76 protein-coding genes, 4 pseudogenes and 1 riboswitch are annotated in these 90,665 nt (G+C 73.8%); of the genes and pseudogenes, 51 read left to right on the top strand and 29 right to left on the bottom strand.

The window, feature by feature from the left end; genetic code table 11:
- Window positions 1–197: 197 nt before the first annotated feature.
- Window positions 198–2,330 (top strand): primosomal protein N', encoded by a 2,133-nt coding sequence (locus ACFYZY_RS26045; protein WP_388698568.1) that lies wholly within the window; start codon window positions 198–200, stop codon window positions 2,328–2,330.
- Window positions 2,331–2,416: 86 nt separating this feature from the next.
- Here the strand turns inward: ACFYZY_RS26045 and ACFYZY_RS26050 are convergent, their stop codons facing one another.
- The gene (locus ACFYZY_RS26050) at window positions 2,417–2,932 is read right to left on the bottom strand and encodes a hypothetical protein (protein ID WP_388698571.1); all 516 of its coding nucleotides are present in this window, start codon (window positions 2,930–2,932) and stop codon (window positions 2,417–2,419) included.
- Between the two features lie 268 nt (window positions 2,933–3,200).
- On the opposite strand from ACFYZY_RS26050, the gene fmt reads away from it, so the two are divergent.
- The 7 genes from fmt to ACFYZY_RS26085 all read left to right on the top strand — a co-directional run bounded on the left by fmt (window position 3,201) and on the right by ACFYZY_RS26085 (window position 10,098).
- Complete coding sequence (gene fmt, locus ACFYZY_RS26055) at window positions 3,201–4,133, top strand: methionyl-tRNA formyltransferase (RefSeq protein ID WP_388698574.1); 933 nt, start codon at window positions 3,201–3,203, stop codon at window positions 4,131–4,133.
- A 111-nt stretch (window positions 4,134–4,244) separates the two neighbouring features.
- A complete protein-coding gene (locus ACFYZY_RS26060; RefSeq protein ID WP_388698577.1) occupies window positions 4,245–5,657 on the top strand; it encodes an RsmB/NOP family class I SAM-dependent RNA methyltransferase in 1,413 nt (470 codons plus the stop codon).
- Window positions 5,658–5,806: 149 nt separating this feature from the next.
- Window positions 5,807–6,505, top strand: a complete 699-nt coding sequence (gene rpe / locus ACFYZY_RS26065; RefSeq protein WP_388698579.1) for a ribulose-phosphate 3-epimerase — start codon at window positions 5,807–5,809, stop codon at window positions 6,503–6,505.
- Window positions 6,506–6,627: 122 nt separating this feature from the next.
- Window positions 6,628–7,677 carry a sugar-binding transcriptional regulator gene (locus ACFYZY_RS26070; protein ID WP_388698736.1) on the top strand — a complete coding sequence of 350 codons (1,050 nt, stop codon included), beginning with the start codon at window positions 6,628–6,630 and terminating at the stop codon, window positions 7,675–7,677.
- A 48-nt stretch (window positions 7,678–7,725) separates the two neighbouring features.
- Window positions 7,726–8,229 (top strand): ribonuclease domain-containing protein, encoded by a 504-nt coding sequence (locus ACFYZY_RS26075; protein WP_388698581.1) that lies wholly within the window; start codon window positions 7,726–7,728, stop codon window positions 8,227–8,229.
- Complete coding sequence (locus tag ACFYZY_RS26080; RefSeq protein WP_388698583.1) at window positions 8,219–8,539, top strand: barstar family protein; 321 nt, start codon at window positions 8,219–8,221, stop codon at window positions 8,537–8,539. The genes ACFYZY_RS26075 and ACFYZY_RS26080 overlap by 11 nt, the downstream gene beginning before the upstream one ends.
- A gap of 116 nt (window positions 8,540–8,655) precedes the next feature.
- Window positions 8,656–10,098: a GuaB1 family IMP dehydrogenase-related protein gene (locus tag ACFYZY_RS26085; RefSeq protein ID WP_388698587.1), complete on the top strand. Its 1,443-nt coding sequence runs from the start codon at window positions 8,656–8,658 to the stop codon at window positions 10,096–10,098.
- 79 nt (window positions 10,099–10,177) lie between these two features.
- Here ACFYZY_RS26085 and ACFYZY_RS26090 read toward each other — a convergent pair whose 3' ends face one another.
- Window positions 10,178–11,188, bottom strand: a complete 1,011-nt coding sequence (locus ACFYZY_RS26090) for a GDSL-type esterase/lipase family protein (RefSeq protein WP_388698588.1) — start codon at window positions 11,186–11,188, stop codon at window positions 10,178–10,180.
- Between the two features lie 338 nt (window positions 11,189–11,526).
- Here ACFYZY_RS26090 and ACFYZY_RS26095 point away from each other — a divergent pair, with 338 nt between their 5' ends.
- From ACFYZY_RS26095 to ACFYZY_RS26110, 4 genes are all read left to right on the top strand, one after another.
- The gene (locus ACFYZY_RS26095) at window positions 11,527–13,038 is read left to right on the top strand and encodes an amino acid permease (protein WP_388698591.1); all 1,512 of its coding nucleotides are present in this window, start codon (window positions 11,527–11,529) and stop codon (window positions 13,036–13,038) included.
- Between the two features lie 10 nt (window positions 13,039–13,048).
- On the top strand, window positions 13,049–13,504 hold the full coding sequence (locus ACFYZY_RS26100) for an Lrp/AsnC family transcriptional regulator (protein ID WP_015032260.1): 456 nt from the start codon (window positions 13,049–13,051) through the stop codon (window positions 13,502–13,504).
- 277 nt (window positions 13,505–13,781) lie between these two features.
- Complete coding sequence (locus ACFYZY_RS26105) at window positions 13,782–14,588, top strand: carbon-nitrogen hydrolase family protein (RefSeq protein ID WP_388698594.1); 807 nt, start codon at window positions 13,782–13,784, stop codon at window positions 14,586–14,588.
- A 54-nt stretch (window positions 14,589–14,642) separates the two neighbouring features.
- Entirely contained in the window at window positions 14,643–16,352 is a 1,710-nt protein-coding gene (locus ACFYZY_RS26110) for a flavin monoamine oxidase family protein (protein WP_388698597.1), read from the top strand.
- Between the two features lie 15 nt (window positions 16,353–16,367).
- Here ACFYZY_RS26110 and ACFYZY_RS26115 read toward each other — a convergent pair whose 3' ends face one another.
- The 3 genes from ACFYZY_RS26115 to ACFYZY_RS26125 form a co-directional block, all read right to left on the bottom strand.
- Complete coding sequence (locus ACFYZY_RS26115) at window positions 16,368–17,075, bottom strand: DUF5995 family protein (protein ID WP_388698599.1); 708 nt, start codon at window positions 17,073–17,075, stop codon at window positions 16,368–16,370.
- Between the two features lie 73 nt (window positions 17,076–17,148).
- Window positions 17,149–18,576 carry a uracil-xanthine permease family protein gene (locus ACFYZY_RS26120; RefSeq protein WP_388698738.1) on the bottom strand — a complete coding sequence of 476 codons (1,428 nt, stop codon included), beginning with the start codon at window positions 18,574–18,576 and terminating at the stop codon, window positions 17,149–17,151.
- A gap of 121 nt (window positions 18,577–18,697) precedes the next feature.
- Window positions 18,698–19,921: an MFS transporter gene (locus ACFYZY_RS26125; RefSeq protein WP_388698602.1), complete on the bottom strand. Its 1,224-nt coding sequence runs from the start codon at window positions 19,919–19,921 to the stop codon at window positions 18,698–18,700.
- Between the two features lie 107 nt (window positions 19,922–20,028).
- Between ACFYZY_RS26125 and ACFYZY_RS26130 the strand changes: the two genes are divergently transcribed.
- Window positions 20,029–21,162, top strand: coding sequence for an ROK family transcriptional regulator (locus ACFYZY_RS26130; RefSeq protein WP_388698604.1), 1,134 nt, complete (start codon window positions 20,029–20,031; stop codon window positions 21,160–21,162).
- Between the two features lie 172 nt (window positions 21,163–21,334).
- Here the strand turns inward: ACFYZY_RS26130 and ACFYZY_RS26135 are convergent, their stop codons facing one another.
- Window positions 21,335–23,668, bottom strand: coding sequence for a chitinase C-terminal domain-containing protein (locus ACFYZY_RS26135; RefSeq protein WP_388698605.1), 2,334 nt, complete (start codon window positions 23,666–23,668; stop codon window positions 21,335–21,337).
- Between the two features lie 275 nt (window positions 23,669–23,943).
- Window positions 23,944–24,073, top strand: a riboswitch (FMN riboswitch).
- Between the two features lie 163 nt (window positions 24,074–24,236).
- Between ACFYZY_RS26135 and ribD the strand changes: the two genes are divergently transcribed.
- The 11 genes from ribD to ACFYZY_RS26190 all read left to right on the top strand — a co-directional run bounded on the left by ribD (window position 24,237) and on the right by ACFYZY_RS26190 (window position 34,472).
- On the top strand, window positions 24,237–25,316 hold the full coding sequence (gene ribD / locus ACFYZY_RS26140; RefSeq protein WP_388698607.1) for a bifunctional diaminohydroxyphosphoribosylaminopyrimidine deaminase/5-amino-6-(5-phosphoribosylamino)uracil reductase RibD: 1,080 nt from the start codon (window positions 24,237–24,239) through the stop codon (window positions 25,314–25,316).
- A 2-nt stretch (window positions 25,317–25,318) separates the two neighbouring features.
- Window positions 25,319–25,927, top strand: a complete 609-nt coding sequence (locus ACFYZY_RS26145; protein ID WP_388698610.1) for a riboflavin synthase — start codon at window positions 25,319–25,321, stop codon at window positions 25,925–25,927.
- Between the two features lie 44 nt (window positions 25,928–25,971).
- Entirely contained in the window at window positions 25,972–26,562 is a 591-nt protein-coding gene (locus ACFYZY_RS26150; protein WP_388698740.1) for a nicotinamide riboside transporter PnuC, read from the top strand.
- Window positions 26,559–27,836 (top strand): bifunctional 3,4-dihydroxy-2-butanone-4-phosphate synthase/GTP cyclohydrolase II, encoded by a 1,278-nt coding sequence (locus tag ACFYZY_RS26155; RefSeq protein WP_388698612.1) that lies wholly within the window; start codon window positions 26,559–26,561, stop codon window positions 27,834–27,836. The genes ACFYZY_RS26150 and ACFYZY_RS26155 overlap by 4 nt, the downstream gene beginning before the upstream one ends.
- 74 nt (window positions 27,837–27,910) lie before the next feature.
- Window positions 27,911–28,396: a 6,7-dimethyl-8-ribityllumazine synthase gene (gene ribH / locus ACFYZY_RS26160; protein ID WP_388698615.1), complete on the top strand. Its 486-nt coding sequence runs from the start codon at window positions 27,911–27,913 to the stop codon at window positions 28,394–28,396.
- A gap of 35 nt (window positions 28,397–28,431) precedes the next feature.
- The gene (locus tag ACFYZY_RS26165) at window positions 28,432–28,713 is read left to right on the top strand and encodes a phosphoribosyl-ATP diphosphatase (protein WP_388698617.1); all 282 of its coding nucleotides are present in this window, start codon (window positions 28,432–28,434) and stop codon (window positions 28,711–28,713) included.
- 43 nt (window positions 28,714–28,756) lie between these two features.
- Complete coding sequence (gene hisG / locus ACFYZY_RS26170) at window positions 28,757–29,605, top strand: ATP phosphoribosyltransferase (RefSeq protein WP_388698620.1); 849 nt, start codon at window positions 28,757–28,759, stop codon at window positions 29,603–29,605.
- A gap of 56 nt (window positions 29,606–29,661) precedes the next feature.
- Window positions 29,662–30,114 carry a PH domain-containing protein gene (locus tag ACFYZY_RS26175; protein ID WP_388698623.1) on the top strand — a complete coding sequence of 151 codons (453 nt, stop codon included), beginning with the start codon at window positions 29,662–29,664 and terminating at the stop codon, window positions 30,112–30,114.
- Between the two features lie 383 nt (window positions 30,115–30,497).
- Window positions 30,498–31,901: a hemolysin family protein gene (locus ACFYZY_RS26180; protein WP_388698627.1), complete on the top strand. Its 1,404-nt coding sequence runs from the start codon at window positions 30,498–30,500 to the stop codon at window positions 31,899–31,901.
- Window positions 31,898–32,977, top strand: coding sequence for a hemolysin family protein (locus ACFYZY_RS26185; RefSeq protein WP_388698630.1), 1,080 nt, complete (start codon window positions 31,898–31,900; stop codon window positions 32,975–32,977). Before ACFYZY_RS26180 ends, ACFYZY_RS26185 begins: the two co-directional genes overlap by 4 nt.
- A gap of 145 nt (window positions 32,978–33,122) precedes the next feature.
- On the top strand, window positions 33,123–34,472 hold the full coding sequence (locus ACFYZY_RS26190) for a phospholipase D-like domain-containing protein (RefSeq protein ID WP_388698632.1): 1,350 nt from the start codon (window positions 33,123–33,125) through the stop codon (window positions 34,470–34,472).
- A 91-nt stretch (window positions 34,473–34,563) separates the two neighbouring features.
- On the opposite strand, the gene ACFYZY_RS26195 is transcribed toward ACFYZY_RS26190, so the two are convergent.
- Entirely contained in the window at window positions 34,564–36,492 is a 1,929-nt protein-coding gene (locus ACFYZY_RS26195) for an AAA family ATPase (protein ID WP_388698743.1), read from the bottom strand.
- A 307-nt stretch (window positions 36,493–36,799) separates the two neighbouring features.
- Window positions 36,800–37,429, bottom strand: a complete 630-nt coding sequence (locus tag ACFYZY_RS26200; RefSeq protein ID WP_388698634.1) for a uridine kinase — start codon at window positions 37,427–37,429, stop codon at window positions 36,800–36,802.
- Between the two features lie 355 nt (window positions 37,430–37,784).
- Between ACFYZY_RS26200 and ACFYZY_RS26205 the strand changes: the two genes are divergently transcribed.
- Window positions 37,785–39,146: a peptidase C39 family protein gene (locus ACFYZY_RS26205; protein ID WP_388698636.1), complete on the top strand. Its 1,362-nt coding sequence runs from the start codon at window positions 37,785–37,787 to the stop codon at window positions 39,144–39,146.
- Here the strand turns inward: ACFYZY_RS26205 and ACFYZY_RS26210 are convergent.
- Together ACFYZY_RS26210 and ACFYZY_RS26215 are read right to left on the bottom strand one after the other, a co-directional pair.
- A complete protein-coding gene (locus ACFYZY_RS26210) occupies window positions 39,094–40,086 on the bottom strand; it encodes a tyrosine-type recombinase/integrase (RefSeq protein ID WP_388698638.1) in 993 nt (330 codons plus the stop codon). The genes ACFYZY_RS26205 and ACFYZY_RS26210 overlap by 53 nt on opposite strands.
- Before the next feature lie 531 nt (window positions 40,087–40,617).
- Complete coding sequence (locus ACFYZY_RS26215; RefSeq protein WP_388698640.1) at window positions 40,618–41,712, bottom strand: serine hydrolase domain-containing protein; 1,095 nt, start codon at window positions 41,710–41,712, stop codon at window positions 40,618–40,620.
- A 95-nt stretch (window positions 41,713–41,807) separates the two neighbouring features.
- On the opposite strand from ACFYZY_RS26215, the gene ACFYZY_RS26220 reads away from it, so the two are divergent.
- Entirely contained in the window at window positions 41,808–42,584 is a 777-nt protein-coding gene (locus tag ACFYZY_RS26220) for a MerR family transcriptional regulator (RefSeq protein ID WP_388698642.1), read from the top strand.
- A gap of 53 nt (window positions 42,585–42,637) precedes the next feature.
- Here the strand turns inward: ACFYZY_RS26220 and ACFYZY_RS26225 are convergent.
- Both ACFYZY_RS26225 and ACFYZY_RS26230 read right to left on the bottom strand, forming a co-directional pair.
- Window positions 42,638–43,162, bottom strand: a pseudogene (locus ACFYZY_RS26225) (transposase); the annotation flags it as partial.
- A gap of 9 nt (window positions 43,163–43,171) precedes the next feature.
- Window positions 43,172–44,044 (bottom strand): annotated as a pseudogene (locus tag ACFYZY_RS26230) (IS5 family transposase).
- 458 nt (window positions 44,045–44,502) lie between these two features.
- Here ACFYZY_RS26230 and ACFYZY_RS26235 point away from each other — a divergent pair.
- Complete coding sequence (locus tag ACFYZY_RS26235) at window positions 44,503–45,054, top strand: RICIN domain-containing protein (protein ID WP_388698644.1); 552 nt, start codon at window positions 44,503–44,505, stop codon at window positions 45,052–45,054.
- 5 nt (window positions 45,055–45,059) lie between these two features.
- Window positions 45,060–45,626 (top strand): RICIN domain-containing protein, encoded by a 567-nt coding sequence (locus tag ACFYZY_RS26240; RefSeq protein ID WP_388698647.1) that lies wholly within the window; start codon window positions 45,060–45,062, stop codon window positions 45,624–45,626.
- Between the two features lie 241 nt (window positions 45,627–45,867).
- On the opposite strand, the gene ACFYZY_RS26245 is transcribed toward ACFYZY_RS26240, so the two are convergent.
- Both ACFYZY_RS26245 and ACFYZY_RS26250 read right to left on the bottom strand, forming a co-directional pair.
- Window positions 45,868–46,578, bottom strand: coding sequence for a response regulator (locus ACFYZY_RS26245; protein ID WP_388698649.1), 711 nt, complete (start codon window positions 46,576–46,578; stop codon window positions 45,868–45,870).
- Window positions 46,579–46,616: 38 nt separating this feature from the next.
- Window positions 46,617–47,819 (bottom strand): sensor histidine kinase, encoded by a 1,203-nt coding sequence (locus tag ACFYZY_RS26250; RefSeq protein ID WP_388698652.1) that lies wholly within the window; start codon window positions 47,817–47,819, stop codon window positions 46,617–46,619.
- Window positions 47,820–48,144: 325 nt separating this feature from the next.
- On the opposite strand from ACFYZY_RS26250, the gene ACFYZY_RS26255 reads away from it, so the two are divergent.
- The 3 genes from ACFYZY_RS26255 to ACFYZY_RS26265 all read left to right on the top strand — a co-directional run bounded on the left by ACFYZY_RS26255 (window position 48,145) and on the right by ACFYZY_RS26265 (window position 50,508).
- Window positions 48,145–48,315 (top strand): hypothetical protein, encoded by a 171-nt coding sequence (locus ACFYZY_RS26255; protein WP_388698655.1) that lies wholly within the window; start codon window positions 48,145–48,147, stop codon window positions 48,313–48,315.
- Between the two features lie 332 nt (window positions 48,316–48,647).
- Window positions 48,648–50,123, top strand: coding sequence for a serine/threonine-protein kinase (locus ACFYZY_RS26260; RefSeq protein ID WP_388698657.1), 1,476 nt, complete (start codon window positions 48,648–48,650; stop codon window positions 50,121–50,123).
- An 88-nt stretch (window positions 50,124–50,211) separates the two neighbouring features.
- Window positions 50,212–50,508 (top strand): hypothetical protein, encoded by a 297-nt coding sequence (locus tag ACFYZY_RS26265; RefSeq protein WP_388698746.1) that lies wholly within the window; start codon window positions 50,212–50,214, stop codon window positions 50,506–50,508.
- Here ACFYZY_RS26265 and ACFYZY_RS26270 read toward each other — a convergent pair.
- Window positions 50,410–50,992, bottom strand: a pseudogene (locus ACFYZY_RS26270) (transposase family protein); the annotation flags it as partial. The gene ACFYZY_RS26265 and the pseudogene ACFYZY_RS26270 sit on opposite strands and share 99 nt — an antisense overlap.
- A 198-nt stretch (window positions 50,993–51,190) precedes the next feature.
- Between ACFYZY_RS26270 and ACFYZY_RS26275 the strand changes: the two are divergent.
- Window positions 51,191–52,027 (top strand): alpha/beta fold hydrolase, encoded by an 837-nt coding sequence (locus tag ACFYZY_RS26275; RefSeq protein ID WP_388698660.1) that lies wholly within the window; start codon window positions 51,191–51,193, stop codon window positions 52,025–52,027.
- On the opposite strand, the gene ACFYZY_RS26280 is transcribed toward ACFYZY_RS26275, so the two are convergent.
- Window positions 52,017–52,145: a hypothetical protein gene (locus ACFYZY_RS26280; protein ID WP_388698662.1), complete on the bottom strand. Its 129-nt coding sequence runs from the start codon at window positions 52,143–52,145 to the stop codon at window positions 52,017–52,019. The genes ACFYZY_RS26275 and ACFYZY_RS26280 overlap by 11 nt on opposite strands.
- Window positions 52,146–52,571: 426 nt before the next feature.
- Between ACFYZY_RS26280 and ACFYZY_RS26285 the strand changes: the two genes are divergently transcribed.
- Window positions 52,572–52,721, top strand: coding sequence for an SCO1431 family membrane protein (locus ACFYZY_RS26285; RefSeq protein ID WP_388698664.1), 150 nt, complete (start codon window positions 52,572–52,574; stop codon window positions 52,719–52,721).
- A gap of 930 nt (window positions 52,722–53,651) precedes the next feature.
- Here ACFYZY_RS26285 and ACFYZY_RS26290 read toward each other — a convergent pair.
- A complete protein-coding gene (locus ACFYZY_RS26290; protein ID WP_388698667.1) occupies window positions 53,652–54,020 on the bottom strand; it encodes a hypothetical protein in 369 nt (122 codons plus the stop codon).
- A 225-nt stretch (window positions 54,021–54,245) separates the two neighbouring features.
- Here ACFYZY_RS26290 and ACFYZY_RS26295 point away from each other — a divergent pair, with 225 nt between their 5' ends.
- The 4 genes from ACFYZY_RS26295 (at window position 54,246) to fxsA (ending at window position 58,333) form a co-directional block, all read left to right on the top strand.
- Window positions 54,246–54,686, top strand: a complete 441-nt coding sequence (locus ACFYZY_RS26295; protein ID WP_015032222.1) for an Lrp/AsnC family transcriptional regulator — start codon at window positions 54,246–54,248, stop codon at window positions 54,684–54,686.
- A 95-nt stretch (window positions 54,687–54,781) separates the two neighbouring features.
- The gene (locus tag ACFYZY_RS26300; protein ID WP_388698669.1) at window positions 54,782–56,425 is read left to right on the top strand and encodes an amidohydrolase; all 1,644 of its coding nucleotides are present in this window, start codon (window positions 54,782–54,784) and stop codon (window positions 56,423–56,425) included.
- Window positions 56,426–56,860: 435 nt separating this feature from the next.
- On the top strand, window positions 56,861–57,637 hold the full coding sequence (locus tag ACFYZY_RS26305; protein WP_388698672.1) for a polyprenol monophosphomannose synthase: 777 nt from the start codon (window positions 56,861–56,863) through the stop codon (window positions 57,635–57,637).
- A gap of 99 nt (window positions 57,638–57,736) precedes the next feature.
- Window positions 57,737–58,333, top strand: a complete 597-nt coding sequence (gene fxsA, locus ACFYZY_RS26310) for an FxsA family membrane protein (protein WP_388698675.1) — start codon at window positions 57,737–57,739, stop codon at window positions 58,331–58,333.
- Between the two features lie 126 nt (window positions 58,334–58,459).
- Here the strand turns inward: fxsA and ACFYZY_RS26315 are convergent, their stop codons facing one another.
- The 4 genes from ACFYZY_RS26315 to ACFYZY_RS26330 form a co-directional block, all read right to left on the bottom strand.
- Window positions 58,460–58,834 (bottom strand): RNA polymerase-binding protein RbpA, encoded by a 375-nt coding sequence (locus tag ACFYZY_RS26315; RefSeq protein ID WP_026278069.1) that lies wholly within the window; start codon window positions 58,832–58,834, stop codon window positions 58,460–58,462.
- Window positions 58,835–59,088: 254 nt separating this feature from the next.
- A complete protein-coding gene (locus ACFYZY_RS26320) occupies window positions 59,089–60,453 on the bottom strand; it encodes an MFS transporter (RefSeq protein ID WP_388698677.1) in 1,365 nt (454 codons plus the stop codon).
- A 73-nt stretch (window positions 60,454–60,526) separates the two neighbouring features.
- A complete protein-coding gene (locus tag ACFYZY_RS26325; protein ID WP_388698679.1) occupies window positions 60,527–61,291 on the bottom strand; it encodes a glycerophosphodiester phosphodiesterase family protein in 765 nt (254 codons plus the stop codon).
- Window positions 61,288–62,034: a YitT family protein gene (locus ACFYZY_RS26330; RefSeq protein ID WP_388698681.1), complete on the bottom strand. Its 747-nt coding sequence runs from the start codon at window positions 62,032–62,034 to the stop codon at window positions 61,288–61,290. Before ACFYZY_RS26330 ends, ACFYZY_RS26325 begins: the two co-directional genes overlap by 4 nt.
- A gap of 102 nt (window positions 62,035–62,136) precedes the next feature.
- Here ACFYZY_RS26330 and ACFYZY_RS26335 point away from each other — a divergent pair, with 102 nt between their 5' ends.
- Window positions 62,137–63,633, top strand: coding sequence for a PLP-dependent aminotransferase family protein (locus tag ACFYZY_RS26335; RefSeq protein WP_388698684.1), 1,497 nt, complete (start codon window positions 62,137–62,139; stop codon window positions 63,631–63,633).
- Window positions 63,634–63,673: 40 nt separating this feature from the next.
- On the opposite strand, the gene ACFYZY_RS26340 is transcribed toward ACFYZY_RS26335, so the two are convergent.
- Window positions 63,674–65,341 carry a hypothetical protein gene (locus tag ACFYZY_RS26340; RefSeq protein WP_388698687.1) on the bottom strand — a complete coding sequence of 556 codons (1,668 nt, stop codon included), beginning with the start codon at window positions 65,339–65,341 and terminating at the stop codon, window positions 63,674–63,676.
- A gap of 37 nt (window positions 65,342–65,378) precedes the next feature.
- Window positions 65,379–65,573 (bottom strand): hypothetical protein, encoded by a 195-nt coding sequence (locus ACFYZY_RS26345; protein ID WP_030215129.1) that lies wholly within the window; start codon window positions 65,571–65,573, stop codon window positions 65,379–65,381.
- A gap of 309 nt (window positions 65,574–65,882) precedes the next feature.
- Here ACFYZY_RS26345 and ACFYZY_RS26350 point away from each other — a divergent pair, with 309 nt between their 5' ends.
- Together ACFYZY_RS26350 and ACFYZY_RS26355 are read left to right on the top strand one after the other, a co-directional pair.
- The gene (locus tag ACFYZY_RS26350; RefSeq protein WP_388698690.1) at window positions 65,883–66,275 is read left to right on the top strand and encodes an ankyrin repeat domain-containing protein; all 393 of its coding nucleotides are present in this window, start codon (window positions 65,883–65,885) and stop codon (window positions 66,273–66,275) included.
- Between the two features lie 279 nt (window positions 66,276–66,554).
- Complete coding sequence (locus tag ACFYZY_RS26355) at window positions 66,555–67,970, top strand: HEAT repeat domain-containing protein (RefSeq protein ID WP_388698693.1); 1,416 nt, start codon at window positions 66,555–66,557, stop codon at window positions 67,968–67,970.
- Window positions 67,971–68,086: 116 nt separating this feature from the next.
- Here the strand turns inward: ACFYZY_RS26355 and ACFYZY_RS26360 are convergent, their stop codons facing one another.
- The 3 genes from ACFYZY_RS26360 to ACFYZY_RS26370 form a co-directional block, all read right to left on the bottom strand.
- Window positions 68,087–68,950: a biotin-dependent carboxyltransferase family protein gene (locus tag ACFYZY_RS26360; protein WP_388698696.1), complete on the bottom strand. Its 864-nt coding sequence runs from the start codon at window positions 68,948–68,950 to the stop codon at window positions 68,087–68,089.
- Window positions 68,947–69,582: a 5-oxoprolinase subunit PxpB gene (pxpB, locus tag ACFYZY_RS26365; protein WP_388698698.1), complete on the bottom strand. Its 636-nt coding sequence runs from the start codon at window positions 69,580–69,582 to the stop codon at window positions 68,947–68,949. Before pxpB ends, ACFYZY_RS26360 begins: the two co-directional genes overlap by 4 nt.
- 68 nt (window positions 69,583–69,650) lie before the next feature.
- The gene (locus ACFYZY_RS26370) at window positions 69,651–70,421 is read right to left on the bottom strand and encodes a LamB/YcsF family protein (protein WP_388698700.1); all 771 of its coding nucleotides are present in this window, start codon (window positions 70,419–70,421) and stop codon (window positions 69,651–69,653) included.
- 173 nt (window positions 70,422–70,594) lie between these two features.
- Here ACFYZY_RS26370 and ACFYZY_RS26375 point away from each other — a divergent pair, with 173 nt between their 5' ends.
- The 4 genes from ACFYZY_RS26375 (at window position 70,595) to ACFYZY_RS26390 (ending at window position 79,083) form a co-directional block, all read left to right on the top strand.
- Window positions 70,595–71,362 (top strand): GntR family transcriptional regulator, encoded by a 768-nt coding sequence (locus tag ACFYZY_RS26375; protein WP_388698702.1) that lies wholly within the window; start codon window positions 70,595–70,597, stop codon window positions 71,360–71,362.
- 10 nt (window positions 71,363–71,372) lie between these two features.
- Complete coding sequence (locus ACFYZY_RS26380) at window positions 71,373–72,917, top strand: hypothetical protein (protein ID WP_388698704.1); 1,545 nt, start codon at window positions 71,373–71,375, stop codon at window positions 72,915–72,917.
- A gap of 559 nt (window positions 72,918–73,476) precedes the next feature.
- Window positions 73,477–74,388 carry a hypothetical protein gene (locus tag ACFYZY_RS26385; RefSeq protein WP_388698707.1) on the top strand — a complete coding sequence of 304 codons (912 nt, stop codon included), beginning with the start codon at window positions 73,477–73,479 and terminating at the stop codon, window positions 74,386–74,388.
- Window positions 74,389–74,451: 63 nt separating this feature from the next.
- Window positions 74,452–79,083 carry a hypothetical protein gene (locus ACFYZY_RS26390; protein ID WP_388698709.1) on the top strand — a complete coding sequence of 1,544 codons (4,632 nt, stop codon included), beginning with the start codon at window positions 74,452–74,454 and terminating at the stop codon, window positions 79,081–79,083.
- 138 nt (window positions 79,084–79,221) lie between these two features.
- Here ACFYZY_RS26390 and ACFYZY_RS26395 read toward each other — a convergent pair whose 3' ends face one another.
- Entirely contained in the window at window positions 79,222–79,590 is a 369-nt protein-coding gene (locus ACFYZY_RS26395; RefSeq protein ID WP_388698712.1) for a hypothetical protein, read from the bottom strand.
- Between the two features lie 434 nt (window positions 79,591–80,024).
- On the opposite strand from ACFYZY_RS26395, the gene ACFYZY_RS26400 reads away from it, so the two are divergent.
- The 4 genes from ACFYZY_RS26400 to ACFYZY_RS26415 are packed head-to-tail and all read left to right on the top strand — an operon-like array spanning window position 80,025 to window position 84,312.
- Window positions 80,025–82,856, top strand: coding sequence for a nitrate- and nitrite sensing domain-containing protein (locus ACFYZY_RS26400; RefSeq protein WP_388698714.1), 2,832 nt, complete (start codon window positions 80,025–80,027; stop codon window positions 82,854–82,856).
- On the top strand, window positions 82,853–83,290 hold the full coding sequence (locus ACFYZY_RS26405; protein ID WP_388698717.1) for a roadblock/LC7 domain-containing protein: 438 nt from the start codon (window positions 82,853–82,855) through the stop codon (window positions 83,288–83,290). Before ACFYZY_RS26400 ends, ACFYZY_RS26405 begins: the two co-directional genes overlap by 4 nt.
- A gap of 10 nt (window positions 83,291–83,300) precedes the next feature.
- Entirely contained in the window at window positions 83,301–83,726 is a 426-nt protein-coding gene (locus ACFYZY_RS26410) for a DUF742 domain-containing protein (protein WP_388698720.1), read from the top strand.
- Complete coding sequence (locus ACFYZY_RS26415) at window positions 83,707–84,312, top strand: ATP/GTP-binding protein (protein ID WP_388698722.1); 606 nt, start codon at window positions 83,707–83,709, stop codon at window positions 84,310–84,312. The genes ACFYZY_RS26410 and ACFYZY_RS26415 overlap by 20 nt, the downstream gene beginning before the upstream one ends.
- Before the next feature lie 41 nt (window positions 84,313–84,353).
- On the opposite strand, the gene ACFYZY_RS26420 is transcribed toward ACFYZY_RS26415, so the two are convergent.
- On the bottom strand, window positions 84,354–85,193 hold the full coding sequence (locus ACFYZY_RS26420; RefSeq protein ID WP_388698725.1) for a M15 family metallopeptidase: 840 nt from the start codon (window positions 85,191–85,193) through the stop codon (window positions 84,354–84,356).
- Here ACFYZY_RS26420 and ACFYZY_RS26425 point away from each other — a divergent pair.
- A complete protein-coding gene (locus tag ACFYZY_RS26425) occupies window positions 85,192–85,752 on the top strand; it encodes an NUDIX domain-containing protein (protein WP_388698728.1) in 561 nt (186 codons plus the stop codon). The genes ACFYZY_RS26420 and ACFYZY_RS26425 overlap by 2 nt on opposite strands.
- A gap of 156 nt (window positions 85,753–85,908) precedes the next feature.
- On the opposite strand, the gene ACFYZY_RS26430 is transcribed toward ACFYZY_RS26425, so the two are convergent.
- Entirely contained in the window at window positions 85,909–88,278 is a 2,370-nt protein-coding gene (locus tag ACFYZY_RS26430; protein ID WP_388698731.1) for a glycoside hydrolase family 31 protein, read from the bottom strand.
- A gap of 214 nt (window positions 88,279–88,492) precedes the next feature.
- Here ACFYZY_RS26430 and ACFYZY_RS26435 point away from each other — a divergent pair, with 214 nt between their 5' ends.
- Window positions 88,493–90,463, top strand: coding sequence for an acetoacetate--CoA ligase (locus ACFYZY_RS26435; RefSeq protein ID WP_388698733.1), 1,971 nt, complete (start codon window positions 88,493–88,495; stop codon window positions 90,461–90,463).
- Window positions 90,464–90,566: 103 nt separating this feature from the next.
- Window positions 90,567–90,665: pseudogene (locus ACFYZY_RS26440) on the top strand (IS481 family transposase); the annotation flags it as partial.

Below are 90,665 nucleotides of genomic sequence, written 5' to 3' on the forward strand. Positions count from 1 at the left end.
ACGCGCAGACGGCCGCCTACGGTCACTTCGGCCGTGAGCTGCCCGACTTCACCTGGGAGCGCACCGACCGCGTCGACGCCCTCAGGAACGCCGCCGGACTGTAGTCCCGGACGCGCACGACCGGAGCCCGGCACCCCGTGGGGGTGCCGGGCTCCGGTCCGTCCGGCCTGTCGGTGGCGTCTGGTAGGTATGGGGCTGTGAGCAGCCAGAACGAGAAGCCCTCCGACGAACCCGAGCAGCTCGCGCTCATCCGCGAGACCGTGCGGAAGGCGAAGGTGCCGCGCGCCAAGCCGCGGACGTGGCGGGGGGCGCCGGTGGCCAAGGAGCTGCCCGTCGCGCGCGTCGTGGTCAACAAGGGGGCGCTCCACCTCGACCAGTTCTTCGACTACGCGGTCCCCGAGGAGCTGGACGGGGCCGCCCGGCCCGGGGTGCGGGTGCGCGTGCGGTTCGGGGCCGGGGCGCACCAGGTGAAGAACGGGCGCCGGGAGGGCGGACGGCTGATCGACGGCTTCCTCGTCGAGCGCCGCGCCACCTCCGACTACTCCGGCCCCCTGGCCGCGCTCGCCGACGTCGTCTCCCCGGAACCGGTCCTCGGACCGGAACTCCTCGGCCTCGCCCGGGCCGTCGCCGACCGGTACGCGGGCAGCCTCGCGGACGTGCTCCAGCTCGCCGTGCCCCCGCGCAGCGCCCGCGCCGAGAGCCGCCCCTCGCCGGAGCCGTTGCCGCCGCCGCGACCGCCGGAGCCGGGGAGCTGGACGCGGTACGAGCGGGGACCGGCGTTCCTGGAATCCCTCGCGCGCGGCGGGACGCCCCGGGCCGTGTGGAACGCGCTGCCGGGACCCCACTGGGCCGGGGAGATCGCCCGCGCCGTCGCCGCGACCCTCGCCTCGGGCCGGGGCGCCCTGGTCGTGGTCCCGGACGGGCGGGCCGCCGGCCGGGTCGACACGGCGCTGAGCGAGGCCCTGGGCGAGGGCCGGCACGTGCTGCTCACCGCCGAGGCGGGGCCCGAGAAGCGGTACGAGCGGTGGCTCGCCGTACGGCGCGGAGCGGTCCGGGCCGCCGTCGGCACCCGGGCCGCGATGTTCGCCCCCGTACGCGACCTCGGGCTCGTCGTCATCTGGGACGACGGCGACGGCAGCCACAGCGAACCGCACGCCCCGCAGCCCCACGCGCGCGAGGTGCTCCTGCTGCGCGCCGCCCACGACCGGTGCGCCTTCCTCCTGGGCGGCACCGGCTGCACGGTCGAGGCCGCCCAGCTCGTCGCGTCCGGCTGGGCCGGGGCGCTGACCGCCGGACGCGAGCAGGTCCGCGCGGCCGCCCCCCTGATCCGCACCGTCGGCGACGGCGAACTCGCCCGCGACGAGGCCGCCCGCGCGGCCCGGCTGCCCTCGCTGGCCTGGCAGACCGTACGGGAGGGGCTGAAGACCGGACCGGTGCTCGTCCAGGTGCCCCGCCGGGGGTACGTGCCGAGGCTGTCCTGCGAGCGCTGCCGCACGCCCGCCCGCTGCCGGCACTGCGCCGGGCCGCTCGAAGCCCCCGGACAGCGGGAGCTGCGCTGCGGCTGGTGCGGCCGGGACGACCCGGACTGGCACTGCGCGGAGTGCGGTTCGGCCCGGCTGCGCGCCCAGGTCGTCGGCGCGCGGCGGACGGCGGAGGAGCTGGGCCGGGCGTTCCCCGCGGTGCCGGTCCGCACCTCGGGGCGGGACCACGTCCTGGACGTGGTGCCCGGGCGGCCCGCGCTCGTCGTCTCCACCCCCGGCGCCGAACCCGTCGCCGAGGGCGGCTACGCGGCCGCGCTGCTGCTCGACGGCTGGGCCATGCTCGGCCGGCCCGACCTGCGCGCCGGCGAGGAGGCGCTGCGCCGCTGGATCGACGCGGCCTCGCTCGTGCGCGGACAGGCCGAGGGCGGCACCGTCGTCGTGGTCGCCGAACCGACCCTGCGCCCCGTGCAGGCGCTCGTCCGCTGGGACCCGGTCGGGCACGCCCAGCGCGAGCTGGCCGAACGCGCCGAGCTGGGCTTCCCGCCGGTCTCCCGGATGGCGGCGGTGACCGGTCCGCCGGAGGCCGTCGAAGGCTTCCTGGCGTCGGCCGGACTGCCCGCCGACGCCGAGGTGCTGGGCCCGGTGCCGCTGCCCGTGGTCCGTCCCGGGGCGGCCCGCCGCCCCGGTGACCCGCCGCCGGGCGAGCAGTGGGACCGCGCCCTGGTCCGGGTTCCGCCCGGGAGCGGGGCGGCCCTGGCGGCCGCGCTCAAACAGGCCCGGGCGGCCCGCCTCGCACGCGGCGGCGGGGACCCGGTGCGCATCCGGGTGGACCCGCCGGACATCGGCTGACGCGCCGCCCCCGTCCGGGCGCGAGACGGCCGCCCGGGTCCCCTGAGGGGCGGGCGGCCGTCGTGTCTCGTGTACCGGGCGTGGCGTCAGACGTTGCGGGGCGCGGGGAGGACGGACGGGCGGGGGTCCTCGCGGAAGGCGGAGCCGCCCGAGGAGGGCTGCGGCGGCATCGAACGGGCGGCGGGGACCGTCGGAACGGGACGGGTGTCGTCCGGCTCCGGGTGCTCCTGCTGCACGGGAGTGCTCTGCCGGGACGCCCGGCGGGCGCCGTAGCGGCGGTGGACGGCCTGCTTGGTGACCCCGAGCGCGGAACCCACCGCGTCCCACGAGAACCCGAGCGAGCGGTCGAAGTCGACCGCCGCGGTCACCAGGGTCTCGACGCTGTCCCGCAGCTCCTGGGCGAGGCGTACGGTGGGGGCGGGCGCGCGCCCGTAGACGACGAAGCCCGTCGACGGGCCGGAGCGGCGAGGGCGGTAGACATTGCCCAGCTGGGCCGTGAGCGTGCGCAGCGCGTCCACCTGCCGCCGGACCCGCTCGATGTCCCGCACGAGCAGGTGCAGACTCGCCCGGGCTTGGGCGTCGTGGGTTGCGTGGTCGGCCATGTGAAAGCCTCTCGAACCGGCGTTTGATGGGGCGGGCCACGAGGGGGAACGGCGGCCCGTTTGGGTCAATCTCCCTTGACCAACGCGCCACGGGGAGTTGGGTCACGCTACGGGGGGCGTATACGCACGCGCGAGGGGCGCCCGCCCTCCCGTACGCCCCCTCCGCCGGACACCGCCGGGCTCCCCGGGCGGACGACGCCGCTTCCGGCGCACGCCCTAGACTGGTGCGTCGACCCAACGCCCCCGGAGAGACAGGCAGTCGCCATCCATGAAGCTCGTCTTCGCAGGCACCCCCGAGGTCGCCGTTCCCGCCCTGGACGCCCTGCTCGCCTCCGGGCGGCACGAGGTGGCCGCCGTGGTCACCCGTCCGGACGCCCCGGCGGGACGCGGCCGGCGGCTCGTCGCCAGCCCGGTGGCCCAGCGGGCGGAGGAGGCGGGGATCGAGGTCCTCAAGCCGGCCAGGCCCCGTGACGAGGACTTCCTCGCCCGGCTGCGGGAGATCGCGCCGGACTGCTGCCCGGTCGTCGCGTACGGCGCGCTGCTGCCCAAGGCCGCCCTCGACGTCCCGGCCCGCGGCTGGGTCAACCTGCACTTCTCGCTGCTGCCCGCGTGGCGCGGCGCGGCGCCCGTGCAGCACGCGCTGATGGCGGGCGACCAGGTGACGGGCGCCTCCACCTTCCTCATCGAGGAGGGCCTGGACTCGGGGCCGGTCTACGGCGTCGTCACCGAGGACGTCCGCCCGACCGACACCAGCGGCGACCTTCTCACCCGGCTGGCCTTCGCCGGCGCCGGGCTGCTCGCCGCGACCATGGACGGCATCGAGGACGGCACGCTCCAGGCCGTCCCGCAGCCCGCCGAGGGCGTCACCCTCGCCCCGAAGATCCAGGTGGAGGACGCCCACGTGGACTTCGCCGCCCCCGCGCTGCGGGTGGACCGGATGGTGCGCGGCTGCACCCCCGCCCCCGGCGCCTGGACCGTCTTCCGGGGCGAGCGCCTGAAGCTGATCCAGGTCACCCCCCTGCCGGACCGCGCCGACCTGGCGCCCGGCGAGCTGTCGGCGGGCAAGAACAACGTGTACGCGGGCACCGGCTCGTACGCCGTCGAACTCCTCTGGGTCCAGCCGCAGGGCAAGAAGCCCATGAAGGCCGCCGACTGGGCCCGGGGCGTGCGGATCGCCCCCGGGGAGCGGCTGGGCGCGTAGCCCCGGAGCGCGGGCGGAGCCCGGACCCGCAGCGGCCCCGGGTACGGCCGGGGCCGCTGCGGACGTAGGCTGGAAGGGTTCGACCCCGTCATTTCGTCACGCGGAGCACCTTTGAGCGAGCAGGCACGTCGCCGTCCCCACAAGCCCTACCGGAAGCCGAAGAAGGACCCCGTCCGGATGCTCGCCTTCGAGGCGCTGAGGGCGGTCGACGAGCGGGACGCCTACGCGAACCTGGTGCTGCCGCCGCTCCTGAGGAAGGCCCGCGAGGGCGGGGACTTCGACGGCCGGGACGCGGCCCTCGCGACCGAGCTGGTGTACGGGACGCTGCGCCGCCAGGGCACGTACGACGCGATCGTCGCCGCCTGCGTCGACCGGCCGCTGCGCGAGGTCGACCCGCCCGTGCTCGACGTGCTCGCGCTCGGCGCGCACCAGCTGCTCGGGACCCGCATCCCCACCCACGCCGCCGTCTCCGCCAGCGTCGAGCTGGCCCGGGTGGTCCTCGGCGACGGACGGGCCAAGTTCGTGAACGCCGTGCTGCGGAAGATCTCCCAGCACGACCTCGACGCCTGGGTGGAGCGGGTCGCCCCGCCGTACGACGAGGACCCCGAGGACCACCTCGCCGTCGTCCACTCGCACCCCCGCTGGGTCGTCTCCGCCCTCTGGGACTCGCTCGGCGGCGGCCGCGCGGGGATCGAGGACCTCCTGGAGGCGGACAACGAGCGCCCCGAGGTCACCCTCGTCGCGCGCCCCGGCCGCTCCACCACCGAGGAGCTGGCCGGGGCCACCGAGACCCTGCCGGGCCGCTGGTCCCCGTACGCCGTGCGGATGGCCGAGGGCGGCGAGCCCGGTGCCATCGAGGCGGTGCGGGAGGGACGGGCCGGCGTCCAGGACGAGGGCAGCCAGCTCGTCGCCCTCGCCCTCGCGAACGCGCCCCTCGACGGTCCCGACGCCCGCTGGCTCGACGGCTGCGCGGGCCCCGGCGGCAAGGCCGCGCTCCTCGCCGCCCTCGCCGCCGGGCGGGGCGCCGCGCTCCTCGCCTCCGAGAAGCAGCCGCACCGCGCCCGCCTGGTCGAGCGCGCCCTGGCCGGGAACCCCGGCCCGTACCAGGTGATCGCCGCCGACGGCACCCGTCCGCCGTGGCGCCCCGGCTCCTTCGACCGGGTCCTGATGGACGTGCCGTGCTCCGGGCTCGGCGCCCTGCGCCGCCGCCCCGAGGCCCGCTGGCGCCGTCGCCCCGAGGACCTGGACGGCTTCGCCCCGCTCCAGCGCGCCCTGCTCACCGAGGCTCTGGGCGCGGTCCGCGTCGGCGGCGTCGTCGGGTACGCGACCTGCTCGCCACACCTGGCCGAGACCCGGGTGGTCGTCGACGACGTCCTGAAGAAGACCGGCGGTGCCGAGCTGATCGACGCCCGCCCGCTGCTGCCCGGCGTCCCCGCGCTCGGCGACGGACCGGACGTCCAGCTGTGGCCGCATCTGCACGGTACGGACGCCATGTACCTGGCGCTGCTGCGCCGCACCGCCTGATCCCGGGCCTCCCACCCTTCGATCACCCGACCGCAATATCCCGGTCTGTACAGGTCCCGGGCCCATCGGTTCGTACCGATTCGGGTCCGGGCCCGAATCGAAACCGCCCGGCGGCAAAGAACCGCCCAAGAACGTGGGAGGCTTGGCCCATGGCGCAGATCAACCCCAGCATCCTGTCCGCGGACTTCGCCCGGCTCGCCGAGGAGGCCAAGGCCGTCGAAGGCGCCGACTGGCTGCACGTCGACGTGATGGACAACCACTTCGTGCCCAACCTGACGCTGGGCGTGCCGGTCGTGGAGGCCCTCGCCCGGGCCACGGAGACCCCCCTCGACTGCCATCTGATGATCGAGGAACCCGACCGCTGGGCCCCGCAGTACGTGGAGGCGGGCGCCGGGTCGGTGACCTTCCACGTCGAGGCGGCGGCGGCCCCCGTGCGGCTGGCGCGGGAGATCCGGGCCAAGGGCGCCCGCGCCTCGATGGCGCTGAGGCCGGCCACGCCCGTCGAGCCGTACGAGGATCTTCTCCCCGAACTCGACATGCTGCTGATCATGACCGTCGAGCCCGGCTTCGGCGGCCAGGCGTTCCTCGACATCATGCTGCCCAAGATCCGCCGCACCCGCGAGCTGATCTCCAAGCACGGTCTGGAGCTGTGGCTCCAGGTCGACGGCGGGGTCGCGGAGTCCACGATCGAGCGGTGCGCCGAGGCGGGCGCGGACGTCTTCGTCGCGGGCTCGGCGGTGTACGGAGCGGCCGACCCGGCCGCCGCCGTCGCCTCGCTGCGCCACCGTGCCGAGACCGCGACGGCCTCGGCCGCGTGGGCGTGTGGCCACGGAGTCTCCGGCGGGTGAACGCGGCCCGTCGGGCCGTCGGCAGGACTGATCAAGGCACGTCGTTTCTGACAGGATGAACGGCGGGTCCGGAGGGTGAACGGCTTCGGGTCCGTGAACAGCGGTACGTGCGCAAGCGGTACGTGAACAGCAGTGAGGAGATCGCGGTGGCGGGTATGTCGGCGGGACGGTCAGCCCTGCGGATGGGCCCCGCGGAGCTGGTGCAGGCGGCGGCCATGGCCCGCCGCTTCTACCTGGAGGGCAAGTCCAAGATCCAGATCGCCGAGGAGTTCGGCGTGAGCCGCTTCAAGGTGGCCCGGGTCCTGGAGACCGCCCTGGAGCGCGACCTCGTGCGGATCGAGATCCGCGTGCCGGCCGAGCTGGACGCCGAGCGCTCCGACGCGCTCCGCGCCCGCTACGGCCTGCGCCACGCCGTCGTCGTCGAGTCCCCGGCGGAGGGCGAGGACGAGTCGCCCGACCCGGAGAACCTCGGCGAGGTCGCCGCCGACCTGCTCGGCGAACTGGTCACCGAGGGCGACGTCCTCGGCCTGGCCTGGGGCCGCTCCACCATCCACATGGCGGCGGCCCTCGACCGCCTGCCTCCCTGCACGGTCGTCCAGCTCACCGGGGTGTACGACGCCGGGACCGCCGAGCGCGGCTCCGTCGAGGCCGTCCGCCGGGCCGCCCAGGTGTCCGGCGGCGAGGCCCACCCGATCTACGCCCCCATGCTGCTTCCCGATCCTGCGACGGCCGCCGCGCTGCGCGGCCAGACGGGCATCGCGCGGGCCTTCGACTACTTCGACAAGGTGACCGTCGCCTGCGTCTCCATCGGTTCCTGGGAGCCGGGCATCTCGACCGTCCACGACATGCTCTCCGACGAGGAGCGGGCCCACTACGCCTCGCTCGGCGTCGCCGCCGAGATGTCAGCGCACCTCTTCGACGCCGACGGGCGCCGGGTCGGCCGCGACCTGGGCGAGCGCTGCATCACCGTCGAGGCGGACCGGCTGCGCCGCATCCCCGAGGTCGTGGCCATCGCCGGCGGCCAGCGCAAGGCGGCGGCGATCGGCGCGGTGCTCCGCTCCGGACTCGTCACCAGCCTGGTGACCGACCGCGCCGCGGCGGACTACCTGCTCACCGAGTCCAGCCCGGGCACCCACCCGGCACTCGACCGGACGGACCCCGACGGCAACTGAGCGCCGGGCGCGGGGGGCGGGAGCGTCCCGCGACGGTATGTTCGGGGCATGTCGCCCAGGCCCCCGCGCGTCCTCCTCGCGCTCGTCCTCGCCGTCCTCCTGGGCGGTCTCCCCACCGGGTGCTCCCCGGCCACCGACGGCGCCCGGAGCCCCGCGAGCACCGCTTCCGGGACCGTCACCACCGCCCCGGGGACCGCCACCACCGCCCCGGGCCGGTCCGCGCGCCCGCCCGGCCCGACCGCCGCCCCGCCCACCGGGGCCTCCGGCCTCCCCCTCGTGCGCGCCTCCGAACTGCCGCCCGAGGCACGCGGGACCCTCGCCCTCATCGCGCGCGGCGGCCCCTTCCCGTACGCCCGGGACGGTGCCGTCTTCTCGAACTTCGAGCGGGTGCTGCCCCGCCGGGAGCGCGGCCACTACCACGAGTACACCGTCAGGACCCCCGGCGAACGCGACCGGGGGGCGCGCCGGATCGTCACCGGACGGGACGGCGAGACGTACTACACCGACGACCACTACAAGACCTTCCGGGAGGTGGTCACGGATGAGGCTTGACGACCCCGTCGTCCTCGACCTGACCGGAGTCACGGACAAGGCCGCCCTCATGGACCGCTGCGCCGAGGCGCTCGCGCTGCCCGGACGGTTCGGCCGCAACTGGGACGCCCTGGCCGACTCCCTCGCCGACCTGCCCGGACCGGTCGTCCTCGTGGTCACCGGCTGGCGGGAGTACGCCGGGGCCCGGCCGCGCGAGTGGGAGACCGCCCAGGAGGTCTTCGCCACGGCCGCCGACGAGAGTCCCGGGCGCCTCTCCGTCCTCCTCTCCCTGGGAGGGTTTTCGGAGGATCGCACGAACCCCCTGCCGTGAGCCTCGGACGATCGGCCCGGGTCTGGTATGCGTACAGGCGTGGGACAATGAACTACGTGCTTTTTCCCCTGGCTGAAATGCCTAGGGGCCGATCCGAACGACTGGGATGTCAGCACGTGCGTTTCCTCAATGACGTCAAGCCGCCCTACGACCTGACGTACGACGATGTGTTCATGGTGCCGAGCCGCTCGGCCGTGGGCTCCCGCCAGGCGGTGGACCTCTCCTCGCCGGACGGGAGCGGGACGACGATCCCGCTGGTCGTCGCCAACATGACCGCGATCGCCGGCCGCCGGATGGCCGAGACCGTCGCCCGCCGCGGCGGCATGGTCGTCATTCCGCAGGACATCCCGATCGAGGTCGTCACCGACGTGGTCTCGTGGGTGAAGAGCCGCCACCACGTCCTCGACACCGCGATCGTCCTGGAGCCGCACCAGACCGTCGCCGACGCGCTCTCCCTGCTGCCCAAGCGGGCCCACGACGCCGCCGTCGTCGTCGACGGGGACCGGCGCCCGGTGGGCGTCGTCACCGACGCCGACCTCTCCGGGGTGGACCGCTTCACCCAGCTCTCCGAGGTCATGTCCAGGGACCTGCTCCTCCTGGACGCGGACATCGACCCGCGCGAGGCGTTCAACACCCTCGACGCCGCGAACCGGCGCTACGCCCCGGCCGTCGACGCCGACGGCAGGCTGGCCGGCATCCTGACCCGCAAGGGCGCGCTCCGCGCGACCCTCTACACCCCCGCCGTCGACGAGAGGGGCGGTCTGCGCATCGCCGCCGCCGTCGGCATCAACGGCGACGTGGCGGGCAAGGCCAAGCTGCTGCTCGACGCGGGCGTCGACACGCTCGTCATCGACACCGCGCACGGCCACCAGGAGTCGATGATCTCCGCCGTCCGGACCGTCCGGGCGCTCGACCCCCGGGTCCCGGTCGTCGCGGGCAACATCGTCGCCGCCGAGGGCGTCAGGGACCTGATCGAGGCGGGCGCCGACATCGTCAAGGTCGGCGTCGGTCCCGGCGCCATGTGCACCACCCGCATGATGACCGGCGTCGGCCGGCCGCAGTTCTCGGCCGTCCTGGAGTGCGCCGCCGAGGCGAAGAAGTACGGCAAGCACGTCTGGGCCGACGGTGGCGTCCGGCACCCGCGCGACGTCGCCATGGCGCTCGCCGCCGGCGCGTCCAACGTGATGATCGGCTCCTGGTTCGCCGGCACGTACGAGTCGCCGGGCGACCTCCAGCAGGACGCCCAGGGGCGCTTCTACAAGGAGTCCTTCGGCATGGCCTCGGCCCGCGCCGTCAAGAACCGGACCTCCGAGGAGTCCGCCTACGACCGTGCCCGCAAGGCGCTGTTCGAGGAGGGCATCTCCACCTCCCGCATGTTCCTCGACCCGCAGCGTCCGGGCGTCGAGGACCTGATCGACTCGATCGTCGCGGGCGTCCGCTCCTCCTGCACCTACGCCGGAGCCGGCTCGCTCGCCGAGTTCGAGGAGAAGGCCGTGGTCGGCATCCAGTCCGCCGCCGGCTACGCGGAGGGCAAGCCGCTGCACGCCAGCTGGAGCTAGCTCCGCGCGTCAGCGGGCCCGTGGGCCCCCGGGAGTCGCCTCCCGGGGGCCCACGGCCGTTCCCGTCCGCCCGCGCGGCTCACGGCAGCGGCGCCGCGACCGGGAGGGGCAGGACCTCGGCCAGCACCTCGGCCACCGCGGCCGCGATCCGGGCGTGCCCCCGGTCGTTCGGGTGCAGGCCGTCCGCCAGGTGCTCCGGACCGAGCAGCGGCCCGCCGGGAAGGACGAGCAGATGCCCGTCGCCCTCGGCCGCCAGGTCCCGGCCCGCCCGCTCCATGGCCCGGCGCAGCTCCACGAGGGTGGCGCCGAGGGCGTTGCGGGTGTGCTCCGCCTCCGGGCGCAGGACGGGCGAGACGATCAGCAGCGGGGTGTCGGGGTGGCCCCGGCGGACGAGGCCGACGAAGGCCCGGACGGTCTCGTACAGCCAGTCGGCCGTCGCGGGCACCCGGGACCAGCAGTTGGTGCCGAAGGCGAGGGTGATCACGTCGCCCGGGAGCCGCGCCAGGTGCTCGGCGAGGGGGAGTTCGCCGCGCCCCGCGCCCGCGTACCCCAGGTTGACCGGGTCGAGCCCCAGGAGGCGGCCCGCCGCGGCGGGCCAGGCCCTGGCCGGGCGGGTCGCCCACCAGCCCTCGGTGATGGAGTCGCCGTGGACGAGCCAGCGGGGCAGGGGCGGCGCGGGGGAGAGGGCGCCGCCGACGGCCCGCAGGCCGAGCGGCACGGGGGCCTGGCCCTCCGGCAGGTGGACGGTGAAGACGCCGCCGCCCGGGGGGAGCGACAGCTCGACGGTGGTCTCGGCGGCCGGGGCGACGCAGGTCTCCCCGACGAAGCGCGCCCCCCGCCAGAGCGCGAAGCAGTGGCGCAGGTCGCGCAGCGGGTCGTCGTCGTCGGGGACGGCCGCCCGGTAGCGCAGCTCCACCGCGCGCGTGCCGGGCGCGGCCGTGAAACCGATCCGCACGCCGATGGGCAGCTCGGCCCGTGCCGCGACGTCCCACGGCAGCCGTGCCAGGTCGTCGGGGTCGGCCCGGACGGGCCGCTTCCCGTCCAGCCAGGCGGTACCGCGCAGGAACGGTTCCGGGTCGAGCCAGTCCACCGGGGCCTCCGATCGTGGGGTCGCCGGCCTCGCGGAGCGGATCGCCCGGCACAGGCGCCCCTGCGTTGCGTGGTCGCTCCATGCCCCCGATGTACGGATTCATGCGGGTCGGCGCAATGTTCCCCCGTTCGTGTCCCGAGTGCGCAATGATCAGCCGCCCTTGCGCAACAACCCTGCATTACGGGTGCGAACTCCGCCCCTTAGGCTCGTGCCCCGTACCAGGAGTGGCGGCGACCGCCCGCTCGGCGGTCCCCGTCCCCGCGGGCGTGCTCCGGCATGCCCGCGCACCGCCGCGGTCACCGCCCCGCCTCCGCAGGCAGCGATAAGGAGCCTCCGCAGTGCTGGACCACGGCGCAGCCCCACCGGCCGACGACACGGTCGCCCCCAAGCCCTCCGCCCTTCACGCCCTCACCCGCCGCAAGCCGGTGGAGTCCCTGGTCAACGAGGGCGGACAGGGAGAGGGCGGCAGTCTTCGCCGCTCCCTCTCGATGGGGCAGCTGACCATGATCAGCATCGGTGCCACGCTCGGCACGGGCATCTTCGTCGTCCTCGGCGAGGCCGTGCCCAAGGCGGGCCCGGCCGTCACCGTGGCCTTCGTCCTCGCCGGGCTCACGGCGCTCTTCTCAGCCCTCTCGTACGCCGAACTGGCCGGTACGATCCCGGTCTCCGGGTCCTCGTACTCGTATGCGTACGCAACCATGGGGGAGCTGATCGCCTGGGTGTGCGGCTGGTGCCTCCTCCTGGAGTACGGCGTCTCCGTCGCCGCCGTGGCCGTCGGCTGGGGCGACTACCTCAACGAACTGCTCGACGGGACGATCGGCGTCACCCTCCCGGCCTCCCTGAGCGCGCCTCCCGGCGACGGCGGCGTGTTCAACCTGCCGGCCCTGATCGTCGTCGTGCTCGCGATGGTGTTCCTGCTGGGCGGTGCCAAGGAGTCCGCCCGCGCCAACGCGATCATGGTGTTCGTCAAGATCGTCTCGCTGGCGCTGTTCTGCGCGGTCGGTTTCATGGGGTTCAAGTCCGGCAACTACGCGGACTTCCTGCCGCTCGGCCGTGACAGCATCGGAGCGGCGGCCGCCGTCCTCTTCTTCTCGTACATCGGCTTCGACGCCGCCTCCACCGCCGGCGAGGAGGCCAAGGACCCCAAGCGCGACCTGCCCCGGGCGATCATGCTCTCCCTGGTCGTCGTCACCGCGCTGTACGTCCTCGTCGCCGCCGTCGCCATCGGCGCGTGGGACTGGAGGAAGTTCGAGGGCACCGACGCCACGCTCGCCGCGATCATGAACGACGTGACCGGCCAGAGCTTCTGGGGCACGCTGCTCGCCGCCGGAGCCGTCGTGTCGATCGCCAGCGTCGTGCTGACCGTCCTCTACGGCCAGACCCGCATCCTCTTCGCCATGTCCCGCGACGGCCTCGTCCCCAAGGTGTTCGGCAAGGTCCACGCCAGGACCGGCAGCCCGCGCGCCAACACGGTGATCGTCTCCCTCTTCTGCGGGGTCCTCGCCGCCGCCGTCCCGCTCGGCGAGCTGGTCAACGCCACGAGCATCGGCACGCTCTTCGCCTTCTCACTGGTCAACGTCGCCGTCGTGGTGCTGCGCCGCACCCGGCGCGACATGGACCGCTCGTTCAAGGTGCCGCTCGGACCGGTCTTCCCCGTCCTGGGCCTCCTCTGCTGCGTCTACAGCATGCTCAGCCTCGACCTGATCACCTGGAAGTATTTCGGTGGCTGGATGGCCGTGGGCCTCGTGGTCTACTTCCTGTACGGCATGCGCCGCTCCCGACTGGTCACGACCGGGCCCTCGGTGCCCGCGGAGCCCTCGACGACCCCCGTGTCCTCAGCAGAGAAGTGATCCACCCGCAGTGCGACTCAACGACCTCGACGAACGCATCGTCCACGCCCTCGCGGAGGACGCCCGCCGCTCCTACGCCGACATCGGCTCCCTCGTCGGACTCTCCGCTCCGGCGGTGAAGCGGCGCGTGGACCGGCTCCGGGCCGAGGGCGCCATCACCGGCTTCACCGTACGGGTGGACCCGGCGGCGCTCGGCTGGGAGACGGAGGGCTTCGTCGAGATCTACTGCCGCCACAACACCTCGCCGGACGACATCCGGCGGGGTCTGGAGCGGTACCCCGAGGTGGTGTCCGCGTCGACCGTCACCGGCGACGCGGACGCCGTCGTCCAGGTCTTCGCCTCGGACATGCGCCACTTCGAGCGCGTCCTGGAACGCATCGCGGGCGAGCCCTTCGTGGAGCGCACCAAGTCCGTCCTGGTGCTCTCGCCGCTGCTGCGGCGCTTCTCCTCGGGTTCGCCCGCGTGAGCGGTCCCCCTCGGGGACTCCGCCCGGCGCCGTAGGGGCCCGCCCGCGCGCGGGCCCGCGATCCCTCCCGGCCGGGCGCCCCTGGAGCCCTGCGGGAGCGGTGCAGGTCCGGTGAACCCTCCCGGCGGACACCGTACGCAACGAATCGCCGCCCGGAACGACGATCGCGCAACGGTTCGACGGTCGGTCCGCAACGCTCGCGCCTTGTCCCGGCCGAGGGCGGAAACGTACCGTTTCTGACGTCTCCCCCTCCGCTCCGGACCTCCCGAGGATCGCCATGCCCGCGCTGCGCACCGCCCTGCTCCAGAGCTCCGGCGAGCCCGGTGACGTGGCCGCCAACCTCAAGCTCCTCGACGAGGCCGCCGCCCGCGCCGCCGCCGCGGGAGCGGGCCTGCTGCTCGCCCCCGAGCTGTTCCTCACCGGCTACGCCATCGGCGACGACATGACCCGCCTGGCCGAACCCGCCGACGGCCCCTCCGCCCGCGCCGTCGCGGCCGTCGCCCTCCGTCACGGCCTGGCCGTGGCCTACGGCTATCCGGAGCGGAACACCGAGCGGCACGGCGTCCTCCACAACTCCCTGCGGCTCGTGGGCGCCGACGGCACTCCGCTCGCCAACTACCGCAAGACCCACCTCTACGGCTCCTTCGAGCGGAAGTGGTTCACGCCCGGCGGGGACGGCGTCGTGCAGGCGGAGGTCGGTGGCCTCACCGTCGGCCTGATGATCTGCTACGACGTCGAGTTCCCCGAGAACGTACGGGCGCACGCGCTGGCCGGCACGGACCTCCTCCTGGTGCCGACCGCGCTCATGCACCCCGCGCAGATCGTCGCCGAGTCCGTCGTCCCCGTGCGCGCCTTCGAGAACCAGCTCTACATCGCGTACGCCAACCGGACCGGCCCCGAGGGCGACTTCGAGTTCGTCGGCCTCTCCGTGCTCGCCGCCCCCGACGGCACCGCCCGCGCCCGCGCCGGACACGGCGAGGACCTGATCGTCGGCGACGCCGACCCCGCCCTCCTGGCGGCCTCCCGCGAGCTGAACCCCTACCTCCGCGACCGGCGCCCGGACCTCTACGGCCCCCTGGTCTGAGCCCCCGCGCCCCCGCCCCACCCTGTCTTTTCCCGTGCAAGGAGTCCGTACCCCATGACGTCCACGGTGCCCACCGCCGTCCAGCACACCGACGCGCAGCCGCCGATCACCATGTTCGGCCCGGACTTCCCGTACGCCTACGACGACTTCCTGGCCCACCCGGCCGGGCTCGGCCAGATACCGGCGACCGAGCACGGCACCGAGGTCGCGGTCATCGGCGGCGGCCTGTCGGGCGTCATCGCCGCGTACGAGCTGATGAAGATGGGCCTCAGGCCCGTCGTCTACGAGGCCGACAGGATCGGCGGCCGGCTGCGGACCGTCGGGTTCGAGGGCGCCGGGACCGAGGGGCTCACCGCCGAGATGGGCGCCATGCGCTTCCCGCCCTCCTCGACCGCGCTCCAGCACTACGTCGACCTGGTCGGTCTGGAGACCAGGCCCTTCCCGAACCCGCTCTCCGAGGCCACCCCGTCGACCGTGGTCGACCTCAAGGGCGAGTCCCACTACGCCGAGACCGTCGAGGACCTGCCGCAGGTCTACCGCGACGTCGCCGCCGCCTGGGCCCGGTGCCTCGAAGAGGGCGCCGACTTCTCCGACATGAACACGGCCATGCGCGAGCGCGACGTCCCGCGCATCCGCGAGATCTGGTCGCGGCTGGTCGAGAAGCTCGACAACCAGACCTTCTACGGCTTCCTCTGCGAGTCGGAGGCGTTCAAGTCCTTCCGGCACCGCGAGATCTTCGGCCAGGTCGGCTTCGGCACCGGCGGCTGGGACACCGACTTCCCCAACTCCATCCTGGAGATCCTCCGCGTCGTCTACACCGAGGCCGACGACCACCACCGCGGCATCGTCGGCGGCTCGCAGCAGCTGCCGCTGCGCCTGTGGGAGCGCGAGCCGGAGAAGATCGTCCACTGGGCGCAGGGCACCTCGCTCAGCTCCCTGCACGGCGGCGACCCGAAGCCGGCCGTGACCCGGCTGAACCGGACCGCCGGCAACCGGATCACGGTCACCGACGCCTCCGGCGACATCCGGACGTACCGCGCGGCGGTCTTCACCGCCCAGTCCTGGATGCTGCTCTCCAAGATCGCCTGCGACGACTCGCTCTTCCCGATCGACCACTGGACGGCGATCGAACGGACCCACTACATGGAGAGCTCCAAGCTCTTCGTGCCGGTGGACCGGCCGTTCTGGCTGGACAAGGCCGTCGACGACAAGGGGAACCCGACCGGCCGGGACGTCATGTCGATGACGCTGACCGACCGGATGACCCGCGGCACGTACCTCCTGGACGACGGCCCGGACAGGCCGGCCACGATCTGCCTCTCGTACACCTGGTGCGACGACAGCCTGAAGTGGCTGCCGCTGTCCGCGAACGAGCGGATGGAGGTCATGCTGAAGTCGCTCGGCGAGATCTACCCGCAGGTCGACATCCGGAAGCACATCATCGGCAACCCGGTGACGGTCTCCTGGGAGAACGAGCCCTACTTCATGGGCGCCTTCAAGGCCAACCTGCCGGGCCACTACCGCTACCAGCGCCGCCTGTTCACCCACTTCATGCAGGACCGGCTGCCCGAGGACAAGCGGGGCATCTTCCTCGCCGGCGACGACATCTCCTGGACGGCCGGCTGGGCCGAGGGCGCCGTCCAGACCGCGCTGAACGCGGTCTGGGGCGTCATGCGCCACTTCGGCGGGGAGACCGACGCCACCAACCCGGGTCCGGGCGACGTCTACGACGAGATCGCCCCGGTCGAGCTGCCGGAGGACTGAGCCCGCGGGGCTCCGTCAGGGCCCGGTCAGAGGCGTGAGCAGCATCCGCCCCACCAGGCCCACCGAGCGGTCCAGGCGTTCCGTGAACTCCCCGGCCAGCTCCGGCAGCCCCCGGAGCTGCCAGAGCGAGCGCGCCGCGAGCCAGGCCCCGTCCCTGGCCCGGTCCAGGCTCCAGCAGCCGAGCAGGTGGGTGAGCGGGTCCGCCAGCTCCAGGACCTCCGGGCCCGGCAGCAGCTCCTCCCGGATACGCTCCTCCAGGAGGACGAGGACGTCGCCGACCCGGTCGAACTCGTCCTCCAGATCGGCGGGCGCGCACTCCAGGTCCCGGCAGGCGTCGACGACGGCGAGCGCCAGGTCGTGGCCGACCTGGGCGTTGAGCCCGGCCAGGGCGAACTGGAGCGGGCGGACGCCGGGGTGGCGCCGGTAGCGGAAGAGGGGCCGCCAGCAGGCGGGGACCGGAGCGCCGGCGGTGACGGCGTCGACCGCCGTGAGGTACCGCCCGGCGAGCCGCGCGTCGAGGGCGGCGGCGGCCCGCCGGTCCTCGAAGGCGCCCGCCGCGATGGCGTGGCCGATCTCCTCGGTGACGGTGAGGTACACCCGGTTGAAGACGGCGACCCCGTCGGCCGGGTGCCGGGCCGAGCGGATCGCCCTCATCCGGTCCACCGCGGGGTCGACCGCGAGGAAGGGGCCGATCTGCTGCCCGAGCTGCTGGGTCTGCGCCATGGGGGCAGGCTCCCAGCCGCCGGGCCCGCGGGGGAGCCCGCCGGGCCCGGCTTACCCAGAACGGGCGAACCGCTCAGCCCTTCGGCGGCGGATTCCCGCCGGACGTGCTTCCGTCCCCGCGCGGGCCGGCCGCGCCCTCGTACGAACTGGTGCCGGAGTCGAGAAGCGGCTCCTGCTCCTTGAGGTGGGCCGGGGCGAACGCCTTCAGCACGTGGTAGCCGGTGATGACGACGATCGTGCCGAGCGCGATGCCGCCCAGCTCGAAGGTGTCGGTGAAGGTCAGCTTCACGCCGCCGACGCCGATGATGATGCCGGCGGCGGCCGGGACCAGGTTGAGCGGGTTGCGCAGGTCGACCCCGGCGTTGATCCAGATCTGGGCGCCGAGCAGGCCGATCATGCCGTACAGGATGACGGTGATGCCGCCGAGGACGCCGCCGGGGATGGCGGCGACGACCGCGCCGAACTTCGGGCAGAGACCGAAGAGCAGCGCGAAGCCGGCGGCGGCCCAGTAGGCGGCGGTCGAGTAGACGCGGGTGGCGGCCATGACGCCGATGTTCTCGGAGTACGTGGTGTTCGGCGGGCCGCCCACGGCGGTCGACAGCATCGAGGCGGCGCCGTCGGCGGCGATGGCGGTGCCGAGCTTGTCGTCGAGGGAGTCGCCGGTCATCTCGCCGACGGCCTTGACGTGTCCGGCGTTCTCGGCGATCAGGGCGATGACGACGGGCAGCGCCACCAGGATCGCGGACCACTCGAAGCTGGGGCCGTGGAAGGAGGGCAGGCCGATCCAGTCGGCCTTCGGGACGCCGGAGAGGTCGAGCCGCCAGTGGTCGGTCACCTGGCCGGACGGGGACGTCGAGTGGATCTTCCCGAAGACCAGGTCGAGCACCCAGGACAGGGCGTAGCCGAAGACCAGGCCGAGGAAGATCGCGATCCGGGACCAGAAACCGCGCAGGCAGACCACGGCCAGACCGGTGAACAGCATCACCAGGAGCGCCGTCCACTGGTCCTGCGGCCAGTAGGTGGACGCGGTGACCGGGGCCAGGTTGAAGCCGATCAGCATGACGACGGCGCCGGTCACGACCGGGGGCATCGCCGCGTGGATGATCCGCGCGCCGAACCTCCGCACCGCGAGGCCCGCGAGGAAGAGCACGGCGCCGACGACCAGGACCGCGCCGGTCACGGTGGCGCTGGTGCCGCCGGACGCCCGGATGGCGGCGGCGACACCGACGAAGGAGAGCGAGCAGCCCAGGTAGGACGGGACCGTGCCGCGGGTCGCGAGGAGGAAGATCGCGGTGGCGACACCGGACATCATGATCGCGAGGTTCGGGTCCAGGCCCATGAGCACCGGAGCGACGAAGGACGCGCCGAACATCGCCACGACGTGCTGCGCGCCGAGTCCGACGGTCCGGGGCCAGGAGAGCCGCTCGTCCGGGCGGACGACGGCCCCGGGAGCGGGTGTTCTCCCGTCTCCGTGCAGGGTCCAGCGCACGCCGAGGTTCATGAGGTCGCTCCCGTTCTCCGGTTCCGGCGGTCGCGTCATGACCGCAAAAGATCAGCCACATGGTATGCGCGACCGCCGGCTCCGGGCGTCGGGGAGAGGGCGCCGGTGTCCGGGACCGCCGTCAGGCGGCCGGGCCCCCGCTCTTCGCCGGAGCGCCGCCCTCCGCGTCCACCGCCGGGGCTTCCCGGTCGGCGCTCCCGAGCACGCCCGCGCCCACCACCAGGCCGAACGCGAGCAGGGTGACCAGGCCGAAGGAGAAGACCAGCGAGGTCGCGTCGGCGATGCCGCCGATCGCGGAGGGGGCGATGAGACCCGAGGTGTACGTGATGGTGGCGACGCCCGCGATGGCCTGGCTGGGGTTCGGGCCGCTGCGGCCGGCCGCGGCGAAGGCCAGGGGGACGACGACCGCGATCCCGAGCCCGATGAGACCGAATCCGGCCAGGGCGACGGCGGCGTGCGGGGCGACGACGACCAGGAGGCCGCCGAGGGTGGCGACGACGCCCCCGGCCCGTACCGTGCGGACCGCGCCGAAGCGGTCCACCACCCGGTCGCCGGCCAGCCGGGCCACCGCCATCGTCAGCGCGAAGGCGGTCGTCGAGGCGGCGGCGAGCCCGGCCGAGGTGCCCAGCTCGTCCCGCAGGTAGACGGCCGACCAGTCGAGGCTGGCCCCCTCCGCGAACACCCCGCAGAAGCCGATGGCGCCGATGACGAGGGCGGACTTCGGCGGCAGCGAGAAGCGTGGCGGCGCCTCCTCCTCCGGGGTGCTGCGCACGTCCAGCACGCCCTGGCAGGCGACCAGGCCGAGCGCGGTGAGGACGAGGGCCGCGACCAGGTGGTGCAGCCGGGCGTCGCCGCCGAGGTGGGCGGCGACCGTGCCGGCGGCCGAGCCGATCAGGGCGCCCACGCTCCACATGCCGTGCAGGCTCGACATGATGGACCGTCCGAGCCGGGTCTCGGTCTCGACGCCCAGCGCGTTCATCGCCACGTCGGACATGCCGGCGGTCGCGCCGTACACGAAGAGCGCGCCGCACAGCCCCCAGACGTTCGGGGCCAGCGACGGCAGGATCAGGGAGAGGGTCCACAGGGCGAGCAGGCCGCGCAGCGCCGGGCGGGCGCCGAAGCGGTGGGAGATCGCCCCGGCCAGCGGCATCGCGACGGAGGCGCCGAGCGCGGGGAAGGCGAGCGCGAGACCGAGCTGTCCGGCGCCGACGTCCGCGTGTTCCTGGATCCAGGGGATGCGGGTGGCGAAGCTGCCGGTGACGGCGCCGTGGACGCAGAAGACGGCGGCGACGGCGAAGCGCGCCCGCCGCAGGCGCTGGGTGCTGGTGACGGTCTCCGCCGCCATGGGCCCTCCCGGGGTCGTGGTGTGGCGCGTAAACTATCAGGAACCCTGCCTGATAAATAGTACGCAGGGACGGGCTCCGCCCCGGACACGTCTGAGAGGATCGCCGCATGGCCGCATCCCCGAGCACCGCACGGGTCATCAACGACCGGCTCGCCCTGCGACTGCTCCAGGACGAGGGGCCGTTGACGGCCACTCAGCTCAAGACGCTCACCGGGCTCTCCCGCCCGACCGTCGCCGACCTCGTCGAACGGCTCCGGGACTCCGGGCTCGTCCACGTCGTCGGCGAGGCCGGGGCCGAGCGCCGGGGCCCCAACGCCAAGCTGTACGGGCTCGTCGCCGGCCGCGCCCACCTCGCCGCCCTCGACGTGCGCACCCGCTCGGTCTCCGTCGCCGTCGCCGATCTGCTCGGCACCACGCTCGCCGAGGCGTCCGCGCCGGTCGGCGACGACCGCGGCACCGGACCGGCCGTGGAGAAGGCCGTCGCCCTGCTGGAGCGGACGCTGGGGGAGGCCGGCGTCGAAGCGCCGCACAGCGTCGCGGTCGGGGCCCCCGGCCTCATCGAGCCGGTCACCGGGGAGCTCCGCGACTCCACGGGACTGCCCGCCTGGCACCGGCGGCTCGTCGCCGTCCTCCAGGAGCGGCTCCCCGCGCGGGTGCTGGTCGAGAACGAGACCAACCTCGCCGCCCTCGCGGAGTTCCGCGAGGGCGCGGCCCGCGACCGCGAGGACTTCGTCCTGCTCTGGCTCGGCCAGGGCGTGGGCGCCGCCGTCGTCCTCGACGGCCGGCTGCGCCGGGGGGCCTCGGGCGGTGCGGGGGAGATCGGTTTCCTGCCGGTGCCGGGCACCACCGGGCTCCCCTCGGCCACCGGCTGCGACGGCGGCTTCCACGAGCTGGCCTGCACCGCGGCCGTCGAGGCGCTCGCCCGGGAGCACGGCCTCGCCCCGGGGGACCACGCGGCCGCGCTCGCCTCCGGCCACGAGCCCTTCCTGGACGCCGTCGCCCGCCGTCTCGCCGTCGGCGCGGCGGCCGTGGCCTCGGTCCTCGACCCCGGCTGCGTGGTCCTGGGGGGCGAGACCGGCCACAGCGGGGGCGCGGCCCTGGCGGCCAGGGTGGAGGCGGAACTCGCCGCCCTCTCGCCGCTGCGCACCGAGGTCAGGGCCACCGCCTTCGGGGACGCGGCCGTCCTGCGCGGCGCCCTCCTCACGGCCCGGGACGCGGCCCAGGAGGACCTGTTCCCGTAGGGGACCTCCGGGGGGCGCCGCCGGGGACCTCGCGCGAAGAACGCCGCCGCGCCGCGTCCCCGCAGGGGGAGGCGGCGCGGCGGGTGCGGTGCCCGGCGGCGGCAAGGGCCGTGGTGCTCCGCCGCCGGGGTTCCTTCAGGGGGTGGGGGTCAGCAGGTGCAGGAAGCGGGGGTCAGCAGGTGCCGAGGTCCTTCCAGACGCCCCACTCGCCGGTCGTGCCCGGCTCCTGGTTCTGGGTCCACCACTGGGCCTTCCACTTGTGGCCCTTGTGGGAGACCTCGTTGCCCGCGTTGTAGACCGTGCCCGCCACGTACGCCGGAACGGTGCAGCCGGCGGGCGGCTCCGTCGTCGGCGGGGTGGTGGGCGGCGTGGTCGGCGGGGTGGTGGTGCCGGGCTCCACGACCGTCGTGCCGCGCGCCAGGTCACCGGCGAGGGCGTACGTCGTGCCGTTGATGTTCACCGTCCAGTTGGAGGGGGTGGACACCGGCAGGTAGTAGTTGAACGACAGGTCGACCGTCGCGCCCGGGGCCAGCGACTGCCAGGCCGGGAGCTTCAGCGAGACGCGGTGGAAGTCGCCCTTGAGGCCGCCCACGTTGGAGCCCGTGTGGTCGCTGCTGACGACCTTGGTGCCGAAGCCGGACTGGTCGGAGGCGTTGCCCGGCGCCGAGGTGCCGTAGTCGAACTGGAACTCGGTGCCGCCCGGCAGGGTGGTGCCGGTCCGGTTGGTGATCTTGACCTTGGGCGTGATCGGGTAGTTGGAGTCGCCGAGCTTGAACTCGGTGAACGCCGTCTCGATGTTCACGGCCCGGCTCGGCAGCGCCTTGTCGGACTTCTTCGCGCCGTACGGGGCGGCCGCCTTGAACTTGTCGTACATCAGCGAGGTGAGGGTGGAGCCCGGCTCGTACTGGCCCTTGGCGGCGTTCCAGGCGTAGTCGCCGGCCATCTCCCAGACCATGGTGCCGCCGATGCCCCTGTTCACCACGTAGTCGGCCTTGGCGGCCACCGACTGCTCGTCCTCGGTGGAGAGGAAGACCTTCTTCTGCGCGTTCCACAGCCACGGCGCGACCAGGGTCGGGTCGTACTTGCGGACGTAGGTGCCGGTCAGCGTGGTGTCGGCGGGGAAGCCGTACTGGGTGACGTAGTCGCCGACGATCCCCTTCTCCAGGTTCTTGGCGTGCCACATCGGGTTGGAGCCGGCGGGCGACTCCTTGCCCGCGGTGTCCTTGTCGTGCCAGAGGTTGTCGATGCCCTCGGCGCCGTCGCCGCACTTGGTCAGGCCCGAGCCGGCCGGGCAGGTGGCCGCGGTGGCCCTGCCCCAGAGGCCGTCGGTGCCGCCCTGCACGTTCTTGTGGCCGCGGGTGTAGTAGGGCAGGCCGATGTTGATGCGGCCGGCCGGCATGGAGCCGCGGAAGTAGTGGTACGCCCAGTCGGTGTTGAGGTAGCCGATGTTGCCGTACTGCTGGCTGCCGTAGACGTTGGCGGCGGCGAGTTCGCCGTCCTTGCCGTCGTCGAACAGGGAGGCGTTGGGGCCGACGTACTCGTTCCAGGCGCCGTGCAGGTCGTACGACATGATGTTGACGTAGTCCAGGTACTTCTGGACCTGGAAGGTCTCCATGCCGCGCAGCAGGTAGCCGGAGGAGGGGGCGGCGACGGTCAGCAGGTAGTGCTTGCCGTCGGCGGAGCCGGCCCGGTCCAGCTTCTCGCGCAGGGACTTCATGAGGGCCGCGTAGCCCTGCACGAGCCCGCCGCGGCGCGCGTTGGCGAGCTGCCAGTCGAGCGGGTTGCCCGCGTCCTTCATCGTGGTCGGGTACTCGTAGTCGATGTCGACGCCGTTGAACCCGTACTTCCGGATGAATTCGACGGCCGAGGTCGCGAAGGTGTCGATCCCGGCCTGGTTGACCGAGCCGTCGGCGTTGGTGGCCATCGAGTAGAAGCCGCCGGAGTTCACCCGGTCGCCGTTGTCCGCGAAGTGGCCGCCGGTCTCCGCCCAGCCGCCGACCGAGATCAGCGTCTTGACGTCCGGGTGCTGCTTCTTGAACTTGTTGAGCAGGTTGAAGTGGCCCTTGTACGCGTACGCGGGGTCCATCTCGGCGCCGGCCACGCCGGGCCAGGTCATTCCGGTGGCCGCGTTGTCCGGGCCGTCCGTGCCCACGGACAGCCTGTTGTCGCCGCCGACGTGACCGAAGGCGTAGTTGACGTGGGTGACCTTCTCCCACGGGATGTCCTTGGCCAGGTACGAGGACTGGCCGTTCTTGCCGGTGCGCCAGCCGGTGAAGTAGCCGATGACCCGGCGCTGGTGGTCCGCGCCCATCTTCTCGCGGCCCTCGGCGTCGTAGACCGAGCAGTAGGGGACGTCGACGCCGGGCGTCCGGTAGAGCCCGTCGGGGCGACAGGACTCGTTGTCGGCGGCGTACGAGACGCCGCCGGAGAGCGAACTGAGCAGCAGTCCGGCGACGGCCGCGCCGGACGCGAGCAGCGAGGCTCTCTTCGTCGTGGGGGACAGCACGATCGGTTCCTCCTGGGGAGAGGGGAGGCGGGGGAGGTGGGGGATGTGGGGGAGGTGGGGAGAACACAACGAACAGGGGGTGGATCGTGTGGGCCCGTGGAGTGCGCACGCCGTCGGACCGTTGCCTCGAAGGTGACACGGAGATTAAGAGGACTAGACCAGTGAGTCAATAGGTCCGTACCAAAGTGGGGAGACGGGGAACTCTGTGAGCGGGCCCACAGGACACCCTCCGCACCGCCGCCGCGGGTCGTGGCACACTGGCCCTGTATCAGCAGCAGCGCACTCCGGGGTCGGTGCAATTCCGAACCGGCGGTATAGTCCGCGACCCGTCCGCAGCCAGCGGCCGGTTGACCAGGTGGGATTCCTGGACCGACGGTGAAAGTCCGGATGGGAGGCAGTGCGCGGCGGGAGACCCCTGTCAGGGGTGTGCCGGCCGTACGTCCGTGGTCCGCCGTTTCCCGGCGGGCCGGACCTCCGGCCCCGGCGCACCCGTTGCGAGGCGTTCCACCCGCTCTCTGCCGTCCTCGGCAGGCCCCGGAGTCCGTGCCCGAAGAGGCAGGAGGACCCGGTGGACCGGCAGGCCGACACCACCGCCATGCGACGCGCCGTCGAGCTCGCCGCCCGCGCCCTCGGCGCCACCAGCCCCAACCCCGTCGTCGGCTGCGTCGTCACCGACGCCTCCGGGCACCGGGTCGGAGAGGGCTTCCACCGGCGCGCCGGCGGCCCGCACGCCGAGATCCACGCCCTGCGCGAGGCCGGTGTCCTGGCCCGCGGCGGCACCGCCTACGTCACCCTCGAACCCTGCGACCACACCGGCCGCACCGGCCCCTGTTCCCGGGCCCTGATCGAGGCCGGGGTCCGCCGCGTCGTGTACGCGGTCGGCGACCCGGACCCGAAGGCCACCGGCGGCGCCGGCACCCTGCGCGCCGCCGGCGTCGAGGTCGAGCGGGGCCTCCTGGCGGACGAGGCCGAGGCGGTCAACATCGCCTGGCTCACCTCCGTGCGCCGGGGCCGCCCCTTCGTCCGCTGGAAGTACGCCGCCACCCTCGACGGCCGGGTCGCCGCCGCCGACGGCACCTCCCGCTGGATCACCTCCGCCGAGTCCCGCGCCGACGTCCACCGGCTGCGCGCCGAGGCCGACGCCGTCGTGGCCGGCGGCGGGACCCTGCGCGCGGACGACCCGCACCTCGCCGTCCGGGGCGTCGACGGCGCGACCCAGCCGCTGCGGGTCGTCCTCGACGCCCGCGCCGAACTCCCGCCGACCGCCCGCGTCCTGGACGACGCCGCGCCCACCCTGGTCGTCGTCGGCGAGGACGCCGACGCCCGGCACCTGCCCGGCGCCGAACTGCTCCGGCTGCCCCTGTACGACGGCCGCGTCGGCGTGCGCGACCTGCTCGACCGGCTCCACGCCCGCGGCGTCCGCTCCGTCCTCCTCGAAGGCGGCCCCACCCTCGCGGGCTCCTTCGTCGCCGCGGACGCCGTCGACCAGGTCGTCGGCTACCTCGCCCCCGTCCTCCTCGGCGCCGGCCCGGCGGCCCTCGCCGACGCGGGAATCGGCACCCTCACCGACGCGTTGCGGCTCGACGTCACCGAGACCGTGCGCGTCGGACCCGACCTCCGCATCACCGCCACCCCCAAGGGAGTCTGACCGTGTTCACCGGAATCGTCGAAGAACTGGGCGAGGTCGTCGCCGTCGAGCGGCTGGCGGACGCCTCCCGCTTCCGACTGCGCGGCCCCCTGGTCACGGAAGGCGCCCGGCACGGCGACTCCATCGCCGTCAACGGGGTCTGCCTCACCGTCGTGGAGCACGGCGACGGCGAGTTCACCGCCGACGTCATGGCCGAGACCCTCCAGCGGTCCGCCCTCGGCGCCCTCGCCGTCGGCTCCCGCGTCAACCTGGAACGGCCCGTGGCCGTCGGCGGCCGCCTCGGCGGCCACATCGTCCAGGGCCACGTGGACGGCACCGGCACGATCCTGGAGCGGACCCCGTCCGAGCACTGGGAACTCGTCGAGGTCGGCCTGCCCGCCCACCTCTCCCGGTACGTCGTCGAGAAGGGCTCGATCACGGTCGACGGCGTCAGCCTCACCGTCGTCGGGGTCGCCGACGACCGGTTCACCGTCAGCCTCATCCCCACCACCCTCGACCTGACCACGCTCGGCATCAAGAAGAGCGGCGACCCGGTCAACCTCGAAGTGGACGTCATCGCCAAGTACGTCGAGCGGCTGCTCGGCCCGAACGCCGGGGAGAACGTCAAGTGAACTGGCTCAACTCCGAGGCGTTCACCGTCCTCGACCAGCACATCATGTGGTCCGACATGATCGGCAACACCATCGGGCTCGTCGCGCTCGCCCTCGGCTGGCGCCGCTCCCTCCTCACCTGGCCCGCCCAGCTCCTCTCCGGAGCCGTCCTCGTCGGCGCCTACGCCTCCGCCCACCTCACCGGCGGCGTCGGCAAGCAGCTCCTCGTCATCGGCGTCGCCGTCTGGGGCTGGTGGCAGTGGAACCGGGGCAAGCGGCAGGCCCAGGACGGCTCCCTCGCCGTCCGCTTCGCCACCTGGAGGGAGCGCGGCCTGCTCCTCGCCGGCGCGGTCCTCGGCACCCTCGCCGTCGGCGGCCTCTTCACCCTCTACCCGTCGCTCTCCTGGAGCCCGTGGGCCGACGCGTACATCTTCGTCGGCACCCTCGTCGCGATGGTCGCCCAGGCCCGCGGCCTGGTCGAGTTCTGGTTCGCCTGGCTCCTCGTGGACCTCGTCGGCGTCCCGCTCGCCTTCCACAGCGGCCTCGCCTTCTCCGGCCTGGTCTACGTCGTCTACTTCGCCCTCGTGCTCTGGGGCATGCGCGACTGGTGGCTCCGCACCCGCACCGCCCCCGCTCTGGAAGGAGCCCACGCATGAGTTCCCTCCCCTCCTGCGACGCCGCCGACCTCGCCCTCGACCCCGTCGAGCAGGCCGTCCGGGACATCGCCGCGGGCCGGCCCGTCGTCGTCGTGGACGACGAGGACCGCGAGAACGAGGGCGACCTCGTCATCGCCGCCGAGAAGGCCACCCCCGAGATCGTCGCCTTCATGATGAGCGAGTGCCGCGGCCTGATCTGCGCCCCCATGGAGGACGGGGAGCTGGAACGCCTCCGGCTCCCGCAGATGGTCGAGGACAACACCGAGTCGATGCGCACGGCCTTCACCGTCTCCGTCGACGCGTCCCCCGCCCACGGCGTCACCACCGGCATCTCCGCCGCCGACCGCTCCACCACCCTGCGGATGCTGGCGAGCGGCCGCCACGAGCCCTCCGACTTCGTCCGCCCCGGACACGTCTTCCCGCTGCGCGCCAGGCCCGGCGGCGTCCTCGCCCGCGACGGCCACACCGAGGCGGCCGTCGACCTCGCCCGTCTCGCGGGCCTCCGCCCGGCGGGCGCGATCGTCGAGATCGCCGGCGAGGACGGCACGATGCTGCGCCTGCCCGAACTGGTCCCCTTCGCCCGCAAGCACGGGCTCACGATCATCTCCATCGAGGACCTGATCGCCTACCGCCGCTCCGCCGAGCCGACCGTCCGCCGCGAGGCCGAGGTCCACCTCCCCACCGCGCACGGCGAGTTCACCGCGTACGGCTACCGCTCCACCGTCGACGGCGTCGAGCACGTCGCCCTCGTCCACGGCGAGATCGGCGACGGCGAGGACGTCCTCGTGCGGGTCCACTCCGAGTGCCTCACCGGCGACGTCTTCCACTCGCTGCGCTGCGACTGCGGCCCCCAGCTCCGGGCCTCCATGGACCGGATCACCGAGGCAGGGCGGGGCGTCGTCGTCTACCTGCGCGGCCACGAGGGGCGCGGCATCGGCCTGCTGTCCAAGCTGCGCGCGTACGAACTCCAGGAGCGCGGCCGCGACACCCTCGACGCCAACCTGGAACTCGGACTGCCCGCCGACGCCCGCGACTACGCGGCCGGCGCGCGGATCCTCGGCGACCTGGGCGTGCGCAGCCTGCGCCTGATGACCAACAATCCCGACAAGATCGACGCCCTCGCCCGGCACGGCCTCACCGTCGGGGGCCGCGAGCCCATGCCGGTCCAGGCCGGCGAGCACAACCTCGGCTACCTGCGCACCAAGCGGGACCGGATGGGCCACGACCTGCCCTGGCTGGACGGCCCCCCGGCCCCCACCTGCGGCAACCAGTAACTCCCCCTGATTTCCATGCAGTTCACTACGCTTCATTACGGTTCACTACGGTTCGATACGGTTCAAGGAGAGACATGAGCGGCAAGGGCGCACCCGTCCTCAGCGTGAAGAACTGCGGCGACCTCCGGGTCGCGGTCGTCGCGGCCCAGTGGCACGAGAAGATCATGGACGGCCTCGTCGACGGCGCCCTGCGCGCCCTGAGCGAACTCGGCATCGACGAGCCGACCCTGCTGCGCGTCCCCGGCAGCTTCGAGCTCCCGGTCGTGGCGAAGGTCCTCGCCGGGCGCGGCTACGATGCCGTCGTGGCGCTCGGCGTCGTCATCCGCGGCGGAACGCCGCACTTCGAGTACGTGTGCCAGGGCGTCACCCACGGCCTCACCCAGGTCTCGATCGACACCGGCGTACCCGTCGGGTTCGGGGTCCTCACCGTCGACAACGAGGAGCAGGCCCTCGACCGGGCCGGGCTCGAGGGCTCCTCCGAGGACAAGGGCCACGAGGCCGTCACCGCGGCCGTCGCGACCGCCACCACACTGCGCACGGTCAGCGAACCCTGGCGCTGAGTGTGCGCCCCCCACCCCGTACTCTTAGGACCATCATGGCGAACGGAACCCGTAAAAGCTTCGAAGAGCTCTTCGCCGAGCTCAAGCTCAAGGCCGAGACCGGCGACCCGGCCACCTCCCGCACCGCGGAACTGGTGGACAAGGGCGTCCACGCCATCGGCAAGAAGGTCGTCGAAGAGGCCGCCGAGGTCTGGATGGCCGCCGAGTACGAGGGCAGGGAAGCCGCCGCCGAGGAGATCTCGCAGCTGCTGTACCACGTCCAGGTGATGATGGTCGCCCGCGGGATCTCGCTCGACGACGTCTACGCCCACCTCTGAGCACCGCCCTCCCGCACACTCCCACGCAAAGGAAGCCCACCCCATGCTGCGCATCGCCGTCCCCAACAAGGGTTCCCTCTCCGGACCTGCGTCGGCCATGCTCCATGAGGCCGGCTACCGCCAGCGCAAGGAGTCCAAGGAACTGGTGGTCATCGACCCCGGCAACGAGGTCGAGTTCTTCTACCTGCGCCCGAAGGACATCGCGATCTACGTCGCCTCCGGGAAGCTGGACATCGGCATCACCGGCCGCGACCTGCTCCTGGACTCCGGCGCCGACGCCGAGGAGATCCTCCCGCTGAACTTCGGGCGCTCCACCTTCCGGTACGCCACCCGCCCGGGCACCGCGAAGGGGCCCGAGGACTTCGGCGGCATGACGATCGCCACCTCCTACGAGGGCATCGTCGCCAAGCACCTCGCCGACCAGGGCATCGACGCCTCCGTCGTGCACCTGGACGGCGCGGTCGAGACCGCGATCCAGCTGGGCGTCGCCCAGGTCGTCGCGGACGTCGTGGAGACCGGCACCAGCCTGCGCAACGCCGGCCTGGAGGTCGTCGGCGAGCCGATCCTCACCTCCGAGGCCGTCGTGGTCCGCCGCCGGGGCGCCGCGGACGACCACCCGCAGGTCCAGCAGTTCCTCCGCCGCCTCCAGGGCGTCCTCGTCGCCCGCTCGTACGTGATGATGGACTACGACTGCCGCGCCGAGCACCTGGAGCAGGCCGTCGCCCTCACCCCCGGCCTGGAGTCGCCCACCGTCTCCCCGCTGCACAACGAGGGCTGGGTCGCCGTCCGCGCGATGGTCCCCGCCAAGGACGCGCAGCGGATCATGGACGACCTGTACGAGCTGGGCGCCCGCGCCATCCTCACCACCGCCATCCACGCCTGCCGTCTCTGACGGTCCGGCCCGCACGTCCACCAGCACCAGGCACCACCAGGCATCGAGGAACCCCCATGTCCCAGCCCACGACGCCCGCCCTCCCGGTCACCTTCCGCCCCGGCCGCACCCGGGCCGTCCTGCTGACCGTGGGGCTCGCGATGTTCGCCGCCATCACCCTCGTGGCGATGATGCTGGAGCGGCTGGGACCGGGGGAGCGCGCCAGCTTCGTCTTCACCGCCGCGCTCTTCCTCGGCGTCCTCGTCCTGCTGAGCCGCCCCAAGGTCGTCGCGGACGACGAGGGCGTCACGGTCGTCAACATCACCCGGACCAGGCGGCTGGCCTGGGCGGAGATCCTCCGGGTCAACCTCCGTCCCGGCGACCCGTGGGTCTTCCTCGACCTGAGCGACGGCACCAGCCTGCCCGCGCTCGGCATCCAGCCCGGCATCGCCAAGGAGTCGGCCATCCGGGACGCCCGCGCCCTGCGGACCCTGGCCGAGAGCCGCGGGACGGGCGCGGAGCGGAGCTGACCCCGGCGCCCGGGTGACGGGGACGGGGACGGGGACGGAGGCCACGCCCGGGTCCGGCGCCACGGCTCGCCCGGAGCCGGGGCCCACCCGGGTTCCGGCTCCCGGATCCCGCGCCCCGCCCCCGCGTGCTCGACGTCGGGGTTTCCCGGAGGAACGCCGGGGGCGAACCCCTGTCCTTCCCCCATCCGGAGCCGACCCCCTGCCCTTCCGGGCGCTCGCTTGACTACTCTGGACGCGGTGGTGCCGAGTGCACCACCGCCTCGCGCGCGCAGGGCCGCCGTCGCGGCCCGCGAGGCTTTCCTACGACCCGAGGAGTGACTCCCTCCAGCAATGGACGGACCGTCCGGTAGTACCCGCGCCGCCCTCTTCCAGGAGGCGGCGGCATGATCGTCTCCCTTCTGCTGCTCGCCGCGGCCTTTCTCCTGATCCTCGCCAACGGCTTCTTCGTGGCCGCCGAGTTCGGTCTCGTGACCGTCGAGCGCGCCGAGGCCGAGCGCGCCGCGGCCGCCGGCGACCGGCGTGCCCGCGCCGTCGTCACCGCCCTGCGCGAGCTGTCGTTCCAGCTCTCCGGGACCCAGCTCGGCATCACCCTCACCTCCCTCGTCGTCGGCATGCTCGCCGAGCCCGCGCTCGCCGGGCTGCTGCACGGGCCGCTCACCGCGACCGGACTGCCCCGGGGGGCCGTCTCCGCGGCGTCGGTGGTGATCGGCATGCTCCTCGCCTCCGCCCTCCAGATGGTGGTCGGCGAGCTGGTGCCGAAGAACTGGGCGGTCTCCCGCCCGCTCCAGGTGGCCCGCTTCGTGGCCACCCCGCAGCACCGCTTCTCCGCCCTCTTCCGGCCGGTGATCGCCCTGCTCAACCGGGTCGCCAACCGCCTCGTCCGGCTCCTGGGCGTCGAGCCCACCGAGGAGCTGGACTCGGTCCGCACCCCCGGCGAGCTGGTCTCCCTGGCCCGGCACTCCGCCCTGGCCGGCGCGCTCGAACAGGACACCGCCGACCTCTTCGTACGGACCCTGTCCCTCGGCGGCCTCACCGCCGGGCGGGTCATGACCCCGCGCGTGAAGGTGAGCGCCCTCCAGTGGGACGCCACCGCGGCCGACGTCCTCAACCTCACCCGGGCCACCGGCCTCTCGCGCTTCCCGGTCTACCGCGACCGGATCGACGAGATCGTCGGCATGGTCCACCTCAAGGACGCGCTCGCCGTCGCCCCGCACGCCCGGCTGCGCACCCCCGTCGGCCGGATCGCGGTCCCGCCGCTCCTCGTCCCCGAGACGCTCCCCGCCCAGGCGCTCCTGGAGCGCCTGCGCCGCGAGCAGCCGATCGCGGTGGTCGTCGACGAGTACGGCGGCACCGCGGGCGTCGTCACCCTGGAGGACATCGTCGAGGAGCTGGTCGGCGAGGTCCGCGACGAGCACGACACCGCGGCCGACGGGCGGCCCGAACTGGTCGCCGTCCCCGCCGAGGACGGCCGTCCCGCCTGGGACGCCGACGGCTCCTGCCGGGTGCACACCCTGCGCCGGATGGGCCTCGACGCGCCCGACGGGCCGTACGAGACCGTCGCCGGGCTCGTCGCCGACCTCCTCGGGCGCATCCCCGTTCCCGGGGACCGGGTCGAGCTTCCCGGCTGGCTGTTCTCGGTCCGCCGCGTCGACCACTACCGCGCCGAGCACGTCCGGATCGTCCGGACGGACGCGGTCCCGCACCCGGCCCCGGTCCCGGGCGCCGCGGCGGGTCCCGCCGCGGCCGCGCCCCCCGCCGCCCCGCTGGTCGCGGAGGGCGTCCGATGAGCACCCTCCCCCTCCTCTTCGCCGTCCTCCTGGTCCTCGCCAACGGCTTCTTCGTCGGGGCCGAGTTCGCGCTCGTCTCCGTACGGCGCAGCCAGATCGAACCGCTTCCCGGCGCCCGCGCCAAGCAGGTCCTGCACGGTCTGGAGAACCTGCCGCAGATGATGGCGGCCGCCCAGTTCGGCATCACCGTCTGCTCGCTGACGCTCGGCGCCGTCGCCGAGCCGACCGTCGCCCGGCTGCTCGAACCCGTCTTCCACGCGGTCGGCGTCCCCGAGGGGCTGATCCACCCGCTCGGCTACGTCATCGCCCTCGCCGCCGTGGTCTTCCTCCACCTCGTCATCGGCGAGATGGTCCCGAAGAACCTGGCGATGGCGGCGCCCGAACGGACCGCGCTCTGGCTGGCCCCGGCCCTGGTCGGGTTCGCCCGGCTCTGCCGGCCCGTGACGGCGGCCCTGGGGGCCTGCGCCCGGCTGGTCCTGCGGGCGTTCCGGGTCGAACCGAAGGACGAGGTCGAGGCGGTCTTCACCAGCGCCCAGCTCGGCCGCCTCGTCGAGGACGCCGGCCAGGCCGGGCTGCTCGACCCGGCCGAGCAGGAGCGCCTGGAGGACGCCCTCGAACTGGGCAGCCGCCCCGTGACGGACGTCCTCATCGCGTCCGCCTCCCTGGTCACGGTCCCGCCCTCGGTCGCCCCCCGGGAGATCGAGGAGCTGACCGTACGGACCGGATACTCGCGCTTCCCGGTCCGCGCCGGGGAACACGGCGCCTTCCTGGGCTTCGTGCACGTGAAGGACGTCCTCGACCTGGAGGAGCGGGAGGGGGCGGTGCCGCGGCGCCTGTGGCGGCCGATGGCGACCCTCCGCGCCGACGTGCCGCTCGACGACGCCCTCACCGTGATGCGCCGCGCCGCGACCCATCTGGCGCAGGTCGCGGACGACACCGGCGCCGTCCTCGGGCTCGTCGCCCTGGAGGACGTCCTGGAGACGCTGGTGGGGGAGGTCCGCGACCCCGCCCACCGCGTGGACCCGCCGCCCGCCCCGGCCCCGGTGGCCGCCTCCCCGGCCGCCGCGCGCGGGTAGCCGCCCCGGGGCTTCGTCCCCGGCCGCCCGGCCCCTCGACGGCTCCGCCCCGCCCGCTCCCCGGGCGGGGCGGAGCCGCCGGATCCCCGGGCCGCGCACCGGCGTACGGCACCGGGGACGGGGCGGGGCCCGTAGGGTGACGGCCGTGATCAAGAAGAGAATCCTCACCGCCCTCCTCATCGGCGGCCTCCTGACGGCGGGCGCCCCGCCCGCCTCGGCCGACGAAACGGTCTACGTGACCACGGGCCCCGTCTTCAACAAGCCCCGCGGCACGACCGGGGAGCAGAGCGCGATCCTGGGACACCTCGGCCGCCTCGTCAACGGCGCCACGGGCGGGTCGACCATCCGCATATCGCTGTACGCCTTCGGCTCGGGCTGGCTCGCGGACCAGCTCGCCGCGGCTCACCGCAGGAACGTGAACGTGCAGGTGCTCGTGGACGACGACAGCGTCAACGCCCCCTGGATGTACACGGCGGGGAAGCCGGTGCGGGACAAGCTGAACGCGGCGTTCGCGGAGACCCCGCCGGCCGGCGCGGCGTACGGCACGTCCTGGTTCAGGGTGTGCGCCCCGAACCGGCCGTGCCTGGCCGCGGGTACGGGCGGCGTCAACCACAACAAGTTCTTCCTCTTCTCCCGGACCACCGGCAGCGGTTCGCCGGACAGGGGCGAGCCGCAGGAGAACGTCGTCGTGCAGTCGTCGGGCAACCTCACCACCTGGGACCGCGAGACCGGCTGGAACGACGCCATGACGGTCGTCGGCAACCAGGCCCTGTACGACGGCTACACCCGGTACTTCGGCCTGCTGGCCGACTCGCAGGCACGGCCGGACGGCTCCGCCCGGGTCAGTGACCTGGCGATCGACGTGGAGGCGGGACCGGCCAAGGCGTACTTCTTCCCCCGCTCCTCGACGGACGTCGTCGAGAACATCCTGAGCATGGTCGAGACCCCCGTCACGGGCCCCGACGGGAAACCGCTCGCGACCTGCCACGGGAACACCCCGGGCCACGGCACCGCCGACGGCCGTACCGTGATCCGGATCGCCAACGGGCACATCTCCCGGCCGGCCGTGGCCGAGAAGCTGTGGAAACTGGCCGACGCGGGCTGCTTCGTGGACGTCGTCCACGGCAAGCTCGCCGACTACGAGGCCACCGGCCCGCACCGCGAGACGGCCTACTGGCTCACCAGGTCGACCGCGAAGGGCAGGATCTCCCTCCACGCGCTGAACAACGGCGGACGGGAGGACCCGGCCGCCCCCGGGGTGACCGGCACGACCAGCCACACCAAGTACCTGCTCGTCGAGGGCTCCTACAAGGGCCTCAAGGACCAGAAGCTCGTCTTCACGGGCAGCCACCCGTACACGGGGATGGCGCTCACCGCCAACGACGAGGCGCTGCTGAAGTACGCCGACCCGAAGGTGCACGACGACTACGTCCGGAACTTCCGTGCCCAGCGCGACGCCTCGGCCGCGGAGACCCAGTACGGAGGAGCCCTGTAGCGACGGCGCCGCGCCGTCGCGGGCGCGCGCGACGGGCCCGGCGGCCCTCCCGGAGCACGCCCCGGGAGGGCCGGGGCGCGGTGAACGCCCCTCAGGAGCCCGGCGGTTCCTCCCGCGGGCCCCGGTCGGCCGGACCGCGGCCCGACAGGACCTCCCCGTACGCCTGCATGAGGTCCGCGAGCCGCAGGGTGGCCAGGTCCTCCCGGGACGGCCTCCCGGGGTATCCGGAGAGCCGCAGGTCCCGGTAGGCGCAGGACTTCTCGTACAGGGTGCGCAGGAACCGCCCGTTGCCCAGCTCGTCGATCCAGCCCTGTTCCACGACGTGCCCGCTGATCGAGCGCAGCTCCTCGCGGGCCTCGTCGTCCCAGCCGTCCCCGTTGGCCGCCGCCAGGACCTCGCCGATGGCGGTGAGTTCGAGCGGCCGGTACGAGGGGAAGTCCACCCGGGTGGTGAACCGCGAGGAGAGGCCCGGGTTGGTGGAGAGCAGCCGGTCCATGCCCTCGGGGTAGCCGGCCAGGATGACCACGAGGTGGTCGCGGTTGTCCTCGGCCCGCTTCAGGAGCACCTGGAGGGCCTCGTCGCCGTAGGCGTCGCCCTTGCTGTAGCCGGTGTTGGAGAGCGCGTACGCCTCGTCCACGAAGAGCACCCCGCCGACCGCCGAGTCGATCAGCTCATTGGCCTTGACCGCCGTCTGTCCCAGGAACTCGCCCACCAGGTCGGCCCGTTGGGCCTCCACGAGATGGTCGCCGCCGAGCAGCCCGAGGGCGTAGAAGACCCGGCCCAGGATGCGGGCGACCGTGGTCTTCCCGGTGCCCGAGGGGCCGGAGAAGACGAAGTGCCGCTTCGGCGGCTGGACCGGGAGCCCCTGGTCGGCGCGGAGCCGGGCCATCTCCAGCTGCGCCGAGAGCGCCCTGACCTGACGCTTCACCGGCTCCAGTCCGACCATGCCCTCCAGTTCGGCGAGCGCCTCCGCGAGCAGGGCCGGGTCGGTGGGGCCGGCCGGGAAACGCGGCGGCACCGGCTGGCGGGGCAGCCGGGCCTTCTGCCGCACGGGTTCCGGCGGGGGGACCGGCGCGGTCGGCGGCACCGGGTCGGGCGCGAGCAGCAGGCCGTCGCCGAGCCCCCCGGGGTCGGGCTCGGCGCCCGGCACGGTGTCCACCGCGTCCTGACCGGACCCGCCGCCGGGGGAGCCCAGGGCGACCGCCGCCAGCCCGGCGGGACCGTCCGTCCCCTCGTACCCCTCGTACCCTTCGAAACCGTCGTACGCCGTGATCGCCGCGAGCCGCGCGGCGGTGTCCATGAACGACGGGTCGATCCGGTGCACGGCCCGGTACAGCGGCAGGGCGGCGGCGCTGCGTCCCGTGCCCTCGTGGGCGCGGGCCAGCCAGTACCGCAGCTCCTTGCGCTGCGGCTGTTCGCTGCGACATCGCATCAGGGAGGCCGAGAGCAGCGGTTCGGCCTGGCCGTACATCTCCAGGCGCACCCGGGCCATGCCGCCGAAGAGCCCGGCCTCGATGCCGAGCAGCGGATCGTCCACGAGGGTCTCGGTGTGCCGGACGAGCTGTTCCCAGTCCTTGACGAGATAGGCCCGGCAGGCGTGCAGGAAGCGCACCTGGGGATCGGTGTCCACCGGCGGGAGCCCCGCCAGGGCCCGGTCCAGTTCGGGCACGTGACGGCCGTCGAGCCAGTGGGAGGCGTGCGCGAGGAGCAGGTCGCGGGGGCTCTCCAGGACGGGCTGCACCCACCAGCCCAGCCAATACCAGGAGTTGAGGGTACGCCGGTACCGCGTCCGCTGCTCGCCGAAGCGCTCGCGGTGGCGGTACATGCGCAGCAGCGCGGTCGTGGTGTCGGCCCGGAGCGCGTGCAGTCCGAGCCACGCGTCCGCCATCCCGGGATCGATCCGCACCGCCGTCCGGAACTCCTCCTCCGCCTGCGGATAGGCGCCCATCGTGTAGGCGTCGACCCCGCGCAGCCAGGCGAGCTCGGCCGGGGGCTGCGAGCCCTGTGTGCCGATGTCCATCGGGTCCCCCACAACCGTCATCGCATGGACGGGATTTGACCGCACCTGCGGGCATCGTACCCGCGCGGGGGTGGGCGCTTGAGGAGAAGCGCGTGATCCGGAAGCGGTGACCCTGGGTGAACGCCGGGGGACGCAGGGGTTCACGGGGGAGGGGCGAAGGGCAGAACGAAGCCCCCGATCACGGGGGAACAACCGGGGGCTTCGTGTCCGCGGCGGCTTCGAAAAGCCGCACATTCAGAACGTAAGACCTGTACGCCCCCCGGGTCAAGCCGAGTTGGGGCACGTGCGCAAGCGGACCCGGAGCCCCTCATTCCCCGGACATCGAGCCGTCACGGTGGGTGAGGGCGTGGTCCGTGCTCGTCCCCGCACCGGGTCCCGGAAGCCACTTGTACCCCGTCCGGCACTCCCGTACCAGGGCATCGGCGAAGGGGCGGGAGGGGTCGTCGCCGAAATGGCGAGTCTCCGCCACGGTCCAGCCGTCCCAGAACGCGGCCTGCTCCGGGCCGTCCCGGTGCCGTCCCCGCGCCCAGGACTCCTCCGCCCCGCGCTCCATCCACAACAGCCGTGCCAGGAAGGGCCGCACCTCCCGCCGGCCCGCGCCGACGCCCTCGACGAGGACCACCGGTGCCGGGGGCAGCGACCGCGGCGCCCCGAAGCGCCGCAGCCGCCAGTCGTACGGACGGTAGGACGCGGTCCGGCCCCGCGCGAGGGGCTCCAGGACCTGCTCCCGCAGCCGGCCGGTCCACGCGAAGAGCTCCTCGTGGGTGGCGAGGTCGTCGAGGTGGAGGACGGGCGCGCCGCCGAGGGCGGCGGAGAGGCGGGCCGCGAGGGTGGACTTGCCCGAGCCCGCGTGCCCGTCGACCGCGACCAGCCGGACCGGTCCGCAGGAGGGCGGCAGCCGGAGCAGCGCGTGTGCCGCGAGGTCGAGAGAGTCCATGCGCCCAGGGTAGGGGGCGGAGACCGCCGCAGGTCAGGAAGGTGCCGCCGCCAGTGGTCGGGACCAATATTGGTGCGGCGACGCGGGGCGAAGTGCTGGCGGGGCCGGTCGTGAGCCGGGATAGTGGGCCCGCGCGCACCCGCCCGCGGGCCCGTACGGAATCCACGGCCGTGCGTCCGTGTGCCCGCGCGTCCGTGTCCCGTGCCCGTGTCCTGTGTGTCCGTGTCCGTGCCCTGCGGGGCTGTGTCCTGTGCGCCCGTACGACGACAGCCGTTCCCTCCGGCACCTTCGAGGTCGCGGCCCGGCGGGCCCACCGCTCCGCACGCCCACCGTTCTCGACTGGGGGTCACCGCCCATGACCAGCTCCACCCCGCGCAGAACCGTCCTCGCCGCGGCGCTCGCGGCCGCCGCCGGAACGGCCGCCACCGCCGTCCCGGCCGTCGCCTCCGGCCCCGCCGGCCGGGACCGCGCCCCCGGTCCCGGGCTCGTCGACAACCGTTTCTGGTCCTCGTACACCGACTGGCGGTGCGGCACGGCCGCCGGCACGAAGGCGGTCCCCGGCCACCGGCCGGGCCTGGTCCTCGCCACGCCCGTCGGCCGCCTCGACCACACCGACCCGCACACCGGCCGCACCTCCCCCTGGGAGTACGCCGGTTGGACCTCACCGGTGCACACCCCGGCCGTGCCCGCCACCGAGGTCGTCGCCTCCTGGAACGCCCGTACGCCCCCGGGCACCTGGCTCCAGGTCGAGCTGTCCGGCACGTACTCGGACGGCACGGACATCCCCTGGTACGTCCTCGGCCGCTGGACCTCCGGTGACGGCGAGGCCGACATCCGGCGCACCTCGGTCGACGGCCAGGGCGACGGCAGGAGCAGCGTCTGGACCGACACCTTCGCGATCGACGACCCGGCGGGCGGGCTCCGGCTGCGCTCGTACCGGCTGCGCCTGACCCTGTACCGCGCACCGGGGAGCGGCCTCACCCCGACGGTGTGGCGGATCGGCGCCATGGCCTCGGACATCCCGGACCGCTTCACCGTCCCGGCCTCCGTGCCCGGTCCCGCCCGCGAGCTGGCGGTGCCCCGCTACTCGCAGAACACCCACGTCGGGCAGTACCCCGAGTACGACAACGGCGGCGAGGCGTGGTGCAGCCCGACCTCCTCCCAGATGGTCGTGGAGTACTGGGGCCGCCGGCCCTCGGCGGCGGACCTGGCCTGGGTGGACCCGGCCTTCGCCGACCCCCAGGTCTGCCACGCGGCCCGCTTCACCTACGACCACCAGTACGAGGGCTGCGGCAACTGGCCCTTCAACGCCGCCTACGCCGCCACCTACCCCGACATGAACGCCGTGGTCACCCGGCTGCGCTCGCTCACCGAGCTGGAGACCCTGATCCGGGCCGGCATCCCGGTCATCACCTCCCAGTCCTTCCGCAAGGAGGAGCTGACGGGAGCCGGATACGGCACCTCCGGCCACCTGATGGCCGTCGTCGGCTTCACGGTGGACGGCGACGTCGTCGCCAACGACCCCGCCTCACCGGGCAACGAGGCCGTACGCCGGGTCTACGCACGGCGCGAGTGGGAGAACATCTGGCTGCGGACCAAGCGGTACGACGCGAACGGCAAGGTCAGAAGCGGTACGGGGGGTGTCTGCTACGTCTTCTGGCCGGTCAGGACGGCGTCGAGTCAGCACCGCGCGCTGCGGTCGCTCGGTCTGCTGTGAGCGTGTGCGGCCCGACGGTCGTCTCGACGACCTGACGGCAGCGCTCCTGGCCGTCCTGCGTGAGGTGGCCGTACCGGTCCACCGTGACCTTGATCGAACGATGCCCGAGCCAGCGAGACACCTCGTGGATGGACACTCCGTCGGTCAGGGCCACGGTGGTCCATTTGTGCCGCAGGTCGTGCGGGTTGTATGCGGGAAGCTCGATCCGCTTGATGGCGCGGTCCCACGACTTGCGCAGAAGATCGGGATACGGCATTCCGCCGCTCGCATTACGGATCGGAAGCCGGTCGATGAACGGTTCGAGGGAAGCGGGCACGGGTATGTCGCGCCACTCGCCTTCTTTCCGCCATATCGCCGGAGACAGGCGAGGTCCGATCTCCTTGGCGATGGCGGTTATCTCTTCGAAGCCGGGAAGTTTCCTGTCGTCGACGGGAATGGCCGGGTTCTCCAGCTTCTCGGCCTGTGTCATGGGATTCACGGGAATCCGCCTGTGGCGCACAGCGTGGGAGAACAGGGTCGAGAGGGCTATGTGCCGGGATTCGATGGTGTTGAGGGCCGCCCCGTCCTGCCGCCAGCATGCGTAGAGGCCCTCGATGTCCGCCGCGGTGACCTGCGAGATCATCTTGCTCCCCAGGTGGGGGGCCACGTGGAGGCGGACGATGCGCTCGTACGACTCGAGGGTGCCGGCGGAAGCGGTCTTCTTCGCGAGCCAGTCGTCCGCGTACCGGCGGAGCGACACCTTGCCGGCGTCGGGGGCGACGTATATGTTCTCGCGCTTGTCACCTTCCATCTTGGTGGCGAAGTCCACCGCGTCCTTCTTCCGGGAGAACGACTTCTCCCGCTGACGCCCGGTGCGCCCGCCCGGCTCCCTGTAGCGGACGGTCCACCGCTTGCCGGACACAGTTGAACCGTTGTCGATGATTTGAGCCAGCCTGCTCACCCATCTCTACTCAAACGACTGTTGGCCGTTTTTCGGTACGGGTGGTGTTGTAGTCGATGTTTCCGGCCGTGCCAAATCCCCGGGCGCCGGAAGATTCGGCCGCCCAGCTTTGTCCGGCCGGTAAGACCAGGAACGTGCCGGTGCGAGGGCGTACCGCGCTCACAGGCTGTTCGGGCGGACTTGTCGAGACCGGGCCGCGCATCGGCCACCGGTGACGCCTCGGCCGTGTCGGGCCCGGCGTCTCCAGAAAGCGCGGAGGTCACCCTGGGGCGCGTCCGCCCCAGAAGGGCTGCCGCCGGTAGGCCAGGGAACAGCACCGTATACGAGCGTCTCCTGGCCGTCCCGGCGTCGGGACGGCCGCCGGTTTCGGCCGTCCGTACCGGCCCCGTACGCCGGGACCTGACCGCCGGGATCAGTGCCAGCTGAGGTGGTCGTGGTGCATCAGCCGGGTGCGGGTGGCCTTCTCGGCCACGTCCAGGTTCCTGGCGATGCCGGACAGCGCCGCGTCCCCAACCTCACGGGGCAATACATCTAGGCGAACACCGCCTTGAGCAGTGTCTGCTTCACCTTCTCGAACGTCCCGGCCATGGTGGGCAGGTCCATTTCGGCGTTCCCGTAGGTCAGTGAGCCGGTCAGGGTCTTGGTGCCGTCGGGGGTGCTGTACATCAGCGCGCCCCAGCCCCAGAACCCTCCGTTGTGGTGGAGGATGGTGCCGCCGCCGTCCAGTTCCTCCACGAACACGCCCAGTCCGTAACCCATGGTGGGGTCCGGGACGCGCATCTCGGCCAGCAGCTCGGACGGGATGAGCTTGCCGCCGTTCAGTGCGGCGAAGAACGTGTGGAGGTCCCGGCTGGTCGAGATCATGTCGCCGGCGGCGGATATCCAGGAGGGGTTGAAGCGAGTGGTGTCGACCACCTTCCACTGGCCGGCGTCGTCGTAGCCGAAGTAGCCGTGGGCGTGCGGCTCGGGGATCTCCTCGCCGGTCTCCGGCAGCACGGTGCCGGTCAGCCCGAGCGGGCCCAGGATCAGCCGGTGCGTCTCCTCGGGCAGCGAGCGGCCTGTGACCCGCTCGATCAGCAGCCTGGCCAGGACGTAGTTGGTGTTGGAGTAGCTCCAGGCCGTCCCCGGCTCGAACCGCGCCGGCTTCGCCAGCGCCCCCCGCACCAGCTCCTCCGGCCGGTAGGTCGCGTGCTGCAGGTCCACCCACTCCTTGCCCCATCCGGCGACCACACCGGTCTCGACCGACCCGTCCTTGGAGAACTCGCCGGTGAAGTTGAACAGCCCGCTGGTGTGCTGCAGGAGCATCCGTACCGTGATCCGCCGGTCGAGCCCGAACTCGGGCAAGCGGTCGGACACCAGGTCCTCAAGGCCGAGCCGGCCCTCGGCCACCAGCTGCAGGACGACGGTGGCGACGAAGGTCTTGGTGACGCTGCCGACCCGGAAGTGCCCGTCGGTCGGCGGCTTCGCGGTCCGGCCCAGCTCGCTCACCCCGGCGCTGCCGACCCACTCGCCGAGTTCGTCGTTCACGCGCAGCTGCACGCCGGCGAAACCGGCGTCGACGATCTCCCGCATGGCCTTCCGCAGCTCGGGGCGGTCCTGCGCGGCGGCGGTGTTCTGCTCACTCATGGTGATTCCTCATCTCGCGTCAGCGGGTGTGAGAGGAGCGTGGACCCTGACCCAAGGTCAAGGTCAAGGCAACGGATGAGCGCTAGGCTCGCCCCATGGCGGACGGGCTCACGATCGGTCAGGCGGCGGCCTTCGTCGACATCACCGTCAAGACGGTGCGGCACTACCACCGGCTCGGCCTGGTCGCCGAACCGGAACGGGACCATTCCGGCTACCGGCGCTACGGGTCGGCCGACCTGCTGCGCCTTGTCCAGGTCAGGGCCCTGGCCGGGGCGGGCGTGCCGCTGGCCGAGATCGGCGAGCTGCTCGACGCCGAGCCCGAGCGGTTCGCCACCGCCCTGGACAGCGTCCGCCGCCGGCTCACCGCACAGATCGAGGAGCTGACCGCTCGCCGCGACACCCTGCACCGGCTCGCCCACGGCGATCGCGCCCTGCTGCCCGACCGGGCCTGCGCGGTCCTGGACCGACTCGCCGAGCTCGACTTCAGCCCCGACTACGTCACCACCCAGCGGGAGGCCCTGGTGCTGTCGCGAGCGCTGGCTCCCGAGGTCTTCGACCTCTTCCTGGCCAACCTCGAACACCGGCTCGACGACCCCGAGTTCGTCGAGCTGACCAAGCGCGGCTGGGAGGCGAGGTCCTGGGATCCCGACGACCCCCGGATCGAGGAGCTGGCCTCCGCGGTGGCCGCCAACCTGCTGGCCGACCGCGCGCTCCTGACGATGCCGACCGTGCGACGGCACCGGCCCGACGCGTCCTCCCGGTACGGCGTGGTCAACCACCACCGGGAGGACGAGGCACCGTCCGTCGCACGGCTGAACACGCTGATCGAGGGGCACCTGCGCGCGGCGGGCATCGAGGTCCCGCGCCAGTGACGGACCGCCCCGGGGTGTGGGGGGCGTCCGGAAAGTCGTGGGAGCCGGAGCCAGAGCCAGGGCCGGAGACAGGTGGGGATGGCCATGGCCTGGAAGTGGACGGCTCGTTCGTCGTAGCGGGTGGCCGGGGCCCGGTTCTGCTTGAGCCGGCTGAAGCACCGTTCGACCACGTTCCGTCTGCGGTGGACGGCCCGGCCGAAGCGGCAGCGGGCCTCGCCGCGGCGGAGGCGTCCGTCGATCCGGTCGATCCGCTCCGGAACCGTCGCTGCGATGCCGCGCCTGCGCAGGCAGGCACGGGTCTTGCGGGCCGAGTAGCCCTTGTCCGCGACCGCCCGGCCGGGTCCGGGGCCGGCCCCGGACCCGGCCGGGCGGTCCGGGCCTTGGCCATGACCGCTTCGAACCGGGTGCAGTCGTTCACGTTCCCGCCGGTCGGCGTGAAAGCCAGGGGCGCCGGCCCCGGCCGTCGCAGGCCAAGTGGATCCTGCTGGTCAGCCTCACCCACGAAGAAGAGGCCTGCCCGCCTCTGGCGATCGAAACACTGGCAGGCCCGGACCGTCGGTAGTCCGCTTGAGATCGCCTTCGAGATCTCAATGATCGACGCGTGAGAGGGGTCGGGGGCCTGGTCGGGTTGCCGGTCGGCCCCGGGTGAGCCGGCGGGCCATGATGCCGATCATGGCCCAGCGGATCATGGTCTCGGAGTGTGCCGGTTGCTGCTCGTAGTCGCGGGCGAGACGACGGTGTGCGGTGATCCACGACAGTGTCCGCTCGACGGCCCAGCGCTTGGGCTGGAACTGGAAGCCCTTCTGGCCGGGGTCCTTGCGAACAATCTCCAGCTCACGGCCGAGGACCGCTGCCGTCCAGTCGACCAGGCGTCCGGCGAAACCCTGGTCCGCCCGAATCTTCCTCACCCCCGAGTGATCGAGGCGGGTCCACAGCAGCGGACGCCGCGCGCCGGCGCGGTCCTGGACGCTCGCGGCGACCACGTGGACAGCCAGGAGCAGACCGAGAGTGTCGGTGACGATGAACCGCTTGCGGCCCTTGACCTTCTTGCCCGCATCAAAGCCTCTGGTCACGGCCCGGACGGTGTCGGCGGTGCGTACGGACTGCGAGTCGATCAGCCCAGCACTGGGCTCGGGGTCACGGCCGTCGGCCTTGCGAACCTGCTCGCGCAGCGCGTTGTGGACGCGCTCGACGCTTCCGTCGTCGTGCCATCAGGTGAAGTACCAATAGACCGTCGGCCAGGGCGGAAAGTCCTTCGGCAGCTGCCGCCAGGAACACCCGGTCCGCACCACATAGAAGATCGCGTCTACGATCCGCCGCCGCGGGCGCTTCTCCCGCCGACCGCCCTTCGGGCCCACCCGTGCCGGCGGCAGTAACGGCTCCACCAACACCCACTGCTCGTCCGACAGATCCGACGGGTACCCGACCCCGGAACCACTCACACAGAGCTCAACGATCACCCAAGCCCGCGGCTACGGCAGATCTCGAACACGGTCTTCGTCACGCGTCAGCGTGAGGATGGAAAAGGCTCAGTGGCGGCCCAAGCACACGTCTGCAGGACGGGGAGCCAGTCGCATACAACCAGGGTTTGCATCAGCTGCACCGGTGGGTTGAGGAAGCAGTCAAACCCTCGGATGACGCAAAGGCATCACAAGAGTCCGTAGGGTCGGGTGCTCCAAGGCCGACCGACCGCCGGCACCGAGGGGGACGGCAGGCTTTACGGCACCAGCAGGGCATGAAACGCAGGAGCGATGGGCATGTGCCGCGCGCCATTAGGCAGCTCTCGCACCTGCAACTCTGCCTGGTACGGCGTAACCCAAGGACTGGAATTGCCGGTTTCGTTCATTCAGTGAATGGAACCACTACGCGGGGAGATGACTTGAAAACACGCGGAAGATTAGCTGTCACAGCTGCTGTCATGGCCATGGCGGCGGGATTGACCGCTGGGGCGAGCGCCTCGTCACCAGCGCACTCGACCGAAGCGAATCCGGTGATGGTGAGGTCGTCGACCGCCTCGGCCGGCCATGGGCTGGCCGCGCGTGACGGCGGCATCTGGTATCTCGTGGCCAAGCACAGCGGCAAGTGCCTCACGGTCAACGGGGCCAGCCAGTCCAAAGGCGCAGCGGTCAATCAGTACGACTGCGTCAGGCGTGCCAACCAGCGGTGGCGGGTCCTCTACACCGGCACCGACGGGCTCGCGTACCTCGTCGCCGAGCACAGCGGCAAGTGCATGGACGCACAAGGGGGTAGCGGCAGCAAGGGAACGAAGATCATTCAGTGGGACTGCAACGGGCGCAGGAACCAAACGTTCCGCGCCCGCAATCTCACCGGCTATGTCGCGTTCAGGCCTTTGCACGCCAGTCGGATGTGCGTCGACATCCCCGGCGCGTCGCGGCGGAACAACACTCAGGCCGTGCTGTGGGGCTGCAACCTCCACGCCAACCAGGCCTTCAAGATGGTCCGCGCCTGAGCGCCATGACGAAAGGGATCAACGTGCTGAAAACCCTGACCCGGAACAAGGCGTTCCTGGCCACCGCGGTGGCCGCTGCAGGCGTCATCACAGCCGTCACCCCAGACGCCTCATCCGCTACGACATCGGCCTCCGTGCGCGGTGCTTCTGCCGCGCAGGCGGCACCGATACCCGGCATCCACTATCTCCGCCCAGTCAGCGCACCAGGCAAGTGTGTCACCGTACACGGCTGGAGCAGCCGTAACGGCGGGGTCATCGACCAGTGGACCTGCCAGAAGCAGAAGAACCAGCGTTGGAACTTGATCCCCCAGAACTTCCGCTACTGGGTCAAGTCGGAGTCGAGCAACAAGTGCCTGGATGCACTGGATCTGAAGAAAGGCCGCAAGGTCACACAGTGGACCTGTCATCCCGGCCTCAACCAGGAATGGCACCCAGTCAGAAAGGGAAACGCGTACGAGATCGTTGTCCAAGGCCTGTGCCTTGATGTGGAAGGCGGTAGTACCGCCAACGGCGCCCGCCTCCTCCTCTGGAAATGTAACGGTCGCAAGAACCAGAGGTTCTACCTGAATTAGGGAGCCTGCCCCTCCTCTCATGGAGAGGGAATATCCGCTCCAAGGGGAGGGGTGCTCAGGGCCCGCCTGAAGAAGGGCTGCGGCTTCGGTTCCCGAGGGCTTTCGAACAGCCCTCTGGCCATCAGCGCCGCGTTTACGATCGTTCCCGCGCCGCAGAAGGTGCGCGATGACGTGACGCCTTGGCCGTCGTCCCCGGCAGGGCGTTCCTGGTCCTCCCTGGTCGCGCTGCCCCCGGGACTGCTCAGGGGCTGGAGCTTCCGTTGCCGCCGGGGACGGTACGGTCGAAGTCGGGCCGGCCGGGGGAGATCAGGCCGCTCTCATAGGCGATGACAACGGCCTGGGCGCGGCTGGCCAGCCCGAGTTTGGACATCACGCGGTTGAGGTGGGTCTTGACGGTGGCGACGGTCACCATCAGCCGCTGGGCGATCTGCTCGTTGGTCAGGCCCTGCCCGACCAACTGCAGGACGTCGGTCTCGCGGTCGGTGAGTCCGGCGAGGGAGGCGGGCTGTTCCCGCTTCGCCTCCGACCGGTGGGCGAAGGTCTCGACGAGTCGGCGGGTGACGGCGGGGGCGAAGAGCATCTCGCCCTGGGCGATCAGGGTGACGGCGGCGAGGAGGCGTTCGGGCGGGGTGTCCTTGAGGAGGAAGCCACTGGCTCCGGCCCTGAGGGCGGCGTAGACGTACTCGTCGAGGTCGAAGACGGTCAGCATGACCACCTTCGGCCTGGGCTCGCTCGCGTCGGCGAGGATGCGCTCCAGCGCGGTGATGCCGCTGATGCCGGGCAGCCGGATGTCCATCAGGATCACGTCCGGGCACGTGGCGGCGGCGAGAGTGACCGCTTCCTCCCCCGTGGCGGCCTGCCCGACCACCTCGAAGCCCGGTGCGGCCGTGGCCAGGGCCGCGAGCCCCGCCCGAATCAGTACCTGGTCGTCCACGATCAGCAGCCGTGTCATCGCTGCCGCCTCCCCCCGGTGTGTGCGGAGAAAGACGATCACCCACCCCCGGCGGTGTCAAGCGAGGCCAGTGGAAGGGCGAAGGCGACCTCGAACCCTCCCTCGGGCCCAGGTCCAGCCCGCAGAGTCCCGCCGTAGAGCCTCACCCGTTCACGCATCCCGACCAAGCCGAGCCCGTTCGACGGCAACGCCGCCGGTACGCTGCCACCCTGATCGCTGATCTCGCCCGTCAGTCGGCCGGCTTCGAAGCTCAGCCCCACACTGACCCGTGCCCCCCGGCCGGCGTGCTTGACCGTATTGGTCAACGCCTCCTGGACGATGCGATACGCGCACAGGTCGACACCCGACGGCAACACCCGCCGTGGTCCTGTCACCGTCAGCGTGACGTCGAGCCCGGCCGCACGGGTGCGCTCCACCAGGTCGTCCAGGCGCTCCAGACCGGGCGAGGAGCGGTAGAGCGGGTCGGGGTCGCCGGCGTCGGAGTCCGTGCGCAGCACTCCGAGCAGGCCACGCATCTCCTCCAGGGCCTCCCGGCTGCTCGCGCCGATCGATACCACCGCCTTCCGGGCGGCCGCGGGGTCGGAGGCGAACACGAAATCGGCCAGACCCGCCTGAACCGCCAGCGCCGACAGATGGTGGGCGACGACGTCGTGGAGTTCTCGTGCGATGCGCAGCCTCTCCTCCACAATCGCGTGCTGAGCGCGTAGTTCCTGCTCCCGCCTCAACTGCTCGGTCAGCTCCGCCAGCTGGACGTTGCGTCGGGCCAGGCGCCTGTTGCTGGTGGCCCACGACCATATGACGCCCACCCCGATGACGCTCTGCCCCACTGACAGTTCGACCGACAGGGTGGCTTCCAGGCCGCTCATCAGCCATGCCGCCCCGGTTGCCGCCGCCGCCCACACGGCGTGACGCGCAGGCTTGTTCCGGATCACCGCGTAGCAGAGGAAGAGAGGAGCCCACAGGTTCGCCGACGGCTGGAACCCCGCTGCGGTGTAGGCGACGAGCGCCCCGTGGGAGACGGCGAACGCCCCCCAGGGGGCGTACCTCCGTACCGCCAGGGGAAGGTTCACCGCCAGGCTGAGCGCGATGGCGAGGAGCTCGAAAGGCGGCCTGCCCTTGGCACGGTAGAGGGCGTCGTAGCCCTGCAAGCCGTAAACGATGGTCAGCGCCGCCAGAACACACGCCAGAGCCACGTCGATCACCAACGGATCGACCCGCGCCCATACTCTGCCTCCCTGCATTCACGCAGGGTAGACACCCCCGCCCGGCACGTCGTCCACCCCAGGGTTGACCCGGTGGCCCGGCCCGACGGATCCTTCGGCCGACTGGTTCCAGAGGGCCGTTCCGTCGGCTGGTTCCGGCGGTTCGCTCCGGTGGGGGCGCGGAGTACACGACGCCGCCTCCACCCTGGGTATGAGAAGGCCGGCCCCTGCCCCGCTCGTTGCAACCCCTGTGCACACCGCCGGGTGGACGACGGAGCCTGCACGGTTTCCTACGCTGAGCGGTCCGGGCACGAGGAAGGGAACGGTCCCCTCGTGGTGGCGCTCCGGAAGGAGGCGGTCGTCTGTGGATCTGCTGGTCGTCCTGATGCTGCTCTACGGCCTGGGCTTCGTCGGTTTCGTCGCGGTCATCGTGGTGGTGGGCGTGTGGCTGTGGAAGTCGGGCAACGACGGTGGCCGAGGCGGCGGTCCGGGTGGGCTCAGCGGGGGTGGCGGGGCAGGAACGGGAGGCTTCTGAGCGGCTGGGACGGGGGCCGGCGTGGCCCTTCACGGACGTGTCTCCGGGACGCGCCCATGTGACGGGCTGTACCTGGCGGGCAGCCCGCCCGCCCTCCACACCCAGGTTCCGGCAGGTGGTGCTCCCGGGCAGGAGTCACAGGGAGAACAGCGTATGGGGGGGACGGGAAAGCAATGAGCGGTGGGGAACGGAACGACGCGCCCACGAGTTACGGGCTTCGGCCACCGGGTGCAGCCTTGCCGCCGCCCTCGGGCGGGGCGTCCGAGAGGGCCGACGGGCAAAACTCGGCGGGGGCCGGCGATCCGCATCCGCCCACCGAGAGGGAGAAGGTCTTGCAGCCGGGCGCGGGCCGGCTCCTCGGGGGCCGCTACCGGCTGTTGGAGCGGCTCGGTGCCGGCGGCATGGGAACCGTGTGGCGGGCCAGGGACGAGGTCGTCGACCGTGACGTGGCGGTCAAGGAACCGCAGGTTCCCGAGCACCTGGCGCCGGCCGAGCTTCGTACGGCCTTCCTGCGGATCGAACGCGAGGCGCGGGCCGCCGCCCGGATCGACCACCCCTCGGTGGTGACCATCTTCGACGTCGTCACGGAAGCAGGCCGGCCCTGGATCGTGATGGAGCTGCTGCGCGGCAGGTCCCTGGCCGAGGTCCTCGACGAAGGGACCCTGGCCCCGGCGGAGGCGGCACGGATCGGGCTGGCCGTCCTCGGCGCGCTCCACGCGGCGCATGAAGCCGGAGTGTTGCACCGCGACGTGAAGCCGGGGAACGTGATGATCGGCCGGCACGACCGGGTGGTCCTCACCGACTTCGGGATCGCCCAGGTCGAGGGCGAGCAGAAGCTCACCGAGACGGGCGCCTTCATCGGCTCGCCCGAGTACATCGCCCCCGAACGTGTCCTGGGACGCAGACCCGGTCCGGAGTCCGACCTGTGGTCGCTGGGCGTCATGCTCTATCAGGCGGTCGAGGGGGTCTCCCCGTTCCGTCGCCAGACCACTCCTTCCACCCTCCAGGCCATTCTCCTGGCCGAACTCCCGCTGCCGCAGAACGCCGGCGAGCTCGCCGGCCTGATCACCGGCCTGCTGCGCAAGGAACCCGAAAGCCGCCTGACCGTCCCGGCGGCCCAGCCGATGCTGCGCACCCTCACCCTTCCCGCCCCCGCTCCTCTTCCCACCCGGCCCCTCGCCGAGCTCGGGCAGGCGACCGCCCCCGAACGGCCCGCCCGGCGGCGGGTGAACCGGCGCCAGACCCTCATCGGCGGCGCGACCGCCGTCGCCCTCCTGATCACCACTGTGGTGCTCCTGAATCGGAGCGAAGTGCCGGACGGCTGGAAGGAATACGACGAGTACCGGATGAACCTGTCCGTGGCCGCGCCCGCGGACTGGGCCATCACCACCGAGGACAGCCTGGGCGGAGACAAGAGCCCGTACCGCGGCACCCGCTACACCGCTCCCAAGGGCGACAGGTCCCTTCTGGTGGACCGCAAGGAAAAGGCCACCGAGACCGCCCGGGCGATCGCCGAACGCTGGAAGCAGGAACACGAGAGCGCCGTTCTGCCCACCGGTGGCTCGCCGAGCGTGGCCACCGTCGAGTCCACCACCCACCAGGGCCGCGACGCGGCCGTCCTCACCGAGACCTACAGCGAGGACAGCGAGGGCACACCCCGACGCCTCACCAAGATCCTCGTCATCGTCACCTCACAGCAGGAACGCATCACCCTCGGGGTCAACCTGCCCGACGGCAAAACGGCTCGGAAGACAGCAGACGACCTGTTCGCCAAGGCGCGCTCGTCATTCGAGATCCGCAACCTGTAAGAATCCATTGACGTCTGGGGCTGCCTGTCGTCTCCGAACCGGGACTGTAAATCGTTCGGTGTAACTCCCGATCACGGAGGATGCGCCGATGACCAGTGAGAACGTGGCCGGGGCCGTCGAGCCGTCTGAGCCGCAGCCGTCGAGGGTGGTGGACGGCCGGCTGATCGACGAGCTGGTGTCCCGGGCCCAGGCCGAGGGACTGCGGCTGACCGGCGAGGGCGGACTGCTCCAGCAGCTGACGAAGCGGCTGCTGGAGTCCGCCCCGGAGGGCGGGATCACCGACCACCTCGGCTTTGCGGCGCCGGTGAGGCGTCACGAGTCCGGTGCCCGGACAGCCGCCGTCGGCGGTGGTGAGGGTCGTGCCGACGGCAGCCTTGGCGCCTGACTCCTCCCATGCCGTGCAGTCATTGCGGTTGCCGGGGAGCGGGCGGCCCACCAAGACGACGTGGCGGGTGTCAGCATCGATGACGACCTGGTGGCCGGTGGAGTACCGATAGTTCTTGGACCGCCCGGCGATGGTGTGGTCACGGGTGGGCACGAGCGTCCCGTCCACGATCAGTACGGTGTCGTTGGCGAAAGCTTGCGAGGCCTGAGCGCGATCATCGGCCGAGATGGTCGATGATCCGGTCTGCGGCTGACTTCGACACGCCGAAGAGCAGGGCGAGCTGCCGCATCGTCAAGTTCGTGCGCCAGTAAGCCGCGACCAGCAGTGTCCGGTCCTCCAGAGACAGGCTCCACGGCCGCCCCTGACCGACGGCGTCCGCACCCTCGCGCCGCAGAACCGTCACCGGCTTCCCGGAGGAACGCAGGCTCAGCCCGGTGAACGGGGCTGTCCAGGACGGCTGCGACGCCGTAATCACACCAGTCACAACGGGATCGTCCCCGTTGCCGCTGCCGCCCCATGCCCTCGATTCTGCGTGAGCGTGAGGGGGTTGGCCCTCTCCGAGAGGGGAGGGCTTCGGCGTCGAGCGCCTGGCGCACCGATGAGTTTTCTGCGCCGCGGGGATCCTATGGGCAATAGCGCACACCACAGCGGTACGGCCCCTACGTGAACCGGAGAGAGAAACATGGCAACAGCGCGAGAGCAGTCGGCCGGAGGCGGGGACCGTGTCGCCTCCGCCGACGGCACCGAGATCGCATTCGAGCAGTCGGGTCGCGGGCCGGCCGTCGTCCTGGTTCCCTCGGCACTGGCAGACCGCTCGGACACGACCAAACTCGCGGCTCTCCTCGCCCAGCACTTCACTGTGATCAACTACGACCGGCGCGGACGGGGTGCCAGCGGTGACGCCGATGCTTACGCCCCCGACCGCGAGATCGAAGACATCGCCGCGCTGGTCGAACACGTCGGCGGTTCGGCGTCGCTGTTCGGCTCGTCCTCCGGAGCGGTCCTCGCCCTGCGCGCGGCCGCTGCCGGAGTGAACGTCGACCGCCTGGCTCTGTATGAGCCGCCGTTCGTGGTCGCCGAAGGCGACGACGGGCCGCCCAAGGATCTCGCGCAGCAGATCACCGCGCTGCTTGCGGAAGGCCGGAACAGTGACGCGGTCAAGTACTTCATGACCAGGGTGCAGGGCATGCCCGGCATCGCCGTGTTCTTCATGAAGCTCATGCCGAAGATGTGGGCAAACCTCACCAAGCTGGCCAGCACCCTGCCCTATGACATCGCGGTCATGGGCGATACCCAGCAAGGCAAGCCGCTCGATGCCGAGGAATGGAAAGGGGTGGCCGTACCCACCCGTGTGTTGACCGGCGGCAAGAGTCCGGCCGCGTTCCAGCGCGCCGCCCTCGCCGTCACCGAGGTCCTGCCGCAGGCCGACCACCGCACTCTGCCCGGGCTCAACCACGGTGCCGTCGTCATGGCCCCGAGGGAAATCGCCCCGCAGATCATCGAGTTCATCAAGGGATGAGCTTGTCGTTCGAGCCGTTCGGCGGCGCTTGGTACTCCTCCTGGTGCTCGAAGCGGAGCGCGGTGTTTGTGCGGGAGGGTGCCGCGTGGTGGGCGGCACCCTCCCATGTGGAGAACATCTGGCTGCGGACCAAGCGGTGCGACGCGAACGGCAAGGTCAGAGGCGGTACGGGCGGGGCCTGCTACGTCTTCCGGCCGTCAGGACGGCGTCGAGCCGGCACCGCGCGCTGCGGTCGCTCGGCCTGCTGTGAGCGTGTGCGGCCCGACCCGGCCTCCACGCTCCCCGGCCCGGCGGTCGTCCCGGCCCGGCGCGACCACGGCCGCCCCGCGCGGGGGCATCCGGCTCCGGACCGAGGCGCACCACGCGAGCGGGAAAGTGGTGTCCGGCACAGGCGGGGTCCGCCGCCTCCGCTCCCCGACCGCCTCCCGGCCGCTCGGCGCAAGGCTCCCGGAGCTCTCGGCCCCCTCCGGTGCGGCGGCCGGGTCCGGGGGACGTGACGGACATCTCTACCCCCGGGCCGCCCTCGTGACGCATGGTGGTCGCCATGACCTCCACCACCTACGGCCTCACCCTCCTCCGTGCCCGTACGGGCGGTCCCCGGGACGACGACGGTCCCAAGCTCCTGGAGCACGTCCTCGGCTGGACCCTGGTCGTGCTGCTCGCCGTCCTCGTCACCCGGGCCGGCCTCATGTGACGGCTCCCGCTGTCCGGCGGAGCCCCGCGCGGGCGCCCGGCGGACACGGTCGCACGGCGGTCGCCCCCGTGGAGCGCCGGTGCCCGCACGAGGCGAAGGCGTCCCGGACCGCCGGGGTCCCTCAGATCCGGCGGGCGGTCATCGCCTGTCACCCGATCGGACCAGGGACCCGTTGACGCGGACGGTCCGGTCCGCCAGATCCGGCGGGCGGTCATCGCCTGTCACCCGATCGGACCAGGGACCCGTTGACGCGGACGGTCCGGTCCGCCCAGACGGGACCGTCCGCGAGCCGGGTCCACTCCTGGTCGCGGTGGCCGGGCAGGGTGCGTCCCTGGCTCGCCCAGAGGGCCAGTACGTCCTGGTAGATGGGCGGATGGGCCGGGACGGGAGCCGGGGCGGGGAGGGGGACGGAGACCGGGACCGGCGGAGGGGCCGGGACGGAGGGCGGCGGGGGGCCGGGAACGGGCTGTCGCGCCGTGGCCGGCTGCCGCTGTGGCTGTGCCCGGCCCCCCGGACCGGTCCGCGCCCGTTCCTCCGGCCGCGACCGCGCCCCGGCCTCCCCCTGCGCCGGTACGGGCACGGGGCCAGGCGCCGGAACCGGGAGAGGAACCGATTCTTCACCGTGCGGTTCGGCCTGACGGTGCCGACCGTAACCGCTGGAGGTCTTGTGCAGCGTGGTCATGCCCTGACCAACGCGCTCCGGTCCCCGGGGGTCACCGCCGAGCGGAATCGGGCGACAGTTCGCCCGGTACCCGGGGCGGAACCCCGGCGCCGCCGCGGCGCCTCACGCGGCGGGCCCGCCCTGGGCGGGATCCTTCCCGTACCGCACCGCGGCGTCCTCGTGACGCGGCACAGCACAGCACAGCGCGACACGGCACGGCATGGCACGACACGTCGCGGTACGGAGGAGGGGTGGGGCGGCCGGTGGGCTCAGGCCGCGCGGCGCATCCGCGGCACCCGGATCGGGCGCGAGCCCGGACCGCCGACGTGCGAGAAGGGCTGCGTGCGCCAGTCGAGGCCCTGGGGGAGCGTCAGGAGCAGCGCGGTGTCCTGCTCCTGGACCCCCAGGGTGTCGTCCGCCGGACGCGCCCCGGAGGCCGCGAGCCCCGTGCCCGGGCAGACCGTGAGGACGAAGGGGTTCCACGGCGTGGGGCAGAGGGCGTGCTCCGGCAGCACCTCCTCGTCCGCGAGCAGCGCGATGGGCTGCACGCACTCCGGGCAGATGACCCGGAACATCTCAAAGGTGTCGTACGCGTCGAGCTCGTCGGACGTGTCGACCGAATCAACAGGCTCCTGCATGGAGAATCTCCCCCTCGGGTGGGTCGGCCGGATCTGTGCGGCCTCGACCACAGCAAGCACTTCCCATACGGAACTCCGCATAACCGTGAGACGGCGGTTCGGGACCGGGCCGTATGTGTGGCGTTCGTCACACCGTCGTCGCAGGTGCCCCGCAGCCGCCCATAGCGCCCCATACGGGTCGGCCCCGGCTGTGCCCCGGCCCCTCCGGGCCACTAGGGTCACCGCATGGAGGAGCTGGATCGTCAGATCGTGGAGTTGCTCGTCAAGGACGGGCGCATGAGCTACACCGACCTGGGCAAGGCCACCGGCCTGTCCACGTCGGCCGTGCATCAGCGCGTCCGCCGCCTGGAGCAGCGCGGTGTCATCCGCGGCTACGCCGCCGTCGTCGACCCGGAGGCCGTGGGCCTGCCGCTCACCGCCTTCATCTCGGTCAAACCCTTCGACCCCAGCGCTCCCGACGACACCCCCGACCGGCTCGCCGACATCCCCGAGATCGAGGCGTGCCACAGCGTCGCGGGCGACGAGAACTACATCCTCAAGGTCCGGGTGGCCACCCCGCTGGAGCTGGAGCACCTGCTCAGCCGCATCCGGTCCCAGGCCGGCGTGTCCAGCCGCACGACGGTCGTCCTCTCCACCCCGTACGAGGCCAGGCCGCCGCGCGTCTGACCCGCCCTCGCGCACGCGGTCCACCCGTCCTCGCGCACGCGGGCCGACGGGGACCTGCCGGACAAACCGGAACCCCCAGGTCCTAGCCTGGGGGCATGAGTGAGCCCCTGCCTGTCGCGTCTCCCGGCGAACACCGCACCGTGCTGCTGCGCGGTGGAGAAGTCCACAGCCCCGCCGACCCCTTCGCCACCGCCATGGTGGTGGAGCGCGGGCACGTCGCCTGGGTGGGTTCGGAAGGCGCGGCCGACGCCTTCGCCCCGGGCGTGGACGAGGTGGTCGACCTGGGGGGCGCGCTCGTCACCCCCGCGTTCGTCGACGCGCACGTGCACACCACCGCCACCGGCATCGCCCTCACCGGGCTCGACCTCTCCTCCGCCGCCTCGCTCGCCGCGGCGGCGGAGCTGATCCGGGCCCACGCCGCCGCCCGGCCCGACGACCGCGTCCTCATCGGCCACGGCTGGGACGCCTCCCGCTGGCCCGAGCGCCGCCCGCTCACCCGTGAGGAGCTCGACGACCTCACCGGCGGCCGCCCGCTCTACCTGACGCGGATCGACGTCCACTCGGCCGTCGTCACCACCGCCCTGCTCGACCTCGTGCCCGGCGTCCGGGACCTCGACGGGTTCCACGACGGCCGGCGGCCGCTCACCGGCGACGCCCACCACGCCGTGCGCGCCGCCGCCTTCGGCGCGGTGTCGGCGCGCCAGCGCACCGAGGCCCAGCGCGCCGCCCGCGCCCGGGCCGCCTCCCTCGGCATCGGCACCCTGCACGAGTGCGGCGGTCCGCGGATCTCCTCCGAGGAGGACTTCACCGGCCTGCTCGACCTGGCCCGCGAGGAGGCCGGACCCCGGGTCGTCGGCTACTGGGCCGACCTCGACGTGGAGCGGGCGCGGGCCCTCGGCGCGCTCGGCGCCGCCGGGGACCTGTTCGTGGACGGCTCCCTCGGCTCCCACACGGCCTGCCTCCACGAGCCGTACGCCGACCACGCCGGCCCGGGGCACACCGGCGTCGCCCACCTGGACGCGGCCACCGTCGCCCTCCACGTCGTGGCCTGCACCGAGGCGGGCCTCCAGGCCGGTTTCCACGCCATCGGGGACGCCGCCGTCACCGCGGTCGTCGAGGGTTTCGCGGCCGCCGCCGAGAAGCTCGGTCCCGCCCGCGTCCGGGCCGCCCGGCACCGTGTCGAACACGCGGAGATGCTCACCCCCGAGACGATCGCCGCCTTCGCCGAACTGGGCCTCACCGCCTCCGTCCAGCCCGCGTTCGACGCCCTCTGGGGCGGCGAGGAGGGCATGTACGCCGACCGGCTCGGCGCCGAACGGGCCCGCACCCTCAACCCGTACGCGGCGCTGCTGCGCGCCGGTGTGCCGCTGGCCTTCGGCTCCGACAGCCCCGTCACCCCGCTCGACCCCTGGGGGACCGTCAGGGCCGCCGCCTTCCACCGGACCCCCGAGCACCGCGTCTCCGTCCGCGCCGCCTTCACCGCCCACACCCGGGGCGGCTGGCGGGCCGCCGGCCGCGACGACGCCGGGACGCTCGTCCCCGGCGCCCCCGCCGACTACGCGGTCTGGCGCACCGAGGAACTCGTCGTCCAGGCACCCGACGACCGGGTCGCCCGCTGGTCCACCGACCCGCGCTCCGGTACGCCCGGCCTGCCCGACCTGTCGCCCGGCGCCGAACTCCCCCTCTGCCTGCGCACGGTGGTGAACGGACGGACGGTGTTCGCGCGGCCGGGCGAGTGACACGGGGCGTCCCGCCCCTCCGGCTCCGTTCGGCGCGCCCCTCCCCGACCTGCGGGTCTCCCCTCCGACCTGGCCTTTCGGGAAGGGCTCGCAGGCCGGAGGGGTATTGACAGTCGCCCGCAGGGGACGGGTAGGTTCTCCGAGTCCACCACAGGACGTCCGACCGGACCGCGCCTCCGCGCCGTGACCGAGCGCCGCCCGCGCCTCGGTCACCGGGAAGGCCCCTCCGGCGGAAGGTGCGACCCGGGTGGGGCCCGGACGTTCAGTAGACAACGGCTCCCGGTCGACCCGCAGCCAGCGGCTCCCGGACCGGACCGAAGGACGTCGGGCCCCGCACCGCACCGGACGTGGCCCGCCCCGTCCGACCCGCCGCGCCGGAGCACTCCGGGGACCTCGCTATGGTGGGGGCCTGCGTTTGTATCCGAAGGGGCAGTAGTGAACGACGGTGGCCAGAGGCGTTACGGCCCGCTCGGCAAGGCATTGGTGATCATTCCGACCTACAACGAGGCGGAGAACATCAAGCCGATCGTCGCGCGGGTGCGGGAAGCCGTACCCGAGGCGCACGTTCTCGTCGCCGACGACAACAGCCCCGACGGCACGGGCAAGCTCGCGGACGAGGTCGCGTCCGAGGACGACCACGTGCACGTCCTGCACCGCAAGGGCAAGGAGGGGCTCGGCGCCGCCTACCTCGCCGGCTTCCGGTGGGGCATCGAGCACGGCTACGGCGTCCTCGTCGAGATGGACGCCGACGGTTCCCACCAGCCCGAGGAGCTTCCCCGGCTGCTCACCGCCCTCAAGGGCGCGGACCTGGTGCTCGGCTCCCGCTGGGTCCCCGGCGGCCGGATCGTGAACTGGCCCAAGTCCCGCGAGTTCATCTCCCGGGGCGGCAGCCTCTACTCGCGCGTGATGCTCGACGTGCCGATCCGCGACGTCACCGGCGGCTACCGGGCCTTCCGCAAGGAGACCCTGGAGGGCCTGGGCCTGGAGGACGTCGCCTCGGCCGGCTACTGCTTCCAGGTGGACCTGGCCCGCCGCGCGGTCGCCGCGGGCTTCCACGTCGTGGAGGTCCCCATCACCTTCGTGGAGCGCGAGGTCGGCGACTCGAAGATGAGCCGCGACATCCTCGTGGAGGCGCTGTGGCGGGTCACCGGCTGGGGCCTGACGGCGCGGGCGGAGAAGGTCGGCAGGATGCTCGGCCGCAAGTCCTCCTGACCTCCCGGTGACCTCCCGGGGCCGTTCGTACTGGTCGTCCCGGTCGTTCAGGTCGTTCCTTTACGCCGTTCCGGCGCGGCGCCGGGCACACTGGTGACCATGACGACCGGCGCACCGCCTCCCCATGTCCCCAAGAAGCGCTCCCGCGCGCGTACGCTCCTCCCGCTCGCCGTCGCCGCCTGGCTGGTCCTGGAGATCTGGCTGCTCACGGTGGTGGCGGACGCGGCGGGCGGCTGGGCCGTCCTCGCCCTGCTCGTCGGTGGCGCCGTCCTCGGCGCCGCCGTCGTCAAGAGGGCCGGCCGCCGCGCCTTCCGGAACCTCGCCTCCACCTTCCAGCAGGCCCAGGAGGCCGTGCGGGCGGGCGGAGCGCCCGCAGCGCCGGAACGGACCGGCGCGGAGGACCGCAACGGCTTCCTGATGCTGGGCGGCCTGCTCCTGATGCTCCCCGGACCGCTCTCGGACGCGGCCGGCCTGCTCCTGCTGATCCCCCCGGTCCGCTCGTTCCTGGGGCGGTACGCGGAGAGGGCCGTCGAGCGCCGGATGAACGCCGTGTCCCCCGGAAGCCTCCAGGACGCCTTCCGGCAGGCCCGCATCCACCGGCCGGACGGGAAGGTGGTCCCGGGCGAGGTCGTCCGCGAGGACACCCCCGGGGAGCCGCGCCGGCCCGACGGGGCCCGTCCGCCCCTGACGCCCTGATCCGCTGACGCCCTGATCCGCCCGCGTGCCCGCCGGACGACGGCCCGGCGGGCACGCGGAAACGCCGCGGGGCCCGGTACACGAACCGTGTACCGGGCCCCGCGGCGTCGGTCGTCCGGTGGCCCGCTAGGCGGACTTGCGGCTGTCGCGCGGATGCACGGCGATGTTCATGGCGCCGGAACGCAGGACGGCCAGCCTCTCGGCGAGGACCTCCTCCAGCTCCTCGCGGGTGCGCCGCTCCATGAGCATGTCCCAGTGCGTACGCGCCGGCTTGCCCTTCTTCTCCTCGGGGCCGTCCCCGTCCACCAGGAGTGCCTGGCTTCCGCAGACCTTGCACTCCCACTCCGGCGGAATCTCCGCCTCCACCGAGAAGGGCATCTCGAAACGATGCCCCTTCTCGCATGCGTACTCCACCGCCTGGCGCGGGGCCAGATCGATGCCGCGGTCGGTCTCGTAGCTCGTCACCACGAGGCGCGTGCCGCGAAGAGCTCGCTCACTCATGAATCGTGCCTCCCGGGCTTGTCGCCCACAGGACAGATGTCGCTGTCGTCGTTATCCGGTCAACGTCCGGTCGGCGGTAAAGATTCCCGTGCGGGACATGCGTCGCCCGTCGTGCCGCCCCTTGTTGTACCCACCAGTGCCCGTTTTGTCACATCTGACAGCAGGTGCGACTCGGTGTTTTCACCAGAGCAGCATGCAGTAACGGTCCGCCTGGCAGGCCAAACGCGTACACTACCGCCCTTTCATCGCCACGTCTAAATACGCTCCGGTACCGGATTCCCCGCCGCCTCGACCGCGCGCCGCAAGGGGACCCGCGCGAGGAGGACGAAGCCCGCGACGAAGAAGACCACCAGGGAGATGATGGCATCCCGGTAGCTTCCGGTCAGCTGATACGCGAGACCGAACACGAGCGGACCCAGCCAGCTGAGCCCCCGGTCGCTCATCTCGTACGCCGAGAAGTACTCCGCCTCCTTGCCGCGCGGCACCAGGTGCGAGAACAACGACCGCGACAGGGCCTGGCTGCCGCCCAGGACCAGGCCGATCGCGGCCGCCAGGGAGTAGAAGAAGAGCGGCGCGCCGGCCGGCAGGACGCAGGCCGCCGCCAGGATCGCCGTCCAGACCGCCAGCGATCCCAGGATCGTCCGCTTGGCGCCGTACACCCGGGCGAGTCGTCCCATGCCGAGGGCGCCCGCCACCGCGAGCACCTGGACCAGCAGGACCGCCGTGATGAGCGTGGTCTGGCCGAGGCCCAGTTCCTCCGAGCCGTACACGGACGCCTGCGAGATCACCGTCTGCACGCCGTCGTTGTAGACCAGGTACGCGAGGAGGAAGGAGAGCGTCAGCGGATGCCGGCGCATGTCCTTCAGGGTGGCCCGCAACTGGCGCCAGCCGCCGCCGACCGCGCCCCGGCCGGCCCGCTCCTCCGGGGAGGCCCGCCGGTCGCGCAGCCGCCGCAGGGGGACGAGCGTGAACGCGCCCCACCACACGCCGGCCGAGGCCAGGCAGATCCGGACCGCCTCGCCCTCGGTCAGGCCGAAGGAGTCGTGGCCCGAGTAGAGGACCAGGTCCAGGACGAGGACCAGCGCGCCGGAGGTGTAGCCGAAGGCCCAGCCGCGCGAGGAGACCGCGTCCCGCTCGTCGGGCTCCGCGATCTGCGGCAGGTAGGCGTTGTAGAGGACCATCGAGACCGACAGCGAGGCGTTCGCCACGACCAGCAGGAAGGCGCCGAGGAGGTAGCGGTCTCCTTCCAGGAGGAACATCGCCGCCGTGGCCGCCGCCCCCAGGTACGCGCTCGCCGCGAGCAGCGGCTTCTTCCGGCCCGTGCGGTCCGCCGCCGCGCCCGCCAGCGGCATCGCCAGGACCGCGACCACGATCGAGGCCGACACGGAGTACGCGAAGAGCGAGCCCGCCCGCACGGGTATGCCCAGCGGGTGGACGAACCCCTCCGGGTCGGCCGCCGCCCGTGCCACCGAGGTCAGGTACGGCCCCAGGAACACGGTGAGCACGCTCGTCGAGTACACCGAGCACGCGAAGTCGTAGAAGTACCAGCCCCGCCGCTCGCGCCGCCGTCCGGCGGGATCGGCGGCGTACTCCTCCGGCTCGGTGGTGCCAACGGTCACGGCCGCGCCCCCTCGTTCGTCCCCGTGGGCCCGTGCCCCCGGCGGTCCGTCCCCGTGCCGCCCCGGCGCGCGGTCAGATCCACGCGCCCCGCTCGGTCAGGACCGAACGCAGCGTCTCCAGGTGATCGGTCATGATGCCATCCACCCCCAGGTCGAGGAGAGAGCGCATCCGGGCCGGATCGTTCACGGTCCACACGTGGACCTGGAGCCCCCGCGCGTGCGCCTCCCGGACGAACCTCCGGTCGACCACCCGGACCCCGCCCCGGCGCTCCGGGACCTGCGCCGCCACCGCCCCGGCCCGCAGGGCCGCCGGGATGCCGAGGGAGCGCAGCCGCAGGCCGATCACCCCGCGCACCCCGTACGAGGTGGCGAGCCGGGGACCGGCCAGGCGGTGCGCCCGTGCCACCCGGACCTCGCTGAAGGAGCCCACGCAGACCCGGTCCCAGGCGTTCGTCCGGCGGATCAGGTCGATCAGCGGCTCCAGGGCCGGCTCCGCCTTGAGGTCCACGTTCCAGCGGGCCTCCGGGAACTCCTCCAGGAGGTCGGCGAAGAGCGGCAGCGGCTCCCGGCCCGCCACCCGGGCCTCGCGCACCGCCGCCCACGGCAGGTCGCGGATGCGCCCCGCGGCGTCGGTCACCCGGTCGAGGGTCGCGTCGTGGAAGGCGACGAGCGCGCCGTCGGCGGTCGTGTGGACGTCGGTCTCGAAATAGCGGTAGCCCGCCGAGGCGGCCCGGCGGAAGGCGGCCGCGGTGTTCTCCAGGCCGTCCGCCGTGCCGCCGCGATGGGCGAACGGCAGGGGGAGGGGGTGGTCGAGGTAGGGGTGGCGTACACGGGTCACCGCCGCAGTATGGACCCTTCCGGCGACTCGGGGACGACCGCGGGGGAACCGGTGGCCGGCGCCCCGCCGGTGCCGTGCTCCGGCCCGGGAGCGGCCGGGGCGGCCGGCGGCGGGACGGCGGTGGTCCCGGCGCCCGGCTCCGGGATCGCGAACCGGCGCAGGAAGAACTGCGCGAGCGGCCCGATGGCGAGCGCGTACAGCACCGTGCCGACGCCCACCGACCCGCCGAGCAGGAAACCGGTCGCCACCACTGCCACTTCGAGAGCCGTCCGCACGAGGCGGATGGAGCGGCCGGTGAGCCGGTGCAGACCGGTCATCAGGCCGTCGCGCGGTCCCGGGCCGAACCGCGCCGCGATGTAGAGGCCGGTCGCGACCCCGTTGAGGACGATCCCGAGCACGAGCAGCGGCACCCGCACGGCCAGGGCGTCGGCGTCCGGCACCAGGGCCAGGGTGCCGTCCATGGCCAGGCCGATCACGAAGACGTTGGAGACCGTGCCGAGTCCGGGCCGCTGGCGGATCGGGATCCACAGCAGCAGGACCACCGCCCCCACCACGATCGACACCACGCCGATCGTCAGCCCGGTCTTCCCCGCCAGGCCCTGGTGGAGGACGCCCCAGGGCTCCAGGCCGAGGGCGCCGCGCACCAGCAGCGCCGAACTGACCCCGTACAGCGTCAGGCCCGCGTAGAGCTGGACGAGCCGGCGGGTGAGGTGCCGGCCGCGGAGGCCGGAGGCGATGGACAAGGGACTTCCCCCAGAGTGGTGACGGTGGACTGGCTCATGACACTCTGTGGCGGGAGATCGAGGGTCAACCATGGCCAATCCGAGGAAGGTGGACTGATTTCCATGGCTCAGTGGACTTCGGCGGTGGGGCCCGCCCAGCTCGCCCGGCAACTCCAGGCGCAGCGGACCCGGCCCGCCGGACCCGGCGCCCGCAAGCCGCCCGCCTACCGCGCGCTCGCCGACGGCATCCGCCTGCTCGTCCTGGAGGGCCGGGTCCCGGTCGCCGCCCGCCTGCCCGCCGAGCGGGAACTCGCCCTCGCCCTCGCCGTCAGCCGTACGACGGTGGCCGCCGCCTACGAGGCGCTCCGCACCGAGGGCTTCCTCGAATCGCGGCGCGGCGCCGGCAGCTGGACCGCCGTCCCGGCCGGGAACCCGCTGCCGGCGCGCGGCCTCGAACCGCTGCCGCCCGAGTCCCTGGGCTCCATGATCGACCTCGGCTGCGCGGCCCTGCCCGCGCCCGAGCCGTGGCTGACCCGGGGCGTCCGGGGCGCCCTGGAGGAGCTGCCGCCCTACGCCCACACCCACGGCGACTACCCGGCGGGGCTGCCCGCGCTGCGGCAAATGCTCGCCGACCGGTACACCGCCCGCGGCATCCCCACCATGCCCGAGCAGATCATGGTCACGACCGGCGCCATGGGGGCCATGGACGCCATCTGCCACCTCTTCGCCGGGCGCGGCGAGCGCATCGCCGTCGAGTCCCCCTCGTACGCCAACATCCTCCAGCTGATGCGCGAGGCCGGGGCCCGGCTCGTGCCCGTCGCCATGTCCGAGGGGCTGGGGAGCTGGGACCTGGGCCGCTGGCGCCAGGTGCTGCGGGACGCGGCGCCCCGCCTCGCGTACGTCGTCGCCGACTTCCACAACCCGACCGGCGCGCTCGCCGACGAGGACCAGCGGCGGCAGCTGGTGGAGGCGGCCCGTTCGGCCGGGACGGTGCTGGTCGTGGACGAGACCATGACGGAGCTGCGCCTCGACGACGTGGAGATGCCCCGGCCGGTCTGCGCCTTCGACCCGGCCGGCTCCACCGTTCTGACGGTCGGGTCGGCCAGCAAGGCGTTCTGGGCGGGCATGCGCATCGGCTGGGTCCGGGCCGCGCCCGACGTCATCCGCTCCCTGGTGGCCGCCCGCGCGTACGCGGACCTCGGCACCCCCGTCCTGGAACAGCTCGGCGTGAACTGGCTCATGCGGACGGGCGGCTGGGAGGAGGCCGTGGGCCTCCGGCGCGACCAGGCGAGGCGGAACCGGGACGCGCTCGTGGCCGCCGTCCGCAGGGAGCTCCCGGAGTGGGAGTTCGTGGTGCCGAGCGGCGGGCTGACGCTCTGGGTGCGCACCGGCGGCCTCTCGGGCTCCCGGCTCGCCGAGGCGGGCGAGCGGGTCGGCGTCCGGGTGCCCTCCGGGCCGCGCTTCGGCGTCGACGGCGCCTTCGAGGGCTTCGTCCGGCTGCCCTTCACGGTCGGCGGGGCGGTCGCCGACGAGGCGGCCGCCCGGCTCGCCGCCGCGGCGCGCCTGGTCGAGTCGGGGGCGGGCGGGGGGACGGAGCCGCCGCGGTCGTTCGTGGCGTAGGGGCCCGCCCGGCACGGACCGCGCGGTCCGTGCCGGGCGCTCAGCCCTCGGCGGGGACCGGCGCGTGGAACGGGGCCGGGCCCGGGTCCGGTTCGGCTCGGGGGGCCGGGGACGGCGCGGGGGCGGCGGGGACCTTCTCGAACACCGTCGTGACCGGGGCCGCGGCCGGGACGGGCCCGGCCGCCTCCGTGACGGGGACCGGCCGCCGCTCGGGGAGCAGGTCGAGGACCGCCCGCCGGTGCGCGTCGCTCGTCGCGTCGTCGTACGGATCGGGCGTCGCCGGCACCTGGAGCCGTACGACCGGCCCGTTGCCCAGGCGCGCGTAGCCGCGCCCCGGGGGGACGTCGGGCGTCGGCGTGGTGTGCGGCTCGGCGCCGAGGACGGCCGTGATCTGTCCGGGCGTCGCGGGGCCGAGGACGAGCCGGGCCCCGGTGTGGCTCCGTACCTCCTCGCCCAGCGTGTCCGCGTCGTCGAACTGTTCGGCCACCACCACCGTGACCTGGGCGGCCCGCCCGTGCCGCAGGGGCACCCGGAGCAGCTCCTGCGGGTCGGGGCGGCCGTCCGCGGCGGCCAGGTGGCCGAGGACGCCCGGCCGGTCGAGGAGGATCCAGAGCGGCCGCCGGACGTCCTCGGGGACGGGGAGCCCCGCCTGCCGGGCGCGGTTCGCGGCGACCAGGCGCCGCTCGGTCTCGCGCGCCGCCCACTCCAGGCTCTCCAGGGCGCCGGAGAGCCCGCACTCGACGGCGAGCACCCCGGCGCGGCCGGCCAGGCACGCGTACTCGCCCGTCCCGCCGCCCTCGACGATCAGGACGTCGCCGTGGGGGAGGGCCTGGAGCGCGATCGAACGCAGCAGGGAGGTGGTGCCGCTGCCCGGCCGGCCCACGGCGAGCAGGTGCGGTTCGGTGGAACGGGGGCCGGTGCGCCAGACGACGGCCGGCGCGTCCTCCGTCGTGCCGGCCGTGGAGACCACGGGCACGGTCCGGCGGGCGGCGTCGGCGTCGGTGAAGCCGAGGACGGTCTCGCCCGGCACGGTGACGAACCGCTGGGCGGCGATCGTGGTGGGCAGGGCGGGCAGCACGTTCAGGACGAGCCGGTTGCCCTCCTCGTCCCAGTCGAAGCGGTACTCGCGCCCGCGCCCGGACTTGACGTGCAGCAGCTGCTCGACGCGGGCGCGGGCGGCCGGTTCGCCGTCGGTGAAGTACGGGGGGTAGGCGATCCGCAGCCGGGTGAGCCGCCCGTCCCCGTCGAAGGCGTGCTCCTCGAAGACGGCGCTCCAGTCGCCCCCGTGGGAGAAGAGCGGGGAGGGGTCCTCGGGGACGGAGAAGTACGGGACCAGGGCCTCGTACAGGCCCTTGAGCCGGGCGGTCTCCGCGTCGCCCGGCCCGGTCCCGGCGACGGGACGCACACGCCCCTTCCACGCGGCGGCGCCCATGAGCGCGACGAGCGCGAGGAGCGGCCCGTACGGCACGAGGGCGATGCCCAGGACGCAGGCCGCGACCGCGAACAGCGCGGGACCACGCCGCTCCTTCGGGGTCGCGGCCCACCTGGCGCGCGCGCTCGCGGCCAGCTTCCGCAGACCGCGGAAGACCGTGATCAGCGGATGGAGCACGTCGGTGGCGCTGTCGGCGGCCGTGCGCGCGATCTCTCGACTGCGGGCGATCTGCGCGCTGCCGCTGCTCAGAATGCGGGGGAGTGGTCGCCGGGCCACGTCGTACTCCTGAAGGGGTGGGAAGGGCTGGGGGACGTCAGAACTTGATCCCGCCCAGAAGGCCGGCGAGGCTCTGCCCGCCCGCCGTGATGCTCGGGGCGATGGCGGTGCCGGCCAGGTAGAAGCCGAAGAGCGAGCAGACGAGGGCGTGCGAGGCCTTGAGCCCGTCCTTCTTGAAGAACAGGAAGCAGATGATGCCGAGCAGCACGACGCCTGAGATGGACAGGATCATGGGGTGTTCTCCTGGTCGAGGGGACAGTCACCACGAGTTGTTCCAGTTTCACGCCGAGTATCTATGTGACTAAAGGTGCATGGGAGTGAAAAATTGGCGATTTCACCCGGGCGGAGGACGGCGGGCGCCCGGCCGGCTGGCGAAACGGCGGGAGCGCGCTAAAGGCGGCTCCGGGCGGAGCGGGCCGCCGTGATCTCCGTCTCCCTCGGGCACGGTCGCGCCCCCGGACGGGCAGTACCCTGTCGATTCACCCGTACGGCCGCGCCCGGCGTGCGGGCCGGCAGGACACGAGAGAGGCGGTTCCACCCGATGAGCGAGACTCCGGACCCCGAGGTCATCGAACTGGCGTCCAAGGTCTTCGACCTCGCGCGCACGGGGGACGCCGAAGCCCTCGCCGCCCACGTCGACGCGGGCGTCCCCGCGAACCTCACCAACGACAGGGGCGACACCCTCGTCATGCTCGCCTCCTACCACGGCCACGCCGCCGCGGTCACGGCCCTCCTGGAGCGGGGCGCCGACGCCGACCGCCCCAACGACCGCGGCCAGACCCCGCTCGCCGGAGCCGTCTTCAAGGGGGAGGAGGACGTGATCCGCGCCCTCGTCGCCGGCGGGGCGAATCCGGAAGCCGGGACTCCGTCCGCCGTCGACACCGCCCGGATGTTCGGCAAGGCCCACCTCCTGGAGCTCTTCGGAACCCGGTGACCGGAGCTCTCCGGAAGCCGGTGAACGGAGCCTGAACCCCAGGTGAGGGCAGCGTCGTAAATGTGGTCGCGGTGGCGAAATGGGTGGGTCATCATGACGTCGGGCCCGGGGGACCGGGCCATCGACGAGAGGCAGAGGAAGATGGTCACTGGCAAGCGCAGGACGACGAGCGGCCCGACGTGTCACCGCACGGCCTAGGCGTACACGCGTGTACCGCCTGAACCGGTCCGTCCCGGTGTCCCCCGGTCGTGTCGACAGCTTGATGTGAGGCGCCCTCCCATGTTCGATCCAGTCATAGCGCCGAGCGGAACCCTGCTCGGCCTGCTGCAGCGGGGCCGCGGCGACGGCACCCTGCACGCGCTCGCCGCGCCCCGCGCCGAAGCCCTCGCGGCCCTCGACCACTGCGTCCTCGACGACCCCCGCCACGACTGGCGCGTCGAGAACCGCTCCCTCTACTACGCCCGGCTCTACCTGGACCTCCACGGCGGTCTGGACGAGATCGAGGCGCACCTGTTCGGCGCCGAGGACCACCTCGACACCGAGGAGTCCCGGACCGGGCTCGCGCTCGCCGTCCTCGGCCACCTCGCCTCCTACGGACGCCAGGACGCCCTGCCGCTGCTCCGGCGGTACGCGGCGACCGGCGCCAACTGGGCCTGGGCCCTGGACGAACTGGCCCTCCGCGACGACGACGCCGGGCTCCGCGCGCTCGCCCCCTCCGTCCTGGCCCGCTTCCCGGCCGGTCCGGAGGGCGACGCCGAACTGGCCCGCACCGTGCGCGACGCCTTCGAGCCCCGTCCCTGGCGGCTGTGGGCCGAGGACCGGCGCGACGGAATCGGCGCCCGGGTCGCCGCCGCCATGGAGCGGGGCTCCTTCGACCGCTGGCAGCGCCAGATGCGCCCCGCCGGGCCCCGCCCCGGCTGGAGCGTGCGCGCGGTCCTCGACTGGGCGCAGGAGGGGTACGAGCGCGGTGCCGTCCTCCACGGCCCCGCCGCCCGCTGCCTCACCGCGGTCGCCGGCCCCGAGGACCGGCCCGAACTCCTCGCCGCCGCCCGCGACGGCGCCGAAGGGGCCCGGGGCGCCGCCCTCCACCACCTCGCCGCGTCGCGGGACCCCGCCGTCCTCGACCTGGTCGAGTACGCCGTCGACGGCGGCTCCCGCCCGGTCGCCGAGGCGGCCGTCGCCGCCTACCGGCGCATGTGCGGCGAGGAGGCCGTCGCCCGCGCCCGCGTGTGGGTCCGGCGCACCGACGCCCTCGGCGCCGCCGCCGCCGAGGTACTGGCCTGCCGCGGCACCGCCCAGGACTCCCCCTCCGTCCTCGGCGCCCTGCGCGCGACCGTGCGTTCCGAGGGGCCCGACGCCCCCGAACTGGCCTGCCTCGCCGACGGCGCCGGACGCCTCGGCATCGCCTGCGCGGCCCCCGTGCTGCGCCACGTCTACCGCGAGACGGCCTCCTCCCGGCTGCGCGGCCGCGTGGCCCTCGCCCTCGCCGCCACCGACCCCACCTTCGCGACCGGGTTCGCCGTCGAATGCCTCTGGGACTGCGAGGAGACCACCCGCGAGATCGCGGCCCAGCACGCCGGGACCGGTGACGCCCGCGTCGCCGACCGGCTGCGCCGCCTCGCCGCCGACCCGGCCGAGGAGGTCGAGGTCCAGAGGGCGGTGCGGAACCGGATAGGGCCGGACCTGCAGGTCTGACGGGACGGGCGGGCACCCGCCCTCCCCTCCTCCGGGCCGGGGCGCCCTCCCGGCGCCGGCACCGGATCGGACCCGGGGACCTGCCGCCGGAAGGAGGCGGGGCGGGGCCGCCGCGCTCACCGCACCGGTACGAACCGCACCGCCGTCCCCGGCACCGCCTGGGCCGCCGCGCCCAGGTCGGCCTCCCGGACGACCCCGACCACCGGGTAGCCCCCGGTCGTCGGATGGTCCGCGAGGAAGACCACCGGGCGCCCGTCCGGAGGCACCTGGACCGCGCCGAGCACCATGCCCTCGCTCGCCGGCTCCCCGGGCAGGGCCCGCTCCAGGGCCGGCCCCTCCAGCCGCAGCCCGATCCGGTTGCTCGCCGGGGACACCCGGTACGCGCGCGTGGCGAGGGTCCGGAGGGCGCCGGGCGTGAACCAGGCGTCGCGGGGCCCGAACCGGACCCGCAGGACGAGCACCTCCGGCGGCCCCGGCCAGGGAGGGGCGTCGACCGGCCCCGGCGCGTCCGTGCCCGGCCCCAGCGGCAGCACCTCCTCCCCGCCCAGCGGCGCCGGGCCGAGACCGGACAGCAGGTCGGTGGAGCGGCTGCCCAGCACCGGCTCGACCCCGATCCCGCCGCCGAACGCCACGTACGCGCGCAGTCCGCGCACCGCGGGACCGACGTCGAGCACCGATCCGGCCGCCACCCGGAACGCCGTGCCCCAGGGCGCCGGGCGCCCGTCCACCCGGACCGCGCAGGGCGCACCGCCCACCGCCGCGGTCACCGCGCGTCCGGGCCGCACCGCGCAGCCGTCGAGGGTGGTCTCCAGGACCGCCGCCCCCTCCGCGTTGCCGACGAGCCGGTTGACGAGCCGTACGGCCGCCGGGTCCAGCGCGCCCGAACGGGGCACGCCCAGGTGCGCGTACCCCGGACGTCCCAGGTCCTGCACGGTGGTCAGCGCCCCCGCCCGGACCACGGCGAGGGCCCCGCCGGTCACCGCCCGCCCCCCGGCGCGGAACCCTCCGCGACGAACCGGACCCGCGTGCCGGGGGAGAGGAGCGCGGCCGGCTCCCGCCCGGCGTCCCAGAGCACGGCGTCCGTGGTCCCGATCAGTTGCCAGCCGCCGGGGGAGGGGCGCGGGTACACCCCCGTGTACGGTCCCGCCAGGCCGACCGAGCCCGCCGGAACGACGGTGCGCGGAGTGGCCCGCCGGGGGACCCCGTACCGTTCGCCGAGCCCCGTCAGATAGCCGAAGCCCGGCGCGAACCCGCAGAAGGCGACCCTGAACTCGGCCGCCGTGTGAATCCGTACGACCGCCTCGGCGGACACGCCCCAGAGCGCGGCGACCTCCGCGAGATCGGGTCCGTCGTAACGCACCGGCACCTCCACCGCCCTGCCCGTGCGCGGGGGGACGGGGGCCACCTCCCAGCCCGGCAGTTCGGCCGCGAGCCGGTCCGGGTCCGCCACCCCGTCGAGCAGCACGGTCCGCGCCGCCGGGACGACCTCCCGCACGGCGGGAAGTGTCCCGGCCGCCCGCCGCCGCAGCACCTCGGCGTGGAACGCCTCCGTCTCGGGCCCGCCGTCCAGCTCCACGAGGAGCGCCCGCTCGCCCACGCGCAGCACGCGCACGCGTGCGTCCGGCGAACGGTTCCCGTTCCCGTTCCGGTCCCCGCCCCCGCCTCCGTTCCCGTTCCCGCTCACGCGAATGCCTCCACCCGTACGCCCGAGGACTCCAGGCCCTCCCGTACCCGCCGGACCAGCTCCACCGCGCCCGGGGTGTCCCCGTGCAGACAGAGCGACCGGGCCCGGACGGCCACCGGACCGCCGCGGTGCGCGGTGACCACGCCGAACCGCGCCACGGACACCGACCGCTCGACGACTTCGGCGGGATCACTGACGACCGCACCCTCCAGTCCGCGCGGCAGCAGGGTGCCGTCCGCCCGGTAGGCCCGGTCCCCGAACGCCTCCGGGACGACCGGCAGTCCGGCCGCCGCGGCGGCCTCGTGCAGCCGGGAGCCGGGCAGTCCCAGGACCGGCAGGGCCCGGTCCGCGAGCAGGACGCCCTCCACGACCGCCGCCGCCTGCTCCTCGTCCCGGACCACCCGGTTGTAGAGCGCGCCGTGCGGCTTCACGTACGCGACCCGGGAGCCCGCCGCCCGGGCGAACACATCCAGGGCGCCGATCTGGTACGCCACCTCGGCGGCCAGCTCCGCCGCCGGGACGTCCATCGACCGCCGGCCGAACCCGGCCAGGTCGCGGTAGGACACCTGGGCCCCGATCCGCACCCCGCGCGCGGCGGCCAGCTCGCACACGCGCCGCATGGTGGCCGGGTCCCCCGCGTGGAAGCCGCAGGCCACGTTGGCGCTGGTGACCAGGGACAGAAGCGCCTCGTCGTCGGTCAGCGTCCAGCGGCCGAAGCCCTCGCCGAGATCGGCGTTGAGGTCGATCGACACCCGGTTCGTGCTCATCTGCGCCTCGCGGGGTGGGGCGTGCCCGGAGGACACGGCGGACCGTGGGACGCTCTCAACGTAGAGGATTGTTGAACGATCCGACAAGGAGCCGATTGTCCCGCCCGGTGCCGTGCGGTTGACTCGGCGGCGGACGCCGGGAGACCGCCGGCGACGGAGCGGGAGGAGGCGCCGTGGCAGGGGACGGAGCGGAGGGCCTGGCGCGCGACCGCGCGCTGCTCGGGCGGACGAGCACGGCGGAACGGGTCGCGGACGTCCTGCGCACCCGCGTCGCCGAGGGGTACTTCCCTCCCGGCACCCGGCTCTCCGAGGAGGCCATCGGCGGAGCCCTCGGCGTGTCCCGCAACACCCTCCGGGAGGCGTTCCGCCTCCTCACCCACGAGCGCCTGCTGGTCCACGAGCTGAACCGCGGCGTCTTCGTCCGCGTCCTCGCCGCCGAGGACGTGACCGACATCTACCGCACCCGCGCCCTCGTCGAACGCGCCGTGGTGCGCGGCCTCGGACGGCCCCCGTACGCCCTCGACGGCCTCGCCGCGGCCGTCGGGGCGGGCGAGGCCGCCGCCCGCGCCGGCGACTGGGACGGCGTCTCCACCGCCAACATCCACTTCCACCGCGCACTCGTCGCCCTCGCCGGCAGCGCGCGCACCGACGCGCTGATGCGGGGCGTCCTCGCCGAACTCCGCCTCGCCCTCCACCTCGTGGACGACCCGCGCGCCCTCCACGAGCCGTTCCTCGCCCGCAACCGGGAGATCCTGGCCGCCCTGCGCGCCGGCGAACGCGGCACGGCGGAGCGCCTTCTCGTCCGCTACCTGGACGACTCCCGCACCCGGGTCCTGGCCGCCCGCGCCCGGACCGCCGACGCCCCGCCGGACCCCGGGAGCCGATCCCCGGGGTCCGGCCGCGTCCGCACGGTTTCGACCGTTGTCAGGGGGAGGACCTAATCTGTGCACCGTGACTTCGCCTGCCTCGACGGACCTCGTTCCGCCCCAGCTCAGCGCGGGGCCGCGGCCCGCGCAGGGCCCGGCCGCCGACGAAGGGCTCGCGCGGCGGCTCCGCGCGCTCGCGTGCACCGCCCCGCTGCACGACCTCGACGTCCGCAAGGCGAACCTGGCGGGTGAGTACACGGTCTACGCGATGGCCGAGGTGGCCCTCGCCGCGATCGACCTGATCACGCTCACCATGGACTTCGACACCGGCGCCGACCACGAGCAGATCGTCGCCCGCCTGCTGCCCCGCGTCGCCGCCCAGGCCCCCTCCCGTCCCGCCGCCGAGCACGAGCGCGTGGCCCGCTGGGTCCTGGAGAACCTGATCAACGTCGGCAGCGTCGACCGCGGCTTCCGCGCCGTCTACGGCACCTTCGGGCCCGACGGCGTCTACGTCCGCAGGGACTACGACTTCAAGCTGATCGAGGAGGTCCCGGGATACGGGGGCGGGATCTACCTCCGCACCACCGACGAGGCCGTCAACGTCCTGGTCGGGGCCCTCGACACCGACGTCACCAGCGCCCAGATCGCCGCCGAGGTGAAGCTGGAGGTCCTCATCGACCGGGGCCGCCTCGCCGACGCGCAGCTCGCCGCCGAGCAGGCCCGGTACCGGACCGTGCAGTATGCCGAGACCCTCCGCAGGACCCTGGAGGCCACCCGGCGCAACGTCCGCGCCGTGGACTGGCTCCACACGGTCCCCGACATGATCGCCGAGGCGCTCGACCACGTGGCCGACCGCTACCGCCACGAGAACGCCATCCTCACCAACATCCGCAGGGTGCGCGACGAGGCCGAGGCCGCCACCGACGCGAAGACGGCGGAGCACAAGCGGCGCGCCGCCGAACTCGTGGACATCGTCAAGGACTGCATCCGGCGCCACACCCAGCTCCAGTCCCGTCTCCTGGAGGCCGGACCGCTCTTCCGCGCCGAGCAGGACCGCCAGGCGTTCGCCGCCCCCGCCGCCTCCGCCGGACTGGACCTGTACGGGCAGCTGCTCGCCCCGCTCCTCACGCTCCCCGTCGAGCGGGCCACCCGCGCCACCGACGCCTTCTTCGCCCACGGCACCGGGCTGCGCACCCCCGCCTCCGTCCGCCTCGGGGACCTGGTGGACCTGCTCCTCACCCCGCCCGTCGAGCGCGAGCATCTCGGCGCGGAGATGCCCGAGCCCGACCTGATCGCCACCCCCGACGACTCCCGCTTCAGCGAGGAGCAGCTCGCGACCGCCCTGCGCCTGCTCGACCTGGAGCACGACGCCCCGCGCCGCCTCTCCGGACTGCTCGCGGACGCCCGCCGGCTCGACCCCGACCTGCCGTACCTGGTCGCCCTCCTCGCCGTCCACGCGGCGAGCCCCCCGGTCGGCACCGCCTACCGCCAGGGCGAGGAGCGCCTGCTCTTCGCCGTGGACGACGGCACCCCGCTGGACGACCCCGAGTTCGGCGGCGCCGACCTCGTCGTGGGGACGGCGCTCCTCGACGCGGCGGGCATGGCCGCCGACCGTTCGGAGGCGACGTGAACCCCGTCCCGCCCGTGGCGCCCCCGGCGCGGACCGTTCCCGCCGGGGCCGCCGACTCCTCCGCCCCCACGGCCCCGCCGCCCGCCGGCCCGCTTTCCGCGCCGGAGGCCGCTCCGGGAACGGGGTCCGGCGCGGAGGCGGGACGCGCACCGGAGGAGGGCCCCGGCGCGGAAGCAAGGCCCCTCTCGGCGGCGGAGCCCGCCCCGGAGGAGGGCCCCGGCGCGGAAGCAGGGTCCGTCCCGGGGGAGGGGCGTGCCCCCGGCCTCCGTCTGTCGCCCGTGCCCGTGGCACCGCCCGCCGGCCCGCGCGGCGGGACCGGGGAGCGTCCCCCGCGCGCCCGTCCCGCCGTCGTCCCCGTGCCCGAGCCGCCCCGCCCCGGGCCCGCGCCACGCCGGGGCGGCCCCCCTGCCGTACGGGCCGTGCGGCTCACGGACGAGCCGCCCGCGCCCGTCGGACGTCCGGGTCCCCCCGCCGCCCCGGCGGCCGTCACCCCCGTCCCGCTGCCCCTGCCCGCCCCCCGCCCCGTACCGACCGAGAGCCGTCCCGAGGAGCCCCAGCCGTGAGCGAAACCCACGCCGAGCACGCCGACGCGTGGAACGAGCAGGAGCCCCCGCGGTCCCCGGCCGTCCCCGCCGCGTCCGGCGGCCCCGCGGTCACCCCCGCCGACGCCGCCGACGCGGCCCGGCTCGTCTCCTTCGGCCTCCAGCCCAAACTGCTCCCGGCCCGCGACGCCGAATACGCCGAACTCCTCCGCCGCTACCGCGAGGACCCCGCCTTCGCGCGCCTCGCCGACGCCGTCGCCACCGGCCTCGGCCTGATCGTCCTGGAGGTCTCCCCGCGCGCGGGGATGGCCGTCACGGCGGGCGAGGACTCCGTCTTCGCCGTCCGCATGGGCGACTACGCCCGCCGCGCCTCCACCGACTCCGCCGACCGGTTCCTCCACGGCCTGGCCCACCTCGCCGTCGCCGCCATGGCCTTCCCCCGCCCCGAGGACCTCGCCGACGACTCGTACATCGGCCGGTTCACCGTCAACGGCGTCGACGCCTTCGTGCGCCAGGCGTGCCTCCGCCTGGAGCGGCGCGCCGAGGAGGAGGGCGAGAACACCGACCCGGCCTCCGACGCCCCCGGCCTGGAGGCCGCCTGGCGGATCTACGCCCGCCGCAGCGCCACCGGCGCCACCAAGGACGCCCGCAGGCTCGCCGGCTCCACCACCGGCATCGTCGGCAAGGCCGCCGCGTTCCTCACCGAATCCGGCTTCCTCCAGCGCACCGGCGACGAGGGCGGCGGCTCCTACCGCACCACGGCCCGCTACCAGCTCCAGGTCCGCGACATGGCCGGGTCCGCCGCCATGGCCGAACTCCTCGCGCTCGGCGTCGTCCCCGTCAGCGACGGCTCCGCGACCCTCCTGCCGCCGCCCGAGGGCGACGACCTGGAGCTCGCGGCCGACGCGGGCCTCCCGTTCCACGCGTAACCCCGCCCGTCCCCAGCGCGGTCCCGCCGCCCCACCGACCTTCCCAGCACGAGAGTCCCCGCCATGTACGAGCTGTCCCGGGTCCGCCTCTACTCCATCGGCCCCGCCGGCGCGCGCTACGCCGACACGGTCCTGGACCTGCGCGGAGTCGGCGCCCCCGTGCCCCACCCCGCCCCCGCCCAGGCGGAGTTCTTCGAGGACGAGCCGGTCGGCCCGCCGCGCCGCCCGGCCCCCGCCGGCGTGCTCTTCCTGGAGAACGGCGGCGGCAAGTCCGTCCTCCTCAAGCTGATCTTCTCGGTCATGCTCCCCGGCCACCGCAACACCCTCGGCGGTGCCAGCTCCGGCGTGCTGCGCAAGTTCCTCCTCGCCGACGACTGCGGCCACGTCGCCCTGGAATGGCAGCACACGCTCACCGGCGAACTCGTCGTCGTCGGCAAGGCCAGCGAGTGGCGCGGCCGCCAGGTCTCCAACGACCCCCGGAAGTTCGCCGAGGCGTGGTACTCCTTCCGGCCGGGACCCGGACTGAGCCTGGACAACCTCCCCGTGGCCGAGGCGACCTCGGTCCGCCCGCCCGCGGAGGGCGTCTCCGGGGCCCGCGGCCGCCGCCGCACCATGAAGGGCTTCCGCGACGCGCTGACCGAGGCCGGAAAGGCGTACCCCCACCTGGAGGTGGTCTGGGAGGAGATCCACGACCGCTGGAACGAACACCTCGGCGACCTCGGCCTCGACCCCGAACTCTTCCGCTACCAGCGCGAGATGAACGCCGACGAGGGCGAGGCCGCCGGCCTCTTCGCGGTCAAGAAGGACTCCGACTTCACCGACCTGCTGCTGCGCGCCGTCACCGACACCCGGGACACCGACGGCCTCGCCGACCTCGTCGGCGGCTTCGGCGACAAGCTCGGCCGCCGCGCCGAACTCACCGCCGAGCGCGACTTCACCGCCGGCTCCGTGGACCTCCTGGGCCGGATCGTCGAGGCCACCGGAGTCCGGGCCCGCGCGCGTGAGGTCCACACCGCCGCCGAGCGCCGGACCCGCACCCTCGCCCGCCGGCTCTCCGTCCGCGCCGCCGGGGAACGCGGCCGGGGCGCCGAACTCGCCCAGGGGGTCACCTCCGCCGCCCACGCCGTCGCCGAGGCCGAGGAGGCCCGGGGCCGCAGCGCCCTCATCGCCGCCGAACTCGCCTACCGGCACGCCTCGCTGGCCCTGGCCGCCGCCGAGAAGGGCGCGGCCTCCCAGCGCCGCGAACTGACCGACGCCCGTACCCTGCACGCCGCCTGGCAGGCCGCCGAGACCGTGCTCCGCCACCGCGCCGCCGCCGACCGCTCCGCCCGCGTGGCCGCCGCCATCCGCGAGGCCGAACGGGACGCCGCCCCGGCCCTGGCGGCCCGCGCCGAGGCCGCCGCCGCCCTCGTACGAGCCCTGGCCGCCGCCGCCGAGGAGGGCGAGCGGCACGCCGCCGAGGAGGAGGAGCGCTCCACCGTCCTCCAGGAGGCGGGCGAGGCCGCCCACCGCGACGCCACCGCCGCCGCGACCGAGGCCCAGCGCGCCCGCAGCGAGGCCGGCCACCTGCGCCAGCGGCTCGCCGAGGTCGAGCAGGAGACCGCCGAGGCGGTACGGGCCGGCTGGCTCGACGACACCGCCCCCGACGCCGACCCGGCCCGCGCCGCGCTCGCCGCCAGCGACGCCGAGAAGACGGCGGTCGCGGCCTGGGACACCGCCCGCGAGGCCGCCCGTGCCGCCGCCGACCGCGCGCGCGAGGCCGCCGGGGCCGAGTCCCGCGCCGAACTCGCCGCCGCCCGCGCGGCCGACGCGGCCACCGCCGCCGGGAACGCCCACGACGCGGAGCGCCGCGCCGCCGAGTCCCTGGCCTCCGAGGAGCGCCTGGCGGAGCTCCTGAGCCTGCCCTCGGGCGAGTGGACGGAGGACGGCTCCGTGAAGTCCGCGCCCGCCCCCCACGAGGGACCGCTCACCGCCGCCGACCTCGACCGGTACGCCGACGAACTGCGCTCCCTGCTCGACCGGGCCGTCGCCTCCGCCGAACGGCAGCTCTTCGAACTGCGCACCGCCGCCGCCGACGACTCCCGCATCCTCGGCGCCCTCGGCGACGGGGGTCTGCTGCCGCCGGGCCCCGACGTCCTCGCCACCGTCGAGCACCTCGGCGAGCACGGCATCCCCGCCCTCCCCGGCTGGCGCTACCTCGCCCAGGCCGTGGACCCCGCCGACCACGCGCGCGTGCTCGCCGCCCGCCCCGAACTGGTCGACGGCGTCGTGATCACCGACCCCGTCTCGTACGGGCGCGCCCGCGAGGTCCTCGCCACCGCCGCCCTGCTGCCCCGCTCCGCCGTCGCCGTCGGCACCGCCGCCGCCCTGCTCGCCCCCGTACCGGCGCGCGAGGCGGACGAGGACGGCGGGGTCTTCCTCGTACCGCCGAACCCCGCCATGCACGACGAGCACGCGGCCGACGAGGAACGGCACGCCCTGCGCGCGCGTGCCGCCGCCCGCGACGAGGAGATCCGCGCCCTCGCCGCCCGTCTCGCCGGTGACCGTTCCCTCGCCGCCCGGATCGGCGCCTGGCGCGCCGACTGCCCGCCCGGCATGCTCGCCGAACTGGCCACCGCCGCCGAGGCCGCCCGCGAGACCGCCGAAGCGGCGGCCGCGGCCCTCGAGGAGGCCCGCACGGTCCGGGCCGAGGCCGACGAGACCGCGGCCGAGGCGGCCCGGATCCGCGACGAGCGCCAGGAGGCCGCCCAGCGCGCCCGCCGGGCCGCCGACGCCCTCGCGGGCCTGGCGTTCCGGCTCCGGGAACGGTCCGCCTGGCAGGCCAGGCTCCGCGAACTCGCCGACGACGCCGCCGAGGCCGAGGCCCGCGCCCAGACCTGTCTGGAGCGCGCCCGCGCCGCCGACGAGGACCGCCGCGCGGCCCAGCGCGCCGCCGACGACGCCCACCGCACCGCCCGCGCCCTGCGGGCCGAACGCGCCGAGATCGCAGGTGCCCCCGATCCGCTCCCCGAGGCGGACGCGGCCGCGCCCCGCACCGCCCTGCCCACCCTCCGCGAGGCGTACCGGGCCGCGTCCCAGCTCTACGAGAAGGTCGGCGTCGGCGCCGACCTGCGCGCCGAGCAGGCCCGCGCCGAGAGCGACGAGTCCGCCGCCCTCGCCGAGCTGAACCGCCTCACCAACAAGGTCCGCACCCGCGCCGAACAGCTCCTGGAGTCCACCGACGGCGCCGACGGTCCGTCCCGCCAGGCCGCCGCCGCCCGCGCCGAGTCCCTGGTCCAGATGCTGGAGACCCGCGCCTCGGAGGCGAGCGAGAAGCTGGGCCGGCTCCGCGGCGAGGCCGAGCGCCTCGCCCCCGAGGACGGAGCGGCCCACACCGAACTGCCCGAGGAGCTGGTGCCCGCCGACGCCGAGCGCGCCCAGGCCCTCCTGCGCACCGCGACCGCCGAACTCGCCGCCCGCAGCGCCGCCCTGGAGTCGGCCCGCGCCGCCCACGCCGGACTGCTCCGGGACCACCGGGCCGCCGAGGACGCGGCCGGCGGCTTCGACGAGACGGCCGCCCTCCTGAGGGACCTGCTCCGCGACCACGCGGACGAGGAGACGGAGGAGACCGGGCCGTACTCCGGCACCCTGGAGGAGGCCCGTACGGCGGCCGCCGAGGCGCGCCGGGCGCTGCGCGGCCGGACGGCCGAGCTGTCCGCCGCCGACGCGGCCGTGCGCGAGGCGAGCGACGTCCTCGTCCGGCACGCCAACTCCACCCGCTACGAGCAGGTGCGCACCCCGGCCCGCCAGCAGATCCGCGAACTCCCGGCGTCCGCGCTCCCCGAGCACGCCGCCCAGTGGGCCGAGGCGTTCGCACCCCGGCTGCGGGTCCTCACCGACGAGCTGGCGCAGCTGGAGCGCAACCGGGACTCGATCGTGGACCGGCTGCGCGGCCTCGTGGAGTCCTCCCTCGCCACCCTCCGCTCGGCCCAGCGGCTCTCCCGGCTCCCCGAGGGCCTCGGGGAGTGGTCAGGCCAGGAGTTCCTGCGCATCCGCTTCGAGGAGCCCGACCAGGCCACCCTCGCGGAGCGGCTCGGCGACGTCGTGGACGAGGCCACCCGCGCCGCCGTGAGGAAGAACTCCGACCTGCGCCGCGACGGCATGTCGCTGCTGCTGCGGGGCGTCCAGGCGGCCCTGGAGCCCCGGGGCGTCTCCGTGGAGATCCTCAAGCCGGACGCGGTGCTGCGCGCCGAGCGGGTGCCCGTCGGGCAGATGGGCGACGTCTTCTCCGGCGGCCAGCTGCTCACCGCCGCCATCGCCCTGTACTGCACGATGGCGGCGCTCCGCTCCAACGACCGGGGCCGCGACAGGCACCGGCACGCGGGCACCCTGTTCCTGGACAACCCGATCGGCCGGGCCAACGCCACGTACCTCCTGGAGCTCCAGCGGGCCGTGTCGGACGCGCTGGGCGTCCAGCTCCTGTACACGACGGGCCTGTTCGACACGACGGCGCTCGCGGAGTTCCCGCTGGTGATCAGGCTCCGGAACGACGCCGACCTGCGGGCCGGCCTGAAGTACATCAGCGTGGAGGAGCACCTGCGCCCCGGCCTGCCGCAGCCCGACCCGGAGGGCGAGCCGGTCCACGGCGAGATCACGGCGACGCGGATGTTCCGCCGCCACCGGTCCGACGAGCCCGCGCCGGCGGAGACCCCGTAGAGGGTCCCGGCGGGAAGGGGAGGGGCCCGTCTCCCGCCGGAACGTGCCGGCGGGAGACGGGCCCCTCCCCGTTCTCCGTTTCCCGTGACGCGGTCCCGGTCCGCTCCCGTGCGTCCCGGTCCGCTCGCCTACGTCGTCTCAGGCCGCTTCGGACAGCGGCGCCGACTCCGTCCGGCCCTCGCCGCGCCGGGGTCGCGGCGCCGGACGCGCCGTGCTGCTCGGCTCCGACACCACGCCGTTGCGCTGGCGCCACACCTGACGGGTGATCCAGATGTCCAGGACGCTCCAGGTGGCCACGATCGTCGAGGCCACCGCGGTGAGGGTGACCGGAAAGGCCAGCCACGAGCCCGCGAGACTGCAGAAGAACGCCACCACCGCCTGGACGAGGGTCACCGACGTGATCATCACGGCGCGTACGGCGGCGTCGCGCACCGGGTCGGGCATGCGCCGCCGCCCCCGCTCGTCCTCCACCCACAACTGCCCCGACGGCCGCGCCTCGTGTTCCATTGTCCTGTCACTCCCCACCGCTGAACGACTCCAGGGACGGCTGCCCGTTGCGAGCGCCTTTACGCGGACGGAACCCCCCTGCCCATGGACGTGCGGCAGAGGGAAAAGGTTTCGCCCCATCCGGGGACAACGCGGTCCCCGGACGACCGGAACGCGTAATTCCAGCCATCTCCGCATACCGGTGGAGACATTGTCCCACCAGGTGTCCTGCGCCACAGTGGCCGACCTCAACTACCCGAATAGCAGGACATCTCATGATCACCGCTCACTCGGCAGGCTGAAAATAGCCCGGAGACGCCTACGGAACGGCCGTGATGCAGTAGTAGGCTCGCGCCGCCGTTTGTTGGAACTCAAGGTCGACGCCGCGTCCCGACGCGGGACGTCACGAACGTGAAGGGCCCTCGTGACGCGCGGGGGCCGAGCTGGGGGAGGCCATGCGCTTTCGCGGGAAGTCCATCCGCAGGAAGATCGTGGCGTTGCTGCTCGTCCCCCTCGTCTCCCTCACCGGACTGTGGGGCTTCGCCACGGTCCTCACGGGCCGCGAGGCCGACCAGCTCCTCGACGTCGGCTACATCGTCGACAAGGTCGGCCACCCCCTGGAGGACACCGCCCGGGTCATCCAGCTCGAACGCCGGCAGTCGCTCGTCTACCTCGCCGACCCCCGGGGCTCCGAGGCCCTCGACTCCCTGCGCGACGCCCGCCGGGCCACCGACCGGCAGATCGACCGCGTCCGCGCCAACGCCGCCGACCCCGGCGTCCGCGGGGAGATGCGGCCCGTCACCGCCCAGCGCCTGAACACCCTCCTCGAAGCGTTCGACGGCCTCGAACCGCTCCGCCGCTCCGTGGAACAGCGCAGCGTCGGCCGCATGCAGGCCCTCGACTTCTACAACCGGCTCGTCGACCCCTGCCACAACTTCCTCCTCACCCTCCACGCCCTGGAGAACGTGGAGATGGACAAGCAGGGCCGCGCCCTCGTCGGCGTCACCCGCGCCCGCGAACTGCTCTCCCGCGAGGACGCCCTCGTACTCTCCGCGCTCGTCGCGGACCGCGTCACCGCGCAGGAGATACGCGCGATGACCGACCTCGTCGCCAACCGCCGGCAGCTCTACGAGATCAACCTCGAACTCCTGCCCGCCGCCGAGCGCGGCCGCTTCGAGACGTTCTGGCGCGGCCCCGAGACCCTGCCGCTGCGCACCGCCGAGAACGCCCTCGTCGAACAGGGCCCCACCGACAGCCCGCGCGCCGTCACCGCCGCCCGCTGGCAGGAGAGGGCGAACCCCGTCCTCGACGTCCTCGCCCGCGAGGACACCGCCGCCGGCGACCGCTACCAGGACCGCGTCCGGCCCGCCGCGTACAGCGTCCTCCTCAAGGTCGGCATCGCCGGCGTCCTCGGTTTCCTCGCCCTGCTCGCCTCGGTCTTCATCTCCGTCCGCATCGGCCGCCGGCTCGTCCGCGACCTGCGCCGCCTCCAGAAGGAGGCCCAGGAGGTCTCCGGCGTACGGCTGCCCAGCGTCATGCGCAGGCTCGCCGCCGGCGAACAGGTCGACGTCACCACCGAAGTGCCCCACCTGCGCTACGGCGAGGACGAGGTCGGCCAGGTCGGCCAGGCCCTCAACACCCTCCAGCGCGCCGCCGTCGAGGCCGCCGTCAAGCAGGCGGAGCTGCGCCGCGGAGTCTCCGAGGTCTTCGTCAACCTCGCCCGCCGCAACCAGGTCCTCCTCCACCGCCAGCTCACCCTCCTCGACACCATGGAGCGGCGCACCGAGGACACCGACGAGCTGGCCGACCTCTTCCGGCTCGACCACCTCACCACCCGCATGCGCCGGCACGCCGAGGGCCTCGTCATCCTGTCCGGCGCCGCCCCCTCCCGCCAGTGGCGCAAGCCCGTCCAGCTCATGGACGTCGTCCGCGCCGCCGTCGCCGAGGTCGAGGACTACGAGCGGATCGAGGTGCGCCGGCTGCCCCGCCTCGGCGTGGGCGGCTCCGCCGTCGCGGACCTCACCCACCTCGTCGCCGAACTCCTCGAGAACGCCACCGTCTTCTCGCCCCCGCACACCGCCGTCCAGGTCCTCGGCGAGCGGGTCGCCAACGGCTTCACCCTGGAGATCCACGACCGGGGCCTCGGCATGAACCCCGACGCCCTGCTCGACGCCAACCTCCGCCTCGCCGAGACCCCCGACTTCGAACTCTCGGACACCGACCGCCTCGGCCTCTTCGTGGTCAGCCGCCTCGCCCAGCGCCAGAACGTCCGGGTCTCCCTCCAGACCTCGCCGTACGGGGGGACCACCGCGGTCGTCTTCATCCCGGCCGCGCTGCTCACCGACGCGCCCGAGACGGAGGGCGCCGGCTTCCGGCTCGACCGCAAGGGGCCCCGCGCCGACGGCGGCACCACCGCCCTGCCCACCCGGCGCCCGGCGCTCGCCAGGGTCCCCGACGTCACCGACGCGCCCGGCCCCGTCGACGGCCCCGTCGAGCTGGAGGCCCCGCTCGGCGGCGACGGGTTCGACGCGCTCCTCGACCGGTCCGCGGACCTCCTCGACACCGAGAGCGAGCGCGGCGGCCTGTTCAGGCCCCGGAGCCGCCGCGCCGCCCCCGGCGAGCAGCACGAGCAGGCCCGGGACCGGGCCGACGGCCACGCAGGGGAGGGCGCGTCCGGCCACCGCTCCGTGCCGCTGCCGCGCCGCCGCGTCCCCACCCTCGTCGCGGACCACGGCCGCCGCGTCGACGGGCCCGACCGCGCCCGCCCGGCCCCGGACGGCCCCGGCCCGTCCCCCGACCGCGTCCGCCCCGCGACGGACGGCGTCCACCCGCTTTCCGGCCGGTCGCACCCCGCCGCCGACGGCGCGGACGGCCCCGCCCTCGTCCCCGTGCCGTCGCGGCGGCCCGTACCGCCGCGGGGCCCCGCGCGGCCGGAAGGGCCCGTACCCCCCGGGGAGCCCGCCCGCCCGGAAGGCCGCTCCGTACGGCCGGAGGACCCCGCGCCGCCGGAGGCGCCGGTCCCCTTCGACGGGCTGCCCCGCCGCGTCCGCCAGGCCAGCCTCGCGCCCCAGCTGCGCGCGGACGACCGCCCGGCGGGCCGCGCCGAAGCCGCCCGCGCGGCCACCGGGTCCGCGCCCGGCGGACCGGACCCCTTCGAACGCGACGCCGAGGAGGTCCGCGCCCGGATGGCCGCCATGCAGCGCGGATGGCAGCGCGGACGACGGCACACCACCGGCCCTGACGACCCGACAGCACCAGGAACGACACCCGAGGGGGACGGTCGATGACCGCACCGAACGCCGCAGCACCCAGCACGACCTCCGGAAACGGCGAACTGAACTGGCTCCTCGACGAACTCGTCCAGCGCGTCGGCTCCATCCGGAAGGCCCTGGTGCTCTCCGGCGACGGCCTTCCCACCGGCGCCTCCCAGGACCTGACCCGCGAGGACGGCGAGCACCTGGCCGCCGTCGCCTCCGGCTTCCACAGCCTGGCCAAGGGCGTCGGCCGCCACTTCGAGGCGGGCGCGGTGCGCCAGACGGTCGTCGAGCTGGAGGACGCCTTCCTCTTCGTCACGGCCGCCGGGGACGGCAGCTGCCTGGCGGTGCTCGCGGACGCCGACTCCGACGTCGGCCAGGTCGCCTACGAGATGACGCTGATGGTGAAGCGGGTCGGGGCCCACCTCGCGACGGCCCCCCGGACCGGACTGTCCTCGGGAGGGTGAGTGGGACGGCATGAGTGACGAAGCCGAACGGAACCGGCCGGCGGTGGGGCACGACCCGCGCCCCCACCACTGGTTCGACGCCGAGGCCGGGCCGGTGGTCCGCCCGTACGCGATGACCCGCGGCCGGACGAGCGCCGCCACCCGCCACCGGCTCGACCTGATCGCGCTGGTCGTTCCCGAACCCGCCGCCGAAGACCCCGGCCGGGACCAGACGCTCTCCCCGGAACACGTGGAGATCGTCGAACGCTGCTCCGGGCAGCCCCAGTCGATCGCCGAGCTCGCCGCCGGACTCGACCTCCCCGTAGGGGTGGTCCGGGTCCTCGTCGGCGACCTCGTCGAGGACGAACTCGTCCATGTGACCCGCCCCGTTCCGCCGGCCGAGCTGCCGGACGTGAACATCCTCCGCGAGGTGATCAATGGCCTTCGGGCGCTCTAGCCGCACCAAGCCCTTCGTCGAACCGGTGACCCTGAAGATCCTCGTCGCCGGCGGGTTCGGGGTCGGCAAGACGACGCTGGTGGGCGCGGTCAGCGAGATCAGGCCCCTGCGGACCGAGGAGGTCCTCAGCGAGGCGGGACGGCCCGTCGACGACCTGCACGGCGTCGAGGCCAAGACGACCACCACCGTCGCCATGGACTTCGGCCGCATCACCCTCCGCGAGGACCTCGTCCTGTACCTGTTCGGCACCCCGGGCCAGGACCGCTTCTGGTTCCTCTGGGACGAGCTGGCCCAGGGGGCCCTGGGCGCGGTCGTCCTCGCGGACACCCGCCGCCTGGAGGACAGCTTCGCCGCCATCGACTACTTCGAGCGGCGCGGCATCCCGTTCACGGTGGCCGTCAACTGCTTCGAGGGCGCCCAGCGGTTCCCCGCCGAGAGCGTGCGCGGCGCGCTCGACCTCGACCCCGAGGTGGAGCTGCTGATGTGCGACGCCCGGGACCGGGAGTCCGTGAAGAACGTCCTCGTGGCGGTCGTCGAGAACGCCCTCGTCCTCGCGGACCGCGCCCACGCGGCCGCCACCTCCTGACCCGGTGGAGGGTCCCCGGCCGGGGACCCTCCACCGGGGTCTCAGTGCCCGGCCACCGACCGCCGCGCCACCGGGAAGTCGAAGAACGTGTCCGGGAACGGCTCCGGTTTGAACGTGAAGTGCCACCACTCCTCCGGCAGGTTCACGAACCCCTGCTCGGCGAGCACCCCCCTGAGCAGCTGCCGGTTCGCCCGCTGCTCGCCCGTGACCCGCGGGTCGTCGGTGTGCGAGAGGGTGTCGAAGCAGTCGTACCCCGTCCCCATGTCCACGGAGTCGTCGGGGAAGCGCTCCTCCTTCGGCGCGTAGCACTCCACCAGCCGCTCGCCCGGCCGGTACGCGCGCGTGGGCCGCGCCGGCAGCCGCACGATCGTCAGGTCCACCGTCGAACCCCGGCTGTGCCCGGACTTCTCCGCGATGTAACCGTCCGCGAACAGCCTCGACTTGTCGACCCGCGGATAGAACTCCTCCTTCATCCGCTCGTCCTCCGGGTCCTTCGCCCACCGCACGAAGTGGTCGACGGCCCGCTGCGGCCGGTAGCAGTCGTACACCTTCAGCGTGTAGCCCCGGGCGAGCAGCCGCGCCTGCGCCCGGCGCAGCGCCTCCGCCGCCGGCCGGGTCAGGACGCACAGCGGCTGCCGGTAACCGTCCACCCGCTCGCCCACGAAGTTGTGCGCCGTCGCGTAGCGCATCTCCTGGAGGATCGTCGGATCGACGGAGGAGAGGGCCACGAACTCCCGTGGCGCCTTCGGCTCGGGCGCGGCCGAGGCCGGGGGAGCGGAGGCCGCGACGGAGCCGGTGACGGCGAGCAGTCCGGCGGCGGCCGTGACGGCGAGGGTACGGAGGGCGGAAGCGAGCTTCGCCGGTCCTGTCAGTCCTGTCATGGACACCGTCTATCAGTTCCGGCGGCGCCGGGAAAGGGCGATCGCGTACGGTCGGACGGTGAAGGACTCCCACTGCTCCTCCTGCGGTACGCCGTATCCGCCCGGCGCCTCCTGGCCCCGCACCTGTCCGCGCTGCGGCCACACCGCCCACCGCAATCCGCTGCCCGTCGCCGTCGCCCTCCTGCCCGCCGCGGACGCGGACGGCACGGGTCTCGTCGTCATCACCCGCGCCATCGAGCCCCACCGGGGCGGGGTGGCGCTTCCCGGCGGCTTCATCGACCACGGCGAGGACTGGCGGACCGCCGTCGTCCGCGAACTGCGCGAGGAGACCGGCATCGGGGCCGCCGCGGGGGAGGTCCGCCTCGCCGACGCGATGAGCTCGCCCGCCGGCCACCTCCTCCTCTTCGGCCTCCTCCCGCCCCGCCCGGCCACCGCCCTCCCCGCCTCGGCCCCGACGGACGAGACCCACGGCCACCACCTGCTCAGGGGCCCGGAGGACCTGGCCTTCCCGCTCCACACGGAGGCGGTGCGGAAGTGGTTCGCGGGAGAGTACGGCTGAGGGGAGGCGGACCGGGGACGCGCCCGGCCCGCGCCGCGCCCCCGGGCTCGTGCCGCCGCCCGTTCGGACCCGCCCGGTGGACGCGGGGCCCCGTGCGCCGGGTTTCCCGCGCCGGCGGAAGGGGGCACGGACCCGGCGAGCCCCGCGCCGGGTCCGTCAGAGCCCCCGCACCCGCACCGGCAGCCCCGCCTCCTCCACCCCGTCGCCCGTCACCCGCTCCACCACCACCCGGCCGTCCGACCGACGCGACTGGTACCGCTCCATCCCGGCCGGCTCCCAGCCGTCCCCCGTGTCCCGTACGACGAGCCCCCCGCCCGTCCGCCCCTCGGCGGGCGCCCACACCTCCAGGGCGAGCCCGGCGTCCCCGTCCCGCACCGGAAGCACCGCACCGGCCCTGGCGAGGACCGGCACCCGCGACAGCGGCGCGTCGAGCAGCACCTGCCCGGGCCCTTCGTACGCCCGCCCCGTCGCCGTGTCGTACCAGCGTCCGCGCGGCAGCCGTACCGCCCGCCGGTCGGCGCCGCGCGTCAGGACCGGTGCCACGAGCAGCGAGTCGCCGAGCAGGAACGCGTCCTCGCAGTCCCGCAGCGCCCGGTCCTCCGGCGTCCCCCACCACACCGGCCGGACGTACGGCGCGCCCGTCGTCCGGGCGAGCCGCGCCAGGGTGATGAAGTACGGCCGCAGCCGCTCGCGTTCGGCCAGCGCCGCGCGCGCGTGCTCCAGGACCCCGGGCCCGTACTCCCACGGCTCGCGCGGACCGGGGCCGTCCCCCGCCCGCGTGCCGAACAGCGGGAGCCACGCCGCCAGCTGGTACCGGCGCAGGAACAGCTCCGGCGACGGCCCGTCACCGGGACCGCCCGCGAGGGGACCCGCGTACGGCACCCCGCACAGTCCGAGCCCCAGGACCCGGGCGAGCGAGGCGCGCAGCCCCGGCCACCCCGCCGGAGTGCCGTCCGCCCAGGTGCCCCCGTACCGCTGCATGCCCGCCCAGCCGGAACGCGAGAGCACGAAGGGCCGCTCTCCGGGCCGCGCCCGGCGCAGCCCCTCGTACCCGGCCCGCGCCATCGTCAGGCCGTACACGTTGTGCGCCTCCCGGTGGTCGCCGCCCCGGCCGTCCAGCGCGTGCCGCGCCGAACGCGGCAGCGCCGGGTCGCCGGACGGGACGGGACGGACCGGCTCGTTCCGGTCGTACACCACCCCGGAGCAGCCTTGTTGGAGCCGCTCCCCGCACAACCCGCCCCACCACTCCCGCACCGACGGATCGGTGAAGTCCGGGTAGGCGCACGCGCCCGTCCGCGCCGTCCCGAGGACCTCCCCGCCCCGGGCGCCCCGGACGAAGGCGTCCACCGCGCGCCCGCCGTCGTACACCGGGTTCCCGGGCTCCGCCCGCACCGCCGGGTCCACGACCGGCACCAGCCGTACGCCCCGCTCCCGCAGCTCCGCCGCGAGCCCGGCCGGATCGCGCGGACCGGGGAGCCGCCGCCGGCCGCCGCCCCGCTCCCCGCCGTTCCGCTCCCCGTCGTCCAGATGGACGGCGGAGAGCGGCATGCCCCGCTCCCGGTACTCGTCCACCGCCCGCAGCACCTCCGCCGTGCCGCCCGACTCCCCGCGCGCGTACTGCGGGCCGAGCGCCCAGGACGGCGGGAGCGCGGGCGCGCCCGTCAGCGCCGCCCAGCCGTGCAGCACGCGCGCGGGGGTGCCGACCACCACCCAGCAGCGCAGCGGGCCGCCCTCCATCCGGAGCTCGCCGGTACCCGGCCGGTCGTGCCCGGACCCGGCGCCCTCCTCGCCCTCCGCCAGGGTGAGCCGGCCGTCCCAGGAGTTGTCGTGGAACGCCAGGTGCGTACCGGCGTCCGAGACCACGAACTGCACCGGCATGGTGACGGACGGCGGTTCGCCGCCGGCGGCCGCCGTGTTCCACAGCCGGTACGAGCCGTCCCGCAGCCGGGGACCGTCCGGCCGTCCGCCGAGCCCGAAGAAGCGCGCGTCGGCCGGGACCTCGCTGCGCTGCGCCCAGCGGGCGGCCCCGGAGCCCTCCGGAGCCCCCGGGGCACCCCCGTCCGCCACGGGCTCCCACCAGCGCGGCGGCAGGTCCCGCCGGAGCATCAGCCCGCCCGGCGTGCGGATCTCCACCGCCCCGTACCGGGAGACCGCCACCGTCACCCGTTCCGACACGATCCGCCACCCGCCGTCCGTGTCCGGTTCCAGGGACGCCCGGGGGTCCGGCTCGGGCGTCCCGCCGGCCAGGGCGTACGAGGGCAGCGGCCCGGCGCCGTCCCACCCCCAGAAGACCGTGCCGCCCGCCGACACGCACAGGCGCAGCGACGACCGCGCGAACCGGATCGTCCCGCCGCCCGGCGCGGGCTCCGCCGCCGTCGCGGGTCCCGGCACCCGGGCCCGCTCCGGCCCCCGGAGCGGCAGCCCCCACGCGTCCGTACGACGCGGCCGCCACACCGAACGCACCGCCCGCAGGCCCCCCGCGGAACCGAACACCTTCACCGAACGCAGCAGTCCACGACCGTTCATGCAGCTCACCCTGCCATCCGCCGGAGGCGTCGGAAGCTCCGTTCAGCCGCCGTTCACCCGTGGTGGGGGCACATGTTCAACCGGCCGACCATGGGCGGGCAGACCTGGTGCGAAAGACGATCACATGGCATCGTCCTGTCAGCCGTGTCACGCGCACACCCCAGCACGTGCGCGGGACACACGCAGACCCCGCGTACAGCCAGGGAGCCGCCCCATGACATCAGCGCAGACCGAGCCGCTCTGGCAGCCGGACGAGGAACGCATCGCCACGGCCGCCGTCACCCGCTTCCAGTCCTGGGCCGCCGAACACCACGGCGCCCCGGCCGGGGGAGGGTACCCGGCGCTCCACCGCTGGTCGGTCGAGGAACTCGAAGCGTTCTGGCGGGCGGTGGTCGAATGGTTCGGCATCCGCTTCTCCACCCCGTACGAGCGTGTCCTGGGCAACCGCTCGATGCCCGGCGCCGACTGGTTCCCCGGGGCCACCCTCAACTACGCCGAGCACGCCCTGCGCACCGCCGACGAGCGCCCCCACGACACGGCCCTGCTCCATGTGGACGAGACACATGAGCCCACACCGGTCACCTGGGCCGAGCTCCGCCGCCAGGTCGGCTCCCTGGCCGCCGAACTGCGCGCCCTCGGCGTACGTCCCGGCGACCGGGTCAGCGGCTACCTGCCCAACGTCCCGCAGTCCGTCGTGGCCCTCCTCGCCACCGCCGCCGTCGGCGGCGTGTGGACCTCCTGCGCCCCGGACTTCGGCGCCCGCAGCGTCCTCGACCGCTTCCAGCAGGTCGAGCCGGTCGTCCTCTTCACCGTCGACGGCTACCGCTACGGCGGCAAGGAGCACGACCGCCGCGACACCGCCGCCGAACTGCGCGCCGAACTCCCGACCCTCCGCGCGGTCGTCCACGTCCCGCTCCTGGGCACCCCGGCCCCCGAAGGGACCCTCGCCTGGGACGACCTGGTCGCCTCCGACGCCGAACCGGTCTACGAGCAGGTCCCCTTCTCCCACCCCCTGTGGGTCCTGTACTCCTCCGGCACCACCGGCCTGCCGAAGGCCATCGTCCAGTCCCAGGGCGGCATCCTCGTCGAGCACGTCAAGCAGCTGGGCCTCCACTGCGACCTCGGCCCCGACGACGTGTTCTTCTGGTACACCTCCACCGGCTGGATGATGTGGAACTTCCTCGTCTCCGGCCTGCTCACCGGAACGACGATCGTCCTGTACGACGGCAGCCCCGGTCACCCCGACACCGCCGCCCAGTGGCGCGTCGCCGAACGCACCCGCGCCACCCTGTACGGCACCTCCGCCGCGTACGTGATGGCCTGCGCCAAGGCGGACGTGCACCCCGGCCGGGACTTCGACCTCTCGGCCGTGAAGTGCGTCGCCACCACCGGCTCCCCGCTGCCCCCCGACGGCTTCCGCTGGCTCCACGACGAGGTCCGCGAGAACCTCTGGATCGCCTCCGTCAGCGGCGGCACGGACGTCTGCTCCTGCTTCGCCGGAGCCGTCCCCACCCTCCCGGTCCACGTCGGCGAACTCCAGGCGGCCGGTCTCGGCACCGACCTCCAGGCATGGGACCCCTCCGGCAGGCCCGTCATCGGCGAGGTCGGCGAACTCGTCGTCACCAACCCCATGCCGTCCATGCCGATCCACTTCTGGAACGACCCCGACGGCAGCCGCTACCGCGACAGCTACTTCGAGATGTTCCCGGGCGCGTGGCGCCACGGCGACTGGATCACGATCACCGACCACGGTTCGGTCGTCATCCACGGACGTTCCGACTCCACCCTCAACCGGCAGGGCGTCCGCATGGGGAGCGCCGACATCTACGAGGCCGTGGAACGCCTCCCGGAGATCCGCGAGTCCCTGGTCATCGGCCTGGAGGAGCCGGACGGCGGCTACTGGATGCCGCTCTTCGTCCACCTGGCGGAGGGCGCCGCCCTCGACGCCGAACTGGTCGACCGCATCAAGCGGACCATCCGCGCCGAACTCTCGCCGCGCCACGTCCCCGACGAGATCATCGAGGTCCCGGGCGTCCCGCACACCCTCACCGGCAAGCGCATCGAGGTCCCGGTCAAGCGCCTCCTCCAGGGCACCCCCCTGGCCAAGGCCGTCAACGCCGGCTCGGTCGACGACCTCGGCCTCCTCCACTTCTACGAGACGCTGGCCGCCAACCGCCGGGGCTAGGTGTATTGATCACGAGCGTTGTTGACACGGCCGTGGTCTTGAACATGGCGAAGACCTCCGGTGGGGTGGGAGCTGTCTAGGAACTCACCGCACGGAGGTCTTCGTGTCCCACCGTAATGCCCGGCTGACGGTCTTCGGTAGGAGACTGCTGGTCGAACGTGTCTGCTCAGGCCGTCCGGTCGCCCATGTGGCCGCCGAGATG

The organism is Streptomyces sp. NPDC001744, assembly GCF_042892575.1.
In the GTDB taxonomy this organism is placed as follows: domain Bacteria; phylum Actinomycetota; class Actinomycetes; order Streptomycetales; family Streptomycetaceae; genus Streptomyces.

What these genes read in the sequence shown, in the direction of transcription:
- ACFYZY_RS26410 (WP_388698720.1), top strand. Translation starts at nt 83,301, where the DNA reads ATGAGTGACGAAGCCGAACGGAACCGGCCGGCGGTGGGGCACGACCCG.
- ACFYZY_RS26175 (WP_388698623.1), top strand. Translation starts at nt 29,662, where the DNA reads ATGTCCCAGCCCACGACGCCCGCCCTCCCGGTCACCTTCCGCCCCGGC.
- ACFYZY_RS26205 (WP_388698636.1), top strand. Translation starts at nt 37,785, where the DNA reads ATGACCAGCTCCACCCCGCGCAGAACCGTCCTCGCCGCGGCGCTCGCG.
- ACFYZY_RS26430 (WP_388698731.1), bottom strand. Translation starts at nt 88,278, where the DNA reads ATGAACGGTCGTGGACTGCTGCGTTCGGTGAAGGTGTTCGGTTCCGCG.
- ACFYZY_RS26400 (WP_388698714.1), top strand. Translation starts at nt 80,025, where the DNA reads ATGCGCTTTCGCGGGAAGTCCATCCGCAGGAAGATCGTGGCGTTGCTG.
- ACFYZY_RS26355 (WP_388698693.1), top strand. Translation starts at nt 66,555, where the DNA reads ATGTTCGATCCAGTCATAGCGCCGAGCGGAACCCTGCTCGGCCTGCTG.
- ACFYZY_RS26245 (WP_388698649.1), bottom strand. Translation starts at nt 46,578, where the DNA reads ATGACACGGCTGCTGATCGTGGACGACCAGGTACTGATTCGGGCGGGG.
- fmt (WP_388698574.1), top strand. Translation starts at nt 3,201, where the DNA reads ATGAAGCTCGTCTTCGCAGGCACCCCCGAGGTCGCCGTTCCCGCCCTG.
- ACFYZY_RS26220 (WP_388698642.1), top strand. Translation starts at nt 41,808, where the DNA reads ATGGCGGACGGGCTCACGATCGGTCAGGCGGCGGCCTTCGTCGACATC.
- ACFYZY_RS26300 (WP_388698669.1), top strand. Translation starts at nt 54,782, where the DNA reads ATGAGTGAGCCCCTGCCTGTCGCGTCTCCCGGCGAACACCGCACCGTG.
- ACFYZY_RS26285 (WP_388698664.1), top strand. Translation starts at nt 52,572, where the DNA reads ATGACCTCCACCACCTACGGCCTCACCCTCCTCCGTGCCCGTACGGGC.
- ACFYZY_RS26130 (WP_388698604.1), top strand. Translation starts at nt 20,029, where the DNA reads ATGGCCGCATCCCCGAGCACCGCACGGGTCATCAACGACCGGCTCGCC.
- ACFYZY_RS26155 (WP_388698612.1), top strand. Translation starts at nt 26,559, where the DNA reads ATGAGTTCCCTCCCCTCCTGCGACGCCGCCGACCTCGCCCTCGACCCC.
- ACFYZY_RS26265 (WP_388698746.1), top strand. Translation starts at nt 50,212, where the DNA reads ATGACCAGTGAGAACGTGGCCGGGGCCGTCGAGCCGTCTGAGCCGCAG.
- ACFYZY_RS26110 (WP_388698597.1), top strand. Translation starts at nt 14,643, where the DNA reads ATGACGTCCACGGTGCCCACCGCCGTCCAGCACACCGACGCGCAGCCG.
- ACFYZY_RS26195 (WP_388698743.1), bottom strand. Translation starts at nt 36,492, where the DNA reads ATGGACATCGGCACACAGGGCTCGCAGCCCCCGGCCGAGCTCGCCTGG.
- ACFYZY_RS26295 (WP_015032222.1), top strand. Translation starts at nt 54,246, where the DNA reads ATGGAGGAGCTGGATCGTCAGATCGTGGAGTTGCTCGTCAAGGACGGG.
- ACFYZY_RS26280 (WP_388698662.1), bottom strand. Translation starts at nt 52,145, where the DNA reads ATGTTCTCCACATGGGAGGGTGCCGCCCACCACGCGGCACCCTCCCGC.
- ACFYZY_RS26435 (WP_388698733.1), top strand. Translation starts at nt 88,493, where the DNA reads ATGACATCAGCGCAGACCGAGCCGCTCTGGCAGCCGGACGAGGAACGC.
- ACFYZY_RS26415 (WP_388698722.1), top strand. Translation starts at nt 83,707, where the DNA reads ATGGCCTTCGGGCGCTCTAGCCGCACCAAGCCCTTCGTCGAACCGGTG.
- ACFYZY_RS26290 (WP_388698667.1), bottom strand. Translation starts at nt 54,020, where the DNA reads ATGCAGGAGCCTGTTGATTCGGTCGACACGTCCGACGAGCTCGACGCG.
- ACFYZY_RS26115 (WP_388698599.1), bottom strand. Translation starts at nt 17,075, where the DNA reads ATGGCGCAGACCCAGCAGCTCGGGCAGCAGATCGGCCCCTTCCTCGCG.
- ACFYZY_RS26165 (WP_388698617.1), top strand. Translation starts at nt 28,432, where the DNA reads ATGGCGAACGGAACCCGTAAAAGCTTCGAAGAGCTCTTCGCCGAGCTC.
- ACFYZY_RS26370 (WP_388698700.1), bottom strand. Translation starts at nt 70,421, where the DNA reads ATGAGCACGAACCGGGTGTCGATCGACCTCAACGCCGATCTCGGCGAG.
- ACFYZY_RS26315 (WP_026278069.1), bottom strand. Translation starts at nt 58,834, where the DNA reads ATGAGTGAGCGAGCTCTTCGCGGCACGCGCCTCGTGGTGACGAGCTAC.
- ACFYZY_RS26390 (WP_388698709.1), top strand. Translation starts at nt 74,452, where the DNA reads ATGTACGAGCTGTCCCGGGTCCGCCTCTACTCCATCGGCCCCGCCGGC.
- ACFYZY_RS26240 (WP_388698647.1), top strand. Translation starts at nt 45,060, where the DNA reads ATGACGAAAGGGATCAACGTGCTGAAAACCCTGACCCGGAACAAGGCG.
- ACFYZY_RS26215 (WP_388698640.1), bottom strand. Translation starts at nt 41,712, where the DNA reads ATGAGTGAGCAGAACACCGCCGCCGCGCAGGACCGCCCCGAGCTGCGG.
- ACFYZY_RS26395 (WP_388698712.1), bottom strand. Translation starts at nt 79,590, where the DNA reads ATGGAACACGAGGCGCGGCCGTCGGGGCAGTTGTGGGTGGAGGACGAG.
- ACFYZY_RS26050 (WP_388698571.1), bottom strand. Translation starts at nt 2,932, where the DNA reads ATGGCCGACCACGCAACCCACGACGCCCAAGCCCGGGCGAGTCTGCAC.
- ACFYZY_RS26350 (WP_388698690.1), top strand. Translation starts at nt 65,883, where the DNA reads ATGAGCGAGACTCCGGACCCCGAGGTCATCGAACTGGCGTCCAAGGTC.
- ACFYZY_RS26250 (WP_388698652.1), bottom strand. Translation starts at nt 47,819, where the DNA reads ATGCAGGGAGGCAGAGTATGGGCGCGGGTCGATCCGTTGGTGATCGAC.
- ribH (WP_388698615.1), top strand. Translation starts at nt 27,911, where the DNA reads ATGAGCGGCAAGGGCGCACCCGTCCTCAGCGTGAAGAACTGCGGCGAC.
- hisG (WP_388698620.1), top strand. Translation starts at nt 28,757, where the DNA reads ATGCTGCGCATCGCCGTCCCCAACAAGGGTTCCCTCTCCGGACCTGCG.
- ACFYZY_RS26185 (WP_388698630.1), top strand. Translation starts at nt 31,898, where the DNA reads ATGAGCACCCTCCCCCTCCTCTTCGCCGTCCTCCTGGTCCTCGCCAAC.
- ACFYZY_RS26075 (WP_388698581.1), top strand. Translation starts at nt 7,726, where the DNA reads ATGTCGCCCAGGCCCCCGCGCGTCCTCCTCGCGCTCGTCCTCGCCGTC.
- ACFYZY_RS26405 (WP_388698717.1), top strand. Translation starts at nt 82,853, where the DNA reads ATGACCGCACCGAACGCCGCAGCACCCAGCACGACCTCCGGAAACGGC.
- ACFYZY_RS26335 (WP_388698684.1), top strand. Translation starts at nt 62,137, where the DNA reads ATGGCTCAGTGGACTTCGGCGGTGGGGCCCGCCCAGCTCGCCCGGCAA.
- ACFYZY_RS26275 (WP_388698660.1), top strand. Translation starts at nt 51,191, where the DNA reads ATGGCAACAGCGCGAGAGCAGTCGGCCGGAGGCGGGGACCGTGTCGCC.
- ACFYZY_RS26125 (WP_388698602.1), bottom strand. Translation starts at nt 19,921, where the DNA reads ATGGCGGCGGAGACCGTCACCAGCACCCAGCGCCTGCGGCGGGCGCGC.
- ACFYZY_RS26080 (WP_388698583.1), top strand. Translation starts at nt 8,219, where the DNA reads ATGAGGCTTGACGACCCCGTCGTCCTCGACCTGACCGGAGTCACGGAC.
- ACFYZY_RS26150 (WP_388698740.1), top strand. Translation starts at nt 25,972, where the DNA reads ATGTGGTCCGACATGATCGGCAACACCATCGGGCTCGTCGCGCTCGCC.
- fxsA (WP_388698675.1), top strand. Translation starts at nt 57,737, where the DNA reads ATGACGACCGGCGCACCGCCTCCCCATGTCCCCAAGAAGCGCTCCCGC.
- ACFYZY_RS26425 (WP_388698728.1), top strand. Translation starts at nt 85,192, where the DNA reads ATGGACACCGTCTATCAGTTCCGGCGGCGCCGGGAAAGGGCGATCGCG.
- ACFYZY_RS26120 (WP_388698738.1), bottom strand. Translation starts at nt 18,576, where the DNA reads ATGAACCTCGGCGTGCGCTGGACCCTGCACGGAGACGGGAGAACACCC.
- rpe (WP_388698579.1), top strand. Translation starts at nt 5,807, where the DNA reads ATGGCGCAGATCAACCCCAGCATCCTGTCCGCGGACTTCGCCCGGCTC.
- ACFYZY_RS26180 (WP_388698627.1), top strand. Translation starts at nt 30,498, where the DNA reads ATGATCGTCTCCCTTCTGCTGCTCGCCGCGGCCTTTCTCCTGATCCTC.
- ACFYZY_RS26420 (WP_388698725.1), bottom strand. Translation starts at nt 85,193, where the DNA reads ATGACAGGACTGACAGGACCGGCGAAGCTCGCTTCCGCCCTCCGTACC.
- ACFYZY_RS26105 (WP_388698594.1), top strand. Translation starts at nt 13,782, where the DNA reads ATGCCCGCGCTGCGCACCGCCCTGCTCCAGAGCTCCGGCGAGCCCGGT.
- ACFYZY_RS26200 (WP_388698634.1), bottom strand. Translation starts at nt 37,429, where the DNA reads ATGGACTCTCTCGACCTCGCGGCACACGCGCTGCTCCGGCTGCCGCCC.
- ACFYZY_RS26345 (WP_030215129.1), bottom strand. Translation starts at nt 65,573, where the DNA reads ATGATCCTGTCCATCTCAGGCGTCGTGCTGCTCGGCATCATCTGCTTC.
- ACFYZY_RS26235 (WP_388698644.1), top strand. Translation starts at nt 44,503, where the DNA reads ATGGCCATGGCGGCGGGATTGACCGCTGGGGCGAGCGCCTCGTCACCA.